The following is an 81,868-nucleotide window of genomic DNA, read 5'->3' on the forward strand; positions in this document are numbered from 1 at the left end:
GGGTGCCTTTCCCTTGGTTGTCAAATTGGATCACTGGTGCAGCATAACGATACTCTTCCCACTGAAATATTAGCTTTCCATTAGGCGTTAATTGTCTCAGAGATTGAGCTTCAACATAATCAGAAGAGACATAATCAGTGATTTGATCTTTAACTTTATAACCCTCACGACTAGACGACAGCATCATTTCCTTTTTTGAGAAACGACCATCATCATTAAGATCCACCTTCATTTCAATCGTTGAGCGCAAACTACCCTTTGAACGGCGGCTATGAACTGTCATTTCGCCTGTAATTCCATCAAAGGGCTCTGGACTCTCATCGCTGAAGTCAAATTGATAGGTTCGAATCCGGCAGCCCTTATAACGTCCCTTCCGATCCGATATCAACGACCAATCCGCTGAATAACCCCCTTGAACCATCGTGATCGCTTGCCCCTCCCAGTGATCCAAGGGCATGGGCTCGATGTCGGGCAGGTCCATGGCTACGTCGTGAGCGACTTCAGAATGGTCCATTGGCACTGCGAACTGTCTTTTGATTTGAATTGTGCCATCAAGATCGTGCAGGCCTCTTTGGTTAAAGGCAAAGAATTCCGATCTTTGTTGACGATTTCCCGCAAACCGACTCAATGGAACCTTTTGCCAGAAGCGAGCTCTTGTTGTGTCCGCTACAAAATACGCAGTCAAAATGTGACAGCCGATTGACAACTCAAAACTTGAATCTATTTTGAAAATCATTGATCATCCACTCGTGCGCGAAAAAATTCTCGATGAATTAATCCAGATTGACACGTGGGATTGGTGGAAAGCCCAGGTTTTTTATTTGAGAGAACGTAAAGAGTATGCAGAAGCCGAGGCAGTTTTCAATGAATTTAAAATCAATGAGAATAATTAACAATCAAAGATTGACCCTTTGAACGAGTGGCAACCGACTGAATACTCGTTCTCAGCGATCTCAGAATCCACACCAGAGCTTTTTTAACGCTATTCAGCGTCTTATGCGTGCAATCAACTTACAACGTAATTTGGTAAAGAAATATTTTGCTCTGGCCGGTTGTGTAATCTCACGAACCACCGTTCTTCTGAACTAATTTTATTTTTAGTCAGAAGATATTTTTCGATGGCTAACTTGCCTCCCAGAGAAGTCGCTACGAACAAAGCTCATCTGATGTCCCTTGCGTTGGAAGTGCTTCGATCCAGGGACGACATTGATGAATGGGATGTTTTTCAGCATCTGACCCAATACCTGAATGAGCAGGACAATCAAGAAGATGCCGTTCGTGTTCCGGTGATCAAGCCCTTGATCGCTCAAGAAATGGACGAAGCGCATAAAAACGAACTTGACTGAGCAGCGAAGGTTGTAGTCGATACAAAAGCTAGAACTGCTTTTTGAACAACACAAGATTGATTGACGTATCTTTTCGTCCCGTTATTTTAAAGATATTATCGACATGGCAGTCATGGCTCAACCGTTTCGCCGCAAAGATGGATGGACGTCTCCTCCAAGAAAGCCAATTGATACAGATTCTTACATCTGGTTACGTCGTCAACTAATTTTTCTCTCTGGAGAGGGACTAGATGGAGAGCGCAAGGCATTAGTCGACGAATTCAAGATTCATGCATGAATGCCCGTGGGCAACCTGATCAACCAAATGGGCTCATGGATACAGTTGCTACAGACATTATCAATTAAATGACTAATTTAGAGTTTGAATTTTAACCTGCCATGCCTCTCGGAGAGCACTACCTAAGATTGATGAATCTTGCCAATCAAGCGCATGATCGCGAAACATACCATTATTTTGTCAACCAAGCCCAAAAACTTTTAAACGAAGAAGTGCCAATCCCAAACCAATCACTAACGGTTCTGCCTAAGAAAGCCACTCGATATCAGCAGGAAGCTGCTTAAATAACAAGTCAAAATATTTAGACAAAATCAAACGTTTTGAATTAATCTTTAGTCAAGCGCTTACCCCTTTTTAATTAAATCAAATGTAGCGTTGTTAACGCGTTAATGATTGAAATTCTCGTATTCTCTAATGAACGATCTTTAAAGAGCTTTTGACGACATTCGTGTGATATTTAGCTCTGCTACTTGATTTGTTGACGTTCACGTTGAAGAGTTGATTGTCGCGATAGACACCAGGCGAAGAGAAAAACCAGACTCATTAACAAATATCCGAGAGCCCATTGGGAGCCCACTCCCCAACCGAGCTCCAGAACCGTGTCTGCCTGGGTGAAGCGCCAGGCATGAATCACACCAAACCAGGAGCAGATACAGGCGACAAAGGACATCAAAGACGCTGCAAGAAATCTCTGTTCGATGACGTAAACCAACATTGCTGAGAGCAACATCGCCGTGATGATCTGACCCTGCTCCAAGGCAAAAGCACCTCCAGCCCAGACATCTGTCTGTTGAAGATTGAGCAGCAGTTCTGGCCCAAACGGCTGGCCCTCCTGACCGGCGCCGCCACTGCGTAAGCCAGACTTGATCAATTGAGAACCCCAGCCGGCCAATCCCGGCATCAAACCGAGAGCAACCGCAGGAGCATGTGATCTGGGTGTGGCCTGGAAGGACTGAGCCGCCATCACAAGGCCGATGTATAGAACAATCGCCATCCCGGCTTCAATCGGAATCAGCTGGCCGATCAGCCCGAACAGCCCCAGAAAGCAGCAGACGGCTACGACGATGCCATCCAGCCATGAATATCCGATCCTGGCGCCCATGGCCTTCCATGCAGGATGGCCGATGTAGATCGTGGTGGGAAAGCAGGACCCGAAGACTGCTGCCACCACCGTGCCGACACCATTGCACAGCAAAGAGCTACGCACTGGGTAGCGGTCACCAGCTGCTTCGGCACTATCAATGTTCTGCAGTGAGCCCAGTACATTGAACAAACCCATCGGGATAATGACTCCCAGCCAGGGCAGAAGCTGTTGGCGGGCTTGCCATAACTCATCGAGTTGAAACATCGGCGGATGCCAACCCACAAGATCAAGTTGACGACTCCATACCGACACATCCGTATCCAGGAGGCCCGTCATCGCAGCCAAAAGGATCCCGACGACAATGGCGAGCAATCCCCCCGGAATCGGCAACCGAAGCTTGCCGTAGTACGTCGTAAGGATCAGGGCCAACACCGTGAGGCCGACAACCGGCTGTGCATAGGTTCTCAACAGAAAACCCAGTGAGATGTAGCCAAGCGCTATCCCTGCAAGCGTTGATAGGAGAGCTGCCCGTGGTAACCAGCGTCGTAGCCATTCAACAAACCAGGCACCGATTGCCTCGATCAGTCCGGAGCCAAGACACGCCACCATGCCGGCATGCCAAGACATGCTGATCGCCTGCTCTTCACTCATGCCGTTGCCGAGAGCGGAGAGCTTTACAGGCAACATCACCAAAAACACGTAAGCAAAGAGGCTGACGGTGTTGATGCCGTAGGGAAGTGCCGTTCGATCGTCGCGACCCTCCGCCCTGGCCAGTCTCATGGCCTGCCAGGCATAAAAAAGATTGCCGAACAACACACTCAGACCGGTTGCCGGAAGAATCGTTCCAAACAGCAGCTCATCGGGATAGCCGAGAACAGAACGGCAAAGACCGACGATCAACAGGATCTGGATCAGATTGTCCAGGGCGAGTCCCAGAAATCCATCCACATCGCTGCGAACAAACCAGGATGGAGAGGCGGGCGACGCTGTCACGTTTGTTCAGGACACACAAAGGTCACCAAGCGAAGCCAGACGAACTTGAAGTGCAGACCAATCGAAACTACGTGGATCACTGCGTTCTCCACCGATATCAACATGCCGATGGGTGGTGATTGCAGCCGGCGCCAAATTGAAGCTGTTGATCCATCCTGAGAGCACAAGCGCCAGGGCGTCGTACTGAGCATCTGAGTAACCGCTATGGCGGGACTCGTTGTTGGCACCGTTCGCGGGTGTTTCAAGGCTCACATGCAAGGCAAAGTTGTTGACGCTTCCCTTGAATCGCTTGTTGGTGATCGCCCATTCACCCAGAAACGACGAGTAGCCAGCGCCATAGGCGCGATTGATCGGATCGACTAGGTCGACAACCTTTCCACTTTGACCGATCAGAGTGTGGTAACTCACCTGGTCTTCATCGCGCGGATGAGGCGTGAGGAAGGTATTGATCGCCGAGGTCATGGAATAAACCGTTTCGTGCATCACCACCAGACGAGGTGTGATGTCGAGGGCCTGTCCAAAGGCATCCCGCTTATGACGCTCTCCATAGTTCGTTGGATCGATCGGCAGGGCTTTTCGCCATGCCTTGCGATTGCGTTCCAAAGCTTCCAGACGGCTACGAACACTGGGATCAATTCCGGAGCATTGACGGGCCAATGGGGAGGTCCAAGACCGTGCTCGCGGTGGGCCTGGCGGTGTGTTGGAGGGAGCCTCCTCGATGTATTTCCCTTTTTCCTTGCTCACCTGATCGAGTAACTCAAGCAGGGACGGTCGTGAACCAGCGTGAGAAAGATCGCGCTGATCCGATGCCAGCCAGCCCAGAAACAACAGTATGAACGCGCTGCCACTGATCACAGCCACCAGCACCAGTGGCTGCCTGCTCAGTACCGACCAAGCCGATGTCAATCGCTGCTTTAAAGGATCTGGAACCATCGATCGCGCAGCGCGAGTTGTTCAGCTGTAGCTCCAGGGTCCCAGCGGAGTGTCCAACGGTCTATACATTCGTCAGGAATCAAGAGACTCTCCTTCATCAATCCTCTTCGGGACCAAAGGACAGGCACACGGCTCTGACCCTTCAGCAGCATTGGCAGATCTGCCATACGGCGCAAACGTCGACCACCGATAGCGATCAGTTCATCCCCCACAACCAAACCTGCCTGCATAGCAGGTCCCCGGGGGGCAACACGCTTGACAACCACGCCCGAGGCCTGATCCTCAAGATTCAAACCGTGATGTGGTTCAGAGGATTGAATCGGATCCAGTCGCAAACCCAACGCTGCAACCAGCGCCTCAAGCGGAAGGGAGTCCGGTTCATCCAGCCAGCCATCGAGTTGTGCAGCCAGGGACGAATCCCGTTTGGCAATGGCCGAGAGAATGTTCTGACGTTGATATCCCCTCCCGCATCGGCCATGACTCGCCCACAGTTCACGCAGAACAGTGGACAGTGAGCTGCCGACCTGTCTCAGTCGTACATCCAGACAAAAAGCTGTAGCGGCCCCATAGCGGTAGTAGCTGACCTGGGAATCTCTCGACGATGGGGTTGCCTTGTAGAGCTTCACCCAGGCTTCGCGAGCGCTGTCAGCAAGGCTTTGAACTGAACGGCCCGGCGTCATCAGGACTCGGGAAAGCTCCTCACCCAGGTCCTGCAGAAACTGTGTCCGGTTGCTGAAACCAGACAGCAGGGTTGTGGAGAGGTCGAAATAACTGGTGATTCCCTCGGCGAACCACAACCCTTCACTGACAACCGGACGGCCGTAGTCATAGGGCCTGTAATCGGCGGGACGCAGACGCCGAACGTTCCATTGGTGCAGGTATTCATGACCAACCAGTTGCAGCAGCTGTCGCAGTCCTCCCGGGCGCGCAAAGGCCGGCCAGTTGAATTGAAGTACGGCGCTGTGATCATGCTCCAAACCGCCATAACCGCTCTCCAGCATCTGAATCACGAGTTGATAGCGATCCCCCGCCGGCGGCGGCGTGTCCATTAATCGACACGTGGCTCGACACACCGAAGTGATGTCCTGCGTCAGCGATGAGGGCCAGCCTCCGGGGGGTGAACCGATCAGCAGCAGCTCGTGGCCGTGTCCATCGACATCGAATCGTTCCACGTCGAACGAACCGGCATGCACAGGACTGTCGACCAGGCCATCAAAATCCTCGGCAATCCATGCCTGATCGACAAACGGCAGAGGAACGTGGACGGACCAAGCCTCAGGTACAGCCACTGTGAGGCGATGCTCATGCCAACGACACCCTTCCACATCCATGGCGACAGCAGCCAGGCTCAGGGATGCGAAGTCGGGATCGAGGTGACAGGTCCGCACCGTCAGGTCGCGCGCCTCGATCGCATAGTCGAGGGTGAGAACCTCTCGTCTTGGCATCTCAACCAACCAGCGGGACAGGCCTATCCGCCTCGCGCTGATCGGGTCATCTCCACAGTGGGCAACAAGACTGTGGAGGTGCTGAACGTGATCTCGGACGGTGTAGGAACCAGGCGTCCAGATCGGTAGCTGAACGACGACGCGCGACGCTTCAGGACAGCATGTCTGGCGGACCCGAAGGGTCTGACCAGCCGGTTGACGAAGATCAAGATCGAGCCTGACAACAGGACTTGACACCTCAGGCTGACGTCAGGCTGACCTGTGCGACCGCCGGATCGAGGCCTTGAATTTGATCCATCGCTTCAAGCAGGGCATAACGCCGGCTCACCCGCTGCAGTCGACCGCTCAAGCCGGTGTGGAGGCTGATTCGTTGCAGATCACCCAACATCTCAATGGCTCCGTCCTGCTCACGACGAACCCAGGCCAGTGGATGGGACTGATCAACCCTTGCCAACAGATCCACGGCCTGTGAATCTTTGCCGAAAACAGTTAGGGAAGCATCCCTTTTCACCGTGAAGCCTTCATCGAGAAGGGATTGCTCAAGCCAGTCCAACCGGGTGAAGACGGTCGGCAGGATGGAGAGATGGGACATGAGCCGAATGCCCGCTTTGACAGACACTAGCCATCGCGTCTCGAACGAACAGGCTCTGCTGAATCCTGAGCCAAGCCGAAACATTGAGGCACTCGCAGCACCACTCCAGCTCGGGGTGATGGCTTCCGGCAACGGGAGCAATTTCGAAGCTCTCGTGCAGGCCATCGATGATGGCGCTCTCTCGGCCAGGATTCACCTGCTGGTTGTTAACAATCCCGACTGCGGGGCCCGCGAACGGGCTGAACGACTGGGAATCCCCTGCGCCGTGGTGGATCACCGCGTGATTCGTGACCGCCAGGAACTCGATCGTGAGTTGATTCGACAGTTCCGGGCCGCCGCCGTTGAAGCGATCGTGATGGCCGGCTGGATGCGAATCGTGACCAGCGAGCTGATCGATGCCTTCCCCGACCGGCTCATCAATCTGCATCCCTCACTGCTGCCGAGCTTTCGCGGACTTGATGGCATCGGCCAGGCCCTGAACGCCGGCGTGCAGATCAGCGGTTGCACAGTCCATCTGGTGAGCAAGGACCTCGACGCCGGACCGATCGTTGCCCAGGCAGCCGTCCCTGTTTTTTCAACCGATGACCACGCATCGCTTGCTTCACGTATTCGGGAGCAGGAACATCGTCTGCTGCCGAGTGCACTGATGCAGCTTGGCCGGCGCTGGCGTCAGGGGTAAAAGGCCTGTAGCGGAAGGCCGGTCTCAGGGTCAAACCCCGCCATGAGGTTCAGACACTGCACCCCCTGTCCCGCCTGCCCTTTCACCAGATTGTCGATCGCGCTCATCAAAACCAGCTGGCCTGTGCGGGTGTCCACCTGAACAGAAAGCATGGCTTTGTTGGTGTGGCGCACCCATTTCGTTGCCGGATACGTGCCCACCGGGAGCACCTCAATGCAGGGGTGATGGCGATAAACGGCCTGCAGCACGGTGGTGCAATCCTCAGCGGTCAGTCCGGGATCACGGAGACGTGCATAGACGGTGGACAACAATCCACGCACCATCGGCACCAGATGCGGCGTGAACTGAAGCTGCACGGTGTGGCCGGCCACCTCCTCGGCCATCTGTTCGATTTCCGAAGTGTGGCGGTGCCCCACCACGCCGTAGGGAGCGATGGCTTCCGACGCTTCAGCCAGCAGCATCGACTGCTTGGGAACTCTGCCGCCGCCTGATGTTCCTGTCTTGGCATCCACAATGATGCCGTCAGTTTCAATCAATCCCTGCTTCAGAAATGGAAGCAAGGGCAGCAGGCTCGCGGTTGGGAAGCACCCCGGGGCCGCCACCAGAGCTGCCCCGGCGATGGCCGGACCATGCCACTCCGGCAGGCCGTAGACCGCGTCACGGCAGAGGTCGGCATCCTGCCGTTTCAGATTCTGTGCTTCCTGGACATAAACCTGGCTCCATCGATCCAGTGATCGGTAGCGAAAGTCGGCAGAAAGGTCGACAACACGCACACCACGCTGCAACAACTGAGGGGTCAGCTGACTCGACAGACCGTTAGGAAGGCTGAGAACTGCAAAGTCAGCGGCATCGGCGATCCGTTCCGGATCAACCGTCTGGACAAACGGATCATCCGGCAGAGGAAGGAAGGGGCAAATCGAACTCCAGCGTTGACCAGCACTGCGTTCTCCGCCGAGATATGTGACTGCCAGACCGTGATGGCCGTGCAGCAATCGCAGGGTTTGCAGTCCCCCATAACCGGACGCCCCGATGACAGCGACACGAGCCGTCCGAGACGACGCCATGCCAGTCAGCACAGATGGATTGCTGCTGTCCATGGGCGGCCATAACAGCGCCTGATCGTACAGGTATCGATAATGACAATTGACTCACCCACATCCAGACCCTGGCACTCGATTCCATTCCCGATGCCCTCGCCGCCATCCGCAACGGTGCCTGCGTGGTGGTCGTGGACGATGAACAACGGGAAAATGAAGGTGATCTCATCTGTGCGGCGCAGTTTGCGACTCCAGAGGCGATCAATTTCATGGCCACCGAGGCACGGGGCCTGATCTGTCTCGCCATGGAGGGAACCCGGCTCGATGAGCTGGACCTCCCGTTGATGGTGGACCGCAACACCGATGCCAATGAAACCGCTTTCACGGTGAGCATCGACGCCGGCCGGGAACATGGCGTCAGCACCGGTATTTCAGCTGAGGATCGAGCCCGGACGATTCAGGTCGCGCTGCAGCCGGACACCCGACCTCAGGACCTGCGGCGACCCGGTCACATTTTTCCTCTGAGAGCTCGCAAAGGAGGTGTTCTCAAGCGGGCTGGACACACTGAAGCCGCCGTTGATCTGGCACAGATGGCTGGTCTCACCGCAGCCGGCGTGATCTGTGAGATCCAGAACCCCGACGGTTCCATGGCACGGCTGACGGAGCTGCGGCAGTACGCGCGTCAATGGGATTTGAAGCTGATCAGCATCGCCGACCTGATCAGTTATCGGCTGGCCAACGAACGCTTCGTGCAACGACAGGCCCATGCGGTGTTACCAAGTCAGTTCGGAGCCTTTCAGGCCATCGGTTATCGCAACGAGCTCGACAACTCAGAGCATGTCGCCCTGGTGAAAGGGGATCCGGCATCGCTGCAGGAACCGGTCCTCGTGCGGATGCACTCCGAATGTCTCACCGGTGATGCCTTTGGATCACTGCGTTGCGACTGCCGTCCGCAGCTCGAAGCCGCTCTGCAACGCATTGAACAGGAAGGTGAGGGAGTGGTGGTGTATCTGCGCCAGGAGGGACGTGGAATCGGCCTGATCAACAAACTGAAGGCCTACAGCCTTCAGGACGGTGGTCTCGACACCGTGGAGGCGAATGAACGACTCGGTTTTCCGGCCGATCTCCGCAACTATGGGGTGGGAGCGCAGATTCTCTCGGATCTCGGGATCCACCGATTAAGGCTGCTCACGAACAACCCGCGCAAAATTGCCGGGCTCGGTGGCTACGGACTGCAGGTTGAGGAGCGTGTTCCTCTTGTGATGGATGCCGGGCGGCACAATGCCGAGTACCTGGCCACCAAGCGAGACAAGCTCGGCCATCTGTTCAGCGATGCCAGTCCCTGCACAGTGCTTGCTCTCGCCGTCAGCGGCGACAGCAGCCGTTGGCCCGATCTGCGCCAACGCGCTGAAACCCTGGCGGAAGAACAGGGTCTGTGTCTCGAACCCCTGCATGCGTCCAGGCTCCTGGCACTCTGGGAGCGCCCCCAGTTCGTCTGGAAACTGGTGCCAGCAACGGATGATCCAGCGCCGTTGCTGAAGGCGATGGCCCGCTGGTCTGAAACCAGGCGGCTTGGACTGATGCGCGTCTCCAGTGAAAAGACAGCCCTGCATCCTCCGCAGACCCTCGAACGGGTGGATTGTCCGCTCAGTGATCTCAAGGATGAAAACGCTCTCACCGGAGCGTTCAATGAACCTTGTCTGATCCACTGGCGGACAAGCCAGTGATTCAATTCTGAATGGTCACCTTGTTGATCCGGGAACCATTGTTCAGTTTCATCACCACATCCATGGATCCGGTCAATCCGAACACGGTGTGGACTCCATCCAGATGGGGTTGCGCTTCAAAGCAGATATAAAACTGTGATCCACCGGTGTTCTTGCCGGCGTGAGCCATGGCCAGCGTGCCGGCCTGATGTTTCTGGGGGTTGATCTCACAATTGATCTGATAACCAGGGCCACCGGTTCCGGGCATCCCTTTGGCACCAGCGCGGGTGTTGGGACAACCTCCCTGAGCCATGAAGCCTGGGATGACACGGTGAAAAGCCAGACCGTCGTAGAAACCTTCGTTCACCAGTTTCACGAAGTTGGCAACTGTGTTTGGTGCGTCGGTATCGAACAGCTCGAGCTCGATCAGGCCTGCGTCGGTGTCCATCAGGGCCTTGGTCATGGTGGCGCGAGCAAAATTGGAGTGTAGGGATGAAACCCCCGATGACCGTATCTCCCGATCTCAGCCAAGCCCGCGTTGGGGTGATCGGCGGCAGTGGCCTCTATGCCATGCCAGGCCTTGAAGACGTCAGCGAGCTAGCGGTCGAGACCCCGTTCGGCGACCCCTCGGATACTTTCCGGCTTGGTCGTTTGCAGGGAATAGATGTCGTCTTCCTGGCACGACACGGCCGAGATCATCACCTGTTGCCCCGGGAGGTCCCCTATCCCGCCAATCTTTGGGCCATGCGCAAGCTTGGGGTCCGCTGGCTGATCTCGGTGTCCGCCGTGGGCTCCCTACAGGAGCATTTCCGACCTCGCGACATGGTGGTGCCTGACCAGTTCATTGATCGCAGCCATCAGCGGCCGCAATCTTTTTTCGGTGATGGTTGTGTCGCCCATGTGAGCATCGCCGACCCGACCTGCCCGATCCTGAGCGACCTGTTAGCGGACGCGGCGGAAGCAGAGATTCCTCAGGGCCATCAGCTGCACCGTGGAGGAACCTATCTGTGCATGGAAGGTCCGGCCTTTTCCACCCGCGCAGAAAGCAAGCTTTATCGCAGCTGGGGATGTTCAGTGATCGGCATGACCAATCACACCGAAGCTCGCCTCGCCAGAGAGGCGGAGATCGCCTATGCCTCCCTCAGCATGGTGACCGACTTTGATTGCTGGCATCACGAGCACGACGATGTGAGCGTTGAACTGGTGATCGGCAACCTGCAGGCCAATGCTGCAGCTACCCCTCCAATCCTGGCTCGCTTGATGCAGCAACTGGTCGACAAGCGCCCGCCATCAAAGGCCCATACGGCTCTTGCCAGTGCGCTGGTGACGTCCAGGGATGTCGTTCCAATCAAGACACGACGCCGACTCGACCTGCTGACATCTCCCTACTGGGGGAGTTGCGATCAGATCTGAAGCGACTTGCCGACGGCGGCCAGAGCTGTACGCAGCTGTTTGTTGTGATCAACCAGCAACTGTTCAGCCTCATGGCGATCGAGTTCGCCGGCTGCCATCAACAGGGCGAGTTTGACGGAACCATCGGTTCGATCAAGCAATCGCAATCCCTGCTCGCGGTCCACACCCGCAAGATCTCGAAGAATCCGCAGCGAACGATCCACAAGCTTGCTGTTACTGGCAGCAACGTCAACCATACGGTTGCCATACACCTTGCCAAGGCGAACCATCACAGCGGTGGAGAGGATGTTCAGTGCCATCTTCGTTGCCGTGCCGGCTTTGAGACGGGTGGATCCAGTCAGCAATTCCGGGCCTGTGAGAAGACGGATGTCGATGTCGCAAGGGAGCGGTGCCTGGTCGGTGGGGACGCAGGCCATGGCGATCGCCAGAGCTCCAATCGCTTTGGCATAGGCCAACCCTCCTCTCACGTAAGGGGTCGTGCCGCCTGCTGCAATGCCCACCAGGCAGTCCTTTGCACAGAACGAGCGCTCATCGAGATCTGATCGTCCGGCAGTCTCCAGGTCTTCGAGGCCTTCGGAACTGCGCAGCAACGCCGCAGATCCACCCGCCAGAACCCCCTGCACCATTTCAGGATCACTGCAGAAGGTGGGCGGACACTCGGCAGCATCCAGTACACCAAGACGCCCTGAAGTCCCCGCACCTAGGTAATAGAGGCGACCGCCGCTGCGCAACCTCTCAGCAATGGCATCCACAGCCGCAGCCAGGGCTGGCGCCGCCCCTGCGACGGCCTGTTGTGGTCGCTGATCCTCCTCGATGAAAAGTCCCACCAGAGCATCTGTCTCCAGCTGATCGAGGGTCTTGCTGAGGGGATTGGCCTGCTCCGTCAGAAGGTAACCACGGTCCTCGGAAGGCTTCAGATCCTTTTGAAAATTGGCCATGGCTTAGAGCAACCCCTCCAAGCGCTGACGCAAGGCATCAAGCTCAGGACTTGAATCAACCTGGGAATCGTCTGCTTGGACCGGCTCGGGGGATGTTTCGTCCTCCTCCTGCCAGTTGCTGACATCCTTGTTGGCTTCAGGAGGAGCCATAAACAGACGCTCCTCGTCGGTTTTGGGAACGAAACCGGATTCGATGAAGCGTGCCTCGTAACCGGCATCGCGACAGAACAACTCGACTTCCTCACGATCCAGAGCTTCGACGGTCGGGACAGGGAAGTCCTGGGCTTCAAGGAGTCCGGCGTAACGCTCGGCATCATCGAGGTTCTCAAACAGAAGCACCACGGTCCGTCCGCCGACCTCGAGGGAATGGATGCCTTCGCTGTCGCTGCCGGCGTCGAAGAGGAGAACGTGAACTCTCATGGCAACGCGAAGCAGACCGGGAGTCTGTCACCGATTATTTGACGTTGGCTCATTGGTTGCTGATCATTTGTCGCGGCACGTCTCAAAGGGCATCAGCCTCGAGGGCAAGCTCCTGCAAACGACGGTAAAGAGCACGTTCAGCATCGCCAAGATCGGCTGGGATCACGATCACAATTTCAACGAGCTGATCACCGCGTCGATCGTCCATTTCCAGACCGCGATCCCGCAGACGCAACATGCGGCCGCTGGATGATCCAGGCGGAACCTGGAGGGTGACAGGCCCATCAAGAGTGGGCACATCCACAGCGCAGCCGAGGGCAGCATCCGGAGGAAACAGCTCGAGCCGATAGTGGACTCTCAAACCATCAATCCTTAGACCGTCTGCTGTGACCACCCTCAACTGGAGAAAGTGGTCACGCCCACCGGCCGCCACGCCCTCAAGCCGCAATCGCCAACCATCGCCAGCCAACGGGGGGGTCTCAAGCTCCACAACCATGCCGCCGTCCAAGGTGAGTTCGACGGTGGTGCCGTACAAGGCCTGCTCGGGCGTGAGCTCCACAAGGGATTCCAGATCTTCACTCGCCCTGATGGGTGGTGGACTGGGAGGACTCGTGACCGGGCGTTCAGCTCGGGGTGATGGCGGTGGCTCGGGGTTGGGCTCTGCGACCGGTTCCCTTTCCACCGTGCTGACGGATCGACCCAAAACCACATCGAGATAATCCTCGAAATCCGGAAATCCACTTGCAAATGGATCGTTGTTAACGGCACCGGGCCCGGGTCCCGTCTCCCAGGCATGACGACGGCGCGGGTCACTGAGCACCGCATAGGCCTCGTTGACCAGCTTGAAGCGCTCTTCAGCAACGGGATCGTTGCCGTTGAGATCGGGATGCCAACGCCTGGCCTCACGGCGGAACGCCCGCTTCAGCTGCTTGGCATCACTGTCTGGAGGCAGTCCCAGTAGAGACCAGTAATCCGGTTCAGCGACGGAAGTCATCGTCCCAGGGATCAAGATCTCGGCGGCTCATGCCGCGACTGCGTGCCGGAGGGCGGCCGGGGTTCGCCCAGGGGTCATCCTCCCAGTCTTCGTCAGAAAACAACTCGTCTTTGAGTGATCCGAGGGTGTTGCGAATCCCTTGCAGTGGATTGCTGTCGACCTGTCGTTCCGCTGACAACCGTCGGTTGAGACCGAAGAGAGCCTCTTCTAGGCCACTGGTGGCGAGATCGAGATCCTGCAGGTTCTCCTGGTCCAGACAGTCCTGAACGTCGCGCATCGCCATCTCCACAGCACGCTGTTGACGCTCAGCTCCGTAAGGCCCGAATTCCAGTGCTGCATCTCGCAATCGACGCTCTGCCTGAGCAACCAGGGTCTGTGATCGGTTGCGCCGCTCGATCTGCTTGCGAACACGGCGATCCTCATCGGCCCGGGCTTCAGCCTCCGCCAGCAGGGCCTGAACCTCATCTTCATTCAGGTTCGAGCCACCTTGAATCGAAACGGACTGCTTACGGCCCGTTGTTCGGTCAGTGGCACTCACCTGCAGCAGGCCGTTGGCATCGATATCAAAGGCAACCTGCACCTGCGGAACCCCCCGCGGAGCTGGAGGGATCCCTGACAGCCGAAATCGGCCAAGGGATTTGTTGTCTGATGCCATCTGGCGTTCCCCCTGCCAGACATGAATTTCAACGGAGGATTGATTCGCCTCCGATGTGCTGAACACATCGGACTGACGGACGGGGATGGGCGTATTCCGTGGAATCAGCACCTTCATCAATCCGCCAACGGTCTCCAACCCAAGCGACAGCGGCGTCACATCATTGAGCAGAAGATCTCTCAGTTCGCCTGTGAGGATGCCGGCCTGAACCGCTGCACCAATGGCCACCACCTCATCAGGATTGACGGATTGACAGGGATCAAGTGGCACCAGGGTTCTGACCAACTGCTGAACCATCGGCATCCGGGTCGCACCACCGACCAGAACCACGTCGTCGACGTCATCCGCAGCCCAGCCGGAATCACGCAAGGCCGCCTGAACCGGACTGAGAAGACGATCCAGCAGGTCTGGACAGAGGGATTCAAAGGTCGAGCGATCAAGGCTGGTTTCAATGTGCAGCGGTCCCTCCGGGCCGGTGGCGATAAACGGCAGAGAAATGGGGGTGCTGAGCACACCGGAGAGCTCCTGCTTCGCCTTTTCAGCCGCTTCTGTGAGCCGTTGAAGAGCCTGGCGATCGCGACGCAGATCGATCTCATGCTCTTTCAGGAAGGCATCCGCCATCCAGTTCACGATGCGCTGATCGAAATCGTTGCCTCCCAGCTGAGTGTCTCCATTGGTCGATTTGACATCGAAAACCCCATTTGCAATGCGCAGCAGGGAAACATCGAACGTGCCACCGCCAAGGTCAAAGACAAGCACCCGACGCACAGCACTGCGGTCGAAGCCGTAGGCCAAAGCCGCCGCCGTGGGCTCATTCAGGATTCTCTCAACGGAAATCCCAGCCAGTCGACCGGCATCGCGGGTCGCCTGGCGTTGAGCATCATTGAAATAGGCCGGGACCGTGATCACGGCGGCTTCAACCGTTTCGCCCAGATAGGTGGAAGCATCGTCCACAAGTTTTCGAATGATGCTTGCAACGAGTTCCTCTGGTGCGTACTCCCGCTCCGTTAATGGGCATGGAATGCGGACCTGACCCCGGTCGTTGGCTCGAACCGTGTATGGAACGGTAAGGCTGCTGTCTTCCAGCTCATCCCACTCACGGCCGACAAAGCGCTTGAGATTCGAAAACGTGTTTCGGGGACTTAACACCAGCTGGCGGCGGGCCAGTTGACCGACCAGCAGCTCCTGATCCTTGCTGTACCCAACGACAGACGGAGTGGTACGACCGCCCTCGGCATTGGCGATCACCTGGGGACGGCCAGCTTCCAGCACAGCGACGACAGAGTTTGTCGTCCCCAGGTCAATCCCGACGATCCGCCCCATGACTGCGCGCTTTGAACCCCCACGCTACCGACAGCATCCAGCCCACAACTCTGAGATACCGCTCCGTTAAAGCGTTCTTAGTGACCAAAACAGAAGTCACCGATACTTTGGCGGAGTGCGTTTTCCAAGGAATGTCCACCGATACGGGCAAGCTTTATCTCCTTCGACATCGTCCACCATCCGAAAAATTGGTGGATGTTGCATTCAAGAATCTTGCTGTGATTCTGGCCTCGATGGTGGCATTTATTTTACTCGCCATTTTTGTGGTCGTCTTCTTTGGAGGCCTGGAGTCCATGGGCCGCTATGGATGGAAATTTTTAGTGACATCGGACTGGAATCCAGTTGATGATGAATATGGAGCCGGGGCCGCCATCTACGGAACTCTGGTGACGTCCCTCCTGTCCTTAATCATTGCTGTTCCTCTTGGTGTCGGAACAGCGATCTTCATCACAGAGAACATCATTCCTCGAAAGATCAGAAATGTGATCGGTTTGATGGTGGAACTTCTCGCTGCAATTCCTTCCGTCGTTCTTGGTCTCTGGGCCATCTTCGTGATGGAACCATTCATTCGGCCAGCCCTCGAATTGCTGCATACCTTGCTGGGTTGGCTGCCGTTTTTCAGTACCCCACCGCTGGGTCCAGGCACATTACCTGCTGTCTTAATTCTCGTTGTGATGATCTTGCCAATCATCACAGCAATCTCACGCGATTCTCTCAATCAAGTTCCACCAAGTCTTCGTCAAGCGGCGTACGGCGTCGGAACCACGCGCTGGGGGGCGATCATGAATGTGCTTCTGCCAGCTGCCATTTCAGGCGTTGTTGGTGGTGTGATGCTGGCCCTCGGTCGCGCGATGGGTGAAACCATGGCAGTCACCATGATCATCGGTAACTCCAACAACTTCAGCTTGTCATTGTTGGCACCAGGCAACACAATTGCATCGATGCTTGCCAACCAATTTGGTGAAGCCGATGGTTCTCAGGTGTCTTCCCTGATGTATGCCGCCTTCGTGCTGATCATCATGACGTTGGCTGTGAATATCTTCGCCCAGTGGATGGTGAAGCGTTTGAGCCTCAAGTACTGACCCATGACTTTTACCTCCTCCGCAAGAACCGCAGACGGCCGTCCCGATCTGGCCTACAAGCCCAACCTCAGCCGCAACATTGGCAGCAGAATTCTCACGATCATCGCGGGTCTCTTCTCTGGCATTGCCGTCTTGCCCCTGTTGTTGGTGCTTGGTTATGTGCTGCTGAAGGGTGCCTCCAAGATCAGCTACACCCTGTTCACTGAACTTCCACCTCCCCCAGGCCTGGAAGGTGGAGGCATCGGCAACGCCGTCATCGGCACCATTGTTGTCACGATCATCGCTGGCTTGGTCGCCATCCCCGTCGGTGTCGGCGGGGGGATTTTCTTGGCTGAATATTCCAGCGGAGGCTCCTTTGCTCAGTTCATCCGTTTCGGAACGAATGTTCTTTCCGGCGTTCCCTCAATCATCGCCGGCGTATTCATTTATGGAACAATCGTGACCAGTCGAATCGTTTTCGGTAATGCCTACAGCGCCCTCGCTGGAGGTGTTGCCCTCTCGATTCTGATGTTGCCCACGGTGATCAAAACAACGGATGAAGGCCTGAAGCTTGTTCCTGATGATCTGCGGCGAGCGTCTCTCGGTGTCGGCGCGTCGCGCTTCGTAACCATCACTCGCATCACCCTGCCAACGGCCTTCACCCCGATCGCTACGGGAGTGGTTCTGGCCATCGCCCGAGCCGCTGGAGAAACCGCACCGCTGATTTTTACAGCACTGTTTTCTCCCTTCTGGGCCGATGGGGTGTTCAACCCGATCGCCACCCTCTCGGTGCTGATCTACAACTTCGCGATCATGCCCTACGAAACCCAAAACGAACTGGCCTCGGCCGCTTCCTTTGTGCTTGTGGCCATGATCCTGATCCTCAATCTGTTCTCCCGCTGGCTTGCCCAATTCGCGTCCAAGTGATCGACGAGTAAGTCCTGTCCTTCTTTTCTCCTGACCACCCGCTCCCTCTCTGAGCCATGTCCGTCACGCCTCTCCAGACCGAGCAGCAACAGGTGTCTGAAGACACTGCGATTTCCATTCAGAACGTCACGATCAGCTACGGCAATTACGAGGCTGTGAAGAACGTTTTTTGCGACGTTCCCCGCGGCAAGGTCACGGCCTTCATTGGTCCTTCCGGTTGCGGCAAGTCCACCGTTCTGCGCTCGTTAAATCGCATGAACGATCTGATCGAAAGTTGTTCCCTGAGGGGCCGTGTTCTGTTCGATGGAGTCGATCTGTACGGCAGCACCGTCGATCCCGTGGAAGTCAGACGTCGCATCGGCATGGTCTTCCAGCAGCCCAATCCCTTCCCCAAGAGCATCTACGAAAACATCGCCTTTGGTGCTCGCATCAACGGCTTCTCAGGCGATATGGATGAGCTCGTGGAGCGCTCGTTACGCCAGGCAGCTGTCTGGGATGAATGCAAGGACAAACTCAACGAAAGCGGCTATTCGCTCTCGGGCGGCCAGCAGCAAAGGCTGTGCATTGCACGCACGATCGCCATCCAACCCGAAGTCATCTTGATGGATGAACCCTGTTCAGCACTGGATCCGATCTCCACGCTGAAAATTGAGGAAACGATGCACGAACTCAAAAAGAGTTTCACCATCGTGATCGTGACGCACAACATGCAGCAAGCCGTGCGTGTGAGCGATATGACCGCGTTCTACAACGCCGAGGCCGTTGAGGGCGGCAGCGGCAAAGTGGGCTATTTGGTGGAATTCAACGACACCGAAAAAATCTTCAATTCGCCCCAGCAGCAAGCAACCCAAGACTATGTATCTGGTCGATTCGGTTAATCCTTTCAGCCATCACTCCTGATTCTCACGTTGATCAAGTGCACCTTGATCAAGCCAATAAAAAACCGGTCCCTTGGGACCGGTGAAGCGGAGAGCGAGGGATTCGAACCCTCGATAGAGTTGCCCCTATACAGCATTTCCAGTGCTGCGCCTTCGACCACTCGGCCAGCTCTCCACCGGCTTATGTGGGGCAGATGCGAATGTAGCAGGACACTCCCAGCGGAACGGCATGCGACCCAGGCACAGGATCACTGTTCACTGGCGCCAGGAAAATCGCTCGATCACCCATGAGGTTCCTGAGGGTGATTACATCCTGCGCAGCTTTGAACTGCAAGGCGATCCCCTGCCGTTCTCCTGTCGCAACGGATGCTGCACCAGTTGTGCCGTCCGGGTCCTCTCTGGCTCCCTCGACCAGCGCGAAGCGATGGGCCTATCAAGGGAATTACGCAGCCAGGGATATGGCTTGCTCTGTGTTGCCAGGGCAACCGGCCCACTTGAGGCAGAAACTCAGGACGAAGACGAGGTCTACGAGCTGCAGTTCGGCCGTCACTTCGGCAGGGGGACTGTTCAACGGGAGATCCCCTTGGAGGAACTGGAAACCTGGAAGGATTGAGTCGATGTCCAGTTCAATCTGCAGGGATTCAGCTGTTGCTGCCGGGCTTGATCAAAGCCAACTGAAACGACTGGCGGAGGTGGCCCGCAGCACGGCCAAACAAGGCGGCCAGGAATTAATGCGCCATTACGGGAAGCTCTCCAGCGTTGAAAACAAGGGACGTCTGGGAGACCTGGTGACCAACGCGGATCTTGCTGCTGAACGCATTGTTCTTGAGACACTCGCAGCCAGAACTCCTGAGATCGCTGTTCTGGCGGAAGAAAGTGGGGCTCAGGGCGAACAGGATGGACTTCGCTGGTGCGTGGATCCTCTCGATGGCACCACCAACTTCGCCCACGGTTATCCCTTCTTTGCAACATCCATCGGCCTTACCTGGAAACAACAACCGATCCTTGGCGCCATTGCCATTCCCTTTCTGAACGAGACCTATTGGGCGGCACCAGGGCTTGGGGCGTTTTGCAATGAGCAGAGCATCCATGTCAGTCCCTGCAGGCAACTCGAGGATTCCTTGCTCGTGACCGGTTTCGCCTACGACCGACACACCCGACTGGACAACAACTACGCCGAGTTCTGCTGGTTCACCCATCGCACCCACGGAGTCCGACGAGGAGGAGCGGCAGCGGTGGATCTCGCCTTTGTGGCCTGCGGTCGCCAGGACGGTTACTGGGAGCGGGGCCTGGCCCCATGGGATCTGGCAGCTGGCGTTGCCTTGGTGGAGATGGCTGGCGGCATCGTGAGCGGATATCAAGGTCAAACCTTTGACATCAGTACCGGCCGGGTTCTTGCCTCTGGTCCTGATCTTCATCAACAGATGGTGGAGGGACTTGCCCAGGTCAATCCATTGAGCGGAGCCAGTTACGGAGCCCCGGAGATCCAGGCGATGGGATCCTGAGTACCTCATCAATACTCTAAACCTGGCAATGGCTGATCAGCAATAAAAAAGATCGCGGTATGTTTGGCTGTCTGATTGAATGAGAACTCTTACTTTCAACTCAAAATATTGCAACCCTGATCAGCTGATTTTCTTGTATTTCAGTGCACTGGAGATCACAACAGTAACGAACGACAGGAATATCGGACAAGGGCCTGAATACAATCAAGAATAAGCATTACTTCATCCCATTTTCAAAAGCATGATTGATCAAAATTTTCCTCTAACAGGCATGAGATAGGCAATCACAATGCTATCCAATTATCCCGATCAAACGTCAAAAGTTGAAGCACGGCACTAGCAACAAAGGCAGGAGCTTATGACACATCCTCTGAAGCCATCACCTTGGCCTTATTCCTAATGGCTTTGTTTGGACAGACAGGTTGAGAACCCTTGTCACAACTGGAGTGTTACTGTCTGCCGAAGTTCAGACTGAACAGCTGACCCATGGCGCTGCAACCCGCCGCCGGCGCACGGGATCTCAACCCTCTTCAGGTGGAAAGCAACCGCGTGCTCAGCGAGCGGCTTGCTGCGGTGTATCGCCTTTGGGGATACGACGAAGTGTCGCCCCCGAGGGTTGAACGTCTCGACACCTTGATGGCAGGTGGTGCAATCGCCATCCAGGACGTCGTCCGACTGGTGGCCGATGATCCGCTTGGGCTGCGACCGGAAATGACTGCGTCCATTGCCCGGGCAGCATGCACGCGCCTGGCGGCACGGTCGCGACCACTGCGCCTTTGGGCCTCAGGAACTGTGTTCCAGAGCCGCTCCGCCGACGAAGGAGGCCAGTTCATTGAAGAGAACCTCCACAGCGGAGTGGAGTTGTTCGGGGTCAAGAGCATCGAAGCCGAGATGGAGTTGCTCTCGCTTCTCATCGCTGCGGTGAAAACCCTGGATCTGACGGATGCTCAACGTCCGCAACTGCTCTTTGGCCACACCGCGCTGATGGATCTGGTCCTGAAGCCCTACGTCGGTGACCTTCGGGAAGCCATCCGCTCCGCATTGGTTCGCTACGACCGTCTCGCGATTGAGGCGATGGACCTAACTGCGGAGCAACGCAAGTTGCTGTTGCTCCTGCTTGACAGCCGTGGTGAGCCACAACAGCAGCTGAGCCAACTGGACACTCTGTTCGGAAATCAACCGGTGTTTCGCGATCTGATGCGTCTCAGCCAACTGTTGGAACCAGCGGCGCAAGCCCTGGGATTACGACTGCAGCTGGACACCACCTTTCAGCCGGAATTCAAGCTTTACAACGGATTGGTGTTTCAGCTGGTCTGTCAGGGCAAAGCAGCACCTGTTGTGATCGCCCGTGGAGGGCGTTACGACGATCTGGTTTATCGCTGCGGAGCCAGAGGCGATCAAGCGGCTGGGGTCGGCTTCAGCTTCGCCATCGACCCGATCCGGGAACTTCTCAGCGAGACCCCCAGACATCCGCAGCATGAAGCCATTGTGCTGGTGGCTTTTTCAGCCGAGAGCTCTCTGGAATCCGCTCTCCAGCATCAAAGCCAATGGCACCAAAAGGGTTGTCGCGCCTACGTTGAGCTCACCCCTGTCGCCAATCGCCTAGCCGCGGAAGAGATGGCCAGGGTGCGTCGAGCCGATCAGCTGGATTGGATCGATTCTTAGAGTCGGTTGTCTTCCGCAAATCAGAGATGCCCCACACCATTGTCACGGATGTGTGCGAGGGAGTGGCTGATTGTGTCGATGCCTGCCCGGTGGCCTGCATCGATCAGGGCAACGGCAAGAACAGCAAGGGAACGGATTTTTACTGGATCAACTTCGAAACCTGCATCGACTGCGGGATCTGCCAGCAGGTCTGCCCCGTTGAAGGGGCGATCCTGGCGGAGGAACGTCCCGATCTTCAGAAGGCTGGCTGAACGGAAGGTACGGAGACCTCACCCCCTGAAACGCTTGAGGGGCTGCAGCACCGATTCCTAAGGTCGGATTTTCGCGCTGTAACCATGCCGGTGATGGACGAGCAGGGTCAGATTCAGATCCACACCGAGAACATCTTCCCGATCATCAAGAAGGCCGTCTATTCCGGCCATGAAGTGTTCCTGAGGGAACTCGTCAGTAACGGTGTCGATGCCATCAACAAACGCCGGATGGCTGCCATGGGAGGCGACTGCAGCGAAGGCGATGAGGGAGTGATCCAGATCCGCATCGACCGGGAAGCCAAGACGGTCACAATTTCTGACAACGGCATCGGCATGACCGCCGATGAAGTGAAGCGCTACATCAATCAAGTGGCCTTCTCAAGTGCCGAAGATTTTCTTGAAAAATACAAACAGGAGAGCGACGCAATCATTGGTCACTTCGGCCTTGGCTTTTATTCAAGCTTCATGGTGGCTGAACGCGTAGAGCTGTTGACGCAATCGGCTCGGCCAGACAGTGAAGCCGTGCGATGGAGCTGCGACGGATCACCCAATTTCAGTCTCACCGCATCTGAACGGGATGCCGCTGGGACAGACATCATCTTGCATTTGATGGAGGATGAACTCGAATATCTCGAGCCAAGTCGCTTGCGAACGCTGATCAATACCTACTGCGATTTCATGGCAGTTCCGGTTCAGCTGGAAGGGGAAACAGTTAACAAACGCGATGCTCCCTGGAGAAAGAGCGCACGTGATCTGAAAGATCAGGATTATATCGATCTTTACCGCTATCTCTATCCATTTCAGGGAGATCCTCTTCTCTGGGTCCACCTGAATACCGATTATCCCTACAACCTCCAGGGCATTCTCTTCTTCCCCAGACAAAGCGGTCGTGCTGATTGGGAAAAAGGTGAAATCAAGTTGTATTGCAATCAGGTCTTCGTCAGTGACTCAATCAAGGAGGTCGTCCCCCGTTATCTGCTGCCGCTCCGTGGCGTCATCGACTCCCCGGATATTCCTTTGAATGTCAGTCGAAGTGCCCTGCAGACCGATCGACGCGTGCGCTCAATCGGCAACTTCGTCGCCAAAAAAGTGGCCGATCGCCTGCGCAACCTCAAACAGGACGACCCAACGGCCTATGCAGATGCCTGGGAAGCACTGGCGCCGTTCGTGAAAATCGGAGCGATGGAGGACGACAAGTTCGCCGACCAGATCGCCGAGTTGATTTTGTTCGGAACCACCGCTTCTGCCGGAGAGGGCGAGGATCCCGATCCAATCGGTTCCGGCGACAAATCCTTCACAACCCTGGCTGGCTACCGGGCAAGGCTCTCGGCCGACCACAGCAATCGAATTTTGTACAGCACGGATGATCTGGCGCAGGCCAGCGCGCTGAACCTTTGGACATCGCAGGGAGCTGAGGTGTTGAAGCTCGAAACGGTGATCGACACACAGTTCATCCCGTGGCTTGAGAGTCGGCACGACGATCTCAAGTTCCAGCGGGTTGATGCCGAGCTGGACGACAGCTTCCAGGACGATCAAACCGAGTTGTCCGATCACGACGGAACCACCCAGTCGGAAACCCTGCGGACGTTGCTGAAGGATGCTCTCGAGAACGACAAGGTGACGATCCAGGTTCAGTCCCTCAAAGCCGACAACGCTCCGCCCACAATGATTCTGCTGCCTGAGCAGATGCGACGGCTCAACGACATGGGGGCGCTGATAGAGCAGCGTTTACCTGGCCTGCCGGACCATCACGTTCTGTTGGTGAATCGCCGCCATCCACTTGTTGAGGGGCTGCTGAAGCTGAAGTCCGGCTCGGTGTTGGTTGGTAGCGGCGAGACGTCGCCCAGCGAACAGCTCGCCAAGGATCTTGGGCGTCATTTGTACGACATGGCACGACTGGGTGTTGGCGGACTTGAACCCAACGAGCTGGCTGGATTCCAGACGCGGAGTGCCGAATTGATGGGAGCTTTGATGCAACGCTCCGTCTGACGAATTCACTTTGATAAACTGGTTGATCGGGGCTTCTGTGAAGCCTGGTCAACCACTGTTCAAGGTCAGCGTCATGTCCCGGGTGTGTCAGCTCACAGGTACTCGAGCCAACAACGGCATGGCCGTGAGCCATTCCCACATACGCACCAAAAAGCTGCAGCAAGCCAATCTCCAACAGAGAAGGCTCTGGTGGGCGGAAGGCAAGCGCTGGGTGAACCTACGGGTCACTACCCGAGCTCTGAAAACCATTCAAAAGAAGGGACTCGGCCCCTACGCCAAATCCCTCGGAATCAATCTGGCCAAACTCTGATTCCGGCACCATGCGCAGACGCGAACTGTTCAGCCGCGCTGCACTGCTGCTCGCCGCGCTCAGCATTCGGCCCGGCGAATCCCTGGCTCTTGGCGGCATTGTCCTGAACAACGGCGAAACTGTTCCGGATTTTGTCCTCCCGGGTTCGAGTCAGTCTGAGCCGGACCGCGACAAATGGTCCCTTACTGGATTCAAGGGACGTTGGCTAGCTCTGTATTTCTATCCAAGGGATTTCACCGGAGGTTGCACCCTCGAGGCTCGTGGCTTCGAGGCCTTGCACGGTGAGTACCAAGCTGCCAACGCTGAGATCGTCGGGATCAGCGCAGACAGCGTCGATGATCATGAATCCTTCTGCGCCAGCGAAAACCTGAGCTTCCCTCTGCTCTCCGACCCGGACGGAACTGTCAGCAAAGCCTATGGATCTTGGATGGCTCCTTATTCGCTACGCCACACCTTTTTGATCGACCCTGATGGTGTGTTGCGACAGCGCTGGGTAGCGGTTCGCCCCAGCGGCCATGCAAGGGAGGTGCTTGATTCGCTGATGAATCTCCAGAACAACACGGCTGTTTGACAAATGCGCCCCATTCAAGAAGGGTGGTGCCACGAAAAGGATTGGTAGAGATGGACGAAAACGAAGGTGGCAGCTCATTCATCATTCTTTATCACCGAACCCCGTTTGACGAAGGTAAAGACGAATCAGGCAACCGTATTTGGATCGATCAAAAGAGCCCAAACGGCATTATTCCTACGCTCAGGAATTTATTTCGGGGCAGCACTGATGGAACTTGGATTGCTTGGCGTCGTGTTGACAACCCGGAGCAAGTTGAAGATGAACGCATCAAAATGGAGAATCCGTCTCATTTCACACTGAGGCGAATACCCCTGCACGATAAACAGATATCAAGCTTTTATCACGTCACGTCAAAGGAATCTTTCTGGCCAATCCTTCATACGTTCCCTACACATTTCAACGTCAATAACTCTGATTGGAGCATTTTCGAAGAGGTCAATCAACGCTTCGCTGATGCTGCCTGCCGTGAAGCATCACACGGAGCCATTGTTTGGGTGCATGACTACAACCTCTGGCTGGCCCCAGGGTTCATTCGTGCCCAACGGCCCGACCTCAAGATCGCTTTCTTCCATCACACGCCGTTTCCTAGCAACGACGTCTTCGCCATCCTTCCCTGGCGCGAACAGATTCTTGAAAGCCTTCTGTGCTGCGACGTCGTTGGTTTTCACATTCCGCGCTACACCGAGAATTTCGCCCGTGCGGCCAGCACACTGATCGGATGTGAGCGGGGACCAAAACGCCCTGTAGACAGCAAATTCATCACCGTTGGTACGGCGCTTTCGGAAGCCACGGTGACGGACTGGCTGCAGCACAACGGTCGTCGAATCCAGTTGCTCAGCTCGCCTGTGGGAACGTCCCCTGATGTGATCCAGCAACTCAGTTGGAGCGCTCCAGTTGAAAATTACGGTGAGCTGATTATTCAGGACACCAAAAAGGGTCGAAAACTGATCTTGTCCGCCAGCCGGGTGGATTACACCAAAGGCAACGAAGAGCTGTTGTTGGCTTTCGAACGGTTGCTGGAGCGGCGCAGCGACCTGCATGGAGAAGTGGTGCTGATGCTGGCCTGTGTCGCTGCAACAAGCGGCATGAAAATCTATGAGGACACCCAGAGATCGATCGAAGAAATCGCCGGCCGTATCAATGGTCGTTTCAGTCAGATCGACTGGGTGCCGATCCGTTTCTCAACCCGACGCATTCCGTATGAGGAGATGATCGCCTGGTTCGGTCACGCCGATGTGTGCTGGATCACCCCCCTGCGCGATGGCCTCAATCTCGTAGCCAAGGAATACGCTGCAGCGCGCAAGCATCGAGGCGGTGTTCTGGTGCTTTCCGAATTCACCGGTGCCTCCGTTGTCCTCGAAGGTGCCGTGCTGACCAATCCCTATTCCAATCGGCGAATGGATGATGCCATCGAATCAGCTCTGGCCATGTCCGAGGAAGAGCAGAGGGAACGCATGGGACGGATGACCGATGCGGTTGAGCGCTACACCGTGAAGGACTGGGCGGACGAGCAGCTCGCTGGCTTTCCGTTACCAGTGGCTCCATGAGCTTGGGCCGACGCCTGCTCGGCGGCCTTTTGGCACTGATCCTGATTTCAGCAGGTCTTGCCTGGTCCCAGTTACGGGCCCCTGAAGTGGTCTCGATCCTGATGGCTGCCCCATTCGCCGATGCCACTGCACCGTTAGTTGAACGATTCAACCAAGAGCATCGCGGGCGGATCCGCCTCTCCATCACGCGGGGCCCCAGGGACACCGAATCCATCTCCGATCTGGCGATCAGCAGCCTGCTGCTGGGCCAGCCGCCCTACGACGCCCTGCTGATGGATGTCACCTGGCTGCCGAAATATGCCGAAGCGGGCTGGCTGGAACCCCTTGATCCCTGGTTCGACGACAGCGATCTAGCCACCCTTCAGGACGGCGCCAATCTGGGCAACAGCTACGAGGGCAAGCTGTATCGATGGCCCCTGGTTGCCGATGTGGGGATGCTCTACTGGCGTACCGATCTGATGGCGTCACCCCCCGAAACCCCGGAGGAGCTGGTGAGCATCAGTCGTGAACTCCAAACGACCGATCAGGCCAAGTACGGCTTCGTCTGGCAGGGCCGTCAATACGAAGGCCTCAGCTGCGATTTCGTTGAGGTGCTGGAGGGTTTCGGCGGACAGTGGCTGGATCCATCAACGGGGGAACCAAGGCTCGACAGCAACGCGGCGATCGCTTCTGCAACCTGGCTGTATGAGCTGATCAACAGCGGGATCAGCCCGAAGGCGGTGACCAATTTCGCTGAGCCGGAAAGCCTCCAGGCCTTCAAAGCTGGTGATGCCGCCTTCATGCGCAACTGGCCCTATGCCTACGCAGAACTTCAGAAGCCCGACAGTGCGGTTCGTGGACGCGTTGCTGTGACAACGATGGTGTCCCAGAGCGGCGAACAACCAACCGCCACGCTTGGCAGCTGGGGGCTGTCGCTTCTCAATGACTCCCCCCACAAGTCGTCCGCCGTTGAAGCGATCCGCTACCTCACCTCCGAAGCGGCCCAGCGTGAGCGCTTCCTCAACCAGGGCTATACGCCGACGTCGGCCGCGCTGTTCGCCGATCCTGAACTTGTGGCTGTCTCCCCCGTGCTGCCGGACATTGGCCGCGCCCTTTCGGTGGCTGTCCCCCGACCACCCTCTCCGCTCTATGCCCAGCTCAGCGATGTGGTGCAGAGATCCCTCAGTGCCGTGCTGACGGGGGAACAGTCCGCTGAGCAGGGCATGAAAGCGGCCCAGAGCAACAGTGAGGTGATCCTGCAATCCGCTGGAGGGCAGGCATGAATGCACTGCTGATCCTTCCGGCTCTGCTGCTCATCGCCATCGTGTTCGGCTATCCAATGATTCGCTATGGATGGCTGAGCTTCCACGCCGATTCCGTCCTCACCGGGTTGATCCCCGTGCCGAACGGAGGAGCCAACTGGCAGCGATTACTCGGGGATGCACGGTTCTGGCAGGACACGCTGCAGACGGGGCGTTTTGCGCTGATCTCCGTTGGTCTCGAACTGCTTCTGGCCCTGGCAATTGCCCTGCTTCTCGATCAGCGCTGGCGAGGGCGAGGTGCGGTACGCGCCCTCACCCTTCTGCCCTGGGCTCTTCCCACAACGATGATGGCCCTCGGCTGGCGCTGGATTTTCAATACCCCCTACGGACCGCTGGAACAGCTGGCCAAGGCGCTCGGGATGCCGGCTCTGAATCTGCTCGCTGATCCCAGCTGGGCATGGATTGCCACCGTCACGGCCGACGTTTGGAAAACAACCCCCTTCATCACACTCATCCTCCTGGCCGGATTGCAGACAATCCCCGCTGATCTGTTCGAGGCCTTTCGCCTGGAGGGAGGCCGACCCATGCAGGCTCTTCGGGACATCACCCTGCCATTACTGGTGCCCTACATCCTGCTCAGCCTTCTTTTTCGGCTGGCCCAGGCCTTCGGTGTCTTCGATCTGATCCAAGTGCTCACCGGAGGCGGACCGGCGGGCAGCACGGAAAGCCTGGCCCTCTATGCCTATCTGAATGCCATGCGTTTCCTCGATTTCGGATACAGCGCCACCGTGATGCTTGGTGGCTTCCTGCTGCTCACGATCTTCATCGTGCTGGCCGGTCTCATCCTCAGGGCAACACGGGTGATCAACCCGGTTGAACCATGACGCAACGTCGAATCTGGATCCTGCTCCTGCTGGCGTGGTCCCTCTCCCCCATGCTCTGGCAGCTGATCAGCTCCTTCAGCAGTGATGAAGCCCTCATCTCAGCCGGGATCTCGGTTGAACAGCGCTGGACCCTGCAGCACTACAGAGACTTGTTTATGAGCGACCCTCCGTTCTGGAGGTATCTGATCAACAGCACGGTCGTGGCCACGGAGACCACGCTGCTCACCCTGCTGCTGGCCTTACCGGCCGCTTACACCCTTGCCCGTCTGCCTGCTGGATGGCGGCGCGGCAGCCGATTGCTGATCACGGCCGCTGCTCTATTTCCCTACGTCTTGCTCTTCCTGGCTCTGCTTGAAATCGCCAGGGCTTTTCAGCTCGGGAACAATCTTCTGGCCCTCGCTCTTCCCTACGCAGCCCTGTCGATGCCTCTGGCTCTGCTGTTGCTGAGTGCCGCGTTTGAGGGCTTGCCAAATGACCTTGAAGATGCGGCGCAACTGGAAGGCCTGACACTGATCCAGCGCTTGCGCTGGGTCTTGATTCCCTTGATCGCCCCAGCCTCGGCCAGCACCGCGATTCTGGTGTTTCTGTTCGCCTGGAATGAATACCCAATCGCGCTCACCTGGATCAGCGAGGCGAACCTGCTCACACTGCCGGTTGCAGTGGCGAGGATTGCCGGTTCGTCGATCTACTCCATCCCTTACGGGGCCTACGCCGCTGCCACAGTGCTGGGGTCCATTCCGCTGCTGATGCTTGTTCTGATCTTCCAGAAGCAGATCGTCTCCGGCCTGACCAATGGAGCGATCAAGGGATGACCGTTGAACTGCAGGGCATTGGACGACGTTTTGGCGAACGCTGGATCCTTCAACAACTCGATCTGAAAGTGGGACAAGGGGAGTGCGTCGCTCTCCTTGGTGCAAGCGGCTGCGGCAAAAGCACAGCACTGCGCCTGATCGCTGGACTGGATCAACCTGATCGCGGGCATCTGCTGATCGAAGGGGAACCCATGGATCGTGTTCCGGCACGACAGAGACGCATCGGCATGGTGTTTCAGAGCTATGCCCTGTTCCCCCATCTCACGGTTCGGGGCAACCTCGATCTCGGCCTAAGGCTGCGCGGCGGTCCGGTTCAGGACAGGCAGCAGCGGATCGAGGCCATGCTGGATGTGGTGCAGCTGCGTGAGCTGGCGGAACAACGACCGGCCCAGCTGTCCGGTGGCCAAAGACAGCGGGTGGCCTTGGCGAGGGCTCTGCTCAGGGACCCACGGGTGTTTCTGCTGGATGAACCGATGAGCAACCTCGATGCTCAGCTGCGCGACGAACTCAGGCCTGAACTGAAGCGATTGATCCTGGACGGACCTCAACCGGTCATCTACGTCACCCATGACCAGGTGGAAGCCATGGCGCTGGCCGATCGAATCGCTGTGATGCGACACGGCCGCATCGAGCAGATCGGAACACCACAGGAGCTCTACGACACGCCCTCCACGACCTACGTCGCTCAGTTCATTGGACGACCGCCCATGAACCTGATCAACATGGATGACAACAGCGTCATCGGCGTCCGACCGGAACACCTGAACCTTGATGACGCTGGCATGGACTGCCGCGTGCTCAACCGTGAATGGCATGGAGCCAGCCAGCAACTGTTACTGGACAGTCAGCACGGCAACCTGCGCATGATCTGCGATGGAGGAGTGAGCCTTGGGGACTCGATTCGTGTGAGCTGGCCGTCACAGCGTGAGCACCGATTCAACGCATCCAACGGTCGTCGACAGTGACGCGAGCTGCCACACCCTCAAGCCAGACCAGCAAGTCAGACCAGTGCTTTATCAAGCTGTTGAAGGGAGCTGGTGTAGCGCATCACATCCAAGCAGTCTCTTACTCGCTGAAATGGGCCAACATGCACGAGTGCCATGGCTTCGCTGTTGTGGAGGAACCGCGGTGACGTGTTGATTTGCCTGGTGATTCAGAGCACGCTGATCCTGACAGGGGTGTCATTTCAGTACCTGGGCGACAGCGTGATCACGGGTTTTCGATGGGATCACCAACCAAGCAACGCGCCAATCCGCAAAACGGGCATCACCGTTGAATAACACAATCAACGTGATTAATAGAAGCATCGATAAGGATCAATGGTCTCCCATCATCGTGGTGTCAATTAACGTGATTTCCAAGGAATGACGTGATGCCACACAACGAGGATCTGTAAACAAAATCTGTCGTCACTGGTGCGATTACCGCCCCTTAACCCAGGTCGATCCGCTGCTGCTCATGATTGGAGGACTCCCTCCCGGACTGATGGGATCCAGCCCTGTGCTTCGTCCAGCACTCGCCGTCACAGCCTGCCTCAGCACTGTGATTGGACTGAGTGCCGGCATCAGCTTTGCCTCCAGCACGATCAAGATCAGTGGCTCCAGCACGGTTTATCCGATCACGCAGGCCGCGATCAAAGGTTTTCAGTCCACATCAGACGGCAAAAACGTCCAATTTGCCCTCAGTGAAACGGGATCCAGCGCAGGTCTGCGTCAGTTCTGCAACGGCAACATTCCGCTTGCGAACGCGTCCAGACCGATTTCCAGCAAAGAGCTGAAGCGTTGTTCAAACAATGGCATTCATTTCATCGAATTACCGATTGCATTTGATGCCATCACTGTGGTGGTGAATCCAGCCAACAATTGGGCCAATTCAATGACAGTCGGCGAGTTGTCGAGGCTGTGGAACAAACAAGCCCAGGACAAGGTGAACACATGGAATCAGGTTAATCTGGACTACCCGGCAAGCGCGATCAAGCTCTGCGGTCCTGGCAAACAGTCTGGAACATTCGATGTCTTCAACAAGACAATCAACGGATCAAAGAAAAACTCCCGAACAGATTACTTTGCCAGCGAAGATGACAACGACCTTGTAAAATTTGTGGCCTCTAACAAGGAAGCATTAGCATACTTTGGCTATTCCTATTACAAAAACAACACCTCTCGACTAAAAGCCGTCAAAATCGCCAACTCAAAAGGCATGCCTACCTCGCCTTCGGTGAAGACTGTTCAGAATGAAAAGTATCAACCATTATCCCGGCCGTTGTTTTTATACGTCAACGACAAACAACTACGAAGCAACAAAGCCTTCAGAACATTCATCTCCTACTACTTGCGAAATCTTGCAAAATTAGTCAAAAAAAGCAATTACATCCCTCTGCCTGATTCAACGTACCGGCTGGTGGATTCAAAGATGTATCGCCACATCCTTGGAACCTCCTTCGGAGGCGATCTTCCCGTCGGCCTGACCATTGGCCAAGCCATCGATCGCAGTTTTGACCAACACAAAACAAAAGATCACCGCTGATCCAAGTCAGTCAACGGCTCAGAGCATCCGCTTTAACAATTCAGCATGGGCTGATGCCCTGCTTCGAATGGCTTCGACGACCTGTGGATCAGCAGGCTGATCCACAGCCTGCCGCCACTGCATCAACAAGCCGTCCTGATCGGGGAGATCCTCCAGAGAGGTGCACGGCACACCCGCCATGTCGGCCGCAGCCGACACCTTCGGGTCGTAACTCAGAGCGGCCATGGGGCAGCACACCAACCTGGCCAGGATGAGCGCGTGAAGGCGCATCGGCAGCACGAGTCGGGCGTCTTGAACGGTGTCAACCACAGCCTGCAATCCATCAGGGACCACGGTGCAGCTACGAGCCAGAAGGTCCGGAGGAACCAACCCCCGCTGCGCCAGTGAGTCCAGCAATGAGGCGTCCTGATGCTGATGGAACGCAAGCCAGCGAACCGGTGCATCCAACTCGCAGGCCAGGATCGCCAGGGCCTGGAGCAACTGCCGCCAGTTGTCGTCCCGCAACAGGGACGTGGGTCTCCAGCTCAGGACCAGAGCTCGTCCCCCGATCCAGGCACGGCATGGCAGTTGCCAGACGGGATCAGGAGCCATCTGCATCGGCAGCGACGGAGCCCACTGACGCGCCCGCTCCAGTGAACGGGCATCCCGCCACGATGCGCCACTGCAGAAGGGCAGGACAAGCCTCACCATCAGACGGCTGATGGGACGCCTGAGCGGGCCGAGCCCCTGTCCCCAGAGGATCACAGTGCGGCCCTGCAGACGTGCCACCACGATCAGCAACAGGTAATACACCAGGCTGCGGACGCTGGTGCTGTCCTGCAGCAGGCTGCCCCCGCCCAGAACAAGCGCCCTCACGCTGCTGATGCTTCGAAGCACCGAGCGCAGTGAGCGTCGGTTCACGATCGACGCATCCGGCGCCAATCGTTGAATGGCCGACGCATCTCTCGCCGTGATCAGTGGTCTGACGCTCTCCGGCAGCTCCTGCAGCAGAACCTGCAGCAAGGCGTCATCGCCGAGGTTGTCCTCCCCGTAGTAACCGCAGAGCAACACATCGGGAGTTCCCGTTATCCCGACGCCCATGGCCTTCATTGCACTGCCGTCATGATCGGTTGTGGCGCGTTCCTAGGCTGATCCTTGCAGTCAAGGTCTGCGTGCACGTCCTGTCGCTGGGCACCTGGTGGATCCACATCGCCTCCGTGATCGAGTGGTGCCTGGCGATCGTGTTACTTGAGCGGCGCGGGCTGCGGGGAATGGCGCTGGCGATGCTTCCTGCCCTTGTTAGCGCCATGGCCGCCTGCACCTGGCATCTGTTTGACAACAGCGAAGCCCTGCGTGGGCTTGTGGTGCTTCAAGCCGGCTTCACCCTTGTCGGCAACACGACTCTGGCGGTCGCTGCACTGCAGCTGAAACGTCAGGAGGCCAGTTGACATGGGATTTGATCTCGCTGCAATTGATCCCGCACCACTGTTCGCCTTATCGCTGATTCCCTATCTGTTTTTCCTCTACTGGGCAAGACAGTGCAGCAGCATCCCGAAGGCAGCTCTGCTTGGGTTTCAACTGACTCTCCTGTTTGTGGTCGTGACCATTGCCGCTGCTGTGATCGCACTGCGCTGCTGCGATGCGGAACTTGTGGACATCGATGTCCTGCATGGAGGAGCGGAAGCGTTTCTCACCCTCGGCAATGCGGTTTTGGTGTGGGGACTGTTGCGACGCAAACCGGAAGAAGTGAACAACTCTTAAGAGAGTCGGGCGCAGCAACGCTGAACCCAGATGATGGAGCGTCGCTCCATGGCTTGCATGCTGACCCCCCTCTTTGCCATTGCTCCCGCAACTCTTTCCTGGTCTCCCAAAGTCGCCTTGGTGATGATCGTGTGCAACGTGATCGCCATCGGCGTCGGCAAGGCCACGATTAAGCATCCCAACGAAGGCGCTCAACTCCCCAATCCCGCTTTCTTTGGTGGTATGGGACACGCTGCCCTGCTGGGCACCACCAGCCTCGGACACATCATCGGCATCGGCGCCATCCAGGGCCTGGCTGCACGAGGAATTCTCTGAGATCACGCCCAATCAGGGAGGTTGCCGGGATCGTTCCCTGCAACCTTCCACTTGGCTGACTTAGCTCACAGACGCTGAGTCAGACCAGACCGACCTGCTTCTGACCGAGCTCCAGAGGTGCTCGAAGATCGAAGTGTTCGAGGATGCGATCCGACATCTGAGGTGGCGTCAGGCCCAGGTTGTCCTTGCTCTGCTGTGGCGTGGCATGGTCGACCAGCTGATCTGGAATGCCTATGCGAAGCATTTCCACAGTGATCGCCTCGTCTGAAAGGGATTCAAGAACAGCCGAACCGAATCCACCAGCTAAAGCACCCTCCTCCATGGTGACAACCCTGCCGATTCGACGGGCCAGAGGGTGAATCAGGGCCTGATCCAAAGGCCGCAGGAAACGGGCATTGATCACCGTGGCAGACAATCCCGCCTCCTCCAGCAGGGTGGCCGTCGCCAGAGCCGGATGGACCATGGCTCCATAGGCAACAAGCAAGAGATCATCCCCTTCTCGGAGCAACTCGCCCCGTCCGATCGGCAGCGATTCCCAGCCCTCCTCCATCAACGGCACACCGATTCCGGATCCACGGGGAATTCGCAGTGCTGCCGGGCCGTCATGGTCGAGACAGGTGACCAGCATGCGCTGCAGTTCGGCCTCATCCTTCGGAGCCATCACCGTGAAGTTCGGGATCGCTCGCATGTAACTGATGTCGTACTGCCCTTGGTGGGTTGGACCATCGGCACCAACGATGCCGGCCCGGTCCAGAACGAAGGTCACCGGCAGCTTCTGTATGCCCACATCGTGGATCAACTGATCGAAGGCCCTCTGCAGGAACGTGCTGTAGATCGCCACGACTGGACGAAGCCCCTCACAGGCCATGCCAGCCGCCAGTGTCACCGCATGCTGCTCGGCGATCCCGACATCGACGTATTGACTGGGGATGGCTTTCTGCAGCAGATCCAAACCGGTTCCGGTGGCCATGGCCGCCGTAATTCCCACAACCCGGCTGTCCTGCTCGCACAGCTTCACCAGGGATTGACCGAAGACCTTGCTGTAACTGGGCGGTTTGGGTGTTTTGGAGGGAATCGCCTTGCCGGTGTTCAGGTCGAAAGCCGATTGCGCGTGGTATCCCACCTGATCGGCTTCGGCGTAGGGATACCCCTTCCCTTTCGTTGTGACGACGTGCACCAGCACCGGGCCGCCATCACGATGGGCTGCTTCAAAGGTGCGTTTCATCTCGGCGATGTCGTGACCATCGATCGGACCCATGTATGTGAATCCGAGCTCCTCGAACACCGCACCGACCTTGGGAACAGCCAGACGACGCATGCTGTCTTTGAGGCGGTTCAACTCAGCTGGTAACTCACCGCCCATGAAAGGCAGATGGCGCACACTCTCCTCAACGCTGCCGGAAAGAAACTGCATCGGGGGGCTGAGTCGCATCCGATTGAGATGGTTCGACAGCGCTCCGACAGGTGGAGAGATCGACATGTCGTTGTCGTTGAGCACCACCACCAGAGGCGTGTGGGGCAAATGACCGGCGTGATTGATCGCCTCGAGAGCCATGCCGCCGGTGAGAGCTCCATCTCCGATCACCGCAACGCAACGAAAATCCTCCCCGCGCTGATCCCTGGCCATCGCCATCCCAAGGGCCGCCGAGATTGAGGTGCTGGCATGGCCCGCACCGAAATGATCGAACTTGCTTTCGCTGCGCTTGAGATATCCCGCCACACCGCTTTGTTGCCGGAGGGTGTTGAACGTGCCAAAACGTCCGGTGATCAGTTTGTGCGGGTAGGCCTGGTGACCCACATCCCAGACCACACGATCCTTGTCCAGATCAAGGGTCTGATAAAGCGCAAGCGTGAGTTCCACCACACCGAGTCCAGGTCCGAGGTGGCCACCGCTGGTGGACACCACCTCCAGATGACGCTCCCTGATCTGACGCGCGACGTCTTCCAGCTCCGCGATGCTGAGACCATGCAGCTGATTCGGATGGGTCAGATCTCCGAGATGCATGCACCACCCACTCCAACCCATGCAATCTACGGGGTCCATCCCGCTGCCAGATGGCCTATGGCCATGAAGAGAATGGAGGGATGACCGATTATCTGCAGAGAGTCCTGCGTGCCCGTGTCTATGACGTGGCCCGGGAGACGCCACTCGACTTCGCACCCAACCTCAGCCGGAGGCTGAACAACAGCATCTGGTTGAAGCGAGAGGATCTTCAACCGGTCTTCTCCTTCAAGCTCCGCGGGGCCTACAACCGCATGAGCAAGCTCTCGTCGGACGAGCTCGCCCGCGGTGTGATTGCTTCAAGCGCCGGGAACCATGCCCAGGGTGTGGCCCTCAGTGCCAAGCGTCTCGGCTGTCGTGCCGTGATTGTGATGCCTGCAACGACTCCAGAGGTCAAGGTGCGCGCCGTGCGGGCCCTTGAGGGGGAAGTTGTTCTGCATGGAGAGACCTATGACGAATCATCGGCAGAAGCGGAACGGCGCTGCCGCGAGGAAGGGCTCACCTACATCCACCCTTTCGATGATCCCGAGGTGATCGCGGGCCAGGGAACCATCGGTCTGGAGATCATGCGCCAGTGCGATCAACCGCCGCGTGCCATCTACTTGGCTGTTGGGGGCGGTGGCTTGATCAGCGGTGTGGCCTCCTACGTGAAAAGTCTCTGGCCGGATGTGGAGCTGATCGGAGTGGAACCGGAAGATGCCGCGGCGATGACGCGCTCGTTGGAAGCAGGGGAGAGGATTGAACTCAATCAGGTGGGGTTGTTCGCCGACGGGGTGGCTGTGCGACGGGTGGGTGTTGAAACCTTCGCTTTGGCCCAGCGTTATGTGGACCGGATGATCACCGTCGACACCGACGCCATCTGCGCCGCGATCAAAGACGTGTTCGAAGACACGCGATCGATCCTGGAACCGGCCGGAGCCCTTGCGGTGGCTGGTCTGAAGCGGGATGTGGCGGAGCGACATCTCGATCAGCAGCACCTGGTGGCCGTGGCCTGTGGCGCCAACATGAATTTCGACCGTCTGCGGTTCATTTCCGAACGGGCTGAACTCGGCGAGGAACGAGAAGCGATGCTTGCGGTGGAGATCCCTGAGCGGCCAGGGAGTCTCAGGGATTTGTGTGAAGAACTGAGAGACCGAAGCCTCACGGAATTCAGCTACCGGATGACGGAAGGTGCACGGGCCCAGATCTTCATCGGTGTTCAGATCCGCGGTGTGCAGGACAGGGTTGAGCTGGTGCAGAGCCTCACAAGTCGGGGATTTCCCTGCCAGGACCTCAGCGACAACGAATTTGCCGTCGTGCACCTGCGTCACATGGTGGGCGGCCGCCTGCCGGCATCAGCACGTCAAACCCCATCTGTCGACTGCCAGGAACTGCTTTACCGATTCGAGTTTCCGGAACGCCCTGGTGCCCTGATGACCTTCGTCAGCGCCCTGCACCCCGACTGGAGCATCAGCATCTTTCATTACCGCAATCACGGCTCCGACACGGGTCGAATCGTGGTGGGTGTTCTCGTGCCGGAGGCTGGACGAACGGAATGGACCCGCTTCCTCGACGAACTGGGTTACCCGAGTTGGGACGAAACGGAGAATCAGGCGTACCACCTGTTCCTTTAGGGATTGAGGCGGTACCTTGATGCATCACGAGGGTTGTGATGCCTGGTGTCCCTTCACTGGCTGCGCGGCTGGAAGCCATCCTTTATCTGAAAGGACGTCCGATCAGCATCGGTGAGCTCAGTGAATTGGCTCAGTCCGAGCGCAGCGAGGTGGAACAAGCTCTGCTCGTTCTCACAACCGGTTATGCCCAACGGGAGACAGCGCTGGAAATCGTTGAACTCAAGGGTCGCTATTGCCTGCAGTTGAAACCGGGTCTTGGAGATTTGGTGAAGAACCTGCTGCCCGTGAACCTTTCAACCGCCACCCTGCGAACCCTGGCCACCATTGCGTTGAAGAAGAGAATTTTGCAATCGGAACTGGTGGATCTTCGTGGCTCGGGTGCCTACGACCACATCAAAGAACTGCTGGCCCAGGATTTCATTGAGCGCCGTCGCCAGAGCGAAGGGCGTTCTTACTGGCTGACCCTGTCTGAGAAGTTTCATCGAACCTTTTCGGTGCTGCCAGACCTAACTCCCGCCACGATCAGTTCCGCCACCATCACTTCCGCCACCGTCTCGGAAGCTGCATAAAGTCAGGTAAGTCCCTTCCGATTCCATGGACCTTCTGGTGAACCTGTTTCAGGTGTTAGCCCAGACCCTGCAGATCTATTCGCTGGTCCTGATTGTGCGGGTGCTGCTCAGCTGGTTCCCGAATCTGGACTGGAGTAACCCGGTTCTTTCAACGGTGAGTTCGATCACCGATCCCTATCTCAATGCCTTCAGAGGCTTGATCCCACCATTGGGTGGGATTGATCTGTCCGCAATCCTGGCCTTCGTCGCCCTGAATCTGCTGCAGCAGCTGCTTCTGAATGCCAGCTTTGCCTTTTACGCCGAAGCTCTGCCTTACTGAATCCTGATTGGTGAGTCAACAGACTCACTGAATCGATTGTTCAAGAGGCAATAATTCATCTTCGACACCCGCTCGCGTTCGCACTGGAGCTGTGAAGCCCCTTGCTCTGGCGTTACGCACATCAAAGGGCCCAGGGGTGCCGGCTGGTACTGATAGACGCAAGGCAAAGGGATGGGTTCCGGGCTTCACATCCCCGATCGATCCCACCCTGGTTCGATTCGGCAGAACGGGTTCACCGCTGGCATCGAGGATGCGGGCAAAAACGTCCGTATCGACCACCGCCTTGCGAGCGGGGTTGTCGACCATGCCACTCAGCACAAAGCAGCTGGCACCCATCGGCCTGGCGAAATCGGGTTGATTGCCGGGGTCCTCGAGGCCACAGGGATCGAGGCTGACCCCGGAGAGTTTCAGCTCGGCGGCCCATGCCGGGCTGACGATCACGAGGGAGAGCAGCAGCGCCAGCAGGGCAGTCCGTAAACGAGCAAAGATCACGTTGATGGTTTCGGTACTGATTGCATGTACCGAGGACAGGTGTGACATCCAACCTATTCAGGCCAGGAAAGGGACGGACTCAAGCCGGTTCATCCCCCACACCGCCGTCCCCGCGCTGCAAAGATCGGAGGCTGGAAGCACCTCATGGATGCCGCTGAGATCCCTGGTCAGACAGCTGCAGGTCTCTGCTCTCAGTGGAGAACTGCTGGAGCGTTCCAGACGCACGGACCGCCTGTTGATGCGTGGGGCCGGGCGATGCAGCCGAGCCCTGATCGCCAGTGCCCTGGCCCGCAGAGATCAACGCCCCCTGCTGGTGGTGGTGCCCACCCTGGAGGAAGCGGGACGCTGGACGGCCCTGCTCGACCTGATGGGCTGGGACAGCGCTGGGCTGTACCCAACAAGTGAGGGATCTCCCTACGAGCCATTCGATCCCACCAGCGAAATCATCTGGGGACAGCTTCAGGTGCTCAGCGACCTGCTTGGCGATCCCGAGGGTGTCAACAAGGCGATTGTGGCGACGGAGCGATGTCTCCAACCCCACCTGCCACCTCCACAAGCACTCGCGGATCAATGCCGCACCTTGAAACGTGGCGACGAAATCGACCTCGAACAACTCGGCGAACGACTGGCCCATCTCGGATATGAACGGGTCTCGTCGATCGATCAGGAGGGCACCTGGAGCCGACGAGGGGACATCGTCGACATTTTCCCGGTCAGCAGCGAATTGCCAGTGCGTCTGGAATTCTTCGGAGAGGAGCTCGACAAACTGCGTGAGTTCGACCCCGCCAGCCAACGCTCCCTCGATGCGATCGAGCAGCTGCGGTTAACGCCGACCGGCTTCAGCCCACTGATCGCTGACCGGCTCCGAGATCAGATGCCCGAGGGGCTCGAGAGGCTTCTGGGGGAACAGGCGACAGAGATCCTGCTGGAGGGAGGCACCCCTGAGGGAATGCGTCGCCTCATGGGATTGGCATGGAATCAGCCAGCTTCACTGCTCGACTACCTACCGGAGCGGTGTTGCATCGTCATCGATGAGCGACGTCACGGCCTCGCTCATGGGCAGCAATGGCTGGATCATGCGACGGAGCATCATCAGGAGATGGCAGCTGAACTGGGGTTCAGCGAGGACGAACGGGACCGTCTCTGGCCTGGCGTGCTGCATCGAGACATCGCCGAGGCTTATCAAACAGCGGAGGCCTTTGAGGGCTTTGACCTGGCGGAGTTGCTCGAGGAGGACGCGCACCCCAACAGCTTCGACCTGGCCAGCCGACCGGTGCCGGCTTACCCCAACCAGTTCGGCAAGCTCGGCGAACTGATCAAGGGCTATCAAAAGGACAAAACCGCCGTCTGGCTGGTGTCCGCACAACCGAGCAGAGCCGTGGCGTTGCTCGAGGAACATGACTGCATCAGTCGTTTTGTTCCGAACAGCGGCGATGCTCCGGCGATTGAGCGGCTGATTCAACAGAACACGCCGGTGGCTCTCAAGACCCGGGGCAGTGCCGAGCTGGAGGGAGTGCAGTTGCCGGCCTGGCGCGTCGCCCTGGTGACCGATCGGGAATTTTTCGGCCAGCAGTCGCTGACGTCAAGCGGATACGTCCGTCGGCGCCGCAAGGCAGCCAGCCGCACTGTCGACCCCAACAAAATGCGTCCCGGCGACTTCGTCGTGCATCGCAATCACGGCATCGGACGCTTCAAGACGATGGAAAAGCTCGCCGTATCGGGCGACATCCGCGACTACCTGGTCGTGCAGTATGCGGATGGAACGCTTCGGGTCGCTGCAGATCAGCTGGGAAGCCTTGGTCGATACAGGGCCACCAGCGAAACGCCCCCCCAGCTCAGCCGAATGGGTGGATCGGCCTGGACCAAGGCCAAGGAACGAGCCAAGAAAGCCGTTCGCAAGGTCGCGATGGACCTGGTGAAGCTCTACGCGGAGCGACATCAGGCCAATGGCTACGCCTTTCCCGTCGATGGACCATGGCAGATCGAACTTGAAGAGTCGTTTCCCTTCGAACCGACTCCTGATCAACTCAAAGCCACGGCTGATGTGAAACGCGACATGGAGAAACCGGAGCCGATGGACAGGCTCGTATGCGGAGACGTGGGCTTCGGTAAAACCGAGGTCGCGATCCGCGCCATTTTCAAGGCGATTACGGCGGGAAAGCAGGTGGCCATGTTGGCACCAACAACCGTTCTGGCCCAGCAGCACTGGCGCACCCTGAGCGAACGCTTTGCGCCCTATCCGATCAAAGTGGCCTTGTTGAACCGTTTCCGAACAGCCTCGGAACGGAAAGGCATTCTTGATGGCCTCAAGACCGGCACGGTGGATGCGGTGGTGGGGACCCATCAGTTGCTGGGCAAAGGCGCAGCCTTCAACCAACTCGGCTTGCTTGTGGTGGATGAGGAACAGCGTTTCGGAGTCAACCAGAAAGAGAAAATCAAGGTCTTGAGAAAAGACGTCGACGTGTTGACGCTGTCGGCTACACCGATTCCTCGAACGCTCTATATGAGTCTCTCCGGAGTGCGAGAGATGAGTCTGATCACCACTCCCCCACCGTTGAGACGACCGATCAAAACCCACCTGGCCGCCCTGGATCCCGAAGCGGTCCGCAGTGCCATTCGCCAGGAACTCGATCGAGGCGGCCAGGTGTTTTATGTGGTGCCCCGGGTGGAGGGCATTGAGGACGTGGCTGCCTGGCTTCGCGGCATGCTTCCCGGTCTGAAGCTCTTGGTGGCGCACGGCCAGATGGCAGAGGGTGAGCTGGAGAGCGCCATGGTGGCGTTCAATGCCGGCGAGGCAGATGTGATGCTGTGCACCACGATCGTGGAGAGCGGTCTCGATATCCCTCGGGTGAACACGATTCTGATCGAGGACTCCCATCGATTCGGACTGGCCCAGCTCTATCAGTTGCGAGGACGAGTCGGTCGCAGCGGCATTCAGGCCCATGCCTGGTTGTTCTATCCAGGCAATGCCTCCCTGAGCGATAACGCTCGTCAACGTCTGCGGGCTATCCAGGAATTTGCCCAACTGGGCAGTGGCTACCAGCTGGCGATGCGGGACATGGAAATCCGAGGTGTCGGCAATCTGCTGGGGGTGGAGCAGAGCGGACAGATGGAGACGATCGGATTTGATCTGTATATGGAAATGCTGCAGGAATCCCTGGCGGAGATTCAAGGGCAGGACATTCCGAGCGTGGAAGACACCCAGGTGGACCTGCAGGTGACCGCCTTCGTCCCAGCGGACTGGATCACCGACCCAGACGAGAAAATTGCGGCCTACCGAGCCGCCGCCGACTGCACAAGTTCCGAAGCCCTGGTGGAACTGGCTGCTGGCTGGGCTGATCGCTACGGCGCACTACCCGGAGCTGTGCAGTCCCTCCTGCAACTCATGGAACTCAAGCTGCTGGCCAAACGCTGCGGTTTTTCCAGGATTCGGCCGGAAAAGCCAAACATCGCTCTGGAAACACCGATGGAGGAACCGGCGTTCCGCATGCTGCGACAAGGCCTTCCGCAGCATCTCCACGGACGCCTGGTGTATCAAGCCGGAAGTGGGATTCTCCACAAGGTCATGGCCCGTGGTCTTGGCGTGTTGCCGATGGAGAAGCAGTTGGAGCAACTGATGGAATGGCTCAAACAGATGGCGGCTCAGATACCCGATCTCGATGGACGAACTGCCGGCGAAGCGGAGGCAGACCAAAAGCGGCAGAACGACCAGGTGCTGCGGGTGTGACGGCGTAGTCCGATTTCTGAGAAAAACTCCACAAGTCCGCAAATCTTCGTTACATTGGCACCACTCAGACGTGGAGAGATGGGCGAATTCATTGAGCTGGGCACCACATCAGGTCCGATAGGACTAGTTAGTGGCTTGTTTTGCCTCAGCGCTCTCGGTCTCTTTGCCGTCTTTCAGACAGGCCAAAGCGATGACGACGATTCCAACGACGGTGGCGGTGGCGGCGGCCTGATGCAGCCAATCTCCTGACTTGAGCTCTGGCTCGTAAAAAGCATCTCAAACGCAGAAGAAATAGCTCCAGTCATCTTTGGTCACGACTGCATAACAGCCCAGTGATTATTCCCATTGTCGTCTGAATCAGGATGTAAATAGCTCAATTTCTGATTGATGAAGCGACTGAATACGTGTTTGCTACTGACCGTTGCAGCTGCAGGTTTAGGTCTTACTCCATCGGAATCAAAAGCCAGTCGCTGGTCTGATGTAGACGCACTTCGGCTTCGGCTTGAACGCAATGGTGTTCGGGTGACGCAAGGAGATTGCAAACGCGGACTACAAGGAGCTTATGACTCAAGACGAAATTATCTAATCGTCTGCAGAGCGCATCGAACGCCTGGTCAAGTCTGGAACACCCTGGCCCATGAAGCTGCCCATCGGATGCAGGATTGCGCCGGTGGATTGATTTCACGGCCAGAGCATGTTCAAGCCATGGTGAATACCTTGTCTCGCTATTCACCTCAGGACATTGCATCGCTACGCGCCTACCCACGCTCGCAACATCGCATTGAAATTGAAGCAAGGTACACAGCGAAGTTGCCACCCCAACAGGTGATGCAATTATTTGATCGCTACTGCTCAGGCCCTCAACGACAGGGCTTCACAATAGCTGGATATTCAAAAAAAGTCCATGGGGAAGGAGGTGTTGCAATGTCCTCAAACGATCAAACCAAACCAGACTTCAGTCTCGAACCCATCAAAACCTGGCTTTCGAGCTTACTGACATCATTCACCACGGTGTTCGCCTGAGACTGCCGGGTCAGAACCCTTTTCCTGACAAGCAGATAACCTCTCCATTGTTGAAGAGTTTACGGGCAGAAGAAAGCGATAGCCAGAACAAAGTGACGTCAAAAACACTGCCTGAAAAAACGACTATTTGTGGCAGATCGCCGCATATGCCCAATGGCAGCGATGAGCAGATTGATTCCCAACATTTTTAGGATCAAGTCAGCTCACACCACCGGATCTGCTGGGTTAATACCCATTAATCCGAAATTTTATCATTGACAGATCCCATGGACATGGTTCAACAGCCCCACGCCGTCATGCAAGCAAATCAAAGCAGCGAATAAGACATGCCCCCATCATCTAATTGCACTGCAATCAAAAAAATCGACCTGGCAGAACAATGTCATCAGATGTCTCCAGGTGCTGTGCACCCAGATGGAGCTTTCTCACCGAACAAGCGAATCAGCTCGATCGTTGGGACACCACGAACAAGCTCTGCAAGACATCAAGCGATCATATTCAGGGCCAGTTGGATCTGGTCACAGCTTTGTTGCAATTAGCGCGCATCAAGACATTCCAAAAGTGACAACCTGGAACTGACATACCAAGAAGACGCCAACTTTTTATGGAATCACTTTTAATGCAACTAGCAATGGCTGCCCTGTCCCAGTTCGGCGGTGGCGGATTGGGTGGCAATGGCTTTGGAGGAGGCGGCATGGGACTGCCTTTGGGCGGCGGTTACGGGATGCCGACGCGCCCCCAGCCGATTGCCTATCCCCAGGCCCCGGTGATGAGGCCCGCACCTGCTCCGATCCAAACCCAGGGGCCAGCCATGCAGGCCAGCACCCTGGCCGCGACAACCTGTCTGCTCAGGAACGGTGAGCTGAGCAGGAGGCAGGCCATGACGATGCTGGATCGGCAGGGGCAGAGGATGGGATGGGCTCCGGGTTGGGGACGCTCGATTCCCGTCAGCGTTGTTGATCGCACCATCGCTGGTGCTGGAGGCTGCCAGGCCCTGTTAGCCAGCATCAGAAACGGACGTCAGCCAGGGGTGACCCAGGTTGCCGGCAGCGGTATGGGAAGCCGCAGCCAGCAGGAGGGTTTCGGGTTGTATCCCTACCGCTGAAACGCGGATAAGAGGTTGGCGCTGGTCGGGTCGTAGGTCTGGCCAGCACTGGCTTGTCCCAGAATTCTGATCAGTGTTGTTTCAGCAACTCTGTACTGGCTATCGCGACCCGTACCGAGATCATCTGCGGTGATCGATCGGATTTCATCCTCAGTCATCGTGGCCTGAACATCAGGCTCGATGCCGTTTTGGTGGATGTCACGTCCACTGGGGGTGAGGTATTTGGCGATGGTCACGGTCATCCCCGAGCCATCAGCCAAACCGCGGACGGACTGCACAAGGCCCTTACCAAAGGTCTTCATCCCCACGAGCTGAGCGCGGTCGTTGTCCTGCAGGGCACCGGAGAGAATTTCGCTGGCGCTGGCCGAGCCCTCATTGACGAGGATCACCATTGGTTTGTCGGTGATGGCAGACCCCGTCGCCCGTCGAACATCGCGGATACCTTCCCGCGTCCGCGTGCTCACGATGGTTCCTTCATTCAGCCACTGCCGGGCAATGTCGACGCTTGCCTCCAGGAGGCCGCCGGGATTGCTCCGGAGATCCAGCACATATCCCTGTGCCCCTTCCGATTCCAGCTCACGAATCGCGTCTCGCATTTCACGCGAGGCGTTGGCATTGAACTGTTTCAGCCGGATGTAGCCGATCTTGTTGCCGTTGGGCGCCGTATTCAGAGAGGTGTCAACGGAATTGATTTCAATGCGTGCACGAACCAGTGGCACGTTCAGGACCTGACCCTTGCGGCGAAGCCCCAACTCAACCTTCGAGCCTTCCGGTCCACGGATCAGCTTCACGGCATCGGCCGTGCTCATGCCTTTTGTGGACTTGCCGTCGATGGTGACGATCACGTCCTGGGGCTGGACGCCAGCCTTCGATGCCGGTGTGCCTTCAATCGGAGACACCACCGTGAGCTCCTTGGTGTCCTTATCCAGTGAGAGCTGAATCCCCACACCCAGGAGTTCCCCGGACGTGTCGATCTGCATCTCCTTGAATTCCTTCGGATCCAGGAAGCGCGTATAGGGATCCTTCAAGCTGGCGAGCATGCCCCGGATCGCCTCGTAAGACTCGCCGGTGCCCGAATAGGACTTAGCCAGTAGTTGACGACGCAGCTGCTTCCAGCGATCCGGCGAATAGGACACGCTCGAATCAAGAAAATCGCGGTAGACGATTTGCCACACCTGATCGATCACCTCTTTGGGGCTGTCAGTGATCGAGCCACCGGACGCGCTCGGCAGGCTGAGGCTCGGCTGCGCCACCGTCACCGCGGTGGCCACACCAGCGAGACCAAGCACCACCAAAAGAGGGCCAGAACGAAGCAGCGAACCCAGACGGATGGGACTGGGCATGCGCCCTCGTAATCGGTTCTTTACGTTAACGAGTTGGGGCGGGATCTACCCAACGCCCATCCTCTTTGATCAACTGGATCAGGGCCTCAACACCTTCGGCCTCGGGAACTTTGCGGATCTCTTCGCGCCCGCGGTACAGCGCAATCACCCCAGGGCCTCTGCCGACGTAGCCGTAGTCGGCATCAGCCATCTCACCGGGACCATTGACGATGCAACCCATCACGGCGATGTCCAAGCCTGTGAGGTGATCAGTAGCCGAACGAACCTGCTTCAGCACTTCCTCAAGGTTGAACAGGGTGCGGCCGCAGCTTGGGCAAGCCACGTATTCCACCATCGTCTTGCGCAGTCCCAGTGCCTGAAGAATCGAGTAGCAAACTGGGATTTCACGCTCTGGAGACTCGGTCAGCGATACGCGGAGCGTGTCTCCCAGACCGTCCGCCAGCAGGGTGGCAATGCCCGCCGTGCTCTTGATCCGGCCGTAATCACCATCGCCGGCTTCCGTGACGCCGAGGTGCAGGGGGTAATTGAATCCGGCCTCATCCAGCGTGTCCGCCATCAGGCGATAAGCCGCCAGCATCACAGGCGCGCGCGAGGCTTTCATCGACACAACGATGTTGTGAAAATCGAGGTCGTCGCAGATCCGAACGAACTCCATCGCCGACTCCACCATTCCCTTGGGGGTGTCTCCATAGGTGAACAGCATCCGCTCCGCCAGCGATCCGTGATTCACACCGATCCGCAGGGCTTTGTTCTGATCACGCAGCAGGGTGACCAGGGGTTCGAACGTCTCGCGGATCTTGGTTCCAATGGCTGCGAACTCTTCAGCCGAGAAGTCCTGACGGTTGGGATCGGGCTTGTCAAAGACGAACAAGCCCGGATTGATCCGCACTTTGTCGACGTGCTGCGCAACCTCCATGGCGATCCTGAGGCCGTTGTGATGCACGTCCGCCACCAGGGGAACCATGCAGCCTTGCGCCCGCAAGGAAGCGCGGATCTCACCCATCGCCTTGGCATGGGCCATGGAGGGCGTGGTCACACGAACGATCTCACTGCCGGCCTCAGCAAGCCGCAGGATGCCCCCCACAGCTGCCTTGATATCGAGCGTGTCCTCATTGATCATCGACTGCACCACCACTGGGTGCTCGCTGCCGATGGGAATGTCACCGACCATCACGGTGCGGGTGACCCGGCGGTTGATCTGGGTGTCGTAGCGACGGTCCACAACGGCCGCTGTGGTCGGCAGGGTGGCGGTCATGGCGGATGTTGCCGCATGCAGGTCAACGTTCGCACAGGCGACGCCGAACCGCGCTGAAATCAGCGCGGGTTAGATCGAGGGGGGCACCGGGATCGCTGGAGGGATTGCGCAGCAGATAGGAAGGATGGAAGACCGGCATCACGGCTCTCTGGTTCCAGCTTTGCCAGCGCCCCCGCAGCTGGCTCATCCCACCCTTGATCTGAAGGATCGCTTCTACAGCCGTTGCACCAGCCAGCACGATCACCTCAGGATTCACCAGATCCAGCTGCAGATCGAGCCAGGGTCGACAGGCCGCCAACTCACTGCGCTTGGGGCGTCGATTCTTGGGCGGACGGCACTTCACCGCATTGCAGATATAAACGTCACGCTCGAGATCAAAGCCAACCTCCTTCAAGAGACGATCCAGGGCCAAACCGGAACGCCCCACGAACGGTTGACCGGTGGCGTCTTCACGAGCCCCTGGCGCTTCTCCGATCACCATCAAAGGCGCCTCGGTATTGCCGCGCGCAATCACAACCGTCTGCCGTGTTTCAGCCAGGGAGCAGTCCGTGCAGCTGGAACAGCGCTGAAGCGCCTCGTCCGTCATGAGACGTGAGGTGTCGCTCATCAGCCTGTACGCGTCGCCGCAGGAGCAATTGGAACAACGATCAAACAAGTGTTGCCCTCAGGATCCTGCAACCAGCACTCCGCGCCGAAGCGTTCAAGGCGTGGATCCTCCACCACCTCAGCTCCGATTCTCTGCAGCTCTGGCAGCAGGCAATTGAGTCGCTCCAGCGGAGTTTGGCTGGCATCCAGGCGCAAACAGATCGAGAGACAGCGGCCTCGCTCCGGGAAGGGACGGGACCGAGACGGGCGATAGATCTCTAGTGCCACACCCTCGGCCAGCACGAGGGTCCAGTGCTGATCTGAGAAGCCCTGTTGGGCCTCCCGGTTCAGCACCGTTTCATAAAACAGTTTCAGCTGCCCAGGCTCATGGGAGGCCAACACCCAGCTGATCTGCGTTGGATTCATGGCTGAAGCCGAAGGAAGGGTGATCTGCGACACCACGTGAGGCAGGATGAGATTTTGAAGCGCACCGGGGGTGGTGCGTTGCCGATGCCCAGTCCGTTAGCCCTTTCCGATCGAGCCAAGTCCCTCAGGCCCTCCCTCACCCTGGAGATCTCGGCACGGGCGAAGGCGTTGAAGAACGCAGGACAGGATATTTGCAGTCTGAGTGCTGGCGAGCCGGATTTTGATACCCCTGATTTCATCGTTGAAGCCACTCAGCAAGCGTTGCGTGATGGCATTACGCGCTATGGGCCGGCCGCGGGGGATCCGGAGCTGAGAACCGCTGTGGCGGAAAAGCTGACGAGGGAAAACGGTATCCCCACGTCATCCGCCCAGGTGCTGATCACCAACGGCGGCAAACAAGCGATCTACAACCTGTTCCAGGTGCTGCTGAATCCTGGAGATGAAGTCCTGATTCCCGCGCCTTTCTGGCTGAGCTATCCCGCCATCGCATCAATGGCGGGAGCTGAATCACGTTTGATTCCATCCCTGGCCAGAGAGGGATTCCGTCTGGATCTCGAGCAACTCGAACAAGCCATTACAGCCAGAAGCAAACTTCTGGTGATCAACAGCCCAGGCAATCCAACAGGACGGGTGATGGACCGTTCCGAGCTGGAACAGATCGTGGCCCTGATGCATCGCCATCCCCAGCTGTCTGTGATGAGCGATGAGATCTATGAATATCTCCTGGCCGAAGGCCAGACACACTGCAGCGTTGCCTCACTCGACACGAGCCTGGCCGATCGCTGTTTCACCGTGAACGGCTTCGCCAAAGGTTGGGCCATGACGGGCTGGCGGCTTGGGTATGTGGCTGGTGCTGAATCGGTGATTAAGGCGGCGACAGCGCTTCAGAGCCAGAGCACAAGCAACGTCTGCAGCTTTGCTCAGCGCGGCGCACTGGCGGCACTGCAGGGGTCGAGACAGTGCGTTGAATCCATGGCCGACAGCTACAACCGCCGGCGCCGTTTGCTGAGCGAAGGGCTGCGCACAATCGACGGCATCACCCTGTGCGATCCCCAGGGAGCCTTCTATGCGTTTCCCCAGTTGCCCCAGGGAAGCGAGGATTCGATCGCTTTCTGTCGCCGTGCACTGGACGAGCAGGGGCTCGCTTTGGTTCCGGGCGCCGCCTTCGGAGATGACACCTGCATCCGCATGTCGTGCGCTGTATCGCGTGAGACGATCGAGGACGGTCTAAGGCGATTGCGCAGCTTGCTCAACAACCGCTGAACCGACCCACCAAAACCACCCTCAAAATGCCCACCCGAGAACGTCGGGCCGTGGTTCTCACCGGACTGATCCTCAGTCTCGGAATCACGGCCTCAAGCACCTCCGCTGGCCAAACCCTCAAAGTCGGTGCCATTCCGGATCAGAACCCGGAGAAACTGAATCGTCTTTATGGGTCTCTCGCGCAGGAGCTCAGCGCCAAGCTGAACGTCCCAGTCCGTTACGTCCCGGTTAGCAACTACGCCGCCGCCGTCAGTGCCTTCCGCACCGGCAGCCTTGACCTGGTCTGGTTCGGTGGCCTGACCGGCGTTCAGGCACGCCTTCAGACCCCCGGTGCACGGGTTCTGGCGCAACGGGACATCGATGCCCGTTTCACCAGCGTGTTCATCGCCAACGGCAGCAGCGGCCTGAGACCGATCAACAGCCAGGATCAGCTGAAGCAACTGAAGGGCAAACGGTTCACGTTCGGCTCGGAAAGCTCCACGTCTGGTCGTTTGATGCCGCAGTACTTCATGAAGCAGGCGAGCGTCACCCCCGCTGATTTCGCCGGTGGTCGACCCGGTTTCAGCGGCAGCCATGACGCCACCATCGCCATGGTACAAAGCGGTGCATACCAGGCCGGTGCTCTGAACGAGCAGGTCTGGTCCAGCAATGTGAAGGCCGGCAAGGTTGACCCCAACAAAGTCCGCGTGATCTGGAGGACGCCGACCTACCCGGATTACCACTGGGTCGCACGTCCCGGCCTTGATCAGCGTTTCGGCAGCGGCTTCACGGAACGCATCCGCACCACACTGATTGGCCTGAAACCGGACACGGCCCGTCGCCGTGACGTGCTCGAGCTATTTGGAGCCAAACGCTTCATACCGGCCAAGGCGTCCGACTATGCGGCGATCGAAAAGGTGGGACGTCAGCTGGGCAAAATCCGGTGAATGGCGTACTGGAGCTGACGCGAGCAGGCGTCGAAGGACGCCTGAAGCCGTTCAGCCTCCGGATCAGCCTCGGAGAGCGTGTCTGCCTGCTTGGTCGCAGCGGTGCCGGCAAGAGCAGCTTGCTCTCTCTTGCCAATGGCAGTCTTCAACCGGATCAAGGAACCGTTCACTGGAACGGGACTGCCGTGCATCGGCTGTCCAGGAATCAGCGGCGTGCGATCGGCACGCTCTGGCAGGAGCTTCTGCTCGTGGAAGAACTGAACGTGGCACGCAACATCAACGCAGGAGCTCTCGGCCGCCATTCACTGCTGTGGGCTCTTCGCAACCTGCTAAGCCCGCTGGCCCATGGGGACTGTCTTGCAGTGATGCAGCAGGTGGGACTGGAAGCCGAACTGCTCGAAACACCTGTGGCCCAGCTGTCCGGTGGTCAGCGTCAACGCGTTGCCCTGGCAAGACTGCTGCGTCAGCAACCGTCATTGGCACTGGCGGATGAACCTCTCTCGGCGCTGGACCCACGGCTCTCTGAACAGGTTCTGGAACAGCTGCTGGCACTGCCTGGTTGTGTGGTGAGCCTGCACCGCCCCGACCTGGTCCGACATTTCGACCGTGTGCTCGGATTACGCGACGGCCATCTGGTGATGGATCAACCCAGCGGCAATCTGCATCCTGAGGACCTGCAATGGCTCTATCAGGACGACTGAAGCCAGCTCTGCCACTGCTGCCGCTGCTGCCGGCGCTGGTGTTTCCACCACTGCTCATTCAGATGCTGGGTGATCTGCACGGTGGCGGGCTGACCCTGCTGAGCCAGTTCGTGGTGGCCGCATTTCAGCCATCTCTGGATCCGACGGTGCTCTCCGCACAGGTCACTGGGCTCCAGATCACTCTGATCACGGCCTTGCTCTCCTGGAGTCTCAGCTGCGTCGTGGGCGTTCTGCTCGGACTGATCAGCTCACGAACGATCTGGGTCCTGGTCTCCGGCACTGCAGGAGCATCCCGCTGGATCAGACGGCTGCTTTCCCCCCTGCGATCGCTGCATGAGCTGATCTGGGGTCTGCTGCTGCTGCAGATCTTCGGACTCAGCAGCTGGGTGGCCGTCATGGCCATCGCTTTGCCCTATGCGGCCTTGATGGCACGGGTGGTGGCAGACCAGATCGACAGTCGTGATATCCCAGCCATGAAGGCCTTGCGCAGCAATGGGGCTGGAACGATTCCCACGCTGATCACCGCACTGCTGCCGTCGTTCGCAGAGAGCCTCAGTCACCACATGGCGCACAGACTCGAATGCGCTCTGCGATCCGCACTGCTGCTCGGGGTGTTCGGACTCGGTGGGCTCGGGACCGACCTGGCCCTGAGCATGCAGTCGCTGCAATTCAACGAGCTGTGGAGCGGTCTGTGGCTCCTGGCGATGGCGATGGGATCACTCGAAGTTCTCACCCATCGACTGGGTGTGAAGCTGATCGGAGCCCTGATCCTGCTGGCTCCCGGTGTTGGCGCTGGCTGGGGGCGACTGCTCGCGATGGATCTCTCGATGCCACAGCTGATGCTTCCCCTGACGGATCTCTCCGGCAGTGGAGCTCTCAACGCTGCCATCGAAGCCCTGCCAACAGCCCCCTGGCTCACGCTGATCGGGTCAACGATCTGGCTCACCGCCCTGGCGGCTGCCGTCGCCATCGGCGGACCACCCCTAGGCCTGTTGCTCTGGCCAGGGCGCTATGGCGTTGTGATGCAGCGTGTCAGTTGGGGGTTGATGCGCCTGTTCCCGCCACCCCTGACGGCACTGCTTCTGCTGCTGCTTGCCAAACCAAGCCTGGGACTGGCCGCCATCGCTTTGGGGCTGCATCACCTCGGGGTGATGGGACGCGTGCTGCAGGACGAACTCGACAGCCGCAGCAACGCCACCCGAACGGCCATGCAGTGCAGCGGTGCATCCCAGCGCCTCTGCTGGCTTTATGGAGACCTGGCTGGCGCGAGTCGCAATTACCTCGCCTATGCCGCCTATCGCATGGATGTGATTCTGCGCGATACTGCCGTGGTGGCCCTAGTGGGAGGAGCCGGGCTGGGCTGGCAACTGCGGGAATCGCTGACGTCCTTTCACTGGGCTCTGGTGATCTGGCTCGTTCTTGCCTATGCCCTGCTCACCATGGCCGGTGAGATGGTGAGTGAGCGACTGCAAAATCACTGGGCCTGCGAAGCTGGCGGGCTGTGAACACCTGATCAGGTGATGACGCTTGCCCCGCGACAACTCGTGGTGCTGGGTGACAGTGGCGTGCACGGCTGGGGAGACCGCGAGGGCGGCGGCTGGTGCCAGCGGCTCCGGCTGCAGTGGATGGGCCTGCCTAAAACGCCGGTGGTCTATGGCCTTGGAGTGCGCGGCGATGGATTGGAGCGTGTAGCGGCGCGCTGGCGATCGGAGTGGTCCTGTCGTGGTGAATTGCGTCGCCATGTCCCCGATGGCGTTTTGCTGAGTGTCGGCTTGAACGACACGGCACGGGTGGGGCGTGTTGACGGCCGGCCCCAACTCAGCCTGGAAGGCTTTGGTTTTGGCATGGCTCGGCTGCTGGAGGAGATGCGTCAGAGCTGCAGCGCTCTGGTGCTTGGGCTGACGCCGGTTGATGAGCAGGTGATGCCCTTTGCCAATTGCCTCTGGTACAGCAATCGGGACATCGAGCGCTACGAAGCCGCCCTCGGCGAGGTCTGCCATGACGCTGACGTGCCATTTCTGCCGTTGCATCAGGCGATGCGATCGGATCCTGCCTGGCTGAGCTGGATCGAACCCGATGGAATCCACCTCAACGCCGATGGCCATGCCTGGATCCACCGTCAAGTTCGGGAATGGACGGCACTGCTGGCCTGGGCCCAGCTGGACACCACCGCCGATGTGTCTGTCCGCTAGCTCTCAAATCAAGTAACGAGCCGGAGGGCACCTGAGTGCCGAATCCAGGCACCTGGGTGTGCAGCCTGCGAAGCCAGCCAGGGAAAGGCTGTGGGGGACTGAAGTTTTCCCATGAACCGATCCATTCGCAAAATCATCCGTCAACGCCGCGAAGCCCATCGCGGTCTTGATCCAGTCACCACCAAACGCAATCAATCTCTGCTTGAACATCTCGGGCTGGCCCACCTCGCCGCACGACGACAAGCCAACAAAGGATGCGAGGACTTCGACGATCTCCTCCAGGAGTCCCGCATTGGCGTTCTGACAGCCATCGAGCGCTTTGATCCTTCTCGTGGGTTTCAGCCAAGCAGCTATCTGATCAGCCGCGCCACAGGACAGATCCTCCACTACCGCCGCGACCGGGCGGAATGCTTTCGAATTCCCTGGCGCCTGCGTGATCTAACCGTGAAATGCGCGCGACTCCAGCAGGAACAAGAGGCGATCGGCAAGCCACGGCTCTCTGAGCAGGAGCTGGCCGTGCAGCTTGGCGTCAGCACTGAACGCCTGCGACAGGCCCAAGAGGCCGTTCGGATGGCGCGTCTGGGGAGGCTTGATCAGAACAGCGATAGCCGTGGAGAGCAGACCGCAAGCTGCCAACTCGAACAGCTCGAACAACCCGAGGATGTCCAAGACCACCAAAGGGACTGGCTACTGAAGGTGTTCAACGATCTTGAGCCCAATCAGCAGGAATGGCTGCGTGGCTACTTCATCGAGCGCATGAGCCTTGTGAGCATGAGCCGCTGCTTTGGCGTCAGTCGAGCCCGGATCAAATCCGGCATCCAAGACGCTGTGAAACAGCTGCAGCGATGGGCTAGGCGAGATGGAGAACTGCTGCCAGCAACATGGCAAGTGCTGCGGCCAGCAACGTCTGCAAGGCATTCACGAGCTCATTGCTGAGCCAGCTGAAGCGGTCCTGGGCGACAGCGCCCAGGACACTCTCCGCGAGGGTGGCCTTCAGCCCCACACTCGCCACCAAAATCCAGCAAGGCCAGTTGGGGAGAAAACCCAGAACACCCATCACAACAGTCATCAACACGCTGCCGACGCCACTGGCGAAGGTGCCTTCGAGACTGATGGCTCCCTCAGTTCCAGGCGCAACAGGCTTAAGGGTGGTGATCAGCACGGTGGTGCGGCCCCAGCGTTTGCCGATCTCACTGCCAAACGTATCCGCCAACTTGGCCGAGAAACTGGCGGCGAAGCCGATCAGGAGAAGGGAGCGCGGCTCAACACCAGCACCGATCAGCAGGGCAAGCACTGCACCTGTGGCTGCGGAGCCCCAAACATTCTCCGGCCCGCGTTGCCCCCCGCGAGCCTCTGCCAGCCCGCGTTGCTGCTTGTTCTGCCAACCCAGCTTGGTCACCAGACTTCCCAGCACCAGATAAGCCACTACCGACAGCCAACCGGTCCAGCCGATTCCTCCCCAAAGAACCGTGCCGAGGATGCCGGCATGGACCCATCCAGCTCGGGTCAGCACGGATGTGGTTTGCGCAAACGAGATCAACACCGCATTGATCAGCAGTGCCGTCAGCCAGGCCATCACAGGGATCAAGAGGCTTTGGAGATTACGGCGATTCCAGAGGCCCCCGTGGGACAGCCTTGTGATCCAAGCGGTAAATAATGTGTCACCTCTTTCGCGAAAGGCCCTGTTCCGCAGGGGCTGAGGAGAAGATGGGCCCCTGTTCGGAGTCCATCGGCATGGTGTTCAACAGGTCCGGTAACGCCGGCTTCTTTCTGACACTTGAGGACACCGACAGCAAAAGTGCCGGTGTGGTTCTGAACCCTGGCGAGCCAGCTGCATCCGAACCGGAGCCGATTGCACCAGCAACGGAAACCCAGCCAGTGGCTGTAGCAACGCCTGCGGCTGTAGCGACGCCTGCTGCGGCCGCCAGTGGGTCTGCTGATCTCCCTGCTGCCGAAGCAGTTGCCACAACAAAAGCAACTGCCACTTCACAAGCAACAACAACAGAAGTAAAAACAACAGGATTTCAAACAACAGCCGAAGCGATCGCTGCCGAGCTGGCTGCAGCCGAGGCTGCCCGTCCTGCTGTTCCCCTCACAACCTTCGCGCCAGACAACCTGATGCCAGGCAGTGCTCTGCGGCAGGGACGACGCCGTCCCGGAGCCAGCATGAAGGGATTCCGGACCATCGCCGGAGATCTGTTCAAGGCCTAAGCGCCCGTTGAGGACCTCTCTTTGCTGCGCGAGCGCCAGCTCACCAGCGTCACCGCGGCACGAACAGCAGCGGTTGAAGAGCGCAGGATCGAGTCTCCCAAACGCACCGGTTGCCAGCCACGCTGATCCGCCAGCTGACGCTCACGCTCGCTCCAGCCACCCTCAGGACCAATCACGATCCAGATCGGACGCGCTCGATCGGCACAGCCCATCAACCAATCTTCAGCACAGGGGACGGTCTCCTCTCGGGTGACAGCAAAACCAACGAGCGCCTCCGTCTCTGGGCACCACGCATCAAGAGAGTTCAGATCCGCCAATTGCGGACTCCAGAGCCGCTCACACTGCTCCACCGCCTCGCGCAGGATCACGCTCCATCGCTGGGGACGATGGTCAGCCTGGACAACGCGTCGATCGCTGGTGAGGGGCTGAAAACGATCCACCCCCAGCTCGCAGCCCATGCGCAGCCAATCCTCCATGCCGCGGCGCATCAGCACGGCCGCAACACCGAGCGGAGGTTCCGGCGCTGGCACCCGCTGGGACAGGTTCTGTCCCGCAGGGATTTCAAGTTGATCCGATCCGAGAAGGCACGCGGTCCAGCATCCCCCCGTGCCATCGACAACAGCCACGGCATCCCCGGAGCGCAGTCGCAGCACACGCCGCAGGTAATGGGATTCGTCCGGCAGGAGTTGAAGCTGCCGCTCCCCGTCGGCCAGCCGATCCAGACGCGCCGGATCAACCAGCAAGCGACGAAGTTCAGCCACCGGCAGGAAACACGCTGTCGGGATGCTCTTCCACCGGCCAGTCCTCGTTGACGCCGCCGACCACAAGCTCCTCGATTTGAACCACGTCGGTATCCAGCTGGCGCAAGGCGTTGATCAACACATCAATGGCGACTCCATCGCTGGTGCCCATATCCATCCAGCAGCGCGCCCATTCCTGCTGGTATTCCAGCTGCCCCATGTTGTGCATCAGGGCCGGCATCACCGACTCAGCATCGTCGTTGTCGTAGCCCATCCAACTCAGATCAGCGCCCTCCTCATGCACCTGGAGGTTCTCCGCATTGAACCCACCCAAACGTCCGATCACGTACCAGCTGTCGAAGATTCCATCGACGTAATTGCGTTCACCCTGACTGGGGACCTCGGCAAATCGAAGCCACAACCAGCAGTTGAAAGGATCGACCTCGCGAAAACGGACGTCCATGGATCCAACGGGCTTTTCGCATCATGGATCAAGCTGTGAATCATGCTTGAACTCGAGCAGCTCCACTACGCGCCTGCGACAGCCGTCGAGCCGATTCTCAATGGCATCCAGCTGAGGGCATCAACCGGACAACCGGTATTGATCGCTGGCGCCAGCGGTTCAGGAAAAACAAGTCTTCTTGATGTGATCAGCGGGCTTGCCGCATGCCGAAGCGGAACCATCCGCTGGCAGGACGAGACGCTGACGCAACGGCAACGCCGGGCGTTATGCGGCATCGTTTTTCAATTCCCGGAGCGCCACTTTCTCGGTCTCACCGTTCATCAGGAGCTGAAACTGGGGCATCGACGTCTGCCTGGAGAACGGCTCGACCAGGTTCTGCACCAGGTGGGTCTGGGATCAATCGATCGATCCATGGCCCCTGAACGATTGAGCGGTGGGCAGCAGCGGCGTCTTTCACTCGCCGTCCAGTTGCTGCGCGGAGCTGAAGTTCTGCTGCTCGATGAACCGACGGCTGGCCTGGATTGGTCGGTCCGGGACGATGTGCTGGATTTGCTGGCAGATCTCTCACGCGAACGGGTGTTGATCGTCGTGACGCACGAGCCGGAGTTGTTCCGGGACTGGCGATGTGACCGACATCGGCTGCAGAACGGACGCCTGAGTCCAATGTCTACATTGCCTCGAGCTGGGGATGGATGATGGCCGACCGTCTGGTGCGGGCAACCGCGGCCGGTGGTGGGATCCGGCTTGTGGCCGTGTCCACCAGGGACACGGTGATGGAGGCAAGGGAACGCCATGGCTTGTCGTACATCACCACGGTGATGCTCGGTAGAGCCATCAGTGCCGGCTTGATGTTGGCCAGCTCCATGAAGGTGCGTCATGGCCGGGTGAATATCAGGATGGGCTCCGATGGACCGATCCGCGGCCTGATGGTCGACGCCGGCAGGGATGGCAGTGCTCGCGGCTATGTAGGGAAGGCTGATCTCGAACTCGATCCGATCGCGGATCGACAGGGGCATTACAGCTTTGATTTCACAGCGGCGGCGGGAACGGGCTACCTGCATGTCATGCGGGACGACGGCCGCGGAGAACCATTCACCAGCACCGTTGAACTGGTCAGCGGAGGAATCGGAGATGACATCGCCTCATACCTGTTGCATTCGGAACAAACACCCTCAGGGGTGTTTGTCGGTGAACGGATCAGCAGTCAGGCCTTGCACTGCTGTGGCGGGCTTCTGGTACAGATCCTGCCCAAGGCCGCGGAGGAACCGGCTCTTGTGGAGCTGATCGACCAACGCTGTCGGGAGATCCACGATTTCAGCGATCGTCTGGCGCATTGCGGAGACAACCTCGAGCAGCTGCTGACCGATGTTTTCCCAGACCTGGATCCTCAACCGCTCGAGGATGTGGAAGCCAGCCAACCCGTTCGTTTTTCTTGCCCATGCTCAAGAACGCGGAGCATCAAGGCCCTGGTCCTGCTGGGTCGTGAGGAATTGGTTGAGATGCTGGAAAAAGACGGTGGAGCTGAACTCACCTGTCACTTCTGCAACACGAAATATCAGATCAATGCCAAGCAGTTGGAAGCCCTGATCGACGAGTTTCCGTCGGTTGCCTAGCCCCTATTCCCCGTGGCAGGACCAGTGGTCCTCGCCAAACCCCTAGGACAGGAAAAGAGAGCCCAGCCACAACAGCAGAACGGCCGGCAAAGCCTGGAGCTGATCCTGCTGGACGGCCAGCGGAAGCCCAGCTTCTGCAGGCAACAGTGCAGTGAACAACGCTCCAAGCAGCAAACCGGCCAAGAGGGTCATGAGGGACCATCCCAGGGCTGGCAAGGCACGACGCCCACGACGCACGTGACTGAGGAAGCTTCCAATCACCCCGAGAGAGAGAACCAGCTGGCTGCTGCCGGGGCTTAAGACCAGAAACAGGAGCGCCAGTGAGCCGGCAACAAGGCGCACGACGAGGCCTTGCCCCTCCACGAGACTCCACTGGGGAGCTAAACCGCTCAAGGACTGGGCCGGATCAGGGAGGTTGGAGCGGAAACGTTGCAGCACCCCAACGCCTGGGAGGGAAACCGCAGGGGATTCCACACCTTTGATCTGCTCCCGCTCCGAAGCGCTGGCGGCAGCCTGGCTGACCTCACCATCCTGACGATTACGAAGCCGGGCCATGAGAACGGCGTCGTAGGCAGCTTCTACCCGCGCCCTCTCCTGGGGATCGTCACCAGCCTCGTTGAGACATCGCTGTCGGGCACTTTGCACAGCTTCAAAGCTGGCACCGGCAGACAATCCCAGGCGACCGTAAGGGTCTCCCGCATTCGGATTTGAGCCAGGGTCGCCTACCGCAGCCATCGCGGCTCATCAATAAACATCACTAGAGCGTATCGACACTTGCTCAGAAGAGGGGTGTTCCGTGACGGAAACCCTCGGAGGATTCCAGGCGACGACGACAGCTGATGGCCTCGGATTGGTTCAGCCAGCGACGTTTTTTAAGAAGCGGCATTTGAGGCGGCAGGTGATAGGCCTCGATCATCTCGATCGGATCGGCACTGCCACGGAAGCAGACATACTCCGTGCCGCCATCCGCACCGGTGCGAAGTAGCCAGAGTGTGTCCAACATTTGAGTCATTCCTAAATGCAGTCTGGCGAGCTCGCCGCGCCGGCGTGGACGCAACGGCGCAATAGAGCGCAAACAAGAACTTGCCTAGACTTAAGGCAGGGTTAAGACTGGGTTATCGACGGGGGAATAATGCAGACGCTTCAACAGCTTCTCGAGCTGATCAAGATCGAAGATCAGGCGCGTCTGTGCGTCTCACGCTCGGAGGCACAGCGCTGCATCAAGCGCGCCGAAGAGGTGCGCCAACAGCTGTGGGGGAGTTCCCAGGCGATTCACTTCACCACGTCCCATCAATGACTCAGCCCTGAAGCAGCCCTGAAGCAGCCCCGTCAGAGGCTGATGGGCTCAACTCCACTCACCACCGGAGCCACATTGCTGAGCTCTAGATCGGGGTGATCGTCTTTCAACTGATTGAGATTCCACTCGTTCTTGAACAGCAACACCGGACGGTTCCAGGCATCACGAACGGTTTTGCAGTTGAAAATCCTGCCAACCGTCTCAAGCGCTGACCAGCCACCGGTCACCCAACGGGCAACCTGAAAGCCCAACGGCTCAAGGCGTGATTCGACGCCGTATTCATTTTCGAGTCGATGCTGCACCACCTCCAGTTGCAGTTGACCCACCGCGGCAAGAATCGGATCGCGTTTGCTTTCATCGGTGTCGTAAAGGATCTGCACAGCGCCTTCTTCCCGGAGTTCATTCACCCCCTTGCGGAAATTCTTGAACGATGAGGGATTGGGGTTTCTCAACCAACTGAAGATCTCCGGACTGAAACAGGGAATCCCTTCAAACTCAACTTTTGAGCCCACGTACAGCGTGTCGCCGATGGCGAACATTCCGGGGTTGTTCAGGCCGATCACATCCCCCGGGTAGGCATCTTCGACAACGGCACGATCCTGTCCGAACAATTTCTGGGGACGTGACAGACGAATGGCCTTACCCGTGCGCGCGTGCTTAACGGTCATGTCTTTTTCAAACCGTCCGCTGCAGACCCGCACGAAGGCAACGCGATCGCGATGGCGGGGATCCATGTTGGCCTGCAATTTGAAGACGAAACCGCTGAAACCGGCTCGCAACGGATCCACCATTCCGTCGCTGCTGGAGCGGGCGATCGGTCGTTGCGCCATCTCGAGGAAGGCATCCAGAAACGGGCGCACGCCGAAGTTGGTCATCGCTGAGCCGAAGAACACAGGCGTCAGCTCTCCGGCGTGAACCGCCTCGATATCCAGTTCAGCCCCAGCAACATCGAGCAGCTCCATCTCTTCAATGGCGAGATCAAGCAGTTCCTCCTCCACCTGCTCACGCAGCAGCGGGTCATCGAGGGTCAACCGCTGTTCGGTCGCCTGCTTGCCCCGTTCGGCCCGACGGAACAGAACCACCTCGCGGCTGCGCCGATCAATCACACCGCGAAACTGCTCGCCACTGCCGATCGGCCAGTTCACAGCCCAGGGGGTTAGCCCGAGCTCGGCCTCGATTTCATCCAGCAGGGTGAGGGGCTCCCGCCCTGGCCGATCCATCTTGTTGATGAACGTGAAGATCGGGATCTGTCGCATGCGACAGACCTCAAACAGCTTGCGGGTCTGAGGCTCGAGGCCTTTCGCGGCGTCTTCGAGCATCACGGCGTTATCCGCCGCCGCAAGGGTCCTGTAGGTGTCTTCCGAGAAATCCTGGTGGCCAGGGGTGTCGAGAAGATTGATGGTGGTGGTGTCGTAATCGAACTGCAGCACGGTGGAGGTGATCGAGATCCCCCGCTGTTTCTCCAGTTCCATCCAGTCAGAGGTCACCTTGCGCTGCTCACCTCTCGCCTTCACGGCACCGGCCTGCTGAATCGCACCCCCGTAGAGCAGAAGCTTTTCAGTGAGCGTTGTTTTTCCCGCATCCGGGTGGGAAATGATCGCGAAATTGCGGCGCCGATCCACGGCCGAGGCCAGCTCTTCGGTGAGCTCGTGATCCGTCGCTGCAGTCGTTCCGCTCATCAATCGCTCTCATTTCACCAAGCCTGACACCACCAGATAACGATCATCCTCCGGCTCAACGGTCCAGCTGCCCAGTCCGGCCTCATGAAGCTGATCCTCCACCTCCTGGATCTCAAAGGCTGCTGCCAAAGAGGCTCTGAAGTCGCGAATCAGCAGGGACGGGGCATCACTGAGATGGCGTTGCTGGAGTTGATCAAGGGCGTCCATGGTCGGCGGGCGGCGCAGGTCCCGGTGCAGCACCCGACAGCCGGGAGCTGCGATCACAGCGGTTGTGCGCCAGAGCAGATCCGGTTGATGGAGGTGGTGCAGAAGGCTGTTGCTCGTCACCAGATCAGCCCGCAGACCATCAAGGCTGCGGAGATCACAGCAGCGGAACTCAACATTGAGAGCCAGTGCCTTGGCGCGGTGCTCAGCCACGGCGAGCATCTCTAATGAACCGTCCACCCCGATGACACGTGCCTCTGGGAAAGCCTTCGCCAGGCGCAACGTGATGTTGCCTGGGCCACAACCGAGATCCACCAGGGTTGGCGTCGGCGGCAAGGCTCCCGTTCGATCGATCAAGCCCGCGAGCAAGCCCAGGGTGTGAGCATCGCCAGCACCGAAATCGGCAGCGGCATAGGCCTGCACCTGCTGCCGCCCTTCCATGAGCTCAGGTTCGGGCTGACGCTGCATCGATGGCTGCCTTACAGAACCTCAGTTTGATCGGTCCACTGCAGATGGTGGTCATGAGGCCTTGCTGCCCCCATCTGTGGCGTTAGTGTTCGAAGACTTCCTGTGCAACGCTGCACGTGACCCTGACCCCGAGCCGCGCCGAGGTCGCTGCAGGCGAAAGCGCCTGCTTCAGCGACTTTCCTGCTACCGCCCCCGCCGCAAATCCGGTTTTTTATCGCACCTACAGCCGTCGCACGCCTGGCGGCCGTGAAAGCTGGGCCCAGGTGGGAGATCGCAACCTTGGCGGTCTGCGCAAGCTGGGAGACCTCAACGATTCAGAGGTGGCTCTGCTGGCCCGGATGCAGACCGAAAAGAAGGCGCTCCCATCAGGGCGTTGGCTTTGGATCGGCGGGACGCCCTGGATCGAGGAGCAGCAGAATTTTTCTGGGGCCTACAACTGCACTTCCACCAACCTGGTGGATTGGGATGCTTTCGGTCTGATGATGGACCTGGCGATGATGGGTTGCGGCACCGGCGCCATCATTGAGCCGCACCTGATCGAACGGCTGCCGGAGGTGCGCAACACCCTGTCCGTGCTGTCGGTCACCGATATCGGCATCACGCCAGCTGGCCAGCGTCAGGACGTCTGCACCCATGAGATCGATGGCAACAAGGTCAGCATCAAGGTGGGCGACACCCGTCGCGGCTGGGTGGACAGCTATCAACTGCTGCTCGAGCTCAGCAGTGATCCACGCTTCGAGTCCGGCGAGGTGGAAATTGAGGTTGATTTGTCCGATGTGCGCCCGGTCGGCGAAACCCTGAAGGGCTTCGGCGGCATGGCCAATCCGGTGAAGCTCAAGGATCTGTATCACCGCATTGCCCGCCTGCTGAACAAAGCGGTTGGCCGCCGCCTCACGTCAGTTGAATGCTGCCTGCTGATCGATGAAGCCGCCGTCACCATCGTGGCCGGCAACATCCGCCGCAGTGCCGGCATGCGCCAGTTCGCTGCCGACGACTCCGCAGCGGCTTCTTCCAAGGACAATCTCTGGCAGCAGGACGATCAGGGCAACTGGCGCATCGATCCCGAGCGGGATGCCCTGCGCATGGCGAACCACACCCGTGTGTATCACACGCGTCCAAGCAAAGAGGTGGTCCTGGCCGCGGTCACCAAACAGTTCCACTCCGGCGAAGGAGCCATCCAGTTCGCACCGGAAGCGATCGCACGCTCCAACGCCGATCTGCTCAGCACCCCCGAGCTGCGCACTGAATTCATCGAGATCTACTGCGACCAGGGTCGTGAGGAAGCCGGCAAGTGGTTACAGCTGAACCACGGCCCCATATCCGATGCCGAACTGGATCACAGGCTGAGCCGCTATGGCCTCAACCCCTGTGGAGAGATTCTGGGAGCGGATTTCCACTGCAACCTGGCGGAGATCCATCTCAATCAGATCGACCCCAGCGATGAAGAAGGCCAGGCCGATGCCTTCCGGGCTGGAGCACTTTCAGTGGCCTGCCTGCTCAACCACCGCTTTGAGGTGGAGCGCTACCGCCAAAGTCGCGCCTGGGATCCGATCGTGGGCGTCAGCTTCACCGGCTTGTTCGACTTCTTTGTGCATGCCTTCGGCACAGAGTGGTTGCGCTGGTGGGAGGCCGGCCGGCCCGAGACGGAAGAAGGCAAGGCGTTCAAGGCGCAGGAGGCCGCCTACCTGAGCCGCTGGAAACAGGTGGTGAACGACACCGTCTGGGATTACTGCGATCGCCACGGCCTGCGCCGGCCTAACCGCTGCACCACCGTGCAGCCGGCAGGCACCAAGAGTTTGCTCACAGGAGCGGCTCCTGGCTGGCATCCACCCAAGGCTCAGCGCTTTATCCGCCGCATCACGTTCCGCAAGAACGATCCGGTTGCGATGGCTTGCATGGATTACGGGTACACGATTGTTCCGTCTCAGTCCGATAAAGACGACCAGGGACGCCTGCTCGACGATCCCTTCGATCCCCGCTGCACCGAATGGCTGGTGGAGATCCCCACCGAAGTGAGCTGGGCCAATCTCCCCGGCGCTGATGCCGTGGACATCAACGGTTTTTCAGCCATGGCGCAGTTCGATTTCTACATGCAGGTTCAGCGCCACTACACGGCGCACAACACCTCAGCCACGATCGAATTCCGCGAGCACGAGATCGAGCCCCTCGCAGACGCCCTTCACCAGGCGATGGAGCAGGGAGAGGGATACATCTCGGCTGCACTGCTGGCACGCTTTGATGCCAATGCAACGTTCCCCCGTCTGCCATTCGAGCCGATCGACGCCGACACCTACGAACAGATGCAAACAGAGGTGATCCAGCGGCGTGTCAGCAGCGATTTCTTTGAAGCGCTGCAGCGGTACGACCAGGGCGAGCTCAACGAAGCCGGCCCAGCGGGCTGTGATTCCGACAAGTGCCTGTTACCCCTGGCCCAGCCCAAGGGCTGAGCCAACCAGTTGACCTAAACTCACGTCAGCACCTGCCAGGCAGGCGCTGACCTCTCTGGAGAGGTGGTCGAGTGGTTTATGGCTCTGGTCTTGAAAACCAGCGTGGGTGCAAGCCCACCGTCGGTTCGAATCCGACCCTCTCCGCTTTCAAATCCGGTCACTGACTGAATGCCCTGTCCCTGACGGGGTTTTTGATTGCTCTGCCATCAACGCAACGATCACATCTGCCTAATCGTTGTGATGGACCACGCTTGGCTAAGCGAGCCGAAACGGTGCAGAGATAACGGCAAGGAATCAACCGAAGCCTGATCGGGTTAAAAGGCAGCGGGGAGACGGTGCAATCACGAGAACAGAACCTTCAAAGGAACCAGCTATAACAATCTTGGGAAGGCTGAAAAGTCTCTCCATTCCGTCACTAATGCAGCAAGTATCGACATTGCTGGGATTGGATCAACAAAGGTTGGAAAGGTGAAGTGAATGAACCTGGAAGCAATGCACTAACGGTGGCCGACGACAACAAAGACACCGCGAAAATATGCCGACTGTACGGCTGAAGAACTTAAAAACATTGCACTAAGTGGAGTAATTGGTGTTTGCTCCAAAAGTCTGGTGGCGCAGAAGTCGGCAGCTGACCACTTAACACATTCAGCCAAGCGACAACAGCAGAGAGTCCTACTGATCGATCCAATGCAGAACGGTCAGAGCAAAGCTGCTAGAGAGAATCGATCGCCATGCACTTCGGAGGATGACTTGCATCTCGACAGCTCACAATACCGTTGCACTCGAGATGAAGATCTTAATTTCACCGCCGTTTAAGATGTGATGACTTCATCGCGCTTTCAAGTTAAACAAAGAGCTTGGTCAATGCCCTTAAAAGCATTTATTCCGATTGACACATCAACATGACATCACCACTCGATATCCCAGCCATCCTGCTTGTGCTTGCAACCTTATTTGGAACGCTTAATTATTGGTTTATAAAGCTTCCGCACACCATTGGGTTGATGCTTGTTGCGCTGGTCGCCAGCCTATCTGTCGTTGCACTTGATCTGATCTTTCCATCGCTGGAAATGAGCACATTAGTGTACAGATTCCTTGAAAATATTGATTTCAATGTCACATTGATGCAGGGAATGTTGTCGTTTCTTCTGTTTGCAGGTTCACTTCACGTTGATTTAGACCAATTACTCAAGAACAAATGGACGATCCTGGCGTTTGCCAGCATTGGCGTCGTTCTGTCCTCAGTCGTGATTGGAGGTGGTTTCTGGCTGATATCAGGAGCAATAGGCCTTTCATTGCCGTTTTTGATCTGTTTGCTACTGGGAGTCATGGTCTCCCCAACAGATCCAGTGGCCGTGCTGGGCGTCTTAAAGACGTTGAAGGTTCCAGCGCCATTGAAAGCAAAAATTGCTGGCGAAAGCCTCTTTAATGATGGGGTCGCAGTGGTCCTTTTCTCGGTTCTAGCGTCATTGGCCTTTGGGAACATCGGCGAGGAAAGCACTGAAGCTGGCTTTCAGCTCACCTCGGCAATCTGGCTACTAATCAAAGAAACCGTGGGTGGTCTTGTGCTTGGCTTGATCTCTGGCTTATCCGCTTTCTGGCTGCTTCGACAGATTGATGATTACGTTCTTGAAGTTTTGATCACACTCGCACTCGTAACGGGTGCTTATTCGATTGCATTGCACCTGCATCTTTCAGGTCCCATTGCCATGGTGATCGCAGGTCTGCTGATTGGCAATCAAGGCACATCACTGGCCATGTCAGAGTCAACACGCTTGCATGTCGAAACCTTCTGGGAGCTGATCGACGAAATCCTCAATTCCATACTGTTTCTGCTGATTGGCCTGAAAATTATTTTCTTGCTGAAACATGCCTCCTATGGAATCAGCTATCCGTTGTTGATCAGTTTATTTGTTGCCATTACTCTTCTTTCAATCATTGCTCGATATCTGGCCATTGCATTGCCTGTGAAGATTAGGTCACTCATATCTGAGGTGAATCCGGGAACAGTACCAATTCTCACCTGGGCTGGAATCAGGGGAGGAGTATCGGTTGCTCTTGCCCTATCACTTCCGAACAGTCCAGAGAGCATATTGCTCCTATTTGTCACCTATTTGGTTGTGCTGTTCTCGGTCACAGTCCAGGGATTAACAATTGAAAACGTTATCAAATATTATTACCCGTAATCAAAAATCAGTTATCGCAACACATACTGCATGCTTGCTAAAAATAAAACACACTGATTCCCGAGCAAAGAAATTGCGAACGAGCCACAAACAGGACAATAAACGGCAAATTGCCAGAGGGTTCTCACCTGGCCATGCATTGATAGACATCAATCTTTTGAGGGCCAGATACACACCACCCCAGTCAGCGATGGCGGGGTTTCTATTGATTAATCTTATGGAAAAGAAAAAGTCAATGCAGAACAAGCGGCTCAAAGCTGCTAGAGAGACAATGTCTGTTTGCAGCTCCAGAATGTCTCGTTCTACCACTGCCTTTACTGCTGCGTTTTCCCTACTGCTGCCTACAGGGCCATGCTTCGTTATCGGGCTGACTCCTTTTGCTGTAACTGGGACTGCGCTGCTGTCAGCTCAGACAGCTTATGCACAGAGCGCTGAGGATTGGAACGAATCAGGCAATGCAAAATTCAGAGAGGGGGACTACCAAGGCGCCATCGCCGACTATACGAAAGCAATTAAGATCAATCCTCGATTTGGTCTTGCTTATTATAATCGTGGCTTTGCTAAAGAGTATTCAGGGGATTCAAAAGGAGCCATTTTAGATTATACAAAAGCAATTGAACTTAATCCTGATGATGCCAACGCTTATGCAAACCGCGGAGATCTCAAATACGATATGGATGACAATCCGGGCGCAATTGCTGACTACGACAAATCACTTGTCATCAATCCCCTCAACAGAAGGGCCTATGCGTATCGAGGGATGGCAAAATCTGACCTAAAAAACTATCAGGGAGCACTTGCTGATTTCGACAAAGCGATTGAGCTAGACCCTGATTACGGATTTGCTTATTTCATGCGTGCATACGTAAAGTCTGATTTAAATGACTACAAAGGAGCCCTTGCCGATTTTGACAAGGCGATTGAGGTTGAACCATTAAACGAATTGAATTACAGCAGTCGAGGCTTATTAAAAGAAATGAATGGGGATTTAAGTGGTGCTTGTTCTGATTGGAAAAAAGCAGTCGAACTTGGCCATGACGATGCTGTCAAATGGGTCAGAAATCAATGTTGAATATAGTGTCGTATGTTTACTAAGAAGCAACGCACAAATTAAGAGACAACAATCCTTGTGAAAACTGTATGGACGATGGAATGAAATCACCAAAGCACTCGCTGGTCCTTACATGGGTGGACCTGAACGCACCCAGAGGATGCATTCAGGATTCACTCGTCGGACGTCGCCCAGTCCGGCTATCAGGCTTATACAACCCAACGTCTTTATTGTGGTACGGAAAAGCCTCAATTGTGGCTATTTAGCCAGTTTAGCGACATGCATACACGCAAGCCGGGCCAAATCAGGCTCGACCTGTTGGATGCAGGCGACGCGTGCAGGCGCTCAGACCAACGTCAAACTCTTGAATCGTCAAACAGATCAAAAGGTAAATGCATCAAATAAGACTTTCCAAACACAAAGCCGCAAAAGAACTCTGTAATTCAAAATTTGAGCAGCCAGTCTTAACTGGTAAATATTCAATTCACTAAAACAACGGGAATAGAGATTGATCTATCTCGAAGCTCACATAGAAACACCCTTCAGACCAGTATTGCCACTCAAAGAGTTTACACATATCAATCTTTTGAAGACAATTTGTAACATTCAGCGATCTTTGCTAGCGGCAATGAACGCAAGTCCTATCGAGAACAAAATATATCTCTTGCAACAATCTTGGCCTTTTGAGAATATGGCTCCGTACCACTTGAGAAATAGCGGGCACCTGACGTTGGAAAAACAATCTGACGCTCCCAAGTGAAGAGGCCCGTTCGACACATCGCATCAAACTCCATCGCACCGACGTCCTTACATTGCAGATTGATTTGAAAAATGACCACCTTGCTCTCACTCAATTGATCCCATTTAGAACTCATCAACCGTGCATACAACGTTGTACTGTAGAGGGTATCTCGTTGATTTTGATAATGACCAACTTTAACCCAGTCACTCTGGGCAAGAGCTGATGATGCCGAGGCGAGCAAGAGAACCAGAGCAGCAAATAGTTGCCTCATGCGAAGATTTGATCGGCATTCAGGACGCAAAAACCTAATAGAACAGGCGGAGAACCCATAAAAGTTTCATTGATGATTTTGCAGCATTCGACAGACAACGGTGAGAGCCGTTGGCTTACCAAGCGTGAATGATGCGATTCAATAGTCCATAAAGCTATAAGCTCAAATCGGAATAGTTGCTTCGATATCCCAGCCGTCGTGGGTCAGTTCACTCGATTGATCCTCTGCCTCCTCTTCAACAGCATCAACAAGCAAAAATTCTTCAGAGCGGTAGCAATAAAACCTGACCAAACCGATCATCGCGTCTCCTACCTCACACTCTCATTTAAAACCCGGCAACAGCTTCGGCAAGGGATTGGAATCAACTGATCAGCAGCCGCACACCATCATGGGAGGGATGTCATCGAAATCGGCCATGGGAGCCTCTCTGCTCTTTGGAGCCATCCCCCTCGAAATCGGGGTTGTCGCCATTGGTGCGAGCATTGCGATCTCCATCTCCATTGGCGTCGCTGTCCTGTTCGAGCGATGGAAACAACAGAAGAACAACGACGACGCTCAGCCATGACGGAGAACTTTCTACTCAATGGGCACGAGGTGCCATTGTCTGCCCCAAGCGACCTGGCCGTTGCCAAACGCGTGGCAGCGCAGTTTCAACGGCGAATCTCTGAAAACGATTGGCGGCCGTATCGATCACAGCAAGAAGCCATTGAGGCCTGGTCGAAACTGGGCGGAATCCGTGTTGCTGTGATGAAGGCCCTGGAGCTTCTGTGATGCCTGTGGTTTGAGGCCTCAGTAGCAGTAGCGGTCTGGAACGACCTTGCTCCGAAGAATGCAGTAGCCCGACACCTTCTCGGCGGGGCGTCTGCTCAGCATCGGCAGGCTGATGGTGCGATTGGAAAGGAATACCGTGAGCAACCCCGGCACATGGAGTGATCAGCCGGACCATCGCTGTTGAACGCGCAACACTCATTTTGATTCAGGAGAGTCCCAGAGCCCTTCGCAGTAAGACAAATCCTCGGCGAGCACCTGCTCGATGTCTGGATCACCAGCCAGGTAATCCATGCACTGCTCAAAGGGACTCATAGCGGAATACCAATCCCAGGCGTCGTCACCAACGGCGGACGCTGATCCGCCGGTGAGAGGAATCAGCAGTGCAGCGAAAGCCAAGCGGTGCATCCCCACCGATTCAAAAACCCATTGTGATGAGAGAGAACACGGGTGGCCTGAACAAAAGCTGAAAGCGACGGCGGACACAGCCCAAAGTCGCTCACGAGATACTCAGCAGTGATCGGAAAGCATCTCAGCAGTTGCTTCACAGCAACTTCAAGGATACCCTGGAGTAACTCGCACGATCACACCTGTGATCAAAGCCACCACCCGTGAAAACCAGGTGAAGCTCACGGTCTCCGTGCCGCCAAGCCTGCATGTGTTGCTGCGCAGCTGGGCGCTTTGCGAGGGTCGTGAGCTCACCAGCGTTGTGCTGCAGTGCGTGGAACTGTCCGTTCGACAAATGAAAAGCAACGGCTCCATCCCAGCGGCCGCAGTTCGTAACTACGAAGCAGCGTGTGATGACCGACTTGCGATGGGAGGTCTGTGACCATGCTTTTTGATCAGATCGAGAAGGGACTGCAAGCCCCGACGATGGACGCGGTGATCGCGTTGACGGAGCGCTTTCAGGATCTTGAAATCAAGCCTGAGGCAATGGTGTTCACCTTCCTGCGCAGGATCGACGAAACCATCCTGATCGGCTATTCAGAAGCATTTTCATCAACGTGCAAGGAGTTTCAACAGCGCGACTTTGTTCTGGTCGAAGCACGCCGGGGAACCCTCCGCGAGGAACGACTTCTGCTGATGACACTCCAGGAGATCGGACTTAAACCCACTTACAACAGTCATTGTTTTGCAGCTGATTCCAATCTGATTCGGCATCTGAATCATCTGGGCTGGCCGATTGGTGATCTCAGATCATCGACGTTCCAGAAAAAATGGCACAACCAACGCTTCAGCCATCAACCAGACGACAACTAACCCTGAATCTGACGGGCCCGCCTCACCAAGTCCTGGACAGCTTCAGGCGGCGCAGCAGCACGTTCACCCTCTTCAACCGCTCGATAGTGATCAGCAACAGACCATGCAGATGTCCTCGAATCCTCGATGAAGCGGGGAATCAGATGCAGGTGTAAATGCTGGGCTCCTTCACCGAAGGCGATCGCATACACACGATCACACCCGGTGAGCATCTTCACGAGCGCACTGGCGCCTCGAACAGCTCGGCCCCAGTCAGCGCACTCCTCCTCGTTGAAATCAATTGGGCCCGAAACGCGCCGAACACTGTCGAGCAGTAACCAGCCGGGCAACGGCGCTGGATCAGCATGGTGGCGCAGAACCCAAAGAGCGTCGCGCTGAATCTCATAGCGCTCGATCAGGTCGACATCGGAATGAATCCGGCAAATGGGACAGTGTGAAAGCGCAGCCTCTGATGACGCGGCAGTGTCCATAAGCCCAGGCATCATGAATAGAGCACAACGATTGGCTCGCACACAATTTCCCCCATCATGTGGCGCTTCCTGATCAGTGTCTGCATCGGCTGGTTTGGCACCGTGATTCCGGTGCTGCTTTCGGGAATTGTCCGGCAGCTCAGCTGGGGCTTACGCCTACTCCTGCCGGATTGGATTGTGCACGGAAGCTTCGCCGTGGCACTGGTGCTTTGGATCGCCCTGATGCTCAGTCTCCTGATGAGGGTATGGCGATCACCGCGCTCAAGGGTGACGTTCGGCCATGACGATCAGCGCTTGGCAAGACCACGCCCATTTCCAATCAATCCGAGATCGATGATCACGCCGATCGCCACGACCAATATTCCGCTGAAATTGGAAACGCCGCCAAATGATGAGGACGCCCAGCAATAACCAAGCGTTGTCGTCGGAAGCAGGATCAAACCAAGAGCCGGGATCACAGGATTAGGGACGGCCATCCCAGCAAACGGCTGCAGAACAAAACTGCCGTTGAAAAGCCACATCAGCACCAGAATCAGGCGCGGTGCCAGCAGTCCGAGGGCAGCCCAAAAACACATGGACAGGGTCCTGACGTTCTCCTTTTGGTAGCGACAGATGCGAAATCCTGCCGACTCGGCGACGGCGTGAGCTCGCAGGAGATCCTCTCTGGCATCGCAGACGTCCAATGGAGATGATCCAGGCGTGGACCAACCCCTCGATCAGGCCCTTCGATCAGGACGAGCTTTGAATCACAGCGTCCAAGACAACGTGCTGCAGGCTGGGCAGAACGAGATCGCAACACAAGAAGCAATCAGCCACCATCAGCCAAGGCATGATGGAGGAAATAAACAACCGATTCATGAAAATTAAAGGGCTATTTTTAACACTTTTAAGCCTTATTTGTGTGAACAGCGCGCCCGGCGAGGCACAACCCACAGGAAGCCATACTCCAATGCCTGATCAATACAATTCATAGAACTGACTTATCATCAACGAAGGCCAAAGTCCAATCCAAACCAAACAATATGAAATTACTCTGATCAACAAAGACAGCATCAGGAATACAAGTGGATCCAGATGGGATTTTGACCTGGTCTTCCTGCAGTGGGATAAATACGCCAACCCAAATCATTACTCAATTACCAGAAACGACCTAGGAAAAGGCAACTGGGTCGACTGCAACAAGGGAATGTATGATGTTGAATGGCAGGATCAGGATTATTCAAATCAGTATTACTACTAACGCTCAGGGAAATGGCTCCTGAAGGAGGAGTTCGGATCTGAGGAATGGCAACATCCAGAGGCCGATTGGGAAGAATTTGGGCGTCTTGGAGACAACAGAATGACAAGGGTTTTCAATCTGATCTGCGGCACAACATTCAAAACCAGAAAGTGACGCCTAATGGCTTTGTCAACAAAAAGCCTGGACTAAGGATATACAGCGATGACATATGACAAAACGATCAGCAACATCCTTGATTCCTTTAACGATCGAACCACATGAAACCTGGAATCAGGTTTCCAAACTGCAGTTGATCATTAACTCAAAGGGAACTGCAGCATTCGGCAACTGCAAAAGCGTGCTGGAAAGAGTTGCAATGTCCTGCGGCTGCGTCATCGCCTCAGGAGCCACACGGCTGATTGAGGTGGCCATTTCTGTATTCACCCAACTGGGGCAAAACGCTGTCACCCGAATTCCGGCCTCCCAGCCTTCGTTGCGCATCGTTTGGCACAGCGCCATCAAGGCGAACTTGCTCACTGGGTAACCGGCCATCCGCCCCTTGGAGCGCTTGCCACTCATCGAAACCAACACCTGAATCCTCCCCTCACCACTGGCACTCAGCGATGGCCAGGCCGCCCGGGTCAACCACCAGGGCCCCATCACATTCACCCGCCAAAGATCATCGAGATCGGTCTCCTCGCCCTCTGAAAACAGCAAGCCCGTGCGACGCAAAATCCCCGCGCAATGAATCAAAGCCGTGAACCCATCACGCCAGTGCGTTGTGGCGGCCACCCACTCAGACGCGGAAGCCGGATCACAAGCGTCGTAGGGATGCACAAGCACCCTGTCCTGTCCGGCATCGACAAGATCCGGATGGTCCTGGCGCAATCGATCTGGATCCCGTACACCAAGGCTGATGTTGTGGCCATCGTTCAGCAAGCGTTGGGCGATGGCGAACCCGATACCGCGGCTAGCGCCGCTGATCATCACGGTGCGTTTGATCAAGACAACCTCAACAGCGTGGTGAGCAGGCGATCGGGATCTCGATCGACAATGGCCAGATCTCGATGCTCGCTGGAGATGAACCCTTGCTCCACGGCATTGTCGAGAAAACTCACCAGGGAATCGAAATAGCCCTCCACATTCAGCAGACCACAGGCTTTGCTATGCAAGCGGAGCTGCGCCCAGCTGAGCGCCTCGAACATTTCCTCGAGGGTCCCCAATCCACCTGGAAGAGCAACCATGGCGTCCGCAAGTTCAATCATCCGTGCTTTGCGGTGATGCATCGACGGCACCACTTCCAGACATGTCAGCCCTTGATGGGCCACCTCATCCTGTTTCAGGGACTCCGGAATCACGCCGATCACCTCGCCACCGCCTGCGAGAACAGCATCGGCAACAGCACCCATCAAGCCGATCTGTGCGCCGCCATAAATCAAGCCCACATCGTGGCGCAGCATCGCCTCCGCCATCGCTTCAGCCGCCTGCTGAAAACAATCGGAGTCGCCGCTTCGTGAGCCGCAGTAAACACAAAGGCGACGCACAACTCAACCCCAAACGTGACGATCCTCCTTCAGGATCGTTAAGGCCCCGCCCTAATCGATCTCTCGTTAGGACTGAAGTGGTGATCCAACATGAATCACGCCATGACTGACAGCGCGGAACTCATTCTGAAGCTGGTCGATGAGCACAGGATTCTCGACGAAGCAGCCGGCCTCAACGAGCCCTCAGGACTCACCCTCAATGCCGATGGCACAGCCCTGTACACCGTCAGTGACGACACTAAAGCAGTCTTCAAACTTGATCTGAAGGGTCGCTTGAGCATCAGCGGATCCTTTTTCGTTGGGGTTGAAGACCTGGAGGGCATCGCCGTCTCGGCAGACGGCGAGCGGTTACTGATGGTTCAAGAGGAAACCAATTCCATCGTCACAGTGGATCTGGAGAGCCGCCGTGAGCTCAGCAGACGGCCATTGGCAGGAATGCAGAACTACGACAGCATTCGCCACTACTTTCCCGATCCTCCCGACAACAAAGGACTGGAAGGCATCACGGTGAATTCACACAACAACCATGTATTTGTGGTGAAAGAGGGTCGACCAGGGGTCCTGATTGAGGTGTCCGCAGACCAGACAAGCATTCTGAACTCCCACCTCCTGTCTACAGAAAACGGGTTTAAACATCCCAAAGTTGAACCTGAGAAGCTTGATTTCTCCGGCCTCAGTTACGACGGCAGCCGGGATACGATCTGGATCACAAGTGATAAAGGCCAGTGCCTATTTCATTACGACTGGAACAACGATTGCGTTCTGCAGAGGCTGGATTTAACCATCGATAACGGTGGGAAACAGACGTGCATCCGCAAATCAGAAGGGGTGGCGATCGATCCCGAAAGGAGGCGCCTCTACGTTGTAGGTGAACGCGATGGGATGCTTTACACCTACAAAATCCGAGAGAAATAAGATCTGTCACTGATCCAATTGTTTTGTGGATTAAAAATTCCTCAAACCTTAGCTGCTTCAATTGGAATCCAAGTAGATCCCTTGAAATTGCAGAAGTTATTGACTCCCTTCAACGGGTAAATCGATATTTTGCTTTTTACATATTTCCGTTGCGTACAACAGCGCAGCTTGTATGTTTGAAGAATCGTCTGATCCCAATACATCAATAACTTTTCTAGAATATTCATTGAAATTATTTTCGCTGATAGCACCATCTTTTCTAAGGTTGCACAACAGAGTTAACGCCTGATAGAGAGACACATACCCACCCACATATGAGGTATCACATCCTTTCTGATTTTGCTCCCGGAGTGTGTCCATGAACTCCTGGTAAACACTTTGAGCCGACGCTGCTGGAGCGAACAAAAAGATGGATGTAATCAGAGAAAGAAGTTTCACAATGCAAAAAACAAAACAGCAGCATATCTATATCGTAACCGATTTTTTCCTATACAACCAACATCATCGATGGTCTCGCCCAAGCCAATACAGGAATAAACGCTAGAATCCTTAAATAGGTATTTAACGTTATGCGTTGATGAAATTATTGATCCTTAGCGCCCTTGCGCTTCTAATTCATCCGCCTGCAAACGCAAATCTAATCAATTCAAGAGAATACAATTGGTTCTTACTTGGAAGAGTGGTGGGAGCCACTAAGGTTGTCTGCAGAGAAAAGGTGAACGTCAACAAGCGGAACGTCTATGCCGACTCCAGGGAGATATTCAACGACACCAGAGAAATCCTGCCCGAGGAAATTGTTAAGCAAGCCTGGCAGGATTTAAGACGCAATTGCAAAAAGATTGGGGGTGTAGACATCGGAGAACTATGAAACAAACCGTACGATTCTTTCATTATCATCAGCCATCCAAGCCTCTGATTCCCGACCTAAATCCTGATAACAATTAATCACTCGATGAGTCGTCCTATTCCAGCCCATCTACTGATCACCGGTGCCAGCTCAGGGATTGGGCTTGAGGCTGCCAAAGCATTGGCATACGAAGGCCATGTCCTCACGCTTCCCTGCCGTACCCAGAGCCGCTGCGACCAAACCAGAGCTGCGTTGCTGCAATCAGGAGCTGATCCAAAACAATTGGATTGTCCCGTGGTCGACCTGGCAGATCTCAACAGCGTGGAGCGGGGCTGCCAAAGCTGGCTGGCGGAAGCAAAACCACTCGATGGTCTGATCCTCAATGCGGGATTGCAACGAGCGGGGACCAAACAACCGTGTTTCAGCCCGCAAGCCATCGAGCTCACCTTTGCCGTGAACCATCTGGCCCATCAACTGATGGCGATGCGTCTGATGCCTTTGCTGCAACCGAACAACCATTCGAGGATTGTGATCACCGCATCCGATGTCCATAACCCTGCCTCTGGCGGAGGACGCGTTGGCAATCCGGCAGGGCTAGGAGACATGGAAGGACTGAACAAGGGCGCCGGTTTCGAGATGGTCGATGGCAGCAGTCGCTTTGATGCCGACAAGGCCTACAAGGACAGCAAACTCTGCAATGTGTTGATGGGTCGTGAGCTGGCACGACAGTTGCATGGGTTTGGACGAGCAGTGCCAGTGATTACATGGAGTCCAGGGCTGGTGATCCCGAAAAGCTCCGAGGGATTTTTCCGAACAAGCCGCCATGAAAATCCCATTGGCCTGGCGTTATTCAGCTTTGTGGCCCGTGACTTGTTGCGCCTGACGGAATCAACGTCAACCGCTGGCAGGCTTCTGTCCGCTTTGGCCACGGAACAGACATTCGCTCAGCCCGGCTTCGCGTACTTCAGCAATCACCTGATCGGCCCCGGGCGCCATCGATTTGAACCCAAGGACACCAGCGAAGAAGCAAACGACGCTGCCAAAGCAGAGCGGTTGTGGCGGTTGAGTGTTGACCTGATGACGCAGACCTGCCAGATATGACAGGGGTGCTTGCGGCGCTGGGAGCCGCTCTGGCCTGGACATCGGCGAGTGCTTTGTGGCGTTCCTTAAGCCATGTTGGATCGGCCCTGCAGCTGAACTGCCTCAAGAACAGCTTGGCGACGATGCTGTTTCTGCCGATCCTGCTCACCCTTCCCTGGAGCGAGTTTCCAATCGAGAGCCTTCTGCTGCTGGCCAGCGGCGTGATTGGAATTGCACTCGGCGACAGTTTTTATCTTGCTGCCTTGAGAAGGCTTGGTACCCGGCGCACTCTGACGGTGGAAGCCATCGGGCCTGTTCTCGCCAGTATCGGAACAGTCAGCCTGGCAAGGGAATCCCTCACTCTTCAAGCCTGGATTGGAGCGGCATTGGTGAGCACGGCGGTGTTGTTGATCGCCTGGCCCAATGGTTCAGATGATTACAGCTCCTTCAACCGAGATGGACTGCTCTGCTCCTTGATGGCGGTGATCTGTGGACTGAGCGGTGCCTTCCTGGCTCGCCAGGTCCTGGTGGGAGGTGATCTGTCTGCTCTGCAGAGTGCTGCCATCCGGCTGCTCGGAGGAGCTTTGGCCCTGCTGCCCTTTTCTGCTCGGGCATGGCGCAAACTGCCAAACCAGTCAGCCGCCATCAATGGGCGGCTGATGATCGCCACCGTGCTGGGCACCAATCTCGGCATCGGACTGCAGCAAGTGGTGTTCCAACAGCTGCCGGTTGGACCTGGCGTGACTCTGATGAGCACTGCCCCTGTGATGGCACTCGTGGCAGCGCGTTTTGAAGGCGATCCGCTTCAGCCGCGGGGAATTGGGGCTGCGCTGCTGGCCGTGGCTGGAGTGGCCTTCACCAGTCTTTGAAGCTTCAGGAAGCTGGAGCTACTGACTACGTGATTGATGGCTCAATGCTCGTCTACAACCACGACACCAGTCAGTACGTAGACCGCTCGGTCTGCAAGCGGCCATCGATGTGTACGGCCTACAGGGCCTCCTGGAAGTCGAAGAATGAGTACGTCACCGATGAGCTTGAAGAAATAGCTTCAGGCCTCAAGGATGTCCACTTCTCGCTAACAGACAAGGTGGTGGTGACTAACGCTGTCATTACTGGCCATGCCGCAGCCTTCCCGCTGCTAGAGGAACTGAATCAGTGGTTCAAACATCTGGCCAAAGCGTGTCTAGGTAACGACCTGGAGTACGTCACTTGGTACACCCCTAACGGCTCCAAAGTCGTTCAGGAGTACCGGGAGATGTTGACTGAGCGGGTGACTACATACGCCATGGGTAGTGGTAGTTACTGGCGGCCGCTGAAAGATCACAAGTGAAACAGGAACGGTCGTTCACAAATCACATTCCAGACCGGATGGGGCGATCTCTAAGAGTCAAAGACTCAGACCGCTTTGGGTGCCAACTGGACCCACTCACAGGATGCCTGCATCATGCATGAAACCCTCTGTACTTGGGATCAGCCCTTCTATGCCGTCCACGATTGTTTCTATGGCCCTGCGGGGACAATGGATGCACTCTGTGGCAAAGCAAGAAAGGCCTTCAGTGATGTGGTCAACTTCGACTGCTTGGGCACGCTTATGAACACCAATTAGCTGGACATCGATAAGCCCCACAAGGGCAAGGCAGACATCTCTGAGTGCGTTAATTCGCCTTATATTTTCTCCTAAATGAGTGCTCACCGTTCAGCTCCTTCTCACCCATTGGGGTGAACCCTGGAACCAATCACCCAAATCATCACGCGAGCCCTTGAAATGATCTTCACTGGTTTGCCCGGGTAGATTCATTTGTTGCATAAATCCGTTAACAGATTCCTGACCAAGATGACCTTTGGCTTGAATGGATCTGGCTTTGCGAAGCCAATGCCAAACCGTTGAGTTTCTGTCTGCATGTTTCTGCACAAGAATCCTTTCATCCAAACTTACGTGTTCGTTTCTAGACAAACGGGTCAGGATATCTTGGAGTAAAAGTCTTGTTTTCGTGGTAAGCATCAGAAGGAAATCTGGTCAGTAAATCGTAGTAAGAAAGTATTAGGTATCTGCAATTTCTCGAAATCCTTACAAAACCACAAAACTGCTTTGGTTGCGCTACTTAAGTGTCGTTAAATAATTGCTTGCTTTTATCCTTGCCCTTTTAATTGATCAGTTTTCTGCATCTAAGTCGGAGAATTGTTTCGTTGGCTACTCAATCCTTTGAAATGTTGTGGTCCATACCATTTACGACGTTGACATACGATCACCCCCCTGAGATCTATTGGAATCAGGGGGATGTTTCGGCTCCCCCACATACACCATTAATAGTTTGAGTCTGGCTCGGTTCACCCGAGAGTATGTCCGTGGAAATCGGACCTCTACTTTGGCCAGAGTACATAGGCGCACGAGATACAAAGTGCTGCCAATCCGTGTGGGGCTTTCAAGTTTCGACCTCCGGAAACCTAGGGAAATGCGTACTTCTACACAGCAACTTTAAAATGACACACCTTAGGAGGCTTAAAGACGAAACTCTGTTCCTTCTAAACACAATATCAACATACAGATAGCGACACCGAAGGTGGAGCGATCCTAATAACATCAACACCTTGCAGACAACTTATTGGCGGCCACTGCCATTAAGTGTGGTGTAACATAAATCTTACACTTTAATGAGAAAGCCCTGTAAAGGGAATAGTTATCAGGTTGCTTACTGTTGGAGACCCTCCTCCTGTGCCTTTCGAGTTACGAACAGATACAGGGACTATGACAACCGACCTCGGAAGGGTAGGTGTTATGGAGCATGAGTTTAGAGATCTCCCCTGCTGGACAATCTCACAGCTGCAATTGCTAAGGCTCCACTTTGTTGTCCTCCAGCACTGACAATAACCTGCTGGCAACCTAGGGACGTGGTGCTCCCTAGTGTGGATATGCTGTGGGACTGGAGGCGGTTCTTCATTTCCCTCTACTTTCCTCTTTTCCAATAAATTTTTCGTGTCTTAGTATTACTCAGCGAATGTAATCTTTACATCTTATAGAGTTTCTTCATTTCTTCACTTCTTACCTAGCCGATTATTTTCCCGATCGACCTTTTCCACTGATGCTAGTACATTTATAGGGTGCAATTCCTTATGTCAGTATTACAGACAACATCATCCCGCCCTTGTCAGGCATAGACCAATTTTTGAAGACATTAAACGATATCAAAAGGGAGATATACAATCCTATAGATGAACGCATTTGTAGCAACAATCACTTTCCATAAAGGCGATCGATCTTTCTCTTTTGCTCGGCCAATCGTAATTCCTCAGGGGAATGCACGGGCCAGCGATTAAAACGCAGGCAACGAATATATGTTAACCACCAATATTCCATAGCTACATGCTAGCAAAAGCCAACAGTCCGTAGCAAACTAAGTATTAGTTACTTCTTCAGCATGGAACTTTAACAATAAGCCTTCTTGTTGGATTCTGGTGTGGCTATAACTTCCCTCGATATGGCAGAAAAGCGAAAGACCAACAGGTAATCACTCTGGCATCAATACGGTATCTATCACATGAATAATGCCATTCGTACTTTCAATATCAGTTGCTAAAACAGTGGCGTTATTGATAAAAACTTTACCGTCTAATATTTTAATCGAGACCGATTGACCATTTAATGTTTCAGCACTTGACAACTTAATGACGTCAGCAGCTTTAACATCTCCTGCCACGACGTGATATGTAAGAATATCAGTAAGCTTTTGCTTATTCGCAGGCATTAATAACATTTCGACCGTGCCAGCAGGAAGCATTGCGAAAGCCTCATCGGTTGGAGCGAAGATGGTAAAAGGTCCTTCACTCTTTAAGGTTTCAACAAGCCCAGCCGCACCAAGCGCAGCAGCCAATGTTTCGAAGTTGCCTGCTGAAATAGCAGTTTCAACTACGTCCTTGGAGGGCATGGAGTGATCTTCGTCGCCCATATGACCACCCGAGTAAGCGTTCGTAGAGGTCAGAAGACTCAATGACAAAGCAGCAATGCCTAGACGAAACGAAGTGTTGAAAAATTTCATTTTAAGGTAGCGGGTACATCAAACTTAACAAGATGCTCTCACCAAGCGCGGGCTTTTGGCTTAGGTGAAATTACTTAAGCCATTATCATTGAAATCAGTTTGCAATGTTCATCACAGAACGTTTTGTTGGGCTCCATAACAAGCGTTAATACTTGCCTGATGATTTGTACTTAACGTGAACATTAAGCCTGCTACAGAGTCACCTAGACTCCACCCTGAGACATCTGAAACAACATTTGATTAATATCTTTCACTTACCAAGATTGATTATCCACTCCTTACCTATCTAATCAACTCTCTAATTAATAATGTCCGAACATTTCGCTAAATGGTCGCCCCATGCAGATCGTTGGTTCTCCTGGGAAGTTGACTCTGAAGACTCAAATGCCCCTCTAAACATCCGTAGTTGGACCCCAACAGACGTTCAACGCCGCCAAAACGTGACTCTAAGCAAGAATTTCTTGCTCGCCTTGGCCATGAACCTACAGACGAACGTGACCTAGAGGAGATTCGTCCCGAATTAGTTACTAACGTTGCGGATAATCCTGCTCTTTACTATCCAGGCGAGAGTGAAGATGCCGCTGCTAGCAGATATTATGAGTGCCCAACACCTGCCTCAGCTGGTTATTTGACTCGTCAGGCTTGATATACACCCTAGGAGTATTTCAACATAAATTTCCGGAGGGGTACGCACATTGGAGGACGACCCCGCTATCCCCGTATACCCCTCTGCTTAAGAAAAACAGAGGGGCGGGGAGGGG

88 protein-coding genes, 2 tRNA genes and 1 pseudogene (1 of these 91 cut by a window edge) are annotated in these 81,868 nt (G+C 56.5%); 55 read left to right on the plus strand and 36 right to left on the minus strand.

Annotated elements, in window-relative coordinates:
• Nucleotides 1-706: the 5' portion of a hypothetical protein gene (locus SYN9616_RS0104525; RefSeq protein WP_232200022.1), read on the minus strand. The gene continues 59 nt to the left of window position 1, outside the view; 706 of the gene's 765 nt are visible here — the first part of the coding sequence; the start codon lies at nt 704-706; its stop codon lies beyond the left edge, outside the window.
• A 460-nt stretch (nt 707-1,166) separates the two neighbouring features.
• On the opposite strand from SYN9616_RS0104525, the gene SYN9616_RS0104535 reads away from it, so the two are divergent.
• Nucleotides 1,167-1,346, plus strand: a complete 180-nt coding sequence (locus SYN9616_RS0104535) for a hypothetical protein (protein ID WP_028952060.1) — start codon at nt 1,167-1,169, stop codon at nt 1,344-1,346.
• Nucleotides 1,347-2,089: 743 nt separating this feature from the next.
• Here the strand turns inward: SYN9616_RS0104535 and SYN9616_RS0104540 are convergent.
• From SYN9616_RS0104540 to SYN9616_RS15200, 4 genes are read right to left on the minus strand one after another with little or no spacing between them, the layout of a single operon-like run.
• Complete coding sequence (locus SYN9616_RS0104540) at nt 2,090-3,700, minus strand: permease (protein WP_028952061.1); 1,611 nt, start codon at nt 3,698-3,700, stop codon at nt 2,090-2,092.
• A 6-nt stretch (nt 3,701-3,706) separates the two neighbouring features.
• The gene (locus SYN9616_RS0104545; RefSeq protein ID WP_028952062.1) at nt 3,707-4,633 is read right to left on the minus strand and encodes a peptidoglycan recognition family protein; all 927 of its coding nucleotides are present in this window, start codon (nt 4,631-4,633) and stop codon (nt 3,707-3,709) included.
• The gene (locus SYN9616_RS0104550; protein WP_028952063.1) at nt 4,615-6,315 is read right to left on the minus strand and encodes a M61 family metallopeptidase; all 1,701 of its coding nucleotides are present in this window, start codon (nt 6,313-6,315) and stop codon (nt 4,615-4,617) included. The genes SYN9616_RS0104545 and SYN9616_RS0104550 overlap by 19 nt, the downstream gene beginning before the upstream one ends.
• Before the next feature lies 1 nt (nt 6,316).
• The gene (locus tag SYN9616_RS15200) at nt 6,317-6,670 is read right to left on the minus strand and encodes a hypothetical protein (RefSeq protein WP_051410944.1); all 354 of its coding nucleotides are present in this window, start codon (nt 6,668-6,670) and stop codon (nt 6,317-6,319) included.
• 7 nt (nt 6,671-6,677) lie between these two features.
• Here SYN9616_RS15200 and purN point away from each other — a divergent pair, with 7 nt between their 5' ends.
• Complete coding sequence (gene purN / locus SYN9616_RS0104560) at nt 6,678-7,349, plus strand: phosphoribosylglycinamide formyltransferase (protein ID WP_037991292.1); 672 nt, start codon at nt 6,678-6,680, stop codon at nt 7,347-7,349.
• Here the strand turns inward: purN and argC are convergent.
• On the minus strand, nt 7,340-8,446 hold the full coding sequence (argC, locus tag SYN9616_RS0104565; RefSeq protein WP_369791922.1) for an N-acetyl-gamma-glutamyl-phosphate reductase: 1,107 nt from the start codon (nt 8,444-8,446) through the stop codon (nt 7,340-7,342). The genes purN and argC overlap by 10 nt on opposite strands.
• Nucleotides 8,447-8,514: 68 nt before the next feature.
• Between argC and ribBA the strand changes: the two genes are divergently transcribed.
• On the plus strand, nt 8,515-10,113 hold the full coding sequence (gene ribBA / locus SYN9616_RS0104570; protein WP_084218302.1) for a bifunctional 3,4-dihydroxy-2-butanone-4-phosphate synthase/GTP cyclohydrolase II: 1,599 nt from the start codon (nt 8,515-8,517) through the stop codon (nt 10,111-10,113).
• 1 nt (nt 10,114) lies between these two features.
• Here ribBA and SYN9616_RS0104575 read toward each other — a convergent pair whose 3' ends face one another.
• Entirely contained in the window at nt 10,115-10,555 is a 441-nt protein-coding gene (locus SYN9616_RS0104575; protein ID WP_028952067.1) for a peptidylprolyl isomerase, read from the minus strand.
• 41 nt (nt 10,556-10,596) lie between these two features.
• On the opposite strand from SYN9616_RS0104575, the gene mtnP reads away from it, so the two are divergent.
• Complete coding sequence (gene mtnP, locus SYN9616_RS0104580) at nt 10,597-11,505, plus strand: S-methyl-5'-thioadenosine phosphorylase (RefSeq protein ID WP_028952068.1); 909 nt, start codon at nt 10,597-10,599, stop codon at nt 11,503-11,505.
• Here mtnP and murQ read toward each other — a convergent pair.
• The 4 genes from murQ to dnaK all read right to left on the minus strand — a co-directional run bounded on the left by murQ (nt 11,496) and on the right by dnaK (nt 15,835).
• Complete coding sequence (gene murQ, locus SYN9616_RS0104585; RefSeq protein ID WP_028952069.1) at nt 11,496-12,443, minus strand: N-acetylmuramic acid 6-phosphate etherase; 948 nt, start codon at nt 12,441-12,443, stop codon at nt 11,496-11,498. The two genes, mtnP and murQ, sit on opposite strands and share 10 nt — an antisense overlap.
• 3 nt (nt 12,444-12,446) lie before the next feature.
• Nucleotides 12,447-12,863, minus strand: coding sequence for a DUF3110 domain-containing protein (locus tag SYN9616_RS0104590; RefSeq protein ID WP_028952070.1), 417 nt, complete (start codon nt 12,861-12,863; stop codon nt 12,447-12,449).
• Nucleotides 12,864-12,945: 82 nt separating this feature from the next.
• A complete protein-coding gene (locus SYN9616_RS0104595) occupies nt 12,946-13,857 on the minus strand; it encodes a DnaJ C-terminal domain-containing protein (protein WP_028952071.1) in 912 nt (303 codons plus the stop codon).
• Nucleotides 13,841-15,835 (minus strand): molecular chaperone DnaK, encoded by a 1,995-nt coding sequence (gene dnaK / locus SYN9616_RS0104600; protein WP_028952072.1) that lies wholly within the window; start codon nt 15,833-15,835, stop codon nt 13,841-13,843. Before dnaK ends, SYN9616_RS0104595 begins: the two co-directional genes overlap by 17 nt.
• A gap of 131 nt (nt 15,836-15,966) precedes the next feature.
• Between dnaK and pstC the strand changes: the two genes are divergently transcribed.
• From pstC to pstB, 3 genes are read left to right on the plus strand one after another with little or no spacing between them, the layout of a single operon-like run.
• The gene (gene pstC, locus SYN9616_RS0104605) at nt 15,967-16,917 is read left to right on the plus strand and encodes a phosphate ABC transporter permease subunit PstC (RefSeq protein WP_028952073.1); all 951 of its coding nucleotides are present in this window, start codon (nt 15,967-15,969) and stop codon (nt 16,915-16,917) included.
• A 3-nt stretch (nt 16,918-16,920) separates the two neighbouring features.
• A complete protein-coding gene (gene pstA / locus SYN9616_RS0104610; RefSeq protein WP_028952074.1) occupies nt 16,921-17,823 on the plus strand; it encodes a phosphate ABC transporter permease PstA in 903 nt (300 codons plus the stop codon).
• Nucleotides 17,824-17,879: 56 nt separating this feature from the next.
• Nucleotides 17,880-18,701, plus strand: a complete 822-nt coding sequence (pstB, locus tag SYN9616_RS0104615) for a phosphate ABC transporter ATP-binding protein PstB (protein WP_028952075.1) — start codon at nt 17,880-17,882, stop codon at nt 18,699-18,701.
• 88 nt (nt 18,702-18,789) lie between these two features.
• Here the strand turns inward: pstB and SYN9616_RS0104620 are convergent.
• Nucleotides 18,790-18,876, minus strand: a tRNA-Ser gene (locus tag SYN9616_RS0104620).
• A 54-nt stretch (nt 18,877-18,930) separates the two neighbouring features.
• Here SYN9616_RS0104620 and SYN9616_RS0104625 point away from each other — a divergent pair.
• The 14 genes from SYN9616_RS0104625 to SYN9616_RS0104690 all read left to right on the plus strand — a co-directional run bounded on the left by SYN9616_RS0104625 (nt 18,931) and on the right by SYN9616_RS0104690 (nt 32,002).
• A complete protein-coding gene (locus SYN9616_RS0104625; RefSeq protein ID WP_028952076.1) occupies nt 18,931-19,314 on the plus strand; it encodes a 2Fe-2S iron-sulfur cluster-binding protein in 384 nt (127 codons plus the stop codon).
• Nucleotides 19,315-19,318: 4 nt separating this feature from the next.
• Nucleotides 19,319-20,206 (plus strand): inositol monophosphatase family protein, encoded by an 888-nt coding sequence (locus SYN9616_RS0104630; protein ID WP_028952077.1) that lies wholly within the window; start codon nt 19,319-19,321, stop codon nt 20,204-20,206.
• 486 nt (nt 20,207-20,692) lie between these two features.
• A complete protein-coding gene (locus tag SYN9616_RS0104635; protein WP_028952078.1) occupies nt 20,693-21,871 on the plus strand; it encodes an ATP phosphoribosyltransferase regulatory subunit in 1,179 nt (392 codons plus the stop codon).
• Nucleotides 21,872-21,897: 26 nt separating this feature from the next.
• The gene (locus SYN9616_RS0104640) at nt 21,898-22,122 is read left to right on the plus strand and encodes a ferredoxin family protein (RefSeq protein ID WP_028952079.1); all 225 of its coding nucleotides are present in this window, start codon (nt 21,898-21,900) and stop codon (nt 22,120-22,122) included.
• 84 nt (nt 22,123-22,206) lie between these two features.
• Nucleotides 22,207-24,111, plus strand: coding sequence for a molecular chaperone HtpG (gene htpG / locus SYN9616_RS0104645; protein ID WP_028952080.1), 1,905 nt, complete (start codon nt 22,207-22,209; stop codon nt 24,109-24,111).
• Nucleotides 24,112-24,184: 73 nt separating this feature from the next.
• Complete coding sequence (gene rpmB / locus SYN9616_RS0104650; RefSeq protein WP_028952081.1) at nt 24,185-24,421, plus strand: 50S ribosomal protein L28; 237 nt, start codon at nt 24,185-24,187, stop codon at nt 24,419-24,421.
• A gap of 10 nt (nt 24,422-24,431) precedes the next feature.
• Nucleotides 24,432-24,992, plus strand: a complete 561-nt coding sequence (locus SYN9616_RS0104655; protein ID WP_028952082.1) for a peroxiredoxin — start codon at nt 24,432-24,434, stop codon at nt 24,990-24,992.
• A 50-nt stretch (nt 24,993-25,042) separates the two neighbouring features.
• A complete protein-coding gene (gene ggpS, locus SYN9616_RS0104660; RefSeq protein ID WP_028952083.1) occupies nt 25,043-26,539 on the plus strand; it encodes a glucosylglycerol-phosphate synthase in 1,497 nt (498 codons plus the stop codon).
• Nucleotides 26,536-27,801 (plus strand): ABC transporter substrate-binding protein, encoded by a 1,266-nt coding sequence (locus SYN9616_RS0104665; RefSeq protein WP_028952084.1) that lies wholly within the window; start codon nt 26,536-26,538, stop codon nt 27,799-27,801. Before ggpS ends, SYN9616_RS0104665 begins: the two co-directional genes overlap by 4 nt.
• Entirely contained in the window at nt 27,798-28,664 is an 867-nt protein-coding gene (locus SYN9616_RS0104670) for a carbohydrate ABC transporter permease (RefSeq protein ID WP_028952085.1), read from the plus strand. The genes SYN9616_RS0104665 and SYN9616_RS0104670 overlap by 4 nt, the downstream gene beginning before the upstream one ends.
• A complete protein-coding gene (locus SYN9616_RS0104675; RefSeq protein WP_028952086.1) occupies nt 28,661-29,476 on the plus strand; it encodes a carbohydrate ABC transporter permease in 816 nt (271 codons plus the stop codon). The genes SYN9616_RS0104670 and SYN9616_RS0104675 overlap by 4 nt, the downstream gene beginning before the upstream one ends.
• A complete protein-coding gene (locus SYN9616_RS0104680; RefSeq protein WP_028952087.1) occupies nt 29,473-30,441 on the plus strand; it encodes an ABC transporter ATP-binding protein in 969 nt (322 codons plus the stop codon). Before SYN9616_RS0104675 ends, SYN9616_RS0104680 begins: the two co-directional genes overlap by 4 nt.
• A 135-nt stretch (nt 30,442-30,576) precedes the next feature.
• Entirely contained in the window at nt 30,577-30,756 is a 180-nt protein-coding gene (locus tag SYN9616_RS0104685; RefSeq protein ID WP_028952088.1) for a hypothetical protein, read from the plus strand.
• A 205-nt stretch (nt 30,757-30,961) separates the two neighbouring features.
• Nucleotides 30,962-32,002 carry a PstS family phosphate ABC transporter substrate-binding protein gene (locus SYN9616_RS0104690; protein ID WP_037991296.1) on the plus strand — a complete coding sequence of 347 codons (1,041 nt, stop codon included), beginning with the start codon at nt 30,962-30,964 and terminating at the stop codon, nt 32,000-32,002.
• An 18-nt stretch (nt 32,003-32,020) separates the two neighbouring features.
• On the opposite strand, the gene csaB is transcribed toward SYN9616_RS0104690, so the two are convergent.
• Entirely contained in the window at nt 32,021-33,082 is a 1,062-nt protein-coding gene (csaB, locus tag SYN9616_RS0104695) for a polysaccharide pyruvyl transferase CsaB (RefSeq protein WP_028952090.1), read from the minus strand.
• Between the two features lie 71 nt (nt 33,083-33,153).
• On the opposite strand from csaB, the gene SYN9616_RS0104700 reads away from it, so the two are divergent.
• Genes SYN9616_RS0104700 through psaK form a run of 3 tightly spaced genes read left to right on the plus strand, consistent with a single transcriptional unit; the run spans nt 33,154 to nt 34,057 of the window.
• Nucleotides 33,154-33,429 carry a DUF2499 domain-containing protein gene (locus SYN9616_RS0104700; protein WP_028952091.1) on the plus strand — a complete coding sequence of 92 codons (276 nt, stop codon included), beginning with the start codon at nt 33,154-33,156 and terminating at the stop codon, nt 33,427-33,429.
• 1 nt (nt 33,430) lies between these two features.
• Nucleotides 33,431-33,742: a DUF3593 domain-containing protein gene (locus SYN9616_RS0104705; protein WP_028952092.1), complete on the plus strand. Its 312-nt coding sequence runs from the start codon at nt 33,431-33,433 to the stop codon at nt 33,740-33,742.
• A gap of 57 nt (nt 33,743-33,799) precedes the next feature.
• On the plus strand, nt 33,800-34,057 hold the full coding sequence (gene psaK, locus SYN9616_RS0104710) for a photosystem I reaction center subunit PsaK (RefSeq protein WP_028952093.1): 258 nt from the start codon (nt 33,800-33,802) through the stop codon (nt 34,055-34,057).
• A 79-nt stretch (nt 34,058-34,136) separates the two neighbouring features.
• Here the strand turns inward: psaK and dxs are convergent, their stop codons facing one another.
• On the minus strand, nt 34,137-36,062 hold the full coding sequence (gene dxs / locus SYN9616_RS0104715; RefSeq protein WP_028952094.1) for a 1-deoxy-D-xylulose-5-phosphate synthase: 1,926 nt from the start codon (nt 36,060-36,062) through the stop codon (nt 34,137-34,139).
• A gap of 80 nt (nt 36,063-36,142) precedes the next feature.
• Between dxs and ilvA the strand changes: the two genes are divergently transcribed.
• Genes ilvA through SYN9616_RS0104730 form a run of 3 tightly spaced genes read left to right on the plus strand, consistent with a single transcriptional unit; the run spans nt 36,143 to nt 38,560 of the window.
• Nucleotides 36,143-37,672, plus strand: a complete 1,530-nt coding sequence (gene ilvA, locus SYN9616_RS0104720; protein WP_028952095.1) for a threonine ammonia-lyase, biosynthetic — start codon at nt 36,143-36,145, stop codon at nt 37,670-37,672.
• A 38-nt stretch (nt 37,673-37,710) separates the two neighbouring features.
• Nucleotides 37,711-38,241, plus strand: a complete 531-nt coding sequence (gene scpB, locus SYN9616_RS15205; RefSeq protein ID WP_037990678.1) for an SMC-Scp complex subunit ScpB — start codon at nt 37,711-37,713, stop codon at nt 38,239-38,241.
• Between the two features lie 25 nt (nt 38,242-38,266).
• Nucleotides 38,267-38,560 carry a YggT family protein gene (locus SYN9616_RS0104730; RefSeq protein ID WP_028952096.1) on the plus strand — a complete coding sequence of 98 codons (294 nt, stop codon included), beginning with the start codon at nt 38,267-38,269 and terminating at the stop codon, nt 38,558-38,560.
• 24 nt (nt 38,561-38,584) lie between these two features.
• On the opposite strand, the gene SYN9616_RS0104735 is transcribed toward SYN9616_RS0104730, so the two are convergent.
• Complete coding sequence (locus tag SYN9616_RS0104735; protein WP_232200024.1) at nt 38,585-39,100, minus strand: hypothetical protein; 516 nt, start codon at nt 39,098-39,100, stop codon at nt 38,585-38,587.
• 100 nt (nt 39,101-39,200) lie between these two features.
• Here SYN9616_RS0104735 and mfd point away from each other — a divergent pair, with 100 nt between their 5' ends.
• The 4 genes from mfd (at nt 39,201) to SYN9616_RS0104760 (ending at nt 44,907) form a co-directional block, all read left to right on the plus strand.
• A complete protein-coding gene (gene mfd / locus SYN9616_RS0104740; RefSeq protein ID WP_028952098.1) occupies nt 39,201-42,779 on the plus strand; it encodes a transcription-repair coupling factor in 3,579 nt (1,192 codons plus the stop codon).
• A gap of 78 nt (nt 42,780-42,857) precedes the next feature.
• The gene (locus SYN9616_RS17595) at nt 42,858-43,028 is read left to right on the plus strand and encodes a hypothetical protein (RefSeq protein ID WP_198015137.1); all 171 of its coding nucleotides are present in this window, start codon (nt 42,858-42,860) and stop codon (nt 43,026-43,028) included.
• Between the two features lie 138 nt (nt 43,029-43,166).
• On the plus strand, nt 43,167-43,802 hold the full coding sequence (locus SYN9616_RS16805) for a hypothetical protein (RefSeq protein WP_198015138.1): 636 nt from the start codon (nt 43,167-43,169) through the stop codon (nt 43,800-43,802).
• Nucleotides 43,803-44,433: 631 nt separating this feature from the next.
• Nucleotides 44,434-44,907: a hypothetical protein gene (locus SYN9616_RS0104760; RefSeq protein ID WP_232200028.1), complete on the plus strand. Its 474-nt coding sequence runs from the start codon at nt 44,434-44,436 to the stop codon at nt 44,905-44,907.
• On the opposite strand, the gene SYN9616_RS0104765 is transcribed toward SYN9616_RS0104760, so the two are convergent.
• Genes SYN9616_RS0104765 through SYN9616_RS0104780 form a run of 4 tightly spaced genes read right to left on the minus strand, consistent with a single transcriptional unit; the run spans nt 44,898 to nt 48,516 of the window.
• Nucleotides 44,898-46,250 carry a S41 family peptidase gene (locus SYN9616_RS0104765; protein ID WP_028952101.1) on the minus strand — a complete coding sequence of 451 codons (1,353 nt, stop codon included), beginning with the start codon at nt 46,248-46,250 and terminating at the stop codon, nt 44,898-44,900. The two genes, SYN9616_RS0104760 and SYN9616_RS0104765, sit on opposite strands and share 10 nt — an antisense overlap.
• A gap of 25 nt (nt 46,251-46,275) precedes the next feature.
• Entirely contained in the window at nt 46,276-47,505 is a 1,230-nt protein-coding gene (ispG, locus tag SYN9616_RS0104770; protein WP_028952102.1) for a (E)-4-hydroxy-3-methylbut-2-enyl-diphosphate synthase, read from the minus strand.
• A gap of 22 nt (nt 47,506-47,527) precedes the next feature.
• A complete protein-coding gene (locus tag SYN9616_RS0104775; protein ID WP_232200033.1) occupies nt 47,528-48,112 on the minus strand; it encodes a uracil-DNA glycosylase in 585 nt (194 codons plus the stop codon).
• Nucleotides 48,112-48,516: a VOC family protein gene (locus SYN9616_RS0104780; protein ID WP_028952104.1), complete on the minus strand. Its 405-nt coding sequence runs from the start codon at nt 48,514-48,516 to the stop codon at nt 48,112-48,114. Before SYN9616_RS0104780 ends, SYN9616_RS0104775 begins: the two co-directional genes overlap by 1 nt.
• A gap of 84 nt (nt 48,517-48,600) precedes the next feature.
• Here SYN9616_RS0104780 and SYN9616_RS0104785 point away from each other — a divergent pair, with 84 nt between their 5' ends.
• From SYN9616_RS0104785 to SYN9616_RS0104810, 6 genes are all read left to right on the plus strand, one after another.
• The gene (locus SYN9616_RS0104785) at nt 48,601-49,779 is read left to right on the plus strand and encodes a pyridoxal phosphate-dependent aminotransferase (protein WP_028952105.1); all 1,179 of its coding nucleotides are present in this window, start codon (nt 48,601-48,603) and stop codon (nt 49,777-49,779) included.
• Nucleotides 49,780-49,805: 26 nt separating this feature from the next.
• Nucleotides 49,806-50,705: a putative selenate ABC transporter substrate-binding protein gene (locus SYN9616_RS0104790; RefSeq protein WP_028952106.1), complete on the plus strand. Its 900-nt coding sequence runs from the start codon at nt 49,806-49,808 to the stop codon at nt 50,703-50,705.
• Nucleotides 50,702-51,406 (plus strand): ATP-binding cassette domain-containing protein, encoded by a 705-nt coding sequence (locus SYN9616_RS0104795; RefSeq protein WP_028952107.1) that lies wholly within the window; start codon nt 50,702-50,704, stop codon nt 51,404-51,406. The genes SYN9616_RS0104790 and SYN9616_RS0104795 overlap by 4 nt, the downstream gene beginning before the upstream one ends.
• A complete protein-coding gene (locus SYN9616_RS0104800) occupies nt 51,385-52,911 on the plus strand; it encodes an ABC transporter permease (RefSeq protein WP_028952108.1) in 1,527 nt (508 codons plus the stop codon). The genes SYN9616_RS0104795 and SYN9616_RS0104800 overlap by 22 nt, the downstream gene beginning before the upstream one ends.
• A gap of 15 nt (nt 52,912-52,926) precedes the next feature.
• Complete coding sequence (locus SYN9616_RS0104805; RefSeq protein ID WP_028952109.1) at nt 52,927-53,598, plus strand: GDSL-type esterase/lipase family protein; 672 nt, start codon at nt 52,927-52,929, stop codon at nt 53,596-53,598.
• A 111-nt stretch (nt 53,599-53,709) separates the two neighbouring features.
• The gene (locus SYN9616_RS0104810) at nt 53,710-54,534 is read left to right on the plus strand and encodes a sigma-70 family RNA polymerase sigma factor (RefSeq protein ID WP_028952110.1); all 825 of its coding nucleotides are present in this window, start codon (nt 53,710-53,712) and stop codon (nt 54,532-54,534) included.
• Here SYN9616_RS0104810 and SYN9616_RS0104815 read toward each other — a convergent pair.
• Nucleotides 54,449-55,174, minus strand: coding sequence for a DUF92 domain-containing protein (locus SYN9616_RS0104815; protein WP_037990680.1), 726 nt, complete (start codon nt 55,172-55,174; stop codon nt 54,449-54,451). The two genes, SYN9616_RS0104810 and SYN9616_RS0104815, sit on opposite strands and share 86 nt — an antisense overlap.
• Before the next feature lie 131 nt (nt 55,175-55,305).
• Here SYN9616_RS0104815 and SYN9616_RS0104820 point away from each other — a divergent pair, with 131 nt between their 5' ends.
• Entirely contained in the window at nt 55,306-55,809 is a 504-nt protein-coding gene (locus SYN9616_RS0104820) for a hypothetical protein (RefSeq protein ID WP_232200040.1), read from the plus strand.
• Here the strand turns inward: SYN9616_RS0104820 and SYN9616_RS0104825 are convergent.
• Together SYN9616_RS0104825 and SYN9616_RS0104830 are read right to left on the minus strand one after the other, a co-directional pair.
• Nucleotides 55,806-56,570, minus strand: a complete 765-nt coding sequence (locus SYN9616_RS0104825; protein ID WP_028952113.1) for a 16S rRNA (uracil(1498)-N(3))-methyltransferase — start codon at nt 56,568-56,570, stop codon at nt 55,806-55,808. The two genes, SYN9616_RS0104820 and SYN9616_RS0104825, sit on opposite strands and share 4 nt — an antisense overlap.
• On the minus strand, nt 56,563-57,012 hold the full coding sequence (locus SYN9616_RS0104830; RefSeq protein WP_028952114.1) for a DUF3531 family protein: 450 nt from the start codon (nt 57,010-57,012) through the stop codon (nt 56,563-56,565). Before SYN9616_RS0104830 ends, SYN9616_RS0104825 begins: the two co-directional genes overlap by 8 nt.
• A gap of 42 nt (nt 57,013-57,054) precedes the next feature.
• Between SYN9616_RS0104830 and SYN9616_RS0104835 the strand changes: the two genes are divergently transcribed.
• Nucleotides 57,055-57,708: an ABC transporter ATP-binding protein gene (locus tag SYN9616_RS0104835; RefSeq protein WP_028952115.1), complete on the plus strand. Its 654-nt coding sequence runs from the start codon at nt 57,055-57,057 to the stop codon at nt 57,706-57,708.
• Nucleotides 57,708-58,625: an Hsp33 family molecular chaperone HslO gene (hslO, locus tag SYN9616_RS0104840; RefSeq protein ID WP_028952116.1), complete on the plus strand. Its 918-nt coding sequence runs from the start codon at nt 57,708-57,710 to the stop codon at nt 58,623-58,625. The genes SYN9616_RS0104835 and hslO overlap by 1 nt, the downstream gene beginning before the upstream one ends.
• Before the next feature lie 42 nt (nt 58,626-58,667).
• Here the strand turns inward: hslO and SYN9616_RS0104845 are convergent, their stop codons facing one another.
• Entirely contained in the window at nt 58,668-59,360 is a 693-nt protein-coding gene (locus SYN9616_RS0104845; RefSeq protein ID WP_028952117.1) for a CPP1-like family protein, read from the minus strand.
• A 43-nt stretch (nt 59,361-59,403) separates the two neighbouring features.
• Complete coding sequence (locus SYN9616_RS0104850) at nt 59,404-59,625, minus strand: hypothetical protein (RefSeq protein ID WP_028952118.1); 222 nt, start codon at nt 59,623-59,625, stop codon at nt 59,404-59,406.
• A gap of 132 nt (nt 59,626-59,757) precedes the next feature.
• Between SYN9616_RS0104850 and SYN9616_RS17600 the strand changes: the two genes are divergently transcribed.
• On the plus strand, nt 59,758-59,922 hold the full coding sequence (locus SYN9616_RS17600) for a hypothetical protein (protein ID WP_198015139.1): 165 nt from the start codon (nt 59,758-59,760) through the stop codon (nt 59,920-59,922).
• Between the two features lie 32 nt (nt 59,923-59,954).
• On the opposite strand, the gene SYN9616_RS0104860 is transcribed toward SYN9616_RS17600, so the two are convergent.
• Nucleotides 59,955-61,601, minus strand: a complete 1,647-nt coding sequence (locus SYN9616_RS0104860; RefSeq protein WP_028952119.1) for a peptide chain release factor 3 — start codon at nt 61,599-61,601, stop codon at nt 59,955-59,957.
• A 9-nt stretch (nt 61,602-61,610) separates the two neighbouring features.
• Nucleotides 61,611-62,273: a trans-aconitate 2-methyltransferase gene (locus SYN9616_RS0104865; RefSeq protein WP_028952120.1), complete on the minus strand. Its 663-nt coding sequence runs from the start codon at nt 62,271-62,273 to the stop codon at nt 61,611-61,613.
• Between the two features lie 116 nt (nt 62,274-62,389).
• Between SYN9616_RS0104865 and nrdJ the strand changes: the two genes are divergently transcribed.
• The 4 genes from nrdJ to SYN9616_RS15210 all read left to right on the plus strand — a co-directional run bounded on the left by nrdJ (nt 62,390) and on the right by SYN9616_RS15210 (nt 67,978).
• The gene (gene nrdJ / locus SYN9616_RS0104870) at nt 62,390-64,720 is read left to right on the plus strand and encodes a ribonucleoside-triphosphate reductase, adenosylcobalamin-dependent (RefSeq protein WP_028952121.1); all 2,331 of its coding nucleotides are present in this window, start codon (nt 62,390-62,392) and stop codon (nt 64,718-64,720) included.
• 57 nt (nt 64,721-64,777) lie between these two features.
• Nucleotides 64,778-64,864: transfer RNA gene (locus SYN9616_RS0104875), tRNA-Ser, on the plus strand.
• A 758-nt stretch (nt 64,865-65,622) separates the two neighbouring features.
• Nucleotides 65,623-66,906: a sodium:proton antiporter gene (locus SYN9616_RS0104880; protein WP_028952122.1), complete on the plus strand. Its 1,284-nt coding sequence runs from the start codon at nt 65,623-65,625 to the stop codon at nt 66,904-66,906.
• Nucleotides 66,875-67,978 carry a tetratricopeptide repeat protein gene (locus SYN9616_RS15210; protein ID WP_232200043.1) on the plus strand — a complete coding sequence of 368 codons (1,104 nt, stop codon included), beginning with the start codon at nt 66,875-66,877 and terminating at the stop codon, nt 67,976-67,978. Before SYN9616_RS0104880 ends, SYN9616_RS15210 begins: the two co-directional genes overlap by 32 nt.
• Before the next feature lie 620 nt (nt 67,979-68,598).
• Here the strand turns inward: SYN9616_RS15210 and SYN9616_RS0104890 are convergent.
• Both SYN9616_RS0104890 and SYN9616_RS17605 read right to left on the minus strand, forming a co-directional pair.
• A complete protein-coding gene (locus tag SYN9616_RS0104890; RefSeq protein ID WP_028952123.1) occupies nt 68,599-68,970 on the minus strand; it encodes a hypothetical protein in 372 nt (123 codons plus the stop codon).
• A 162-nt stretch (nt 68,971-69,132) separates the two neighbouring features.
• Nucleotides 69,133-69,270, minus strand: a complete 138-nt coding sequence (locus SYN9616_RS17605) for a hypothetical protein (protein WP_198015140.1) — start codon at nt 69,268-69,270, stop codon at nt 69,133-69,135.
• Between the two features lie 97 nt (nt 69,271-69,367).
• Here SYN9616_RS17605 and SYN9616_RS15215 point away from each other — a divergent pair, with 97 nt between their 5' ends.
• Nucleotides 69,368-69,535, plus strand: a complete 168-nt coding sequence (locus tag SYN9616_RS15215; RefSeq protein WP_156918673.1) for a hypothetical protein — start codon at nt 69,368-69,370, stop codon at nt 69,533-69,535.
• Nucleotides 69,532-69,741: a hypothetical protein gene (locus tag SYN9616_RS0104905; protein ID WP_028952124.1), complete on the plus strand. Its 210-nt coding sequence runs from the start codon at nt 69,532-69,534 to the stop codon at nt 69,739-69,741. Before SYN9616_RS15215 ends, SYN9616_RS0104905 begins: the two co-directional genes overlap by 4 nt.
• Before the next feature lie 18 nt (nt 69,742-69,759).
• On the opposite strand, the gene SYN9616_RS18070 is transcribed toward SYN9616_RS0104905, so the two are convergent.
• A complete protein-coding gene (locus SYN9616_RS18070) occupies nt 69,760-69,885 on the minus strand; it encodes a hypothetical protein (protein ID WP_255326788.1) in 126 nt (41 codons plus the stop codon).
• A 51-nt stretch (nt 69,886-69,936) separates the two neighbouring features.
• Nucleotides 69,937-70,146 carry a hypothetical protein gene (locus SYN9616_RS0104915; protein WP_028952125.1) on the minus strand — a complete coding sequence of 70 codons (210 nt, stop codon included), beginning with the start codon at nt 70,144-70,146 and terminating at the stop codon, nt 69,937-69,939.
• Between the two features lie 184 nt (nt 70,147-70,330).
• Here SYN9616_RS0104915 and SYN9616_RS0104920 point away from each other — a divergent pair, with 184 nt between their 5' ends.
• Nucleotides 70,331-70,567, plus strand: a complete 237-nt coding sequence (locus SYN9616_RS0104920) for a hypothetical protein (RefSeq protein WP_028952126.1) — start codon at nt 70,331-70,333, stop codon at nt 70,565-70,567.
• 2 nt (nt 70,568-70,569) lie between these two features.
• Entirely contained in the window at nt 70,570-70,998 is a 429-nt protein-coding gene (locus SYN9616_RS15220) for a hypothetical protein (protein WP_037990686.1), read from the plus strand.
• Here SYN9616_RS15220 and SYN9616_RS0104930 read toward each other — a convergent pair.
• On the minus strand, nt 70,995-71,468 hold the full coding sequence (locus SYN9616_RS0104930) for an HIT family protein (RefSeq protein ID WP_156918674.1): 474 nt from the start codon (nt 71,466-71,468) through the stop codon (nt 70,995-70,997). The two genes, SYN9616_RS15220 and SYN9616_RS0104930, sit on opposite strands and share 4 nt — an antisense overlap.
• Before the next feature lie 59 nt (nt 71,469-71,527).
• Between SYN9616_RS0104930 and SYN9616_RS17100 the strand changes: the two genes are divergently transcribed.
• Entirely contained in the window at nt 71,528-71,752 is a 225-nt protein-coding gene (locus tag SYN9616_RS17100; RefSeq protein WP_156918675.1) for a hypothetical protein, read from the plus strand.
• A 3-nt stretch (nt 71,753-71,755) separates the two neighbouring features.
• Here the strand turns inward: SYN9616_RS17100 and SYN9616_RS0104935 are convergent, their stop codons facing one another.
• The 3 genes from SYN9616_RS0104935 to SYN9616_RS0104950 form a co-directional block, all read right to left on the minus strand.
• Nucleotides 71,756-72,043: a hypothetical protein gene (locus SYN9616_RS0104935; protein WP_028952128.1), complete on the minus strand. Its 288-nt coding sequence runs from the start codon at nt 72,041-72,043 to the stop codon at nt 71,756-71,758.
• 935 nt (nt 72,044-72,978) lie between these two features.
• Complete coding sequence (locus SYN9616_RS0104945) at nt 72,979-73,689, minus strand: SDR family NAD(P)-dependent oxidoreductase (RefSeq protein ID WP_028952129.1); 711 nt, start codon at nt 73,687-73,689, stop codon at nt 72,979-72,981.
• Nucleotides 73,689-74,231, minus strand: a complete 543-nt coding sequence (locus tag SYN9616_RS0104950) for a TIGR00730 family Rossman fold protein (protein WP_028952130.1) — start codon at nt 74,229-74,231, stop codon at nt 73,689-73,691. Before SYN9616_RS0104950 ends, SYN9616_RS0104945 begins: the two co-directional genes overlap by 1 nt.
• A 102-nt stretch (nt 74,232-74,333) precedes the next feature.
• On the opposite strand from SYN9616_RS0104950, the gene SYN9616_RS0104955 reads away from it, so the two are divergent.
• Complete coding sequence (locus tag SYN9616_RS0104955; protein ID WP_028952131.1) at nt 74,334-75,146, plus strand: SdiA-regulated domain-containing protein; 813 nt, start codon at nt 74,334-74,336, stop codon at nt 75,144-75,146.
• 96 nt (nt 75,147-75,242) lie between these two features.
• Here the strand turns inward: SYN9616_RS0104955 and SYN9616_RS17105 are convergent, their stop codons facing one another.
• The gene (locus SYN9616_RS17105; RefSeq protein ID WP_156918676.1) at nt 75,243-75,506 is read right to left on the minus strand and encodes a hypothetical protein; all 264 of its coding nucleotides are present in this window, start codon (nt 75,504-75,506) and stop codon (nt 75,243-75,245) included.
• 217 nt (nt 75,507-75,723) lie between these two features.
• On the opposite strand from SYN9616_RS17105, the gene SYN9616_RS0104965 reads away from it, so the two are divergent.
• The 4 genes and pseudogenes from SYN9616_RS0104965 to SYN9616_RS17855 all read left to right on the plus strand — a co-directional run bounded on the left by SYN9616_RS0104965 (nt 75,724) and on the right by SYN9616_RS17855 (nt 78,679).
• Entirely contained in the window at nt 75,724-76,014 is a 291-nt protein-coding gene (locus SYN9616_RS0104965) for a hypothetical protein (protein WP_028952133.1), read from the plus strand.
• 84 nt (nt 76,015-76,098) lie between these two features.
• Nucleotides 76,099-77,094 (plus strand): SDR family NAD(P)-dependent oxidoreductase, encoded by a 996-nt coding sequence (locus SYN9616_RS0104970; RefSeq protein ID WP_037990689.1) that lies wholly within the window; start codon nt 76,099-76,101, stop codon nt 77,092-77,094.
• On the plus strand, nt 77,091-77,942 hold the full coding sequence (locus SYN9616_RS0104975) for a DMT family transporter (RefSeq protein ID WP_028952135.1): 852 nt from the start codon (nt 77,091-77,093) through the stop codon (nt 77,940-77,942). The genes SYN9616_RS0104970 and SYN9616_RS0104975 overlap by 4 nt, the downstream gene beginning before the upstream one ends.
• Nucleotides 77,943-77,986: 44 nt before the next feature.
• Nucleotides 77,987-78,679 (plus strand): annotated as a pseudogene (locus SYN9616_RS17855) (DNA-directed RNA polymerase).
• 1,900 nt (nt 78,680-80,579) lie between these two features.
• Here SYN9616_RS17855 and SYN9616_RS0104990 read toward each other — a convergent pair.
• The gene (locus SYN9616_RS0104990) at nt 80,580-81,107 is read right to left on the minus strand and encodes a fasciclin domain-containing protein (protein WP_037990691.1); all 528 of its coding nucleotides are present in this window, start codon (nt 81,105-81,107) and stop codon (nt 80,580-80,582) included.
• Between the last annotated feature and the right edge of the window lie 761 nt (nt 81,108-81,868).

Origin of the sequence: Synechococcus sp. CC9616, from assembly GCF_000515235.1 — a bacterium.
Taxonomy (GTDB): Bacteria; Cyanobacteriota; Cyanobacteriia; order PCC-6307; family Cyanobiaceae; genus Parasynechococcus.

Bases quoted from the DNA above. Each gene is read 5' to 3' on its own strand.
- SYN9616_RS0104990 (WP_037990691.1), bottom strand. From the start codon at position 81,107: ATGAAATTTTTCAACACTTCGTTTCGTCTAGGCATTGCTGCTTTGTCA.
- pstA (WP_028952074.1), top strand. From the start codon at position 16,921: ATGACTTTTACCTCCTCCGCAAGAACCGCAGACGGCCGTCCCGATCTG.
- SYN9616_RS0104670 (WP_028952085.1), top strand. From the start codon at position 27,798: ATGAATGCACTGCTGATCCTTCCGGCTCTGCTGCTCATCGCCATCGTG.
- SYN9616_RS0104930 (WP_156918674.1), bottom strand. From the start codon at position 71,468: ATGGACACTGCCGCGTCATCAGAGGCTGCGCTTTCACACTGTCCCATT.
- SYN9616_RS0104765 (WP_028952101.1), bottom strand. From the start codon at position 46,250: ATGCCCAGTCCCATCCGTCTGGGTTCGCTGCTTCGTTCTGGCCCTCTT.
- SYN9616_RS0104590 (WP_028952070.1), bottom strand. From the start codon at position 12,863: ATGAGAGTTCACGTTCTCCTCTTCGACGCCGGCAGCGACAGCGAAGGC.
- SYN9616_RS0104800 (WP_028952108.1), top strand. From the start codon at position 51,385: ATGGCTCTATCAGGACGACTGAAGCCAGCTCTGCCACTGCTGCCGCTG.
- ispG (WP_028952102.1), bottom strand. From the start codon at position 47,505: ATGACCGCCACCCTGCCGACCACAGCGGCCGTTGTGGACCGTCGCTAC.
- ggpS (WP_028952083.1), top strand. From the start codon at position 25,043: ATGGACGAAAACGAAGGTGGCAGCTCATTCATCATTCTTTATCACCGA.
- SYN9616_RS0104595 (WP_028952071.1), bottom strand. From the start codon at position 13,857: ATGACTTCCGTCGCTGAACCGGATTACTGGTCTCTACTGGGACTGCCT.
- SYN9616_RS0104785 (WP_028952105.1), top strand. From the start codon at position 48,601: ATGCCCAGTCCGTTAGCCCTTTCCGATCGAGCCAAGTCCCTCAGGCCC.
- SYN9616_RS0104820 (WP_232200040.1), top strand. From the start codon at position 55,306: ATGGGCCCCTGTTCGGAGTCCATCGGCATGGTGTTCAACAGGTCCGGT.
- murQ (WP_028952069.1), bottom strand. From the start codon at position 12,443: ATGGCCAATTTTCAAAAGGATCTGAAGCCTTCCGAGGACCGTGGTTAC.
- SYN9616_RS0104890 (WP_028952123.1), bottom strand. From the start codon at position 68,970: ATGAGGCAACTATTTGCTGCTCTGGTTCTCTTGCTCGCCTCGGCATCA.
- SYN9616_RS0104865 (WP_028952120.1), bottom strand. From the start codon at position 62,273: ATGCAGCGTCAGCCCGAACCTGAGCTCATGGAAGGGCGGCAGCAGGTG.
- SYN9616_RS0104915 (WP_028952125.1), bottom strand. From the start codon at position 70,146: ATGCACCGCTTGGCTTTCGCTGCACTGCTGATTCCTCTCACCGGCGGA.
- SYN9616_RS0104975 (WP_028952135.1), top strand. From the start codon at position 77,091: ATGACAGGGGTGCTTGCGGCGCTGGGAGCCGCTCTGGCCTGGACATCG.
- SYN9616_RS0104705 (WP_028952092.1), top strand. From the start codon at position 33,431: ATGGGATTTGATCTCGCTGCAATTGATCCCGCACCACTGTTCGCCTTA.
- SYN9616_RS15200 (WP_051410944.1), bottom strand. From the start codon at position 6,670: ATGTCCCATCTCTCCATCCTGCCGACCGTCTTCACCCGGTTGGACTGG.
- SYN9616_RS0104860 (WP_028952119.1), bottom strand. From the start codon at position 61,601: ATGAGCGGAACGACTGCAGCGACGGATCACGAGCTCACCGAAGAGCTG.
- SYN9616_RS0104905 (WP_028952124.1), top strand. From the start codon at position 69,532: ATGACGGAGAACTTTCTACTCAATGGGCACGAGGTGCCATTGTCTGCC.
- SYN9616_RS0104965 (WP_028952133.1), top strand. From the start codon at position 75,724: ATGAAATTATTGATCCTTAGCGCCCTTGCGCTTCTAATTCATCCGCCT.
- pstC (WP_028952073.1), top strand. From the start codon at position 15,967: ATGTCCACCGATACGGGCAAGCTTTATCTCCTTCGACATCGTCCACCA.
- SYN9616_RS0104790 (WP_028952106.1), top strand. From the start codon at position 49,806: ATGCCCACCCGAGAACGTCGGGCCGTGGTTCTCACCGGACTGATCCTC.
- SYN9616_RS0104880 (WP_028952122.1), top strand. From the start codon at position 65,623: ATGACATCACCACTCGATATCCCAGCCATCCTGCTTGTGCTTGCAACC.
- SYN9616_RS0104735 (WP_232200024.1), bottom strand. From the start codon at position 39,100: ATGTCACACCTGTCCTCGGTACATGCAATCAGTACCGAAACCATCAAC.
- SYN9616_RS0104835 (WP_028952115.1), top strand. From the start codon at position 57,055: ATGCTTGAACTCGAGCAGCTCCACTACGCGCCTGCGACAGCCGTCGAG.
- SYN9616_RS0104775 (WP_232200033.1), bottom strand. From the start codon at position 48,112: ATGAGCGACACCTCACGTCTCATGACGGACGAGGCGCTTCAGCGCTGT.
- SYN9616_RS0104805 (WP_028952109.1), top strand. From the start codon at position 52,927: ATGACGCTTGCCCCGCGACAACTCGTGGTGCTGGGTGACAGTGGCGTG.
- SYN9616_RS0104630 (WP_028952077.1), top strand. From the start codon at position 19,319: ATGTCCAGTTCAATCTGCAGGGATTCAGCTGTTGCTGCCGGGCTTGAT.
- psaK (WP_028952093.1), top strand. From the start codon at position 33,800: ATGCTGACCCCCCTCTTTGCCATTGCTCCCGCAACTCTTTCCTGGTCT.
- SYN9616_RS0104690 (WP_037991296.1), top strand. From the start codon at position 30,962: ATGGGATCCAGCCCTGTGCTTCGTCCAGCACTCGCCGTCACAGCCTGC.
- SYN9616_RS0104625 (WP_028952076.1), top strand. From the start codon at position 18,931: ATGCGACCCAGGCACAGGATCACTGTTCACTGGCGCCAGGAAAATCGC.
- SYN9616_RS0104830 (WP_028952114.1), bottom strand. From the start codon at position 57,012: ATGGACGTCCGTTTTCGCGAGGTCGATCCTTTCAACTGCTGGTTGTGG.
- SYN9616_RS0104815 (WP_037990680.1), bottom strand. From the start codon at position 55,174: ATGGCCTGGCTGACGGCACTGCTGATCAATGCGGTGTTGATCTCGTTT.
- SYN9616_RS0104545 (WP_028952062.1), bottom strand. From the start codon at position 4,633: ATGGTTCCAGATCCTTTAAAGCAGCGATTGACATCGGCTTGGTCGGTA.
- SYN9616_RS16805 (WP_198015138.1), top strand. From the start codon at position 43,167: ATGAAGCGACTGAATACGTGTTTGCTACTGACCGTTGCAGCTGCAGGT.
- SYN9616_RS17605 (WP_198015140.1), bottom strand. From the start codon at position 69,270: ATGATCGGTTTGGTCAGGTTTTATTGCTACCGCTCTGAAGAATTTTTG.
- SYN9616_RS0104535 (WP_028952060.1), top strand. From the start codon at position 1,167: ATGTCCCTTGCGTTGGAAGTGCTTCGATCCAGGGACGACATTGATGAA.
- csaB (WP_028952090.1), bottom strand. From the start codon at position 33,082: ATGGGCGTCGGGATAACGGGAACTCCCGATGTGTTGCTCTGCGGTTAC.
- dxs (WP_028952094.1), bottom strand. From the start codon at position 36,062: ATGCATCTCGGAGATCTGACCCATCCGAATCAGCTGCATGGTCTCAGC.
- dnaK (WP_028952072.1), bottom strand. From the start codon at position 15,835: ATGGGGCGGATCGTCGGGATTGACCTGGGGACGACAAACTCTGTCGTC.
- mtnP (WP_028952068.1), top strand. From the start codon at position 10,597: ATGACCGTATCTCCCGATCTCAGCCAAGCCCGCGTTGGGGTGATCGGC.
- hslO (WP_028952116.1), top strand. From the start codon at position 57,708: ATGGCCGACCGTCTGGTGCGGGCAACCGCGGCCGGTGGTGGGATCCGG.
- SYN9616_RS0104810 (WP_028952110.1), top strand. From the start codon at position 53,710: ATGAACCGATCCATTCGCAAAATCATCCGTCAACGCCGCGAAGCCCAT.
- SYN9616_RS0104955 (WP_028952131.1), top strand. From the start codon at position 74,334: ATGACTGACAGCGCGGAACTCATTCTGAAGCTGGTCGATGAGCACAGG.
- SYN9616_RS0104730 (WP_028952096.1), top strand. From the start codon at position 38,267: ATGGACCTTCTGGTGAACCTGTTTCAGGTGTTAGCCCAGACCCTGCAG.
- SYN9616_RS0104575 (WP_028952067.1), bottom strand. From the start codon at position 10,555: ATGACCAAGGCCCTGATGGACACCGACGCAGGCCTGATCGAGCTCGAG.
- SYN9616_RS0104680 (WP_028952087.1), top strand. From the start codon at position 29,473: ATGACCGTTGAACTGCAGGGCATTGGACGACGTTTTGGCGAACGCTGG.
- argC (WP_369791922.1), bottom strand. From the start codon at position 8,446: ATGGACAGCAGCAATCCATCTGTGCTGACTGGCATGGCGTCGTCTCGG.
- scpB (WP_037990678.1), top strand. From the start codon at position 37,711: ATGCCTGGTGTCCCTTCACTGGCTGCGCGGCTGGAAGCCATCCTTTAT.
- SYN9616_RS0104675 (WP_028952086.1), top strand. From the start codon at position 28,661: ATGACGCAACGTCGAATCTGGATCCTGCTCCTGCTGGCGTGGTCCCTC.
- SYN9616_RS0104635 (WP_028952078.1), top strand. From the start codon at position 20,693: ATGGCGCTGCAACCCGCCGCCGGCGCACGGGATCTCAACCCTCTTCAG.
- purN (WP_037991292.1), top strand. From the start codon at position 6,678: ATGCCCGCTTTGACAGACACTAGCCATCGCGTCTCGAACGAACAGGCT.
- SYN9616_RS0104640 (WP_028952079.1), top strand. From the start codon at position 21,898: ATGCCCCACACCATTGTCACGGATGTGTGCGAGGGAGTGGCTGATTGT.
- SYN9616_RS0104970 (WP_037990689.1), top strand. From the start codon at position 76,099: ATGAGTCGTCCTATTCCAGCCCATCTACTGATCACCGGTGCCAGCTCA.
- SYN9616_RS17600 (WP_198015139.1), top strand. From the start codon at position 59,758: ATGCAGACGCTTCAACAGCTTCTCGAGCTGATCAAGATCGAAGATCAG.
- SYN9616_RS0104780 (WP_028952104.1), bottom strand. From the start codon at position 48,516: ATGAATCCAACGCAGATCAGCTGGGTGTTGGCCTCCCATGAGCCTGGG.
- SYN9616_RS17595 (WP_198015137.1), top strand. From the start codon at position 42,858: ATGGGCGAATTCATTGAGCTGGGCACCACATCAGGTCCGATAGGACTA.
- SYN9616_RS15215 (WP_156918673.1), top strand. From the start codon at position 69,368: ATGTCATCGAAATCGGCCATGGGAGCCTCTCTGCTCTTTGGAGCCATC.
- ilvA (WP_028952095.1), top strand. From the start codon at position 36,143: ATGACCGATTATCTGCAGAGAGTCCTGCGTGCCCGTGTCTATGACGTG.
- htpG (WP_028952080.1), top strand. From the start codon at position 22,207: ATGCCGGTGATGGACGAGCAGGGTCAGATTCAGATCCACACCGAGAAC.
- SYN9616_RS0104760 (WP_232200028.1), top strand. From the start codon at position 44,434: ATGGCTGCCCTGTCCCAGTTCGGCGGTGGCGGATTGGGTGGCAATGGC.
- SYN9616_RS0104665 (WP_028952084.1), top strand. From the start codon at position 26,536: ATGAGCTTGGGCCGACGCCTGCTCGGCGGCCTTTTGGCACTGATCCTG.
- SYN9616_RS0104655 (WP_028952082.1), top strand. From the start codon at position 24,432: ATGCGCAGACGCGAACTGTTCAGCCGCGCTGCACTGCTGCTCGCCGCG.
- SYN9616_RS0104685 (WP_028952088.1), top strand. From the start codon at position 30,577: ATGGCTTCGCTGTTGTGGAGGAACCGCGGTGACGTGTTGATTTGCCTG.
- SYN9616_RS17105 (WP_156918676.1), bottom strand. From the start codon at position 75,506: ATGGACACACTCCGGGAGCAAAATCAGAAAGGATGTGATACCTCATAT.
- rpmB (WP_028952081.1), top strand. From the start codon at position 24,185: ATGTCCCGGGTGTGTCAGCTCACAGGTACTCGAGCCAACAACGGCATG.
- SYN9616_RS0104845 (WP_028952117.1), bottom strand. From the start codon at position 59,360: ATGGCTGCGGTAGGCGACCCTGGCTCAAATCCGAATGCGGGAGACCCT.
- SYN9616_RS0104935 (WP_028952128.1), bottom strand. From the start codon at position 72,043: ATGTGTTTTTGGGCTGCCCTCGGACTGCTGGCACCGCGCCTGATTCTG.
- mfd (WP_028952098.1), top strand. From the start codon at position 39,201: ATGCCGCTGAGATCCCTGGTCAGACAGCTGCAGGTCTCTGCTCTCAGT.
- pstB (WP_028952075.1), top strand. From the start codon at position 17,880: ATGTCCGTCACGCCTCTCCAGACCGAGCAGCAACAGGTGTCTGAAGAC.
- SYN9616_RS15220 (WP_037990686.1), top strand. From the start codon at position 70,570: ATGCTTTTTGATCAGATCGAGAAGGGACTGCAAGCCCCGACGATGGAC.